This is a genomic window from Thermophilibacter sp. ZX-H3 (assembly GCF_052599055.1).
The window spans coordinates 1-114500 of sequence record NZ_JBQXES010000002.1; the positions used below are offsets into that span (position 1 = coordinate 1).

At 67.6% G+C, this 114500-nt stretch carries 102 protein-coding genes and 1 tRNA gene; 80 read left to right on the forward strand and 23 right to left on the reverse strand.

Features of this window, described 5'->3' with window-relative positions:
- Nucleotides 1–139: 139 nt before the first annotated feature.
- Nucleotides 140–1345 carry a CapA family protein gene (locus ACULPM_RS00845; protein ID WP_445332275.1) on the forward strand — a complete coding sequence of 402 codons (1206 nt, stop codon included), beginning with the start codon at nt 140–142 and terminating at the stop codon, nt 1343–1345.
- Nucleotides 1346–1404: 59 nt separating this feature from the next.
- On the opposite strand, the gene glpK is transcribed toward ACULPM_RS00845, so the two are convergent.
- Nucleotides 1405–2901 carry a glycerol kinase GlpK gene (gene glpK, locus ACULPM_RS00850; protein ID WP_445332276.1) on the reverse strand — a complete coding sequence of 499 codons (1497 nt, stop codon included), beginning with the start codon at nt 2899–2901 and terminating at the stop codon, nt 1405–1407.
- Between the two features lie 146 nt (nt 2902–3047).
- On the opposite strand from glpK, the gene ACULPM_RS00855 reads away from it, so the two are divergent.
- From ACULPM_RS00855 to ACULPM_RS00870, 4 genes are all read left to right on the forward strand, one after another.
- Entirely contained in the window at nt 3048–3302 is a 255-nt protein-coding gene (locus ACULPM_RS00855; protein ID WP_167930384.1) for a hypothetical protein, read from the forward strand.
- Between the two features lie 106 nt (nt 3303–3408).
- A complete protein-coding gene (locus tag ACULPM_RS00860) occupies nt 3409–4026 on the forward strand; it encodes a TetR/AcrR family transcriptional regulator (RefSeq protein ID WP_167930385.1) in 618 nt (205 codons plus the stop codon).
- Between the two features lie 137 nt (nt 4027–4163).
- On the forward strand, nt 4164–5099 hold the full coding sequence (locus ACULPM_RS00865) for a hypothetical protein (protein ID WP_445332277.1): 936 nt from the start codon (nt 4164–4166) through the stop codon (nt 5097–5099).
- A 137-nt stretch (nt 5100–5236) separates the two neighbouring features.
- Nucleotides 5237–6205 (forward strand): type I phosphomannose isomerase catalytic subunit, encoded by a 969-nt coding sequence (locus tag ACULPM_RS00870; protein WP_167930387.1) that lies wholly within the window; start codon nt 5237–5239, stop codon nt 6203–6205.
- Nucleotides 6206–6348: 143 nt separating this feature from the next.
- Here the strand turns inward: ACULPM_RS00870 and mscL are convergent, their stop codons facing one another.
- The 3 genes from mscL to ACULPM_RS00885 all read right to left on the reverse strand — a co-directional run bounded on the left by mscL (nt 6349) and on the right by ACULPM_RS00885 (nt 8985).
- Nucleotides 6349–6825: a large conductance mechanosensitive channel protein MscL gene (gene mscL, locus ACULPM_RS00875; RefSeq protein WP_167930388.1), complete on the reverse strand. Its 477-nt coding sequence runs from the start codon at nt 6823–6825 to the stop codon at nt 6349–6351.
- Between the two features lie 76 nt (nt 6826–6901).
- Nucleotides 6902–7375 (reverse strand): D-aminoacyl-tRNA deacylase, encoded by a 474-nt coding sequence (dtd, locus tag ACULPM_RS00880; RefSeq protein ID WP_167930389.1) that lies wholly within the window; start codon nt 7373–7375, stop codon nt 6902–6904.
- 65 nt (nt 7376–7440) lie between these two features.
- Nucleotides 7441–8985, reverse strand: coding sequence for a carboxypeptidase M32 (locus ACULPM_RS00885; protein ID WP_167930390.1), 1545 nt, complete (start codon nt 8983–8985; stop codon nt 7441–7443).
- Between the two features lie 192 nt (nt 8986–9177).
- Between ACULPM_RS00885 and ACULPM_RS00890 the strand changes: the two genes are divergently transcribed.
- Nucleotides 9178–10149 carry an ROK family protein gene (locus ACULPM_RS00890; RefSeq protein ID WP_445332278.1) on the forward strand — a complete coding sequence of 324 codons (972 nt, stop codon included), beginning with the start codon at nt 9178–9180 and terminating at the stop codon, nt 10147–10149.
- A 124-nt stretch (nt 10150–10273) separates the two neighbouring features.
- The gene (locus tag ACULPM_RS00895) at nt 10274–10732 is read left to right on the forward strand and encodes a PTS sugar transporter subunit IIA (RefSeq protein WP_167930392.1); all 459 of its coding nucleotides are present in this window, start codon (nt 10274–10276) and stop codon (nt 10730–10732) included.
- 191 nt (nt 10733–10923) lie between these two features.
- Here the strand turns inward: ACULPM_RS00895 and ACULPM_RS00900 are convergent, their stop codons facing one another.
- Nucleotides 10924–11775 (reverse strand): class II fructose-bisphosphate aldolase, encoded by an 852-nt coding sequence (locus ACULPM_RS00900; protein ID WP_075279547.1) that lies wholly within the window; start codon nt 11773–11775, stop codon nt 10924–10926.
- Nucleotides 11776–12193: 418 nt separating this feature from the next.
- On the opposite strand from ACULPM_RS00900, the gene ACULPM_RS00905 reads away from it, so the two are divergent.
- The 7 genes from ACULPM_RS00905 to ACULPM_RS00935 all read left to right on the forward strand — a co-directional run bounded on the left by ACULPM_RS00905 (nt 12194) and on the right by ACULPM_RS00935 (nt 18324).
- Nucleotides 12194–12961, forward strand: coding sequence for a DeoR/GlpR family DNA-binding transcription regulator (locus tag ACULPM_RS00905; RefSeq protein WP_445332279.1), 768 nt, complete (start codon nt 12194–12196; stop codon nt 12959–12961).
- Nucleotides 12962–13005: 44 nt separating this feature from the next.
- The gene (locus ACULPM_RS00910; protein WP_445332280.1) at nt 13006–13821 is read left to right on the forward strand and encodes an HAD family hydrolase; all 816 of its coding nucleotides are present in this window, start codon (nt 13006–13008) and stop codon (nt 13819–13821) included.
- A 208-nt stretch (nt 13822–14029) separates the two neighbouring features.
- Nucleotides 14030–14752, forward strand: coding sequence for a response regulator transcription factor (locus ACULPM_RS00915; protein WP_445332281.1), 723 nt, complete (start codon nt 14030–14032; stop codon nt 14750–14752).
- Between the two features lie 172 nt (nt 14753–14924).
- The gene (locus ACULPM_RS00920; RefSeq protein WP_445330683.1) at nt 14925–15899 is read left to right on the forward strand and encodes an ABC transporter ATP-binding protein; all 975 of its coding nucleotides are present in this window, start codon (nt 14925–14927) and stop codon (nt 15897–15899) included.
- Between the two features lie 5 nt (nt 15900–15904).
- Entirely contained in the window at nt 15905–16669 is a 765-nt protein-coding gene (locus ACULPM_RS00925) for a hypothetical protein (RefSeq protein WP_445330684.1), read from the forward strand.
- Between the two features lie 19 nt (nt 16670–16688).
- Nucleotides 16689–17450 carry a hypothetical protein gene (locus tag ACULPM_RS00930; RefSeq protein ID WP_445330685.1) on the forward strand — a complete coding sequence of 254 codons (762 nt, stop codon included), beginning with the start codon at nt 16689–16691 and terminating at the stop codon, nt 17448–17450.
- Between the two features lies 1 nt (nt 17451).
- Nucleotides 17452–18324: a sensor histidine kinase gene (locus ACULPM_RS00935; protein WP_445330686.1), complete on the forward strand. Its 873-nt coding sequence runs from the start codon at nt 17452–17454 to the stop codon at nt 18322–18324.
- 134 nt (nt 18325–18458) lie between these two features.
- Here ACULPM_RS00935 and ACULPM_RS00940 read toward each other — a convergent pair whose 3' ends face one another.
- Nucleotides 18459–19394 carry a 1-phosphofructokinase family hexose kinase gene (locus ACULPM_RS00940; RefSeq protein WP_167930400.1) on the reverse strand — a complete coding sequence of 312 codons (936 nt, stop codon included), beginning with the start codon at nt 19392–19394 and terminating at the stop codon, nt 18459–18461.
- 106 nt (nt 19395–19500) lie between these two features.
- Between ACULPM_RS00940 and ACULPM_RS00945 the strand changes: the two genes are divergently transcribed.
- A complete protein-coding gene (locus tag ACULPM_RS00945; RefSeq protein WP_445330687.1) occupies nt 19501–19974 on the forward strand; it encodes a PTS sugar transporter subunit IIB in 474 nt (157 codons plus the stop codon).
- 144 nt (nt 19975–20118) lie between these two features.
- Here ACULPM_RS00945 and lacB read toward each other — a convergent pair whose 3' ends face one another.
- From lacB to ACULPM_RS00960, 3 genes are all read right to left on the reverse strand, one after another.
- Entirely contained in the window at nt 20119–20640 is a 522-nt protein-coding gene (gene lacB, locus ACULPM_RS00950) for a galactose-6-phosphate isomerase subunit LacB (protein ID WP_167930402.1), read from the reverse strand.
- Nucleotides 20641–20676: 36 nt separating this feature from the next.
- Nucleotides 20677–21105 (reverse strand): galactose-6-phosphate isomerase subunit LacA, encoded by a 429-nt coding sequence (lacA, locus tag ACULPM_RS00955; RefSeq protein WP_167930403.1) that lies wholly within the window; start codon nt 21103–21105, stop codon nt 20677–20679.
- Between the two features lie 560 nt (nt 21106–21665).
- Entirely contained in the window at nt 21666–22430 is a 765-nt protein-coding gene (locus ACULPM_RS00960) for a DeoR/GlpR family DNA-binding transcription regulator (protein WP_445330688.1), read from the reverse strand.
- A 304-nt stretch (nt 22431–22734) separates the two neighbouring features.
- Between ACULPM_RS00960 and ACULPM_RS00965 the strand changes: the two genes are divergently transcribed.
- The 21 genes from ACULPM_RS00965 to ACULPM_RS01065 all read left to right on the forward strand — a co-directional run bounded on the left by ACULPM_RS00965 (nt 22735) and on the right by ACULPM_RS01065 (nt 46578).
- The gene (locus tag ACULPM_RS00965; protein WP_167930405.1) at nt 22735–23175 is read left to right on the forward strand and encodes a PTS sugar transporter subunit IIA; all 441 of its coding nucleotides are present in this window, start codon (nt 22735–22737) and stop codon (nt 23173–23175) included.
- 147 nt (nt 23176–23322) lie between these two features.
- Nucleotides 23323–23811 (forward strand): PTS system mannose/fructose/N-acetylgalactosamine-transporter subunit IIB, encoded by a 489-nt coding sequence (locus ACULPM_RS00970; protein ID WP_445330689.1) that lies wholly within the window; start codon nt 23323–23325, stop codon nt 23809–23811.
- Nucleotides 23812–23880: 69 nt separating this feature from the next.
- Nucleotides 23881–24690: a PTS mannose/fructose/sorbose/N-acetylgalactosamine transporter subunit IIC gene (locus ACULPM_RS00975; protein WP_445330690.1), complete on the forward strand. Its 810-nt coding sequence runs from the start codon at nt 23881–23883 to the stop codon at nt 24688–24690.
- The gene (locus tag ACULPM_RS00980) at nt 24690–25523 is read left to right on the forward strand and encodes a PTS system mannose/fructose/sorbose family transporter subunit IID (protein ID WP_167930408.1); all 834 of its coding nucleotides are present in this window, start codon (nt 24690–24692) and stop codon (nt 25521–25523) included. The genes ACULPM_RS00975 and ACULPM_RS00980 overlap by 1 nt, the downstream gene beginning before the upstream one ends.
- 70 nt (nt 25524–25593) lie before the next feature.
- A complete protein-coding gene (locus tag ACULPM_RS00985; protein WP_445330691.1) occupies nt 25594–27093 on the forward strand; it encodes a sulfatase-like hydrolase/transferase in 1500 nt (499 codons plus the stop codon).
- Between the two features lie 64 nt (nt 27094–27157).
- Nucleotides 27158–28279 carry a radical SAM protein gene (locus tag ACULPM_RS00990; protein WP_445330692.1) on the forward strand — a complete coding sequence of 374 codons (1122 nt, stop codon included), beginning with the start codon at nt 27158–27160 and terminating at the stop codon, nt 28277–28279.
- A gap of 52 nt (nt 28280–28331) precedes the next feature.
- Complete coding sequence (locus tag ACULPM_RS00995) at nt 28332–29819, forward strand: arylsulfatase (protein ID WP_445330693.1); 1488 nt, start codon at nt 28332–28334, stop codon at nt 29817–29819.
- A 30-nt stretch (nt 29820–29849) separates the two neighbouring features.
- Nucleotides 29850–30488, forward strand: a complete 639-nt coding sequence (locus tag ACULPM_RS01000; protein ID WP_445330694.1) for a hypothetical protein — start codon at nt 29850–29852, stop codon at nt 30486–30488.
- Nucleotides 30489–30530: 42 nt separating this feature from the next.
- Nucleotides 30531–31319, forward strand: a complete 789-nt coding sequence (locus ACULPM_RS01005; RefSeq protein ID WP_445330695.1) for a sulfite exporter TauE/SafE family protein — start codon at nt 30531–30533, stop codon at nt 31317–31319.
- A 138-nt stretch (nt 31320–31457) separates the two neighbouring features.
- Entirely contained in the window at nt 31458–32558 is a 1101-nt protein-coding gene (locus ACULPM_RS01010) for an ATP-binding protein (RefSeq protein ID WP_445330696.1), read from the forward strand.
- 39 nt (nt 32559–32597) lie between these two features.
- Entirely contained in the window at nt 32598–33380 is a 783-nt protein-coding gene (locus ACULPM_RS01015; RefSeq protein WP_445330697.1) for a MurR/RpiR family transcriptional regulator, read from the forward strand.
- A 168-nt stretch (nt 33381–33548) separates the two neighbouring features.
- Nucleotides 33549–34937 carry a sulfatase family protein gene (locus ACULPM_RS01020; protein ID WP_445330698.1) on the forward strand — a complete coding sequence of 463 codons (1389 nt, stop codon included), beginning with the start codon at nt 33549–33551 and terminating at the stop codon, nt 34935–34937.
- 57 nt (nt 34938–34994) lie between these two features.
- Entirely contained in the window at nt 34995–35921 is a 927-nt protein-coding gene (locus ACULPM_RS01025; RefSeq protein ID WP_445330699.1) for a PTS mannose/fructose/sorbose transporter subunit IIAB, read from the forward strand.
- Nucleotides 35922–35933: 12 nt separating this feature from the next.
- Nucleotides 35934–36758, forward strand: coding sequence for a PTS mannose/fructose/sorbose/N-acetylgalactosamine transporter subunit IIC (locus tag ACULPM_RS01030; RefSeq protein ID WP_445330700.1), 825 nt, complete (start codon nt 35934–35936; stop codon nt 36756–36758).
- 1 nt (nt 36759) lies between these two features.
- Complete coding sequence (locus tag ACULPM_RS01035) at nt 36760–37611, forward strand: PTS system mannose/fructose/sorbose family transporter subunit IID (protein ID WP_445330701.1); 852 nt, start codon at nt 36760–36762, stop codon at nt 37609–37611.
- An 8-nt stretch (nt 37612–37619) separates the two neighbouring features.
- On the forward strand, nt 37620–39158 hold the full coding sequence (locus ACULPM_RS01040; RefSeq protein ID WP_445330702.1) for a DUF3604 domain-containing protein: 1539 nt from the start codon (nt 37620–37622) through the stop codon (nt 39156–39158).
- Nucleotides 39159–39309: 151 nt separating this feature from the next.
- Nucleotides 39310–40635, forward strand: coding sequence for a lipase family protein (locus tag ACULPM_RS01045; RefSeq protein WP_445330703.1), 1326 nt, complete (start codon nt 39310–39312; stop codon nt 40633–40635).
- A 686-nt stretch (nt 40636–41321) separates the two neighbouring features.
- Complete coding sequence (gene pheS / locus ACULPM_RS01050) at nt 41322–42401, forward strand: phenylalanine--tRNA ligase subunit alpha (protein WP_167930415.1); 1080 nt, start codon at nt 41322–41324, stop codon at nt 42399–42401.
- A gap of 106 nt (nt 42402–42507) precedes the next feature.
- Nucleotides 42508–44976 carry a phenylalanine--tRNA ligase subunit beta gene (gene pheT / locus ACULPM_RS01055; RefSeq protein ID WP_445330704.1) on the forward strand — a complete coding sequence of 823 codons (2469 nt, stop codon included), beginning with the start codon at nt 42508–42510 and terminating at the stop codon, nt 44974–44976.
- Between the two features lie 111 nt (nt 44977–45087).
- Nucleotides 45088–45897, forward strand: coding sequence for a YARHG domain-containing protein (locus ACULPM_RS01060; RefSeq protein WP_445330705.1), 810 nt, complete (start codon nt 45088–45090; stop codon nt 45895–45897).
- Between the two features lie 15 nt (nt 45898–45912).
- Nucleotides 45913–46578, forward strand: a complete 666-nt coding sequence (locus ACULPM_RS01065; protein WP_445330706.1) for a hypothetical protein — start codon at nt 45913–45915, stop codon at nt 46576–46578.
- Nucleotides 46579–46686: 108 nt separating this feature from the next.
- On the opposite strand, the gene ACULPM_RS01070 is transcribed toward ACULPM_RS01065, so the two are convergent.
- From ACULPM_RS01070 to ACULPM_RS01095, 6 genes are all read right to left on the reverse strand, one after another.
- The gene (locus ACULPM_RS01070) at nt 46687–47976 is read right to left on the reverse strand and encodes a hypothetical protein (RefSeq protein WP_445330707.1); all 1290 of its coding nucleotides are present in this window, start codon (nt 47974–47976) and stop codon (nt 46687–46689) included.
- Between the two features lie 9 nt (nt 47977–47985).
- Nucleotides 47986–49482, reverse strand: coding sequence for a lactate racemase domain-containing protein (locus ACULPM_RS01075; protein WP_075279586.1), 1497 nt, complete (start codon nt 49480–49482; stop codon nt 47986–47988).
- 63 nt (nt 49483–49545) lie between these two features.
- Nucleotides 49546–50382 carry a triose-phosphate isomerase gene (locus ACULPM_RS01080; RefSeq protein ID WP_445330708.1) on the reverse strand — a complete coding sequence of 279 codons (837 nt, stop codon included), beginning with the start codon at nt 50380–50382 and terminating at the stop codon, nt 49546–49548.
- A 37-nt stretch (nt 50383–50419) separates the two neighbouring features.
- Nucleotides 50420–51586, reverse strand: coding sequence for a diphosphate--fructose-6-phosphate 1-phosphotransferase (locus tag ACULPM_RS01085; RefSeq protein ID WP_445330709.1), 1167 nt, complete (start codon nt 51584–51586; stop codon nt 50420–50422).
- Between the two features lie 2 nt (nt 51587–51588).
- Entirely contained in the window at nt 51589–52746 is a 1158-nt protein-coding gene (locus ACULPM_RS01090) for a class II fructose-bisphosphate aldolase (protein WP_445330710.1), read from the reverse strand.
- 117 nt (nt 52747–52863) lie between these two features.
- Nucleotides 52864–53922: a LacI family DNA-binding transcriptional regulator gene (locus ACULPM_RS01095; RefSeq protein ID WP_167930424.1), complete on the reverse strand. Its 1059-nt coding sequence runs from the start codon at nt 53920–53922 to the stop codon at nt 52864–52866.
- 406 nt (nt 53923–54328) lie between these two features.
- On the opposite strand from ACULPM_RS01095, the gene ACULPM_RS01100 reads away from it, so the two are divergent.
- From ACULPM_RS01100 to ACULPM_RS01125, 6 genes are all read left to right on the forward strand, one after another.
- Nucleotides 54329–55108 carry an ABC transporter permease gene (locus ACULPM_RS01100; protein WP_075279591.1) on the forward strand — a complete coding sequence of 260 codons (780 nt, stop codon included), beginning with the start codon at nt 54329–54331 and terminating at the stop codon, nt 55106–55108.
- On the forward strand, nt 55084–55875 hold the full coding sequence (locus tag ACULPM_RS01105) for an ABC transporter ATP-binding protein (protein ID WP_075279592.1): 792 nt from the start codon (nt 55084–55086) through the stop codon (nt 55873–55875). The genes ACULPM_RS01100 and ACULPM_RS01105 overlap by 25 nt, the downstream gene beginning before the upstream one ends.
- Before the next feature lie 87 nt (nt 55876–55962).
- Nucleotides 55963–57045 carry a substrate-binding domain-containing protein gene (locus ACULPM_RS01110; RefSeq protein WP_445330711.1) on the forward strand — a complete coding sequence of 361 codons (1083 nt, stop codon included), beginning with the start codon at nt 55963–55965 and terminating at the stop codon, nt 57043–57045.
- Nucleotides 57046–57173: 128 nt separating this feature from the next.
- On the forward strand, nt 57174–57989 hold the full coding sequence (locus ACULPM_RS01115) for a glucosamine-6-phosphate isomerase (protein WP_075279593.1): 816 nt from the start codon (nt 57174–57176) through the stop codon (nt 57987–57989).
- A gap of 12 nt (nt 57990–58001) precedes the next feature.
- On the forward strand, nt 58002–59165 hold the full coding sequence (gene nagA / locus ACULPM_RS01120; protein ID WP_445330712.1) for an N-acetylglucosamine-6-phosphate deacetylase: 1164 nt from the start codon (nt 58002–58004) through the stop codon (nt 59163–59165).
- A gap of 208 nt (nt 59166–59373) precedes the next feature.
- A complete protein-coding gene (locus ACULPM_RS01125) occupies nt 59374–60705 on the forward strand; it encodes an alpha-amylase family glycosyl hydrolase (protein WP_445330713.1) in 1332 nt (443 codons plus the stop codon).
- Nucleotides 60706–61040: 335 nt separating this feature from the next.
- On the opposite strand, the gene ucpA is transcribed toward ACULPM_RS01125, so the two are convergent.
- The 4 genes from ucpA to ACULPM_RS01145 all read right to left on the reverse strand — a co-directional run bounded on the left by ucpA (nt 61041) and on the right by ACULPM_RS01145 (nt 66715).
- Nucleotides 61041–61832, reverse strand: a complete 792-nt coding sequence (gene ucpA / locus ACULPM_RS01130) for an SDR family oxidoreductase UcpA (protein ID WP_445330714.1) — start codon at nt 61830–61832, stop codon at nt 61041–61043.
- A 457-nt stretch (nt 61833–62289) separates the two neighbouring features.
- Nucleotides 62290–63738, reverse strand: coding sequence for a pyruvate kinase (pyk, locus tag ACULPM_RS01135; protein WP_445330715.1), 1449 nt, complete (start codon nt 63736–63738; stop codon nt 62290–62292).
- A gap of 48 nt (nt 63739–63786) precedes the next feature.
- Nucleotides 63787–64788, reverse strand: coding sequence for a 2-hydroxyacid dehydrogenase (locus ACULPM_RS01140; RefSeq protein WP_445330716.1), 1002 nt, complete (start codon nt 64786–64788; stop codon nt 63787–63789).
- A 145-nt stretch (nt 64789–64933) separates the two neighbouring features.
- Nucleotides 64934–66715 carry a PrpR N-terminal domain-containing protein gene (locus ACULPM_RS01145; protein WP_445330717.1) on the reverse strand — a complete coding sequence of 594 codons (1782 nt, stop codon included), beginning with the start codon at nt 66713–66715 and terminating at the stop codon, nt 64934–64936.
- 132 nt (nt 66716–66847) lie between these two features.
- On the opposite strand from ACULPM_RS01145, the gene ACULPM_RS01150 reads away from it, so the two are divergent.
- From ACULPM_RS01150 to ACULPM_RS01205, 12 genes are all read left to right on the forward strand, one after another.
- Nucleotides 66848–68095, forward strand: coding sequence for a four-carbon acid sugar kinase family protein (locus tag ACULPM_RS01150; RefSeq protein WP_445330718.1), 1248 nt, complete (start codon nt 66848–66850; stop codon nt 68093–68095).
- Nucleotides 68088–69242 (forward strand): iron-containing alcohol dehydrogenase, encoded by a 1155-nt coding sequence (locus ACULPM_RS01155; RefSeq protein WP_445330719.1) that lies wholly within the window; start codon nt 68088–68090, stop codon nt 69240–69242. Before ACULPM_RS01150 ends, ACULPM_RS01155 begins: the two co-directional genes overlap by 8 nt.
- Nucleotides 69243–69269: 27 nt before the next feature.
- On the forward strand, nt 69270–70166 hold the full coding sequence (dapA, locus tag ACULPM_RS01160) for a 4-hydroxy-tetrahydrodipicolinate synthase (RefSeq protein ID WP_445330720.1): 897 nt from the start codon (nt 69270–69272) through the stop codon (nt 70164–70166).
- A complete protein-coding gene (gene pdxA, locus ACULPM_RS01165; RefSeq protein WP_445330721.1) occupies nt 70167–71222 on the forward strand; it encodes a 4-hydroxythreonine-4-phosphate dehydrogenase PdxA in 1056 nt (351 codons plus the stop codon). It abuts the gene before it with no gap.
- 141 nt (nt 71223–71363) lie between these two features.
- Nucleotides 71364–72674: an SLC13 family permease gene (locus tag ACULPM_RS01170; protein WP_445330722.1), complete on the forward strand. Its 1311-nt coding sequence runs from the start codon at nt 71364–71366 to the stop codon at nt 72672–72674.
- Between the two features lie 95 nt (nt 72675–72769).
- A complete protein-coding gene (locus ACULPM_RS01175; protein WP_445330723.1) occupies nt 72770–74380 on the forward strand; it encodes a hypothetical protein in 1611 nt (536 codons plus the stop codon).
- The gene (locus ACULPM_RS01180) at nt 74381–76168 is read left to right on the forward strand and encodes an alpha/beta fold hydrolase (protein WP_445330724.1); all 1788 of its coding nucleotides are present in this window, start codon (nt 74381–74383) and stop codon (nt 76166–76168) included.
- A 67-nt stretch (nt 76169–76235) separates the two neighbouring features.
- A complete protein-coding gene (locus ACULPM_RS01185; protein ID WP_445330725.1) occupies nt 76236–77399 on the forward strand; it encodes a sialidase family protein in 1164 nt (387 codons plus the stop codon).
- A 13-nt stretch (nt 77400–77412) separates the two neighbouring features.
- Entirely contained in the window at nt 77413–77901 is a 489-nt protein-coding gene (locus tag ACULPM_RS01190) for a YhcH/YjgK/YiaL family protein (RefSeq protein WP_445330726.1), read from the forward strand.
- A gap of 68 nt (nt 77902–77969) precedes the next feature.
- Nucleotides 77970–79157 (forward strand): MFS transporter, encoded by a 1188-nt coding sequence (locus ACULPM_RS01195; RefSeq protein WP_445330727.1) that lies wholly within the window; start codon nt 77970–77972, stop codon nt 79155–79157.
- A gap of 140 nt (nt 79158–79297) precedes the next feature.
- Entirely contained in the window at nt 79298–81985 is a 2688-nt protein-coding gene (locus ACULPM_RS01200) for a cation-translocating P-type ATPase (RefSeq protein ID WP_445330728.1), read from the forward strand.
- 352 nt (nt 81986–82337) lie between these two features.
- Nucleotides 82338–83354: a hypothetical protein gene (locus tag ACULPM_RS01205; protein ID WP_445330729.1), complete on the forward strand. Its 1017-nt coding sequence runs from the start codon at nt 82338–82340 to the stop codon at nt 83352–83354.
- Nucleotides 83355–83405: 51 nt separating this feature from the next.
- Here the strand turns inward: ACULPM_RS01205 and ACULPM_RS01210 are convergent, their stop codons facing one another.
- The gene (locus ACULPM_RS01210; RefSeq protein WP_445330730.1) at nt 83406–84716 is read right to left on the reverse strand and encodes a GntP family permease; all 1311 of its coding nucleotides are present in this window, start codon (nt 84714–84716) and stop codon (nt 83406–83408) included.
- A 184-nt stretch (nt 84717–84900) separates the two neighbouring features.
- Between ACULPM_RS01210 and rsgA the strand changes: the two genes are divergently transcribed.
- The 17 genes from rsgA to ACULPM_RS01295 all read left to right on the forward strand — a co-directional run bounded on the left by rsgA (nt 84901) and on the right by ACULPM_RS01295 (nt 97038).
- Complete coding sequence (gene rsgA, locus ACULPM_RS01215) at nt 84901–86100, forward strand: ribosome small subunit-dependent GTPase A (protein WP_445330731.1); 1200 nt, start codon at nt 84901–84903, stop codon at nt 86098–86100.
- 339 nt (nt 86101–86439) lie between these two features.
- Entirely contained in the window at nt 86440–87177 is a 738-nt protein-coding gene (locus ACULPM_RS01220) for an SAF domain-containing protein (RefSeq protein WP_445330732.1), read from the forward strand.
- Nucleotides 87174–88424 (forward strand): MinD/ParA family ATP-binding protein, encoded by a 1251-nt coding sequence (locus tag ACULPM_RS01225; protein ID WP_445330733.1) that lies wholly within the window; start codon nt 87174–87176, stop codon nt 88422–88424. Before ACULPM_RS01220 ends, ACULPM_RS01225 begins: the two co-directional genes overlap by 4 nt.
- Nucleotides 88425–89759: a CpaF family protein gene (locus ACULPM_RS01230; RefSeq protein WP_445330734.1), complete on the forward strand. Its 1335-nt coding sequence runs from the start codon at nt 88425–88427 to the stop codon at nt 89757–89759.
- On the forward strand, nt 89726–90667 hold the full coding sequence (locus tag ACULPM_RS01235) for a type II secretion system F family protein (RefSeq protein ID WP_445330735.1): 942 nt from the start codon (nt 89726–89728) through the stop codon (nt 90665–90667). The genes ACULPM_RS01230 and ACULPM_RS01235 overlap by 34 nt, the downstream gene beginning before the upstream one ends.
- Nucleotide 90668: 1 nt before the next feature.
- Nucleotides 90669–91310, forward strand: coding sequence for a type II secretion system F family protein (locus ACULPM_RS01240; RefSeq protein ID WP_445330736.1), 642 nt, complete (start codon nt 90669–90671; stop codon nt 91308–91310).
- A 29-nt stretch (nt 91311–91339) separates the two neighbouring features.
- Entirely contained in the window at nt 91340–91537 is a 198-nt protein-coding gene (locus tag ACULPM_RS01245; protein ID WP_167930456.1) for a Flp family type IVb pilin, read from the forward strand.
- Nucleotides 91534–91965 (forward strand): hypothetical protein, encoded by a 432-nt coding sequence (locus ACULPM_RS01250; RefSeq protein WP_445330737.1) that lies wholly within the window; start codon nt 91534–91536, stop codon nt 91963–91965. The genes ACULPM_RS01245 and ACULPM_RS01250 overlap by 4 nt, the downstream gene beginning before the upstream one ends.
- Nucleotides 91965–92159, forward strand: coding sequence for a hypothetical protein (locus ACULPM_RS01255; RefSeq protein WP_445330738.1), 195 nt, complete (start codon nt 91965–91967; stop codon nt 92157–92159). Before ACULPM_RS01250 ends, ACULPM_RS01255 begins: the two co-directional genes overlap by 1 nt.
- 1 nt (nt 92160) lies before the next feature.
- A complete protein-coding gene (locus ACULPM_RS01260) occupies nt 92161–92634 on the forward strand; it encodes a TadE/TadG family type IV pilus assembly protein (RefSeq protein ID WP_445330739.1) in 474 nt (157 codons plus the stop codon).
- 70 nt (nt 92635–92704) lie between these two features.
- The gene (locus tag ACULPM_RS01265) at nt 92705–94666 is read left to right on the forward strand and encodes a hypothetical protein (protein WP_445330740.1); all 1962 of its coding nucleotides are present in this window, start codon (nt 92705–92707) and stop codon (nt 94664–94666) included.
- A 41-nt stretch (nt 94667–94707) separates the two neighbouring features.
- The gene (locus ACULPM_RS01270) at nt 94708–95142 is read left to right on the forward strand and encodes a hypothetical protein (RefSeq protein ID WP_167930964.1); all 435 of its coding nucleotides are present in this window, start codon (nt 94708–94710) and stop codon (nt 95140–95142) included.
- Nucleotides 95143–95499, forward strand: a complete 357-nt coding sequence (locus ACULPM_RS01275; protein ID WP_445330741.1) for a DUF192 domain-containing protein — start codon at nt 95143–95145, stop codon at nt 95497–95499. It abuts the gene before it with no gap.
- Between the two features lie 14 nt (nt 95500–95513).
- Complete coding sequence (locus tag ACULPM_RS01280) at nt 95514–96050, forward strand: FHA domain-containing protein (protein WP_445330742.1); 537 nt, start codon at nt 95514–95516, stop codon at nt 96048–96050.
- A gap of 4 nt (nt 96051–96054) precedes the next feature.
- A complete protein-coding gene (locus ACULPM_RS01285) occupies nt 96055–96630 on the forward strand; it encodes a hypothetical protein (protein ID WP_445330743.1) in 576 nt (191 codons plus the stop codon).
- The gene (locus ACULPM_RS01290) at nt 96614–96865 is read left to right on the forward strand and encodes a hypothetical protein (protein WP_445330744.1); all 252 of its coding nucleotides are present in this window, start codon (nt 96614–96616) and stop codon (nt 96863–96865) included. Before ACULPM_RS01285 ends, ACULPM_RS01290 begins: the two co-directional genes overlap by 17 nt.
- Before the next feature lie 97 nt (nt 96866–96962).
- Nucleotides 96963–97038, forward strand: a tRNA-Phe gene (locus ACULPM_RS01295).
- Nucleotides 97039–97119: 81 nt separating this feature from the next.
- Here ACULPM_RS01295 and ACULPM_RS01300 read toward each other — a convergent pair.
- Entirely contained in the window at nt 97120–97464 is a 345-nt protein-coding gene (locus ACULPM_RS01300) for an acylphosphatase (RefSeq protein ID WP_445330745.1), read from the reverse strand.
- Nucleotides 97465–97584: 120 nt separating this feature from the next.
- Between ACULPM_RS01300 and ACULPM_RS01305 the strand changes: the two genes are divergently transcribed.
- The 6 genes from ACULPM_RS01305 to ACULPM_RS01330 all read left to right on the forward strand — a co-directional run bounded on the left by ACULPM_RS01305 (nt 97585) and on the right by ACULPM_RS01330 (nt 104426).
- Nucleotides 97585–99612 carry a subtype A tannase gene (locus ACULPM_RS01305; RefSeq protein WP_167930931.1) on the forward strand — a complete coding sequence of 676 codons (2028 nt, stop codon included), beginning with the start codon at nt 97585–97587 and terminating at the stop codon, nt 99610–99612.
- A complete protein-coding gene (gene brnQ / locus ACULPM_RS01310) occupies nt 99612–100997 on the forward strand; it encodes a branched-chain amino acid transport system II carrier protein (protein ID WP_167930932.1) in 1386 nt (461 codons plus the stop codon). The genes ACULPM_RS01305 and brnQ overlap by 1 nt, the downstream gene beginning before the upstream one ends.
- A gap of 25 nt (nt 100998–101022) precedes the next feature.
- Nucleotides 101023–101724: a peptidylprolyl isomerase gene (locus ACULPM_RS01315; protein WP_445330746.1), complete on the forward strand. Its 702-nt coding sequence runs from the start codon at nt 101023–101025 to the stop codon at nt 101722–101724.
- A gap of 243 nt (nt 101725–101967) precedes the next feature.
- Nucleotides 101968–102468 (forward strand): CarD family transcriptional regulator, encoded by a 501-nt coding sequence (locus ACULPM_RS01320; protein ID WP_445330747.1) that lies wholly within the window; start codon nt 101968–101970, stop codon nt 102466–102468.
- Nucleotides 102469–102608: 140 nt separating this feature from the next.
- Nucleotides 102609–102911 carry an ACT domain-containing protein gene (locus tag ACULPM_RS01325; protein ID WP_445330748.1) on the forward strand — a complete coding sequence of 101 codons (303 nt, stop codon included), beginning with the start codon at nt 102609–102611 and terminating at the stop codon, nt 102909–102911.
- Between the two features lie 60 nt (nt 102912–102971).
- On the forward strand, nt 102972–104426 hold the full coding sequence (locus tag ACULPM_RS01330) for a citrate synthase (protein ID WP_445330749.1): 1455 nt from the start codon (nt 102972–102974) through the stop codon (nt 104424–104426).
- Nucleotides 104427–104701: 275 nt separating this feature from the next.
- On the opposite strand, the gene ACULPM_RS01335 is transcribed toward ACULPM_RS01330, so the two are convergent.
- On the reverse strand, nt 104702–106954 hold the full coding sequence (locus tag ACULPM_RS01335; protein ID WP_445330750.1) for a KUP/HAK/KT family potassium transporter: 2253 nt from the start codon (nt 106952–106954) through the stop codon (nt 104702–104704).
- Between the two features lie 114 nt (nt 106955–107068).
- Here ACULPM_RS01335 and ACULPM_RS01340 point away from each other — a divergent pair, with 114 nt between their 5' ends.
- Nucleotides 107069–108598 (forward strand): S10 family peptidase, encoded by a 1530-nt coding sequence (locus tag ACULPM_RS01340; RefSeq protein ID WP_167930937.1) that lies wholly within the window; start codon nt 107069–107071, stop codon nt 108596–108598.
- 235 nt (nt 108599–108833) lie between these two features.
- On the opposite strand, the gene ACULPM_RS01345 is transcribed toward ACULPM_RS01340, so the two are convergent.
- The gene (locus ACULPM_RS01345) at nt 108834–109865 is read right to left on the reverse strand and encodes a hypothetical protein (RefSeq protein WP_445330751.1); all 1032 of its coding nucleotides are present in this window, start codon (nt 109863–109865) and stop codon (nt 108834–108836) included.
- 220 nt (nt 109866–110085) lie between these two features.
- On the opposite strand from ACULPM_RS01345, the gene ACULPM_RS01350 reads away from it, so the two are divergent.
- Both ACULPM_RS01350 and ACULPM_RS01355 read left to right on the forward strand, forming a co-directional pair.
- Nucleotides 110086–112314, forward strand: coding sequence for a THUMP domain-containing protein (locus tag ACULPM_RS01350; RefSeq protein WP_445330752.1), 2229 nt, complete (start codon nt 110086–110088; stop codon nt 112312–112314).
- Nucleotides 112315–112655: 341 nt separating this feature from the next.
- Nucleotides 112656–114377 (forward strand): phospho-sugar mutase, encoded by a 1722-nt coding sequence (locus tag ACULPM_RS01355; protein WP_445330753.1) that lies wholly within the window; start codon nt 112656–112658, stop codon nt 114375–114377.
- Nucleotides 114378–114500: the final 123 nt, after the last annotated feature.

Below are 114500 nucleotides of genomic sequence, written 5' to 3' on the forward strand. Positions count from 1 at the left end.
GTAAGGTTTATCTGGCACGCCCTACGTGGCGTGCCAGATAAACCTGACGCCAGTGGCACGCGCCAAATAAGCCTGACGCCAGTGGCACGCCGGCGGCGCATCGCGGCTATGCTAGGAGCAGCCGACCCGAGGAGGCCCCATGCACGAGCGACGCACGCCCATCTCAGAGCGCCTGCTGACGCGGCGCGGGTTTCTCGCCGCGTCGGCGGCAGGCGTCGGCGTTCTTGCGGGGTGCTCGGGAACGCCCGACGCCCCGCAGGTCGACGAGCTGCGTCCCGCGCAGACCCTCCTCGATGACCCCGCCCCCGCCCCCGAGCGCTCCGAGGTCACCATCCTCATGATCGGTGACGTCCTCGTGCACGAGGGGGTCTGGAGGAGCGGCGAGCGCGAGGACGGCACGCGCGACTACGAGCACCTCTTCGCGCACGTCGCCGACCTCGTCGCGGGGGCGGACGTGGCGATCGTGGACCAGGAGACCATTCTCGGCGGGACGGCGCTCGGGCTCTCGAGCTACCCGACCTTCAACAGCCCGCAGGAGATCGGCTCCGCTGAGGCCGCCGCCGGCTTTGACGTGGTGCTCCACGCCAACAACCATGCGCTTGACAAGGGGATGGAGGGCATCGAGGCCGAGCTCGCGTTCTGGCGCTCGGAGCATCCCGAGGTGGTGGTCACGGGCATGGCGGACAGCGAGGAGGCGGCGGGCGAGATCCCCCTCCTCGAGCGGGGTGACCGCCGCGTCGCGGTGCTCTCCTACACGTACGGGACGAACGGCATCCCCCTTCCGGCCGACGCGCCCTGGGCGGTGAGGATGCTCGATGACGCTCAGGTCGAGAAGGACTTCTCCCTGGCGCGGGAGCGCGGGGCCGACGCCGTGGTGGTCTGCCCCCACTGGGGGACCGAGTACGCGGCGGGCCCGGACGACGACCAGCGGCGCTGGGCGGAGCGCTTCGTGGAGCTGGGGGCGGACGTCATTCTCGGCTGTCACCCGCACGTCCTGCAGCCCGTCGAGGAGCTCGTCGCGCCGGACGGGCGTGTGGTGCCCGTGTTCTGGTCCCTGGGGAACTTCGTCTCCGGGCAGGCGCGCAAGGACACCATGGTCGGCGGCCTCGCGCGGGTGACGCTCGCCTTCGAGGGGGACGAGCGAGGCGTTTCCTCATGGCAGATCACGCCGCTCGTCACGCATCGGGCCTCGGGGGCCGACTACACCACCTACCCGCTCGCCGACTATTCCGAGGAGCTCGCGGCGGTCAACCACATCCGCACCGTGTCCGGGCAGACGGACTTCTCGCGCCAATGGTGCGTCGACTTCTGCGCCGAGCGTCTCGGAGACGCCTTCCAGGCCTGATGCCAGGCGCCCCTGGCGGCGGTTCCCCCCCACCAACCGCCAGGAACCGCGGTCGCTGGCTACAGCACGCGGCGCACGGCGTCGTGCCAGCCTGCGAGCAGGCTGTCCACGCGCGCGGGGTCCATCGTGCGGCGGAAGACGTCATCGGCCTCTCGCAGGCCGCGCAGCTCGTCGGTGCCGCCCCAGAAGCCCGTGTAGAGCCCGGCGAGAAACGCGGCGCCGAGCGAGGTGGTCTCGGTGTTTGCGGGACGACGCAGCTCGCAGCCGAGGAGGTCGGCCTGGAACTGCATGAGGAAGTCGTTCGCCGACGCGCCGCCGTCCACGTTGAGCACGGAGAGCGGGCCGCCCGCGTCCGCCGCCATGGCGTCGGCGAGGTCGCGGATCTGGTAGGCGAGCGCCTCGAGGGCGGCCCGCGCCAGGTGCGCGCGTCCGGTTCCGCGCGTGAGGCCGAGGATGGCGCCCCGCGCCTCCGGCTGCCACCACGGCGCGCCGAGGCCCGTGAAGGCGGGAACCACGTAGACGCCGCCCGTGTCGGGGACGCTCCGGGCGAGCGCCTCGGTCTCGGCGGCCGTGCGAATGATCCCCAGCTCGTCGCGGAGCCACTGCACGAGCGCGCCCGCCACGAAGACCGAGCCCTCGAGGGCGTACTGCGTGCAGCGGGCGTCCGGGGGAGCCGCGGCGATGGTGGTCACGAGGCCGTGCCCGCTCGAGCGGGCCTCCCCGCCGGTGTTGAGGAGCATGAAGCAGCCGGTCCCGTAGGTGTTCTTGGCCTGGCCGGGCTCGAAGCAGCATTGGCCAAAGAGGGCCGCCTGCTGGTCTCCGGCCACCCCCGTGATGGGGATGCCCGCCGGGAGCCCCGGGTAGCTCGTCTCGCCGAAGAGGCTGGAGCTGGGGCGGACCTCCGGCAGCAGGCAGGCGGGGATGTCAAAGAGCGCGAGCAGGTCCTCGTCCCAGCGCCCCTCGTGGATGTTGTAGAGCATCGTGCGCGACGCGTTGGTGGGGTCGGTCGCGTGCACGAGCCCGCCGGTGAGCGTCCATACGAGCCAGGTGTCCACGGTGCCGAAGAGCAGGTCCCCGGACCGCGCGCGGTCTCTCGCGCCCGGAACGTGGTCCAAGATCCACGCTATCTTGCTTGCCGAGAAGTACGGGTCGGGGAGCAGCCCGGTCTTCTCGCGCACCATGGCGCCGACCTCGGCGGGGCCGCAGACGCGCTCGACCATCTCCGCCGTGCGGCGGCACTGCCAGACGATGGCGTTCGATATCGGGACGCCCGTCGAGCGGTCCCATACGATCGTGGTCTCGCGCTGGTTGTCGATCCCGATGGCGTCGACGTCCTCGGCGGTGAGACCGTGTCTCGCCACGAGCTCGGAGAGCGTCCCCAGCTGGGAGAAGAGAATCTCCTGCGGGTTGTGCTCCACCCAGCCGGGTTGCGGGTAGATCTGCTGGAACGGCCGCTGGGCGACGTCCACCATGCGGCCGCCGCGGTCGACGAGCACCGCGCGCGAGGACGTGGTCCCCTGGTCGAGTGCGATGACGTAGCTTCTTCCCGTGCCCATGCCGCTCCTCCCGTCGCTCTCACCCAAGTATCCACCACTCTTCCGACCTGCGGCTTTACCGTCCGCTGACCGGGCCAGCGCAACCGCTCGCGTTGCGCTACCATTCCGGGAGGCATGTTCGTCGCCGCGCCGCCAGAGGAGGGCAGATGGGATTTCGCTGTGCCGACTGCGTGTTCAGCTCGTTCACGTACCATGAGCGCTCGGGCCTGTACCAGGGGGCCTGCAGCCGTGGCTACACGCTGACCGACCCGCACGTCCACACGAGCCCCGAGGACCACTTCGCCGCGGACCCGCGCGACCTTGTTCCAACCGTGGACCCCTTCGGGGAGGAGTATCTCCGCACGTCCTATGTCTGCGAGCGCTTCGAGCGCCCGGGCATGCCCCACGGCGCCCACCGATAGCTCGCACGCGGCGACTCATTCCATCGTTTCCCTTGGGGCCGGGTTGTCGGATAATCTGACTCACGGAAACTGGCCGAGCTCGTTTATCGGGGAAACGGGGGCTGCCATGACACGGGAGCGAGACGAGCGCGCAACTGCCGGTACGAGGGAGAATCTCGTCCGGGCCGCACTGCAGGAGTTTGCCACGAGGGGCTATGACGGGTCGTCGGTGCGGGAGATCTGCGCCGCCGCGGGAGTGACCACGGGCGCCCTCTACTTTTTCTTCAAGAACAAGGAGAACCTCTTCAGGGAGGCGATCTCCCCCGTCATGGAGCCGCTCGAGGACCTCATTCGAAGCGTGGGCTCCGACCGGGTGAGCAAGCTCATCGCCGAGGGACAGGCGCCCGAGGAGGGGCTTCCGGCTCGCGCGAGGAGGTTCCTCGAGCTCTGCGAGGAGCGGCGCGACGTGGTCGACGTGATCAAGAGGAACCGCGCGAGCGCGGTCGTGGAGAAGGTGAGGGGCGAGCACATCGCCGCCCTCTCGGAGACGATCCGGTCCTTCCTGCGCACGAGCGGGGCGTCGGAGATGGCGGAGGACGAGCTCGTGGTGGGATGGCTCGCCAACATCGCCCTCCGCTCGATCCTCGTGGTGGTCGAGCAGGAGGAGAGCCCCGAGGAGGCCCTCAAGCACCTCCGCGTCGTCTCGGAGTTCATCTCGGCGGGCGTGCTCTCCCTGCGCCGCTGAGGCCGCGCCCGCGCCGCTGAGGCTGCGCCCGCGCCGCGACCGTCGCGCGTCGCCGCGTTCTCGTCGTGATACGCCGCCCGATGCGGTAGCCTTTCAGACGGACTTCAGTTTCTGAACGCACGGGACGAGGAGGCACCATGCGGCGTATGAGAATCGGCACCCTTGCCATTGCGGCGGCGCTCGCCGCGACGCTCGGGGCATGCGGCGGAGGGGCGACGGACGGCGTGGACATTCCCTCGCTCGAGTCCCTCGAGGCGGGCTTTGTCGGCACCTGGGAGATCGAGTCGGCCACGTCGACGGACGGCGACATCACCGCGGACGACATCGCGGCCCTGAACGACCTCGGCATGAACGTGACCGTCGACCTCGGCGACGACGGCACGATGCTCATCGACGTCTTCGGCGACCAGACCACGGGCACGTGGGAGATCAAGGACGAGGGCACCCTCACGCTCTCCATCGAGGACGAGCCCCTCGACGCGCCGGTCGAGGACGGCACGCTCACGCTCTCCTACGAGGGCCAGACCATGACCTTCGAGAAGGTCGACGACGAGCCCGACCTCGATCGCGACCCCTCCGAGAACGCGGGCGGCGTCGCGGACATGGAGGACACGGTGGAGGACCAGATCGACGACGTCGACGACGTCTCGGACCTGGGCTCGGAGATGGACGAGCTCTTCTCCCCGGAGTCTGACCTCGCTATGACCGCGTACGCGGAGGGCGTCACCGTCGACGTGCCGCTCGACGTGACGGTTGCCGACGACGAGACCGCGCTCATCAAGGTCACGGGCTTGGGGACCGACTACGAGGGCGACACGGGCTATCTCGTGACCGTGGAGAACCGCTCGGGGGCGAACTTCGTTGCCATGAACTTCGAGACCTCCGTCGACGGCCAGTACGTCGATGACTACGCCACGCTCGTCCGGCCGGTCCCGGCGGGGGAGAGCCGCTCGGCGTTCTTCTTCTTCGACGCCCAGGCCGTGAGCGTCTCGGCAGACTCCTCCTGCACCGCCACGATCGTGCTCTTCGACGAGTCGCTCAATCCCGTGGCGATGTACGACCTCGCCATCTAGGGCCTCTCGGCCTTTGGCCTTCGGGCTTCGGGCCGGCGAGGCCGGCACCTCGTCGTTCACCTGACAGCGGGGTATGATAGGGCCGGGGCGCCGCACGGGCGTCCCGGCCCAGACGTGAGCGCAGAAACGAGGGAACCATGCCAGACACCACGAGAGACCTGATCTTCCCGACGCCGATCTTCCACGAGAAGATCTGGGGCGGCCGCAAGCTTGCCGACGACTTCGGCTACGAGATCCCCGACGGCCCCATCGGCGAGTGCTGGGCCATCAGCGCCCACCCCAACGGGGACTGCGCGATCAGCGGGGGAGCCTGGGACGGCATGCGCCTCTCCGAGCTCTGGGACCAGCACCGCGAGCTCTTTGGCGGCGTGGAGGGCGATCGCTTCCCGCTGCTCGTCAAGATCATCGACGCCAAGGACAACCTCTCCGTCCAGGTGCACCCCGACGACGCCTACGCCGCCGAGCACGAGAACGGCAGCCTCGGCAAGCGCGAGTGCTGGTACGTGCTCGCGGCGGACGAGGGCACGCAGATCGTCATCGGCCAGCGCGCGCACGACCGCGCCGAGCTCGCGAGCATGATCGACGAGGGGCGCTGGGACGACATGCTCAACCTCGTGCCGTGCCACGTGGGCGACTTCTTCCCCATCGAGCCGGGCACCGTTCACGCCATCCAGGGCGGCACCCTCATCCTGGAGACGCAGCAGTCCTCCGACGTGACCTATCGCGTCTACGACTACGACCGCGTGGGCGACGACGGCAAGCCGCGCGAGCTGCACATCCAGCAGAGCCTCGACGTGGTGGACTACGCAGCGCAGGCGCCGGCCTCCGGCGAGGTCACCGCTCCCGAGGTCGACGGCGTGACCGAGCTCATGGAGTGCCCCAACTTCGTCGTGGACCGCGTCCGCGTGTCTGGCGAGAAGGACGTGGCGCAGCCGTATCCGTTCCTGTGCGTGAGCGTGATCGAGGGCTCCGGCACCGTGTGCGCCGCCGAGGCCGGCGTGGAGCACGAGATCGCCCGCGGGACGCACTTCCTGGCCCCCGCCGGCTGCGGGACGCTGTCCTTCTCGGGCGACATGACCCTCGTGACCTCCCACCTGCCGGAGTAGCCGCCCACTCGTGGCGTGCCATTTGCGCCATTTGCGTCAGACGCCAGTGGCACGCCAAATAAACCTGACGCCAATGGCGCAACACGAAAGCGCCGCCCGACGCAATGCCGGGCGGCGCTTCTGCTGCGGGTATGCAGGGGGGCCTAGGCCTCGATCTTCTCGCCGCAGTGCGGGCAGCGGGTGGCGCCGGCCTTGACCTCCTCGAGGCAGTACGGGCAGTGCGGGGCGGCAGCCTCCTCGGCAGCCTCCTCGTCGGCCTCCTTCTTGGCGAGGGCGTCCATCTTCTCGCGCATGGTGTTCAGGGCCTTGACCAGGCAGAAGACCACGAAGGCGATGATCAGGAAGTTGATCACGGCGGAGATGAAGGCGCCGAGGTCGATGAACTGGTCGGTGCCGGGGACGGCCCAGCGCAGGCCGTTGATGACCTCGGTCGCGCCGTCGGAGGCGCCGCCGGTGATGGTGCTCGTGGAGGTGGTCACGAGGGTGATCAGCGGGTTGATGAGGTTGCTCACGAGCGAGTTGACGATGGCGGTGAACGCGCCGCCGACGATGATACCGACGGCCATGTCCATCACGTTACCGCGGGCGATGAACTCCTTGAACTCATCGACGATCTTCATGCAGGAACCTTTCTGTCTTGGGGCAAAACTCAGCTAGCATAGCATTCTTAATCGACGCAACCGTCGGGAGCCAGATTCAATTTTTGGATGAACTCCAGCCCAGCTCGTCGGTGTCGAGAAGGACGGTGAAGGGCCCGTCGTTCACGAGGCTCACGCGCATGTCAGCCCCGAAGACGCCCCGTCCCACGCGACCGGCCCCGAGGTCCGCCTCCGCGAGGTCGCAGAAGCGGTCGTACAGGCGCTCCGCGAGCTCGGGCCCGGCGGCCCCCGTGAACGAGGGCCGGTTGCCGCGGCGGGCGTCGGCGTAGAGCGTGAACTGGCTCACCACGAGGACCGAGCCTGCGGTGTCCGCGAGCGAGCGGTTGGTCTTGCCCGCGTCGTCCGCGCAGATGCGCAGCGCGGCGACCTTGCGCCACAGCCGTTCCGCCAGCGCCTCGTCATCGCCGGGCGCCACGCCCAGCAGCACGAGGTAGCCGGCGCCGCAGCTGCCCACCACGGCGCCTCCCACCTCCACGGATGCGCGCTCAACGCGCTGTATGAGTGCCCTCATGCGTCTCTCCCGTCGTCTCCCATGACCTGTCCCGTTTTCTCTGAGAGAAAAAACGCGTCCCCAAATTACAGACGGTAGAGGGCGGAGAACTTCTCGGTGAGGTAGTCCGTGTAGTAGGTGGGCGAGAAGGGCTCGCCGCACGCGGCCTCGATGAGCTCGCCGGAGTCCTTGGCACGGCCCCAGCGCCAGATGTTGTCGCGCAGCCACGAGCGGACGGGCGCAAGGTCGCCGGAGGCGCACACGGCGTCGAAGTCCATGCCGCCGCGCACCATCGCGGCCTTGAGCTGCGAGCCGAAGGCGGACCCGAGCGCGTAGGTGGGGAAGTACCCGAAGGAGCCGCCCGACCAGTGGGTGTCCTGGAGCGCGCCGCGCGCGTCGTCGGGGACGTCCACGCCGAGGTACGCGCGGTACTTCTCTGCCCAGAGGCCCGGGACGTCCGCGGCGTGGGCCTCGCCCGAGAAGAGCAGCTGCTCGATCTCATAGCGCACGAGGACGTGGAGCGGGTAGGTGAGCTCGTCGGCCTCGGTGCGGACGAGCCCCGGCTCGGCGCAGTTCTCGGCGAGGTAGAGCTGGTGTGCCGTCACGCGGCCGAACTGCCCGGGGAAGTGACGGCGCAGCACCTGGAGGAGCGGCTCGGCGAAGGCCTCGGAGCGACCCACGAGGTTCTCGAAGAAGCGCGACTGCGCCTCGTGCATGCCCATCGAGGTGCCGCCCGCAAGCGAGGTCCCGGCGTAGGCGGCGTCGACGTTCTGCTCGTAGAGGGCGTGGCCTCCCTCGTGCAGGATCGAGAACACGTTGGAGAGCACGTTGTCCGCGTAGGCGTGCCCGGTCACGATGACAAAGTCGCGCGAGAGCCCGCTCGTGAAGGGGTGCTCCGTGCGGCCGACCCAGAGGGCGTCGGCATCGAGCCCCTCGAGCCGCACGAGGTCGTCGGCGAGGCGCCACTGGCGCTCCTCGTCGAAGGTCCCGTCCACGCAGGCGTGGCTCGGCTTGTGGCGGCTTGCCATGCAGTCGGCCAGAAGCGGCACCACGCAGTCCCTCACCTGCGAGAAGAACCGGTCGTAGAAGGCGCGGTCGGTCCCGCGCTCGTACTCGTTCAGCCAGACGTCATACGGGTCCTTCTCGGCGTCCTTGCAGGCGGCCATGCGCCTGAGCGCGTCGACGATGCGGTCGACGTAGGGCTCGAAGGACGCCCAGTCGTTGGCGGCCTTGGCCCGCCGCCAGACGTCGTTGGCCTCCACGGTGAGCCGGCTGAACGCGGCCTGCTCCTCCGCGGGGACGTCGACGAGCGACGCGCGGTCGTGCTTGAGGACGCGCACCTGCGCCATGCGGGTCTCGCCCAGGAGCTCGGGCTGCTGCTCCAGGCGGTCGAGCAGCGGCCCCACGGCGGGGTCGCAGAGCGCGCGCACGCTCATCTCCTGGAGCTGCGCCACCGCCTCGGCGCGCTGCGCGGTGGCGCGCGGCGGGTCGATCACCTGGCCAAGCGAGTCGATCTCGCCCATGGCGTAGCCGAGCGAGAAGAGCGTGCGCTCGAGGGCGTCGAGGGCCTCCATGTCCGCGCGGGGGTTGGGGAGGGCGGCGTTGAGCTGCGTGTTGTCTGTGGGTGCCATAATCGCTCCTCGTGGGTTGTCGTGGGACGTGCGGCCGGCGGCGAGCCGGCGGCCTACCTCACAGTCTACCCGTCCTACCGGTCATGTCAGAAGTGGTGCAATCTGCGCCCAAAACGACCATGACGCGAGAAGAAGGCCGTATCATCTGTAGTACGGAAAACTGGCGCGACCCCGTGGGGCAAGGAGGCACCAATGGAAGCGGTTCTTGGCATCGACGTCGGCGGGACGAGCATCAAGGCGGGGCTCTTCACCCCGTCGGGCGAGCTTCTCGAGGAGCGCAAGATCCCCACTCCCGAGCTCGTGACCGAGGAGGCGTACGCGGTCGTGACCGGCGGCATCGAGAAGATCCTCGCCGCGCACGACGCCGCTGCCGGAGACGTCATCGCCTGCGGCCTGGATATCCCCGGCCCCGTGGCAGACGACGGCACGGTGGGTGTCCTCCCCAACATCAAGCTCGACCCGGAGGGCATGGTGAGCGCGCTGACCACGGTCTTCCCCAACGCGACGGTCGCCTTCATCAACGACGCCAACGCGGCCGCGCTCGGCGAGATGTGGGCCGGTGTGGCGCAGCAGGTCTCGAGCTACGTGCTCATCGCCCTGGGCACGGGCGTGGGCGCGGGCGTGGTCTCCAACGGCAAGCTCGTGGCGGGCGCCTTTGGCGCCGGCGGCGAGATCGGCCACATCACGGTCAACCGCGAGGAGACCCTGACCTGCGGCTGCGGCCGCCGCGGCTGCCTCGAGCAGTACGCCTCCGCCAAGGGCATCGTCCGCCTCTACCTCGAGGAGTGCGAGCGCCGCGGCGTGAAGCCCGTGCCCGTGGAGCACGCCACCGACACCCTCTCCGTCTTCCGCGCGCTCGCGGGCGGCGACGAGTGCGCCAAGGTGGCGGTGCACAAGATGTGCGACTACCTGGCCCAGGCCATGGCGCAGATCTCCTGCGTGGTGGACCCCGCGATGTACCTCATCGGCGGCGGCGTGGCGGGGGCCTTCGCGACCTTCGCCCCGGAGCTGCGCGAGCTCTTCGCCGAGTACGCGTTCCCCGCGAGCAGGGAGGCCCGCATCGAGGCGGCGAGCCTCGGCAACCAGGCGGCCATGTATGGCTGCGCCTACGAGGCGCTCCGCCTGCGCAGGGAGGCCCTGCGCCTCGACGCGGACGCGTCGTAGGGATGGCCGACTAGAACCGCCGCGGCGGTGGTATCCTAGCTATGTTGCTTTGCATACGAGCCGCCCCCGCCGGACGACGGCGCGCAGGGCGATAAGAACGTTTACTTGCGAGTGAGGAGTCACCATGAGCGATTACGTCTCTGCGTCTCACGTTGTTCTCGGCTGCTCGGCCTCCACGGTCGACGAGGTCCTCAAGCTCCTTTCGGAGCAGGCGGTCTCCTTCGGCATCGCCACCGACGCCGAGGCGCTCTGCGAGGCCTTCAAGGCGCGCGAGGCCGAGGGCACGACGGGCATGATGGGCGGCTTCGCCATCCCGCACGCCAAGAGCGACGCCGTCACGCAGGCCGCCATCATCGTCGACAAGTTCGACGAGGGGGTTGTCTGGCCGTCCATGGACGATGCGCCGATCACCTGCGCCATCGCCCTGCTTACCCCCGCCTCCGAGGCGGGCACCACGCATCTCCAGCTCCTCTCCAAGGTCGCCGTGCTCCTCATGAACGAGGACTTCCGCACGAGCGTCCAGGCCGCCGACGACCCGGCCAAGATCGCGGAGCTCATCAGCGCGGGCATCGCCGCCGAGTAGCCACCCGACGTGCCACTGGCGTCAGGTTTATTTGGCATGACAAAGGGGACGGGGTAGTTTGTCAGAATCGGGCCCGGCGCAAGAGCGTCGGGCCCCTCCTTTAGGGACGTCCCATATGACGGGGCCGCCCTCCAGAGAGGACGGCCCCGAATACGTCTTACCTTCTCGCCGCGTCCTGTTGCCGAGCGCCCCTACGCCTTGTTGACGGAGCCGAGGTTGGTCATGCGGACCTTGACGAGGTTGGTGATCTCCTCCATGCCCGGCTTGTTGGCCTTCTTGGGGTCAAAGACGCCGGGGTTCTCGGCCATGAAGCCCATGAAGCCGCGCATGAACGCCTGACGGAGCTCGGTGGCGTAGTTGACCTTGCAGATGCCGTTCTTGACGGCCTCGGCGACCTGGTCGTCGGGCACGCCAGAGGTGCCGTGGAGCACGAGCGGCACGTCCACGACGGAGCGGATGGCCTTCACCACGTCCTGCTCGATGTGCGGGGTCTCGGTGTAGACGCCGTGCGCGGTGCCCACGCCGATGGCAAGGGAGGTGCAGCCGGTGCGCTCGACGAACTCGCGGGCCTCGTCCGGGTCGGTGTAGGGGTTCTCGCCTTCCACGGCGGGGCCGTCGTCCTCCTTGCCGCCGACCTTGCCGAGCTCAGCCTCGACGGGGATGTTGAGGGGCTTGGCGACCTTGGTCACGGAGGCGGTGAGGGCGATGTTGTCCTCGAAGGAGTCGTGGCTGCCGTCGATCATGACGGAGGTGTAGCCGGCCTTCATGGCCTGGACGGCGCGGTCGAAGCCGTCGCCGTGGTCGAGGTGGATGGCCACGGGGACGCTCGCCTGCTCGGCGGCCACGCGGCACATGGCGGCAAAGTAGTCGAGGTTGGCGTACTTCACGGTGCCGGGCGTGGTCTGCATGATGACGGGGGAGCGAAGCTCCTCGGCGGCCTTCACGACGGCCATGACGAACTCGAGGCTCTCGACGTTGAACGCGCCGACGGCATAGTGGCCGGCCTGGGCGTCGAGCAGCATCTCCTTGGTGGTGACGAGCATCCGAACTCCCTTCCTCGGACTGACTGACGCCGCTATTGTACGTAGGGATGCGAGTTCGTGTATGGCTAGGCTGCCGCGGGCGGCCGCCCGGGCCCGGCAAAAGGGAAACCAAATGCAAGGGCAGGCGCCCCTCCCGCAGCGTCTCCTCGGAGGGCGCACAGGCACGGCGCGGGTTCTTCTCGCCAGCGTGACGGCGTCGGGCATTGTTCGATTTGCGGTGCACGTGGGGTGTCCTCCGGAAACCACGCCGCCGACGCGGGGACCCCTTCCGCGCGGCCCTCAGGCCGCGCCCATAGCGCCTCTTTCCAAAACGAAAGAAAAAGCAATGTGATAGATTGCTTCTAAAGAAAGAATAGGAAACACAATTCGCACACATTCGCACAGGGCGCGGGCGGGCAACCGAGAAGGGCGGAAGACCATGGCCATGTCATCCGAGGAGCGCCGCGCGGCGATCCTCTCCATGCTCGACCGGGCCGCCTCCGTGCAGGTGACGCAGCTCGCCGACGCGTTCGGCGTCAGCCGCGTGACGGCCCGCGCCGACCTCGACGCCCTGGCGCGAGACGGCAAGCTGCGCCGCACGCACGGCGGGGCCGTCTCGCTCTCCAAGACGCTCACCGTCTCCGTGCAGGAGCGGCGCATCAACGTGAACGTTGAGGCCAAGCGCGCGATCGCGCGGCTCGCGGCGCCGCTCGTGGAGGACGGCGACTCCGTGCTCGTGGACTCGGGCACCACGGCGCTCGAGCTCGTCCGCGCCATCTCGGGCCGTGCGGGCGTGACCGTGGTGACCGACGACTTCACGATCGCGGACTACGTCGACCGCTCCGCCCCCTCGCTCGACGTCATCATGCTCGGCGGGAGCCTGCGCAAGGGCCACCGCTACACGGCGGGCCCGCTCGCCATGCGGACCCTCGAGGTGCTCCATCCCCGCAAGGCCTTCGTCACGCCCACCTCCTATGTCCCCGGGCGGGGCCTCATGACCAACAACCAGGACATGGCCGAGCTCAAGCGGGCATATCTGACCTGCGCCGACAGGACGTTCGTGCTCATGGACCAGAGCAAGGTCGGCGCCCCGGGGCTGCTCTGGTTTGGCACGCTCGGCGGCGTCGAGGCAGTGGTCATGGACGCGGACCCCGACGGACTGGTTGCCGAGGACGCCGCCGAGCAGGGGTGCCGCGTTCTATACTGACCGCAGGGCCAGTCGGGGCGCGCCCCGGGCGAAGGGAGAAGAACGTGGCCGTGAAGCTCATCCTCACCGACATCGACGGGACCATCCTCCCGCGGGGGCACCGACGCGTCTCAGAGCGCACCGTCTCGTCCTTCCATGCCGCGCTCGCGGCGGGGATCGCCGTGGGGCCCGCGAGCGGACGCGGCTACTCGTGGATTCCCGACTTCTTCGGCGGGGACGCTGCGTGCTGCGCCACCGCGCTCGCGACCAACGGCATGCAGGTCTACCTCGGCGGCGAGAAGGTCATGGAGCAGACGCTCGCCGCCGACGCCCTCGAGGCCGTGCGCGCGATCGTGGCGGAGGCCCCGCGTGCCGGCCTGGTCTGCTTCGACGATGCGACCCCGCTTCTGGTGGAGGGCTCCGTCGAGGACCTGGCATTCCACTTTCCCGCCTATGCCGAGCGCTGCCGCGTGACCCGCGCGCTGCCGGACTTCCCCGTGGTCAAGGCCAATGTCTTCACCGGGGCGGGGGAGCGCGCCGCCGCGGCGTTGGTGGCGCGCCTCAACGACGAGGTCGCGGCCCTCGACGTCGACCGGGCCATGCCCACCTACTCCAACATCATGCCACGCGGCTGGAACAAGGGCACCGCGGTGGCATGGATGGCCGAGCGTCTGGGCGTGGGCCTTGACGAGGTCGTGGTCTTCGGCGACGCGGATAACGACCTCCCCATGTTCTCCGCGGTGCCCAACTCCGTTGCCGTGGCGGGTGCCACGCCGGAGGCCGCTGCCGCCGCGCGCTGGCACATCGGCGCCTGCGAGGATGACGCCGTCGCGGCCGCGATCGAGGCGCTGGCCGCCGGCGCGTGGCCGTTTGCGGGGTAGGGGCCTCCGCGCCCCCGCGTCTCTCCGGGTACGTACACACCCCCTCCGGGTACGTACCAACTTTCAATCTTGATGTTCTTCTCGATAGCCTTCCCACCTGCGGTTCTCTCTTTGCTAGGTACCATACAAATAATTGAATCTTGTACGCATCCGGACGAGGGGTGTACGTACCCGGGAGGGGGTCGGCCCCCAGGGCTATACTCGTGCCATGGAGACGGGACCCGACACCTTCCGCGTCCTCGTGGTGGAGGACGATGCCGCGCTCTCCGAGGTGGTCTGCACCTTCCTCGGGGACGAGGGCTACGCGTGCGTGCCGGCGTTCTCCGGAACGGAGGCGCTCCTGCTGGCAGATCGCGCGGGCGAGAAGAACGAGCCCTTCGACCTGGTGATCTTGGACCTCATGCTGCCCGGCGTCCCCGGGGAGGAGCTCATCGGCCGCCTGCGTGCGGCCGGCGTGGGGGCGCCCGTGATCGTGACCTCGGCGCGCTCCGCCGTGACGGACCGCGTGGGGCTGCTCCGCCTGGGCGCGAGCGACTACCTGACGAAGCCCTTCGACCTCGACGAGCTGCTCGCGCGCGTGGAGGTGCAGCTTCGTGACCGCGCTCGCGCGGCGGGGCGAGAGGGGCGGGCCGTCGCGGCCCTGCGCTTTGGTCGCTGGGAGCTCGACCCCGCCGCGCGGGCGTTTGCCGTGGACGGCGAGCCCCTGCGCCTCACGCGAACCGAGTTTGACATCCTCGCTGCGATGATGCGCGAGCCCAGCCGCGTCTTCACCAAGCAGGCCCTCTTCGAGATCGTGCGCAACGAGGAGGCCCTGACGGAGGAGCGCACCATATCCACGCACGTGAGCAACCTGCGCTCCAAGCTGCGCCCAACCGGCACCGACTCCTACATCCAGACCGTCTGGGGCATCGGCTTCAAGCTCCAGGCGTGATGCGTGCCGCCGTGCCGCTGGCGTCAGGTTCGTTTGGCACGCGTGCCAAACGAACCTGACGCCAGCGGCACGGCGGCACGGCGCCGATTTCTTGTCAAAGCCTTGTAGGTCTCTGAAGGGTTTTCCCACGCCTGCCGGGTAGTCTTTGGATAACCCGAGGATGGAGGCCACCATGAACGCCATAGAGACGAGCAACCTCACCAAGTCCTTCTCGCGCGGAACGGTGCGCGCGGTGCGCGACGTGAGCCTCGCCGTGCCGGCCGGCTCGGTCTTTGGCATCGTGGGCAAGAACGGCGCGGGCAAGTCCACCCTGCTCAAGCTCATCTCCGGGCTCATGCGGCAGGACGCGGGGACCGTGAGCGTGCTCGGCCGGCAGCTGCGCCCCTGCGAGTCCGACTCGCGGCTCGGCGTGCTCGTGGAGACGCCCGCGGCCTACGGCCGGCTCGACGCCTTCGAGAACCTCATGAACCGCGCCCTCGTGCTCGGCCTGCCCGACCCAAAGAAGGCGTGCCGAGAAGTGCTTGAGCTCGTGGGCCTCGACGCGCGCACCGCCGGCGACGGGCGCGGCCGCCTGCTCTGGCCGCGCGGCTCCTACGTGGACGACCTCTCCACGGGGCAGCGCCAGCGACTCGGCGTTGCCCTCGCCCTCATCGGCAGTCCCGAGGTGCTGCTGCTCGACGAGCCGCTCACGGGCATCGACCCCACGGGCGTGGCGGACCTACGCGCGCTGCTCGTCCGCCTCAGCCGCGAGCGCGGCGTCACCGTGGTGGTGAGCTCGCACGTCCTCGCGGACCTCGAGCGCATGTGCACGCACTATGGCATCATGCGCGACGGCGCACTCGTGCGCCAGCTCACCTCCGAGGAGCTCGCCGACGCCTGCGCCACCTACCTCACGCTGCGCGTCGATGCCCCGGAGCGCGCGGTGGCCGTGCTCGCCGAGGAGCTGCCGGGCCTTACGGTGCGCGTGCTGCCGGACGGCGCCCTCCGCGTGACGGCGCCGGGCGGCGGCGAGCCGGACCGCACGGTGCTGGCGCAGGTGCTCCTGGCCGCGGGCATCGCCGTGACGGAGCTTGCCGCCAGCACGCCCGACGTCGAGGCGGAGCTCGTTCGCCTCATCGACGACACGTCTATCGGGAAGGGCAGGTGAGCGCCATGACGACCCTTGCCAACCAGCTGCGTGCCGCGTTCTACCTCGCCTCGCGCGACGCCTACGTGAAGGGCGCCTTCGTGCTGCCGGCGTTGCTCGCCGTGTGGGCCATCCTGCTGGAGCTGCTCTTCCCTGATGCCGACATGCACGTGATCTTTGAGGGGGCCGTCCTCAGCCTCGTCCGCACGGGGGCCCTCTTCGGCACCTGCCTTGCCATGTCGGGCATCGTCACGCATGACGTCTCGTCGGGCGGCCTGCGCGCGGCCGTGTCCACGGCGCGCGGGCGAGAGGGGTACGTGGCCTCCCGGGTGATCCTGGCGCTGGTGCTCGCGGTTCTTCTCGGCCTGTGGTCCGCGCTGCTGAACGTCCCCCTGCTTCTTGGCCCCAGCGTGGCCTTTGAGGGGATGCCCGCGGGCGAGCTGGCGCTTCGTGCGGTGGCATACGTCCTGGTGGGCTGGACGTATGCCGTCTTTGGCATGCTCCTCCTCTGGCTCGCCCGAAGCCCCCGCGGCTTTGCCTCGGCGTTCTTCGCGGCGGTCATCCTGGGCGCGGGGGTGCTCAACGTGCTGCTCCTCGTGCCGGTGGCGGTGCTCATCCCGCTTTCCCAGGAGCTCGCCTTCGGGGCGTTCCAGCTTATCGTTCCCATCCTGCCGAGCGGCCTGCTCGGCGATGCCTTCGTGGCCGACGCCCGCCTCGTCGTGCTGCCCGTCGCCTACGTCGTCGTCTTCTGGGCGCTCTCGCGCCGCGTGATGGCGCGGGCTCCGCTCTAGACCAAAAGGAGGTCCCACCATGGCAAACCAGCTTCGCGCCGCACTCTATGCGCTCGTGCGCAACTACCGGACGTGGGTCGCGCTCGCTCTCGTCGTGCTCGGCAAGGCGTATGCCGCCTGGAGCGTGACGCAGGGGGTGACCTACGGCCTGCAGGACTCGATCTTCCGCGACAAGGCGCTCCTGCTCGTCGTCCTCTTTGCGGGGGCGGGAGTCGCGGCCTTCGACCAGCGTGGCGGGGCCCTGCGCTCGGCGTGCTGCACGGAGCGCGGCCGGGCGGGCTATGTGGCCTCGCGCTTCGTGGCGGCGGCCGCGCTCGCCCTCGGCCTGCTCGCCGCGGCGGCGGTGCTGGACGTAGTCGCCGGCGCGCTGGTTCCGGGCGCGTCCGTCATCGCCGCGTCTCCGGCGATGTGCGCCCCGGAGCGCGTGCTCGCCGGCGTGCTCACGTACCTCACGGTCGCGGAGGTCGGCTTCGTGGCGGGCCTCGTCACGAGGAGCCAGAGCGCCGTTGCGGCAACGGGCCTCGTGGTCGTGGCATTCCTTGTGCTCTGCGTGCTCGTGCTGATCGTCGTGCCGGAGGGCTCCCCCACGCCCTTCGGGGTGACGCTCTCTGAGGCCATCGGCTTCGTGCTGCCCCTCGAGGGCCTCAAGGCCGACGTGGCGTTCGCGATGGTCGCTCGGCTCATGCCGCTCGATCCCCTGCGCGCCTTCGTGGTGCCTCTCGTGTGGGCGGCCGCGCTCCTCGCGCTGGCACGCTCCGCAATGGCGAGAAGGACGGTGTGACGTGGAAAGGGGACAGTCCCTTTTCCACGCTCAGGGACGTCGGAATCGTGACCTCGCGCGGCTGGCGGAGCTCCTCGACGGGGCGGCGGCAAACCCCGCGCCCCGCGCGCGCCTCGAGTCCGTCGACCCGGCGGTCGTGGCGCTCGCCCGCGCGGTGGACCGCCACTTGGACGCGGACCTCGAGCGCGACCTCGAGCGCCGCCGCGCCGACGAGCGCTTCCGCGAGCAGCTCGCTGCGCTCAGTCACGACATCCGCACCCCGCTCGCCGGCGCGCAGGGCTACCTGCAGCTCGCCCGGCGCGCGGAGGACCCCGAGCGCGCCGCCCGCTACCTCGAGGGTGCCGAGAAGCGCCTCGCGGCCATGCGCGTGCTCGTGGACGACCTCTTCTCGTACGCCCGCGCCGCGGACCCGTCCTGGGAGCCGGAGCTCGAGACGTGCGACCTCGCCGCTGCGGTGACGGGCGCGCTCGCGGCCCGCTATGAGGCCTTTGTCGCTTGCGGCTGGGAGCCCGACGTCCGCGTGGGGGAGTGCGCGCCGGTGCTCGCGGCGCCGGATGCGCTCGCACGCGTGATGGCCAACCTGCTTGAGAACGCACTGGTGCACGGCTGCGGGGCACCGCGCGTTCGTGCGGAGGGCGTCGGGCTCACGATAGAGAACCCCGTGGCGCCCGCAGACGCCTCCCGGCTCGACGCCGCCCGCCTCACGGAGCGCTTCTATCAGGGGGACCCCGCGCGCAACTCCGGAGGCACGGGCCTCGGCCTCGCCGTCGCCCGCGCGCTCACGGAGGCGATGGGCGGAACGCTTACGGTGGGCGTCACCGCCGGCAAGCAGCCGTCCTTCTCGGCCCGCCTCGAGCTGCGTCGGGCTCCGTAGGCGGCAGGGTGGCGTAGAAAGCGCGTATGCCTGCCGCTTACAAAAAAAGCCCGGCGAGAAGAACGACCTGCGGAGACGTTCTTCTCGCCAGGCGGGCATTGCGGTTCGGATGGATGCCCGTATGTCCGGAATGCCTACGCGACCTTCTCGACGCTCGTGCCCGCGCGCAGCTCGTCGGCCACGGCCATGTCGAAGTGGCCGGTCGAGGGCGTGAGGCAGTTGGCGCTCGCGCAGGCCATCGCGTAGGCGAGCTGCTCCTCCACGGCCATGCCGCGTGCCATGGCGACGGCGAAGGCGCCCACCATCGTGTCGCCGGAGCCCACGGGGTTCACCACGTCGATCTTGGGCGCGCGCCCGCGGAAGACGCCCTCGGAGCAGGCCATCACGGAGCCGTCGCCGCCCAGCGACACCACGACCTTCTCGATGCCGTAGGTCTCGTGCACCTCGCGCGCGGCGGCGTAGATCTCGTCGATGGACTCCGGCTTGCGGCCCAGAATCGCTTGGATCTCGTCCGTGTTGGGCTTGATCATCGTGGGACGCGCGGGGAGGCTGCCCACGAGAAGCGCGCCCGAGGTGTCCAAGATCGCCGGCTTGCCCGCCGCGCGCACGATCTCCACGAGCTCGCGGTAGATGCCGTCTCCCGCGCCCTTGGGCACGGAGCCGTTGAAGGTCACCACGTCGGCGCGCGCCGCGATCTCGCCGACCTTCGCGCGCACGGCGGCGACCTCGTCGACCGTCACGGGGCGTCCGGGCTCGAGGAACTCCGTGGAGCGGCCGTTAGGCTCCAGGACGTTGATGCAGCAGCGCGTCTCGGCGGCCACGTGCACGAAGTCGTGCTCGATGCCGTCGGCGTCCAGGAGCTCGCAGAGGAGCCGGCCGTTGTTGCCGCCCACAAAGCCCGTCGCCACGATCTTCTCGCCGCAGGTGGCGACCGCGCGGGCGGCGTTCAGGCCCTTGCCGCCGGCGTTGTCGATGCACGTCTCCACGCGCATGACGGTGCCGTCTACGAGCGGGCATGCCAGCTGGTAGGCCTTGTCGATGGAGCTGTTGAGCGTGACGGTAGAGATCATGGCGTCTCCTCCTGAGTCAATGTGGGGTGTGCGCTCAGTGCATCTTATCCCGTTGCGGGCGAGTAAGATAGAAACCACTGGGGTACCACCGGGAGAAAGGTCAGAAATGTCGGGGGCCGACGGCACGCTCGTGCGCATTGACAGCCGCCTCGTGCACGGGCAGGTGGCTGCCGCGTGGGTGCGCGCGATCGGCGCGCGCCACATCGTCGTGGCCAATGACGAGGCCGCCGAAAACCCCATGCGGCAGCGCGTGATGCGCATGGCCGTCCCCCAGGGGGTCGAGGTGCTCTTCCGGACCGTGCCCGAGGCGGCCGACACGCTCCGGTCCTTGGGCGGCGACCCGACGCTCGCCGTGGTCGAGACTCCCGCGGATGCCCTCGCGCTCGTGGAGGCGGGGGTGCGGCCGCGGGCGGTCAACGTGGGCAACCTGCACATGGCCGCAGGAAAGCGGCGGGTCGCCCCGGCCGTGGCCGTGGATGAGGGGGACTGCGTCGCGCTGCGGGCCCTGCGAGAGCGCGGCGTTGAGGTCGTGGTGCGACGCACGCCCCTCGCGCCCGAGGGGTCGCTCGACTGGCTCTAGCCCGTCCCGGGGGAGAATCGCGCGGGCCCTCGGCCATGCCCGTTCTTCTCGCTTCGTGCCTCTGTCCAGCCTGCCCCGCCATGAGGCCGGTCGGGCGGCATGCCCCTGCGGGTGCCGCCCGACCGGCCGGAGTCGCGTCTGGGGCTAGTCGTGATACTCGCCGCGGTCCCACTTCTCGATGAACTCGTCGAAGAAGTGCGGGTCCGCCTGGGCCTCGGCGTCGCAGCCCGCCTCGACGGCGTCGATCTTGGCGACGAGCGCGTCACGCTCGGGCGTGGGCTGATAGCTCGCGGCGAGGAAGGCGTCGACGATGTCGGCGATGAGGAACTCGCCGGTGATCTTGCCGCCGAAGCCGATGACGTTGGCGTTCAGGCACTCGCGGGCGTGCACGGCGGTGGACATGTCGCGGACGAGCGCGCAGCGGGCGCCCGGGACCTTGTTCACGGCGTTGGTGATGCCCACGCCCGTGCCGCACATGACGACGCCGGCATCGGCCTCGCCGGAGGCGACCTTCTCGCCCACGGCCTTGCCGTAGATGGGGTAGTGGGTGCGCGCGTGGTCGTAGGTGCCGCAGTCGATGACGGTGTGGCCGCAGGCCTTGAGGTGGTCGGAGATGGCCATCTTCTCGTTGGTGACGATGTGATCGCAGCCGATCGCGATGATCATGGTGTCCTCCTTGGGTGTCGGGTTCCGGCGCTGGCGCTAGGCCATCTTGTTGAGCATGTCCACACGGATCTGGTGACGTCCGCCGGCGTAGGGCTCCGAGAGGAACTCGCGCACGATCCCACGGGCGATCTCATCGCCCACGACGGCCGACCCCATGGTGATGAGGCGCGCGTTGTTGTGCTGGCGCGTCATGAAGGCGGAGCGCTCGTCGGAGCACTCGCAGGCGACCATGCCCTTGACCTTACAGGCGGCCATGTAGGAGCCGTCGCCGTAGCGATCGAAGGCAAAGCCGAGGCTGTCGGGGTTCTCGAGGAGGTCGTGCGCGACGGCGAGGGTGGAGTCCACGAGGTCCGCCGCGGGCTCCTCGCTCTTGTCAACGACCTCGTGCCCGAGCTCGACGAGGTAGGCCTTGACCGTCTCCTTGAGCGGCATGCCCTCAGCGTCAGATCCGATGACGATTCTCATAGCTGTCCTTTCCCCAGGGTGGCCTGCATAGGTGAACCTGCGAGAAGTGTACTCGATTTCAAGGAATTCAAACAGATTCGAACAAATTGGCACAATACGGGCGCGGCGTGCGGTGCGGGGGAGTGTCGCAACGGCCCCGCACGGCCGGTGTGCGGGGGTTTCGCGACGGACGTACCGAGAAGAACGTCGCGTCGGCCCCGCACAGCGCTTGTGCGGGGGTTTCACGACGGACGCAGAGCGGGGGACGTCGCCAAGCCCCCGCACAGCCGGTATGCGGGGGTCTCGCGACGGAAGCGCCGAGAAGAACGTCGGCTATGCCCCGCACTGCGGTCCTGCGGGGGTCTCGCGACAGTCGGGGCACGAGAAGTGTCGCAACGGCCCCGCACGGCCGGTGCGCGGGGGATTTGCGACGGAAGTGCCGAGAAGAACGTCGCGTCGGCCCCGCACAGCTGGTGTGCGGGGCTTGGCGACAGAAGTGCCGAGAAGAACGTCGCGTCGGCCCCGCGCGTCGGCTCTGCGGGGGTCTCGCGACAGGCGCGTCCTTCTCGCCGAGCGTGGCGCTAGAGCAGCACCCTCGCGTGCGTGCGGAGGTCCTTGAGCTCCTCGGGGTCGACGCCGTCATCGCAGATCACGGTGTCATCGGTCCTGAGCGAGAAGAAGGAGTAGAACCCGCGGGAGCCGATCTTGCTGCTGTCGGCGAGGACGAAGCACTCCGTGGCGTGGTCGAAGACGGTGCTGTAGAGCCGGCCGGCGTCGAGCGTGCTCGTGAAGAGCTGCCCGTCGCGCAGGGCGTCGACGCCGATGAAGGCCTTGTCGAAGCCGAGCGAGTCGAGCGCGTTCTCGGTGATGGGCCCCATGAAGGTGCCCGACCTCGGGCGATAGGTGCCGCCGAGCATGATGATCTCGCGGATGTCCCCGTCGACGAAGAGGTTGAAGATCGGCAGGCTGTTGGTCACGATGCGCAGCGGAATGACGGGCAGGAACTGGGCCGCGAGCTCGACCGTGGTGCTCGAGCCGAGAAAGATCGTGTCGCCCTCGCTCACGAGGGACGCCGCGATCTTGGCGATCTTGGTCTTCTCCTCGATGTGGAGGAGCTGGCGCTCGAGATGGGCGGACTCGCGGATGAGCGCGCGGTCGCGCACGCCCTCGGACGTCTTGGCCCCGCCCCTGAGGCGCTCGATGCGCCCCTCGTCGGAGAGCTCCTCGAGGTCGCGCCGAACGGTCATGTCCGAGACGCCGAGCGTGGTGGCTATCTCGTGCACCGAGACGGTGCCGCGCACGCGACACATCTCAACGATTCGGTCCTGTCGCTCGGCCTTGAGCATGGTTCACCGTCCTCCGCATCGGCTGTTCAATGAACACTATACCCGTCGAATCGCACATCCTCGGGGTAGGGTGACAACTCTTGATAACTTGCAACGTTTCTTACCAAGCCACACGTCATGGCAACGGTCACCGACATTTCTCTACCGCCGGCCCCCATTCTTTCAGAGAAACAGTAACTCGCGCACACATTTTCCGAACAATTGGCTAGTATTGCTCCGAACAGAAACGAACAAATTGAATCCAATTCTGTTCTGTTATGAAAAATAGCGGCTGATGCGGCTGCGCCAAGGGAGAGGAATCACCATGAGGGTAGGCGTCATCGTTGCGAGCCACGGAGAGTTTGCGAGGGCGGCACTCGGAAGCGTCGAGATGGTTGCCGGTCCCCAGCAGGACGTGCGCGCGCTCGCGCTGACGGCCGACAAGTCGGCCGAGACGTTCGAGGCGGAGTTCGCCCAGGCGTACGCGGAGCTCAAGTCCGAGTGCGATCTCATCGTCACCATCTGCGACATCCACGGCGGCACCCCGTTCAACGTCATCTCGCGCAGCATCCTCAAGGGCATGGACATGGTCGCCTTCACCGGCCTCAGCCTGCCCGTCCTTATCGAGCTCCTGCTCTCCCGCGACCAGGCCTCCAGCGCCGACGAGATCCGCGAGCTCATCGAGGCGGCCCACGCCCAGACCCTCGCCGAGATCAAGGTCGAGATGGCCCAGGAGAGCTCGGACGAGGACGACCTCGACCTCTAGCGCGCCATTGGCGTCAGGTTTGTTTGGCGCGCCACTGGCGTCAGGTTTGTTTGGCACGACCTCCAGGGTCAGCCGCCCGCGAGCGGGGATGGGACCGCCCGCGGGCTCCAAGCACGGCACGTAAGGCCCAGAGAAAGGGAGAAGAACATGGCACTCAAGCTCGTTGACATCGACGACCGCCTCATCCACGGCCAGCTGGCGTCCACCTGGATTCCGGACAACGGCATCGAGTCCGTGATCATCGTCGACGACAAGGTCGCCAACGACCCGGTTCAGAAGTCCGTCGCCGGCCTCGCCGTCCCCAAGGTCAAGGTCTCGGTCTTCGGCGTCGAAAAGTTCATCGACGTCCTCAAGAAGACCACCCTCAAGAAGGTGACGATGGTCCTGTTCACCAACCCCGTCGACGCCCTCAAGATGCACGAGAACGGCCTGCCGTTCGACTACCTCAACGTCTCCGGCATGCGCTACAACGACCAGCGCACGCGCCTGCACAAGAACATGTCCGTGACCCCCGAGGAGCGCGAGGCGTTCGAGAAGCTCATTGCCATGGGCGTCGAGTGCTGGATGCAGCCCACCACGCGCGACCCCAAGGTCTCCGTCTCCGAGCTGCTCTCCGGCGCGCACGCGGAGGCGTAACCAGGCAACGTCGGCGCGGAGAGGGCGCGCCGTCAGCACAAGCGACGACTGTCGTCAGAAGGAGGAGAAATGATCCAAGCACTGCTGCTTGCCATCTGGGCGGGTCTTTGTACCTGGGACCAGTTTGGCCCGCACCTCGGATTCAGAAAGCCGCTGCTCGCCTCGGTGGGCGTCGGCATCATCCTTGGTGACATGCCCACGGCCATCATGATCGGCGCCACGATGGAGCTCATGTGGCTCGGCGTCAACAACATCGGCGCCTACGTGCCGCCCGACGTCATCTCCGGCACGATCGTGGGCGCCGCCCTCGGCATCATGTCCGGCGGCGACACCGCGAGCGCCATCGCCCTGGCCGTTGCCATCGGCATCCCCACCGCCACGCTCGTCCAGCAGCTCAACATCCTCGTGATGACCACCAACATCACGTTCCTGCACGGCGCCGACAAGGCGGCCGAGAGCGGCGAGTTCAAGTCCGTCAACAAGTACTTCTGGGCCGGCGCCGTCTGCTTCTTCCTGACCCGTGCCATCCCGGTGTTCATCGCCACGGGCATCGGCTCGGTCGTGGTCGAGAGCATCATGAGCTTCCTGCAGAACCAGGTGCCCTGGGTCCTCTCCGCCTTCTCGACCGCGGGCGGCATGATGCCCGCCGTCGGCCTCGCGATGCTGCTCACCATGATGATGAAGAAGAACATGTGGATCTTCCTCATCTGCGGCTTCGTGCTCGCGGCCTTCCTCAAGGTCCCGACGATCGGCATCGCCCTCGTGGCCGCCGCTGCCGCGGGCTTCTATGACTTCGTCGTCGAGGGAACCAAGAAGTCCCAGGCCACCGCAGCCGTCGACGCCCCTGCCAGCGACGAGGACGAGGAGTATGATCTCTAATGGGTAAGATTTCCAAGAAGACGCTCAACCGGGTTCTCCTGAGGACCCAGGGCTGCCAGTTCGCCCACAACTACGAGCGCATGCAGTCCCTCTCGCTCACCTACTGCGTCTCCCCAGTCCTCGAGGAGCTCTACAAGGACGCCCCCAAGGAGCTGCGCGTCAAGGCGATGCAGCGCTACCTCGAGTACTTCAACACGCACCCCATCGCGATCCCGTTCATCCTCGGCATCGCCACGGCGGTGGAGGAGAACACCGACGAGGACCACAAGGACACCGTCACCGCGATCAAGACCTCGCTCATGGGCCCCTTCGCCGGCATCGGCGACTCGCTGCTCAACCTCACGTGGTTCCCGATCGCGGGCTCCATCGGCGCCTCCCTGTGCGTCGACAACGGCAGCCTCATCGGCCCGCTCGTGATGTTCCTGCTCATCAACCTCCTGTACTGGCCGCTCAAGTACTTCGGCCTGCACAAGGGCTATGAGTCCGGCATGGCGCTCGTCGACAAGTTCGGCGTCGAGGTCTTCGACCGCCTCGGCGACGCCGCCAACGTGCTCGGCGTCATGGTCACCGGCGGCCTCATCGCCACGACGGTCAAGCTCAAGACCGCCATCGAGTTCTCCTTCGGCGAGGGCGACCCGCTCGTGCTCCAGACCCAGCTCGACTCCGTCCTGCCGTGCCTGCTGCCGATCATCGTGACCTTCATCTGCTACCGACTCCTGAAGAAGGGGCAGGGCAAGAACTCCGCCCAGATCATCCTCGGCATCATCGCCGTGTGCCTGGTGCTCTTCGCCCTCAACTACTACATCCCCGGCTTCCCGAAGATCTTCTCGTAGGAAGTGCCCTTTCTCGGCGCCCCGCCCACCCCTCTGGGCGGGGCGCCTCGTATCAATTTTCGGAGGACTTATGAGAACCGTACTCGTCCTGATGGATACGCTGCGCCGGGACGCGCTCGGGTGCTACAACCCCGGAGGCAGCGCGCGAACCCCGAACCTCGACGCCTTCTCGAGCGAGGCGGTCACCTTCGACAACCACTGGATCGGCTCGGCGCCCTGCATGCCGGCCAGGCGCGACATCATGTGCGGGCGCTACAACTTCCTCGAGCGTCCCTGGGGCCCGATCGAGCCCTTCGACGTGACGCTCGTGGACTGCCTGCGCGCCGGCGGCGTCCGCACGCACATCTCCACGGACCACTGCCACTACGCGCGCACCGGCGGCGAGGGCTACCTGCAGCTCTTCAACACCTTCGAGTTCTTCCGCGGCCAGGAGGGCGACCCGTGGGTGAGCCGCATCGACGAGCCGGACAACATGCCCGAGACCTTCTACGGCCGCGTTCGCGAGCAGTACCAGAAGAACCGCCTCAGGTGGCCCAGCGAGGAGGACATGCCCTCCCCGAGGACCTTCCGCTCCGCGTGCGAGTTCATCGACCAGAACGAGGGGAAGGACGACTTCTTCCTCATGGTCGAGGCCTTCGACCCGCACGAGCCCTTCGACGTGCCCGACCGCTACATGGACGAGTACGGCGGCTCCGAGGGGCTTGACCGCGACTACTTTGAGATCCCGCCCTACAAGCGCGTCTCCGACACCGACATCCCCGAGAGCGCCGTCGACTACGTGCAGCGCCGCTACAAGGCGCTCGTCACGATGACCGACCACTGGTTCGGAACCCTCGTCGACAAGCTCAAGGAGAAGGGCATGTACGAGGGAACGACCGTCATCGTGACCACGGACCACGGCTACTTCCTCGGGAGCCGCGACTACCTGGGCAAGAACTACATGCACATGTACAACGAGATGGCCCACCTGCCGCTGATCGTGAAGTTCCCCCACGGGGAGCGCGCGGGCGAGCGGGCGCACCAGCTCACCCAGGCCATCGACATCATGCCCACCGTGCTCGAGGCGCACGGCTGCCCCGTGCCCGAGACCGTCATGGGGACCTCGCTCATGCCGCTCGCCACTGACGCAGCGGCGCCGACCCGCGAGTACGCCCTCTACGGCGTCCACGCCATGACGGTCAACGTGACCGACGGCCGCCACACCTACTTCCGCGCGCCCGTGCCGGGCAACCAGCCCTGCTACGAGTACGCGGCGATCCCGCACACCATCCGCAAGAAGATGGGCACCGACTGCGTGGACCAGATCGAGATGGGCCGCTTCCTCTCGTGGACGGACTATCCCGTCTACAAGTTCCCATGCCGCAAGCCCGCCAACATCGACCAGCGCGAGGACTGCCTCGAGGAGGTCCACGACTCGATGCTCTTCGACCTGGAGGACGACTACGGCCAGACCCACAACCTCGTGGGGGAGGACGCCGCCGCGGAGGAGCGCATGATCGGGCTGCTCAGGCGCGGCCTCAAGGAGCACGGCGCCCCCGTGGAGCAGTTCGCCCGCCTCGGCCTTGCGTAAACCCGACAAAGGTGACAGGGTGTTTTGTCGGGTTTTCCAATCCGCGGACGGGACGGGGAGAGACGTGAAGTACATCAGCTTCCTCATAAAGCCGGCGTCGAGCGCGTGCGACATGCGCTGCTCGTACTGCTTCTACCGTGACGTCGCGGACCATCGCGCGCACGCGGTGAGGGAGCTCATGTCTGAGGAGACCGTGCGTGCGCTCGTGGACCGTGCCCTCGGGCTCGGTCCCGACGCACAGGTGACCTTCGCCTTCCAGGGCGGCGAGCCCACGCTCGCGGGGCTCGACTTCTTCCGCGCGTTCACGGCCTACGTGGACGCGCGCCGCACCAACCAGACCGTGAGCTACGCGCTTCAGACCAACGGCCACTCCCTCACGCCCGAGTGGGCGGCCTTCTTCCGGGAGCACGGCTTTCTCGTGGGCGTCTCCGTCGACGCCTATCGCGAGCTCCATGACAGCCTCCGTGGCGACATCCGCCTCGAGCCGACGCACGCGCGTGTCATGGAGTCCATCCGGATGCTTCGCGAGGCGGGCGTCGAGTTCAACGTCCTCACGGTGCTCTCGGCGCAGCTCGCCCGGCACCCGCAGCGGGTGTTCAAGTTCTACCAGCGCGAGAAAATCGACTACGTGCAGCTCATCCCGTGCCTGGCGGGCTTCGACGGGGAGGGGGAGGAGTACGCCCTCACCCCACGCGCGTTCTTCTCGTTCTATCGCACGTTCTTCGACCTGTGGCTGCGCGAGGCGCGCGCCGGGCGCGCCTTCTCGGTGGGGCTCTTCGACAACGTGATGCAGCTCTCGCTCGGCCAGTGGCCCCAGGCCTGCGGGATGCTCGGCCGCTGCGCCCCGCAGTTCGTCGTGGAGAGCAACGGCGACGTCTATCCCTGCGACTTCTACGCCCTCGACGAGTACCGCTGCGGCAACATCCGGGAGGACTCGCTCGAGGAGATGGCCTCCTGCGAGGTCATGCGCGGGTTTCTGTCCGAGCCGCGCCGGGAGTGCGCGGCCTGCGCCGACTGCCCGTTCGAGGGCATCTGCCACCGCAACTGCAAGCGCCTCAACGCCTCGTACTACGACGAGACGTATTGCGGCTACCGGGAGTTCCTCGAGCACGCGTACGAGCCCCTCGCCGAGACGGCCCACGCGCTCGTGCGCCAGCGAATGGGGGACGGTCCCCAATTCACATAGAACGTTTCTGCAAATCGGGGAGCTGCCCCCAATCCACGGACAGGGAGGACTGATGGCAAGCATTTCTGACGACGGCCTCGAGAGCCGCCGTCCCAACGTCGTCCTGATCATGTGCGACCAGTTCAGGGGGGACTGCCTCGGCTTTGACGGCCACCCCGACGTGAAGACGCCCTATCTGGACACGCTCGCCGCGCAGGGCACCTACTTCGAGAACGCGCACGCCGCGTGCCCGAGCTGCATCCCGGCGCGCGCGTCGCTGCTCACGGGCACCACGCCCGCGACCAACGGCCGCGTGGGCTACCAGGACGGCATCCCCTGGCGCTACGAGCACATGATGCCGGAGGAGTTCTCTGCCGCCGGGTACCAGACGGCGATGGTGGGCAAGATGCACGTGCACCCGCCGCGCCTGGCCTGCGGCTTCCAGCACCTGCGCCTGCACGACGGCTACATCGGCCACTACCGCAAGGCCAACCTCCCGCACTGGATGCACCAGGACGTCTCTGACGACTACCTGCGCTTCCTCCGCTCCGAGCTGGGTCCCGAGGCGGATGTCAACGGCACGGGCGTGGAGAACAACTCCTGGATCTCGCGTCCGTGGGTCTACGAGGAGCGCCTCCACCCCACCAACTGGGTCGTCGACGAGTCCATCCGCTTCCTCGAGACGCGTGACCGCACCCGCCCGTTCTTCCTCATGGCGAGCTTCGTTCGCCCGCACCCGCCCTTCGACGCCCCCGCGGCCTACTACCAGCCGTACCTCGACCGCGAGCTGCGCGAGCCGGCGCACGGTGACTGGGAGGACGCCGAGGCCACCGAGCGCGACGGCATGGTCATCGACAGCGTGCACGGCTGCCGTGACGCCACGCTGCGCCACGAGGCCATGGCGGGCTACTACGGCTGCATCACGCACCTCGACCACCAGATCGGCCGGCTCATCACGGCGCTCGAGAACGACGAGACCTACGAGAACACCGTGGTGCTCTTCACGGCGGACCACGGCGAGATGCTCTTCGACCACAGCTCGTTCCGCAAGGTGCTTCCCTACGAGGGGAGCGCGCGCATCCCCTTCATCGTGCGCGTGGGCTCCAAGGTGCTGCCCGGCGGACGGCCGGCGCCCCGGCGCTCGGACGCGGTGGTGGAGCTCATGGACGTCATGCCCACCCTGCTCGACCTCGTGGGCGCCGAGGTGCCCGAGACCGTCGAGGGCTCCTCGCTCAGAGGCGAGATCACGGGCGAGAAGAGCCTCGAGCGCGCGTACCTCCACGGCGAGCACTCCGGAAGCCACGAGCAGTCCAACCAGTGGATCTTGACCAGGCACGACAAGTACGTCTGGTTCACCCAGACGGGCGTGGAGCGCTACTTCGACCTCGACGCCGACCCGCGCGAGGAGCACGACCTCGCCCGTGACCCGGCCCATGCCGAGCGCGTCGCGGAGCTCCGTGCCATACTCATAGACGAGCTGCGCGGTCGCGAGGAGGGCTACGTCGAGAACGACGGGCTCGTCGTGGGCAGGACGCCCAGGACCGTATTGGAGAGAGGCTAGGACGCCTGACGGCGTCGGGAGGAGAGGCGCATGGACCTCAGGCTGATAGGAATCATCGTGGTGGCGCTCTGCGTCATCTCGCTCGTCTACACCGAGGTCCAGAAGCGCCTCATCTTCTCGAGGTACGAGAAGCTCTTCGAGAAGGGCGACTTCGAGGGCTGCCTGCGGGTTCTCGACGGACCCGTCGCGAAGATCGTCTACCCGCGCTACAACCAGCTCTACATGCGCCTCAACGCGCAGATGTGCCTCGCGGACACGGATGCCTCGCGGCGCACCATCGACGAGATGCTCGAGCTGAACTCGAGCGACAAGCAGCGACTCGTGCTGCTCCTGCGCGCCTTCAACTTCTTCGTCGAGCAGGAGGACTACGAGCGCGCGGGCGAGCTGCTCGAGGAGCTGCGCGAGAAGGCCTCGCCCGAGCAGCTCGCCGGGTGCGAGCGCACCTACGCGATCTTCGCCGAGAAGAGCTCTGCCTACGTCGACCAGATGGAGGCGGAGCTCAAGGACGCCACGGGGGCGGAGCGCACCACGCTGCTCTACCTGCTCTCCGTCCAGTACGAGAACAAGGGTGACGTCAAGCGGGCGAACGAGTATCTCGAGCAGGTCAGAGACGTCTTCGAGGCCGCGGTCGGCCCCGATGCGGGCGCGGACGACGGGGGAAGGGGCTAGGCGGCTCCCGTCGTTCGCATTCCCGTCCTAAGGAGGGCTTCCATGCAGGTGCTCGTTCTTCTCGTCAGCTTCTTCGCATGCACCGTCGGCGCCATCTGCGGCATCGGCGGCGGCATCATCATCAAGCCGGTGCTCGACGCCACGGGCGTGGCGGACGTCGCCACGATCAACTTCCTCTCGGGCTGCACGGTGCTCTCGATGACGCTCTACTCCGTCCTCAAGGCAAAGCTCTCCGGGACCTCCACGATCGACCCCAAGACCGACACGCCGCTCGCCATCGGCGCCGCGGTGGGCGGCCTCGCGGGCAAGGAGCTCTTCTCCCTCGTGGCGGGGCTCTTCCCCGACCCCAACACGGCTGGCGCCGTGCAGGCGGGGGCGCTGCTGGTGATTACGCTGGGGACGCTCGTCTACACCATCTACAAGGAGAAGATCCCCACCCTTCAGGTGACGTCCGCCGCGGCGTGCCTCGCGATCGGCTTCGTCCTGGGCGTGTGCTCCTCGTTCCTCGGCATCGGAGGCGGCCCCATCAACCTGGTGGTGCTCTTCTACTTCTTCACCATGGCGACCAAGCGCGCCGCCTCGAGCTCGCTCTACATAATCCTGTTCTCCCAGGCCACGAGTACCGCGAGCTCCATCGTCACCGGGGGCTACGTGGGCGTGGACCTCGTGCTGCTGGCGGCGATGGTGGTCTGCGGCATCTTGGGCGGCATCGTGGGCCGCAAGGTCAACGCCAAGATCGACGACAAGACCGTGGACAAGCTCTTCATGGGCCTCATGGTGCTGATCATCCTCATCAACGCGTACAACATCTGGAAGTTCGCGCTGGCGTAGGCCGGACAAGACATATCTGACCTGCACTTTCTCTGAAGAGCAAAAGAAATAAAAAAGAGCAAAAGAAATAAAAAAGAGCAAAAGAAATAAACGGGCCTGCTGAACGGGTATCCTATGAGGCAAGAGAAAGGAGTCCCCGTGGTCAGGCAGGCCAATCCATTTACCCCGACGTTCGGGAAAGTCCCGGCGGTCCTTGCAGGTCGCGGCACGCTCATCCAGGAGATTGAATATGCCCTGGGCTCTGAGGGAAACGGGGACCCGAACCTCTGCAGCCTCTTCTCTGGGCCCCGGGGAGTTGGCAAGACCGCGCTGCTCTCATACCTTTCGGCGCGGTCCACTGAATATGGGTGGGTCGCTGCCAACGTGACGGCACGGCCCGGCATGCTTGAAGACGTTATCGAGCGTGCCATCGAGGCGGCGGACAGGTATGTGAGGGAGCGGCCGAAGGCCAGGGTCACTTCGGTGAGCGTTCCCGCGCTGTTTGGTGTGACCTGGGAATATCGCGACCCCTCATCGGGCAACTGGCGCACGAGGATGAACAAGCTTCTGGACAAGCTCGACGATCGGGGGATTGGCCTTCTGGTGACGATCGATGAGATTGACTCCTCGCTTGATGAGCTCATTGACTTCTCTGCCGTCTATCAGCATTTCGTCCGCGAGGACCGGCGGGTCGCCCTCTTCATGGCGGGGCTTCCCGGCAGCGTGTCCGCGCTCCTCTCTGACAAGTCGGCTTCGTTCCTGCGCCGTGCGGCGCACCATCGCCTTGGGCGAATTGATGACCACGACGTTCGAGACGCTTTCAGGGAGACGATCGAGGACGCGGGCAAGACCATCGAGGCGGCCGCCCTTGACGAGGTGGTGGCGGCGACGGATGGCTTCGCGTACATGATGCAGCTCGTTGGGTACCGAGCGTGGATGGCGGCAGGAGAGAGGAGCGAGGTCAGCCTCGCGGACGCGCGCAACGGGGCACGGCTCGCCCACGACGACTTCATCTCCGGGGTCATCAGGAAGACCTGCCAGGAGTTGTCAGACGGTGACCTCGCGTTTCTTGAGGCAATGCTTCCCGACGGTGGGGAGGCGAGCAGCATGTCTGACATTGCTCGCAGGATGGGAAAGACTCCGAGCTATGCGCGAGTGTACAGGGCACGTCTGCTCGAGCAGGGGGTCATCGCACAGGAGAGGCGTGGCTACGTCAGGTTTGACATGCCGCTCCTGCGTGAGTTCCTCATGGAGGAATAGCCGGTCGAGCGGGACGATTGGGGGGGCGAGAAGAACATGGTGGACGGACCGATTGAGCGCATGAGGGCACACCTCGGGAGCTTTACTCCGGCAGAGGAGGCTGCGGCGCGCTACTTCATTGACCACCCCTCCTCTGTCGTCAACAAGACCATCGCTGCCGTCGCCAGGGAGGCGGGCCTCACCTCGACCGGAATCATGCGCATGTGTCAGCGCATCGGGTACAGTGGCTACGCGGAGTTCCGCTTCTGCATGAACCGCCAGCGTCTCTCGCACGGGGCCGACACCGACGAGCGCGACGCGCTTTCCGCCGCCTCCAACCTCGCCGAGGCCTATGCCGCCTATCTCAGAAAGACGGTTGACGGCCTCGACCACGAGCAGCTCGCGCGCTTTGCCCGTCTCATCCTCGGTGCGCGGCGCATCAGCATCTGGGGCGCCAACCGAACCTACGAGAGCGTGAAGCAGCTCTCGCTGCGCCTGTTCCGCATCGGCATCTTCAACCAGACCACCTCCGACGAGCAGGTCATGGATGACATCTCCACCATCCTGGGACCCGGGGACCTCTGCATCGTCATGTCCATGAACGGGCGCGGTAGCAAGTCGTACGGCTCGCTTATGTCGTCACTCGTCGAGCGGGGGTGCGACGTTCTTCTCATCACCATGAACCCCAAGATTGGGCTTATCCGTCACGCGACAGAGTCCGTCGTCCTCCCTTGGATTAGCAACGACTATGCAGGGGGCTTCCTCGAGGATCAGATTGTCGTGTTCATGTATGTGGAGAGCCTGCTGAACGAGATTGCCAACCTCGTCGATGAGGAGCGCTGATAGGGTTCTCACGCGATTGGGCATAACGTAATCGATATTGTTATGCCGCTTACGGAGTGGATTGTGCCGCTCATTGGAATGAATTTCATTTTATAGACGGAATTAATTCCAAACACCCTAGGATGGGCTTCCCCAAGGCGCCGCGTACGCGCGACGGAAGGAGCTGGCGTGAACGTTCTCTACCTGCACACGCACGACACGGGTCGGGTCATCTCTCCCTACGGCTACGCCGTCGAGACCCCGCGCATCCAGGAGTTCTGCGAGGACGCGCTGCTGTTCCAGCATGCGTTCTGTGTGGCACCCACGTGCTCGCCGAGCCGCGCGGGCCTGCTCACGGGCACCTACCCGCACCAGAACGGCATGCTCGGCCTCGCCCAGCGCGGCTTTGAGATCGACGGCTCGCGCCATCTGGCCCGCCTGCTCTCGCACGAGGGCTTCCGAAGCGTGCTGTGCGGCGTGCAGCACGAGGTGGGCTACTACACCGACCACCAGCTCGCGCCCGAGGCCCTCGGCTACGACGAGGACATCACGACCGATGCCACGGGCTACATCGAGAAGGACCTCGTGGAGTGGGACCGCAAGAACGCCGAGCGCCTCGCCGAGTGGCTCTGCTCTTACGACGGCGACCAGCCGTTCTTCGTCTCCTACGGCCAGCACGCGACGCACCGCGCCTGGCCCGACGCCGAGCCGGGCGTCGAGGACTACGCCCAGCCTCCGGTGAACATCCCCAACAACGAGGTGACCCGCGCTGACTACGCCTGCTACAAGCGCAGCGTCGAGATGGCCGACGCCAACTACGGCCTGGTGCTCGACGCCCTGTGCGAGAGCGGACACTACGACGACACAATCGTGGTGCTCACGACCGACCACGGCCTGGCCTACCCCTTCGAGAAGTGCACGCTGCTCGACTCCGGCACCGGCGTCCTTCTCGCTATGCGCGTCCCCGGGTCGCGCGCCGAGGGTCGCAGTTTCGAGGGGCTGGTCTCCCATGTCGATGTGGTGCCCACCCTCCTGGACCTCCTGGGCATCGAGAAGCCCGACTACCTCGAGGGCCAGAGCCACGCTGGCATCTTCCGCGGCGAGAAGGACGAGGGCGACGAGGCCGTCTTCGCTGAGATCAACTTCCACACCTCCTACGAGCCCGTGCGCTCCGTGAGGACCAGGCGCTATAAGTACGTGCGCTTCTTTGACGAGGACTGGCTGCGCGTCAACCAGTCCAACATCGACGGCTCCCTCGTGAAGAACTACTACGAGGAGCACTTCGGCCTCGCCGACATCACCAAGGAGGCCGTGTGCCTCTATGACCTCGCCTACGACGTCTTCGAGACCAACAACGTAGCGGCCGACCCCCGCTACGCCGACGTCCTCGACGAGATGCGCTCCCGCTTGGATGACTTCATGCGGCGCACCAACGACCCGCTGCTCGAGGGTCCCATCGCGGTGCGCCCTGAGTGGAAGGTCAACCGTCGCGAGTGCGTGGCGGCCGGCTCCAAGGACCCCGCCGACTACGAGAGCCTTGGTGCGCACTTCTCGGTGCGCGAGCGAGGCATGGCATAGGCAACGTCGGCCCGCGCGCCCGCGCGGCCGTAACGGACACGAGAGAGGGAGGACCGCTTGAACGCAATCGTTTTGGTGGGCCACGGAGCGCTACCAGAGGCCATGAAGACCTCCGTGGAGATGATCGTGGGGGAGCGTGAGGACATACGCACCGTATGCCTCTCCCCGGACGACGGCAAGGAGGAGCTTGACCAGAAGCTCGCGGCGCTCGACGAGGAACTTGCCGGCTGCGAATCCGTTCGCGTCATCGCCGACCTGATGGGCGGCTCGCCCTGCAACGCCGCCCTCGAGCGCTACGCTGCTGACGAGCGCGTGAGCGTGGTCAGCGGCATGAACCTCGCCATGGTGATCTCCGCCGCCATGGAGGAGGCCGACGCGGCCGGCATGATCGCGACCGGCCACGAGGCCATCCACGACGTCAAGGCGCTCGCCGCGGGTACCGAGAGGCCCAACGCGCCCGTCCGCCGCGCCGCCGCGGTCGCCCCGCTCTCCGACGAGCCCCAGCAGATCGTGGGCGTGCGCGTCGACGCGCGCGGCATCCATGGCCAGGTCGCTACGGCCTGGGTGCCGCGGACGGGCGCGACGCGCATCGTCGTCATCGACGACGTTGCCGTGCGCGACGAGACCCAGAAGATGGCCCTTAAGATGGCCAAGCCCGCGGCCGTCAAGCTCTCGATCCTTTCCACCAAGAAGGCCGTCGAGCGCCTCTCCGACGAGCGCTCCTACCCCGGCGACCGCGTCCTGGTGGTGATGACCCGCATGGAGACCCTGGCGACCCTCGACGAGCTGGGCTACCACTTTGACCTCGTGGACCTAGGCAACGTTCCCAACCGTCCGGACACGACCACCTACGTCAAGTGCGTCAACCTCACCGACCGCGAGGCACAGATCGTCCGCGACCTCGCCGACAAGGGCACGGGCTTCACGGCACGACAGGTCCCGGCCGACCCCCAGATCGACTTTGTCGCAGTAGTCAACAAGTAGCAAGGAGGAAGCATGGAACTTTGGCAGGCGGCCCTCATCGGCCTGTTCGCGTACCTGGGACGTAACCAGGTGCCCTGGCTCTGCGGCACCACCGGCGGCTGGTACGGCATCGGCCGTCCCCTCGTCGCGGGTCTGATCTGCGGCGTCATCCTCGGCAACGTCGAGGCCGGCGTCCTGTGCGGCGTTGCCGTGCAGGCGATCTTCATCGGCCAGATCACCCCGGGCGGCGCGGTCCCCTCTGACCTCAACCTCGCGGCCTACATCGGCATCCCGCTCGCCATCGTCGCGGGCGGCAGCTCAGAGATGGCCGTCGCCCTGGCCATCCCCGTGGGCGCCCTCGGCGTGGCCCTGCACAACTTCACGATGACGTTCAACGCCATCTGGCCCCACCGCGCCGACAAGTGCGCCGCCAATGGCGACGCCCGCGGCATCCGCATCGCCAACCTCTGCGGCCAGCTCATCGAGTTCGCCGAGCGCTTCTTCATCGTGACCCTGGCGTGCTACCTCGGCTCCGGCTTCGCCGAGGGCCTGTTCGCGGCGCTCCCGCAGGTCGTCATCGACTGGCTCGCCATCGGCGGCAAGATGCTGCCCGCCCTGGGCTTTGCCATCCTGCTCAACCAGATCGTCCAGGAGAAGTGGATGATCTGCCTGTTCATCCTGGGCTGGGTCCTCGTCTCGTCCTTCTCGCTGACCACGACCTCGCTGGTGTTCATCGCCCTGGCGTTTGCCCTCATCTACGTGATGGCGCGCTACAGCGGCAAGGGCGGCCAGGCGGGCCCCGCGCTCGAGGCCGCGGCCATCTATGAGGACGAAGACGGCAACTATGAGGAGCGATAACATGACCACGCAGACTCACACCGGCGCCGAGGGCGCCAAGCACGAGGTTCGCCTCAGCAGGCACGACGTCTCGAAGGCAGCCTGGCGCTGGGCCTTCTTCTGCCTCGCCTCGCAGAACTACGAGCGCATGATGGGCACGCCGTTCTGTCACAGTCTCTCTGGCTCCCTCGAGAAGCTCTACGAGGGCGACAAGGAGGGCCTGTCCCACGCGCTGCAGCGCAACATGACTTTCTTCAACACCGAGCCGCAGCTCGGCGCCATCATCCCGGGCATCTGCCTGGCCCTCGAGGAGGAGAAGGCCAACGACCCCGACTTCGACGAGGAGGTCATCGCCAGCACCAAGAACGCCCTGATGGGCCCGTTCGCCGGCATCGGCGACTCCATCCTCGTGGGCACGATCAACCCGATCCTGCTCTCCATTGGCATCGGCCTGTCCACCGGCGGTAACCCGCTCGGCCCGATTGTGTTTCTCGCCCTGTGGTGCGGCATCGTCATCCCGCTGAAGTACTTCCTCTTCGTCAAGGGTTACGATCTCGGTGCCGACGCCGTCAAGCTGCTCACCAACGTTGAGCTCAAGGACAAGATCACCACGGCTCTCACCATCGTGGGCCTGATCGTCATCGGCGGCGTGGCTGCAACGACCATCAAGGCTCCCATCGCCTTTGCCTACGCCTCCGGTGACATGACTATCAACCTCCAGGAGATCTTCGACAAGATCATGCCCAACCTGGTGCCGCTCGTAATCGCCCTGGTGAGCTACCTGCTCGTCTCCAAGAAGGGCTGGTCCGCCAACAAGCTGATCGTGGCCATCCTGGTCTTTGCCGCGGTCATGGTCGTGACCGGAATTATGTAGGTGCTGCGATGGACTACCAGAGCTACATCACCGATCTGCACCTCAACCTCCACCCCGGCCAGATCGACGAGCTGGATAGGTGGTTCGAGCACTGCGAGCGCGTGAGCGACTTCTTCACGCTCGCCTACTACCCGTACCAGATGGTGGAGCTTCCCGGCGGCTTTGGCACCGAGCGGGAGATGGATCGCGACCTCATGCGCGAGCAGTGGGAGCATATCCTGGCGTTTCTCGCCGAGCGCGAGAAGAGCGACGGCTTTTTGTGCTTCCCCGGCTTCGAGTGGCAGGGTACCGGCGAGGACGGCGACCACAACGTCTACTTCAAGACGTCGGGTCAGATCGAGCTCCCGCCGCGCTACCAGGACCTCGTCGAGACCTACCGCGGCCAGGACGTGATCGGCATCCCGCATCACCTGGCGTACTCGCGGGGCAACAGGGGCAAGAACTGGGACACCCACGACGAGTCCTTCTCGCCCGTGGCCGAGGTCTTCTCGCACCACGGCAGCTCCGAGCGTGATATGACGTCGCTCGCCATGGAGCGCCACATCCACATGGGCCCGCGCGTGGACGAGACGAGCGTGGTCGCAGGCCTCAAGCGCGGCAAGCACTTCGGCCTGATCTGCTCTGGCGACAACCACGAGGTCCCGGCCATGGTCAAGTACGGTCGCGCAGGCGTCTGGGCGAGCGACTACTCCAAGGATGCCCTCTGGGACGCGCTCACGTCGCGTCGCACCTTCGGCTTCACCGGGTCGCGCATCGACCTGTGGTGCGAGGCTGAGGGCCACCCGCTGGGCTCGGTCTTTACGACTGCGTCCGACGAGGTCGAGCTCAGGGTTCGCGCTCGCGCAAACTCCAAGGTCGAGCGAATCGAGCTCTATCGGGACGGAGACCTCGACGACGTGCACGTGGTCCGATGGCGTGCGCCCGAGGCGAGCGAGGACGGGACCGTCCGGTTCAAGTTCCGCGTGGAGTTTGGCTGGGGCCCCAACGTCAGGTACTTCCCCGAGGCCACCGAGCGGGTGTGGGAGGGGACGCTCTCCACGACGGGGTCGGTCGTCTCCGTGGAGCCGGTCTTCAGCAGCTTTGACAACCGCTTCCACGTTGTGGACGAGAAGACCGTGAGCTTTGTCGCCAAGTCGCAGAAGGTGGGCGGCACGCACTGGGTGCGCGACAGCTCCATGCGCACCGAGGGCTACGTCTTCGAGGTCGAGGCGCCGCTCGACGGCACCGTGACCATGGAGGTCTGCGGAGAGCGCTTCGTCTGGCCGGTTGAGAAGATCCTCGCGGGCAGCTTCCTCGAGGTCTTTGAGGATGAGGCCAAGGAGCTCATCGCCAGGGCGGCGGGAATCGAGGAGTACTACCGCAGCGACGCGTGGTATCACAACGCCTACAAGGTGAAGGTGTGCCAGGGCTTCGCCTCGGACCTCTATGAGGTGGAGGATTCCTTTGCGGTCCGACCTGGTCCCGAGGAGACGAGCTGGTTCGTGAAGCTCGTCCAGGCGGACGGTCAGACGGCCTGGGCCTCACCGATCTGGATCTCCCGCGCGTAGGCGCGCGGAGCCTCCGCTCCTCCTTGCTGCGGCGGGGCGTCCCCCAGCGGACGCCCCGCCGCCTTTCTAACGGTTTCGTCATGTTGCCTGCGGCATGCCAGCTGCGGCGCGTTGCCGGGTATCATGGTCAAAAGGGCGGACGGAGGTGACGATGCGGCTGCGCGGCGAGGGACGGAGACGCACGAGGCGGCGGCGGAGCCTGCTGTTCGTCCTGCTTGTCACGGTCGTCCTTCTCGACAGCGCGACGCTGGCCGGGGCAGCGGTGCTGCACGCGCGCCGCATCGAGCAGGCAACGGGAGCAAACGCGGTCATCGCGCCGGAGGTCAGCGCGGTGGAGCGGCCTCCCTCGTTCACGACGGACATCGAGTACGCCGCGCTGTTCTCGGGCGACGGCCATCAGGTCTCCTCACAGGTCACTTGGGACGACGAGTGGTTCTTCCAGGACCCGACGGCCTACAATGCCGAGCTCGCGCACACCTGCGCGGTCCTTTCCGCCGTCGCCAATGCCGAGAGCGCTTACTACCAGCAGGGCTCGAGCGTGCCCGCCTTCGCGGAGAACGCGTTTGCGAGCCTGGGCTTCGACGAGGTGTCGACGGCTTCCTACCGGTATCGCAGCGAGGTGCTCGACGAGCTGAGGGGGCTTCTCGACGGAACGGACGTCGTTGCCTACACGCTCGCCACGAAGCGCCTGCGCTCGCGGGAGACCGGGGCCGAGAAGGAGCTCTGCGTCGTGGTGGTGCGCGGGTCGTATGGGTCTGAGTGGCTCTCCAACATCCGGATCGAGGGCACCTCGGACGTGGCGCGCGAGCTGGGAGATGCCGACCATCTGGGCTTCACGCTCGCCGCCGCCGAGATCGTCCTCGACCTCGAGGAGCGTGCCGCCGCGGTGGACCCCGGGGTGGAGCGGAGCTACCTCTTCTGTGGACACAGCCGCGGTGGTGCCGTGGCCAACCTCCTCGCGAGCTACGCGGACGGGGCCTCGGGGGCGCACGGTGCGATTCCCTCCGCCGGGGACGTGCGCGCGTATACCTTTGCCACCCCCAACTGCACCTCGGCGGAAGACGCGCGTGACGCCACCTACGACAACGTCTTCAACGTGCTCAATCCCTCCGACCTGGTTCCCCAGCTGCCGCTCGCGGAGTGGGGCTACCGCCGGTACGGTCAGGACGTGTGGCTTCCCGCCGAGGGCCAGACGGCCTTCGACCGGTCGTATGACGCCATGCGCGACTCGTACGAGCGCAGCATGGGGACGGAGTGCCCCTACGACCCCTCGGACCGGGAGACGGTGGACGGGATGCTGGGCGAGCTGGGGAGCGAGGTGTCGAGCTTCGACGAGCTCACGTCCCCTGCCGGCCTGCTCACGCTGACCCGTCTCTGCCTTGGCGTCGACGCGGGGCGCCTCCTTGCCAGTCACTATCCCAACACCTATATTGCCTGGCTCGATGTCGTGGACGCCTCCGCCCTGACATTCGTATAGCGCGTGACGCCCAGATCGGAGCGGCGCTCGGCGGCCGTTCGATGCAATCAGGGGGATAGTGCGAAAAAGTCGGACATGCCTCTGCAGTCAGGGGGATAGTGCGAAGGGTTTTTCGCCTCCGTCTGAGCAGCGCCTCTCAAAACATCTGCGTTTATGTGAAATCAAATCATAATTTGGGGCTCGTAGAGAAGGAAATCGGCAGAAATGGCTTCGCACTATCCCCCTGATTGCAGAGACTGGCTCGAAAGTTTCACACTATCGGGACAATTGCACATAGGGGTATGCCGCTTGCCCGGGCTGTGCTACCATGTCACGCTAGGCGATGACGGAGAGGTCTGGGCGTCGCGTTGCCAGCGGACAAGAGATGGGGGTCACCGGCTGAGAGCCCCCTCCAAGGCAGAGGCCCGGAGTTCACTCCACCAGCCGCGACCTGAACGGTCGTGCGGCGTGCAAAGGGGACAGTCACTTTTGCACGCTCGGGCGGTCACGCACGGAACGTGCAAAAGTGACTGTCCCCTTTGCACACTCAGTAGGGAAGCCGGGGGTCCCACGGCACGGGGCAGAAGAGCGGGCGCTCGGGGGAGACAACCCGACGCGCCAACCGAGGTGGTACCGCGGATCATTCCGTCCTTGGGCAGCAGCACGGCTGCCGAGGGGCGGTTTTTTAGTAGAGAAGGGATTGTACGATGTCGATGTCCGACGACCTCAAGGCGATCGAGGCCCAGTTCCAGGAGGGCCTGGCCGCCGCCGAGACCATGGAGGCTCTCGAGGCCCTGCGCGTGAGCTACCTGGGCAAGAAGGGCCAGCTCACGGCCATCATGCGTTCGATGGGCAAGGTGCCGCCCGAGGAGCGCCCGGCCATGGGCCAGCTCGCCAACACCGTCCGCGCCACCGTGGACGCCGCGCTCAAGGCGCGCAAGGAGGAGCTCTCCGCCGCGCTCCTGGAGCAGAAGATGGCCGCCGACGCCGTTGACGTCACGCTGCCGGGACGCCGCCTCTCCCAGGGCACCCAGCACCTCATCAGCCAGATCCGCGAGGAGATCGAGGACATCTTCGTGGGGCTCGGCTACACCGTCGAGGACGGTCCCTACGTGGAGAGCACCTGGTACAACTTCACCGCGCTCAACGCGCCGGAGGACCACCCCAGCCGTTCCGCCAAGGACACCTTCTACGTGGTGGACAACGCGCCGGGCACGATGCTCCACGCCGAGGAGACCAACGTCCAGGGCGAGTCCGACATCCTGCTGCGCACCCAGACCTCCGGCGTCCAGGTGCACGTTATGGAGAACAAGAAGCCGCCCATCTACATGATCTGCCCGGGCACCGTCTTCCGCCCGGATACCGCCGACGCTAACCACCTGCCGCAGTTCACGCAGGTGGAGGGCCTCGTCGTGGACGAGGGCATCACCTTTGGCGACCTCAAGGGCACGCTTGACTACTTCACGCGCGAGATCTTTGGCAAGGACCGCGCCACGCGCTACCGCCCGCACTTCTTCCCGTTCACCGAGCCCAGCTGCGAGGTCGACGTCTCCTGCGGCGTCTGCGGCGGCAAGGGCTGCCGCTTCTGCAAGAACACCGGCTGGCTTGAGATCCTGGGCGCCGGCATGGTGGACCCCAACGTCTTCGAGTTCTGCGGCATCGATCCCGAGAAGTACACCGGATTCGCCTTCGGCATCGGCGTCGAGCGCGTGGCGGCCCTTCGCTACGACCTGCCCGACCTGCGCATGCTGATGACCGGCGACATGCGCTTCCTCCGTCAGTTCTAACGCGCCACTGGCGTCAGATTTATTTGGCATGCCAAATAAACCTGACGCCAGTGGCATGCAGAACTAACGGAAACATGTTTCGAATCGCGCGAGAAGGAGAAAAGAAATGCGCGTCTCATATGAGTGGCTCAAGAGCATGGTCGACGTGCCGGCGGACCCCGCCGAGCTCGTGGCCGAGTTCACCCGCACCGGCACCGAGGTCGAGGCCACAGAAAAGGTCGGCGCCAACCTCGAGCACGTGGTCACGGCCCAGGTCGTGAGCAAGAAGCCCCACCCCGACTCGGACCACATGTGGCTCTGCCAGGTCTCCGTGGGCGACAAGAACGTGGACGAGAACGGCAATCCCGTGCCCCTGCAGATCGTCTGCGGCGCCCAGAACTTCAACGAGGGTGACCACATCGTGACCGCCATGATCGGCGCGGTGCTGCCCGGCGACTTCAAGATCAAGAAGAGCAAGCTGCGCGGCGTCGAGTCCTGCGGCATGAACTGCTCGGCCCGCGAGCTGGGTCTCGGCAACGACCACGAGGGCATCATGATCCTGCCCGAGGACGCGCCGGTGGGCATGGACTTCACCGACTACCTCGGCATGTCCGACACCGTGATCGACTGCGAGATCACGCCCAACCGCCCCGACTGCCTCTCCATGACCGGCATCGCCACCGAGGTCGCGGCCATCCTCGACGAGGACACCCACATCGAGCTGCCCGCCGTGAAGGCCGAACAGGGCCCGAACGCCGCCGACCTCGTCGACGTGACGATCGACGACCCCGAGCTCTGCCCACGCTACACCGCGCGCGTGGTGCGCAACGTGAAGATCGGCCCCTCGCCCGAGTGGCTCGCCCAGCGCGTGGCCGCCGCCGGCGGACGCTCGATCAACAACGTCGTGGACGTGACCAACTACGTGATGTACCTCACGGGCCAGCCGCTCCACGCCTTCGACCTGGGCAAGCTCACCGAGCGCGACGGCAAGCGCCACATCGTGGTGCGCGCCGCCCACGACGGCGAGAAGCTCGTGACGCTCGACGGCCAGGAGTGCGAGCTCACGCACGACATGTGCCTCATCACCGACGACGGCGCGACCCCGATCGCGCTCGCCGGCGTCATGGGCGGCCTCGACTCCGAGATCACGGAGGAGACCGTCGACGTCCTTCTCGAGAGCGCGAACTTCTCGAGCGGCCACACGTCGCGCACCTCGCGCAACCTCGACCTCATGAGCGAGGCCTCCATCCGCTACGAGCGTCAGGTCGACGGCTCCAACTGCGCCAACGTGGCCGAGATCGCGGCCGCGCTCTTCGAGGAGTGCTGCGGCGCCGAGGTCTGCCCGGGCATCGTGGACGTCTACCCCGGAGAGGCGGACGATGCCCCGGCGCGCATCGAGTTCCGCCCGTATCGCGCCCGCGCGCTTGCCGGCGCCCCCATCACCAACTCGTTCATGATGTCCCGCCTCGAGCGCCTCGGCTGCACGGTCGAGAAGAACGACATCGAGCACTACGTCGTGACCGCCCCCACCAACCGGCCTGACCTCACCCGCGAGGTCGACCTCATCGAGGAGGTCGTGCGCCTCTGGGGCGAGGGCGACATCGAGGCCACGCTGCCCGCCGCCAAGAACCACGCCGGCGGCCTCACCGTCGAGCAGCGCCGCGTTCGCAAGATCGGCCAGGTCCTGCGCTCCTGCGGCCTCTCGGAGACCTCCACGTACAACTTCGCCGCGCCGGACGACCTCGCCCGTCTGAGCATCCCCGAGACCGGCCGCGGCGTGCCCGTGAAGATCATCCGCCCGCTCGTGGCCGAGCAGTCCGAGATGCGCCGCTCCATGCTGCCGGGGCTGCTCCGCTCCGTGGCGTACAACCTCGACCACGGCGTCGCCAACGTCGCGCTCTACGAGATCGGCCGCGTCTTCTTCGGACACGAGAGCCGGAGCCTCCCCGACGAGCCGAGCTACGTCTGCGGCGTCATGGCCGGCAAGCGCGCCGACGACGCGTGGAACCAGCACTTTGACGAGTACGACTTCTTCGACGCCAAGGGCGTGGTCGAGGAGCTGCTCGACGCCCTGCGCCTCACGAAGGTCCGCTTCAAGGTCGCCGACCCCGAGCAGTACCCGTGGCTCCAGCCCGGGCGCGCCGCCGAGGTCACGGCTGGCGGCGGCCAGGTCATCGGCTGGGTGGGCAACGTCCACCCGCGCGGCCTCAAGGCCATGGGCGTGGACGCGCCCGTGGTGGCCTTCGAGCTCTCCCAGGCGGCGCTGCTGCGCCTCGCGGCGGACCAGCTGCCCTACGAGGACGTGCCCACGCTGCCCGGCGTGGACGTGGACCTCGCCATCGTCGTGGACGAGTCGGTGACCTGCGAGACCCTCATGCAGCGCATCTCCTCGGCCGGCGGCAAGCTGCTCGCTGACGTCCGCCTCTTCGACGTCTACCGCGATGACGAGCGCGTGGGCAAGGGCAAGAAGTCCATGGCCTTCTCGCTCACCTACCGCGCGGCCGACCGCACCCTCACCTCCGACGAGGTGGAGAAGGCCCACTCCAAGCTCGTGACCAAGGTCTGCAAGTCCACCGGCGGCGAGGTCCGCAGCTAGCCTGACAAAGGGGACGGGTTTATCTGTCATGACGGCGGCCGGGCGCGATCGCGTCCGGCCGCGCCGCGTTAGGGTTACACTGTCTGGGTGACGCTGTTGCAAGGAGGGACCATGTTCTGCTCAAACTGCGGCGCCGAGATTTCCGACGGCGCGAAGTTCTGCGACTCGTGCGGCGCCCCCGTCAGCACGGGCGATGCCGACAAGACCGCCGCCGTCCCCCCGGCTGCGCCCGCCCCTCCCGTCCCCTCCACGCCTTCTCAGCCCGGCGGGGCGCGCCCGCACGGCAGCTCCGTCGTGGCCGTCGTCATGTCCGTGGTCGCGCTCGTCGCGGTGGTCGCGCTCGTCGTCGTGGTGGCGAACCCCTTCGGCGGCCCGCGGGACGAGCCGGCTCAGAGCGTCCAGGAGCAGCCTGCGGATGACTCAGCCCCCGCGGAGGAGGCCGAGGCCTCTGATGAGGAGGCCGAGAAGGACGAGGCGGCCGAAGCGGGGAAGGCCGAATCGGAGGAGGATGCGAGCGCCGACGACGCGTCGGGGGATGCCGCCGGCACGCAGCAGAACAACGTGGTCGTGGTGGTCGAGGGCAACGACCGAGCGCCCGCCCCGCCCGCATCGACGGTCGTGCACGTGAACGACGACTACATCCTCCCGTACAGCGCCACGTACGAGTACTCGACGAGCGAGATCTCCCACCTGAGCGACTGGGAGCTCTACCTCGCGAGAAACGAGATCTATGCCCGCCATGGCCGCGAGTTCAGAAACGACGACCTCGTTCGCTACTTCAGCGACAAGTCCTGGTACACCCCGACCTACTCGCCTGACGACTTCGACGCCCGCTCCGGCTCGATCCTGAGCTACACCGAGCAGCGCAACGCCGCGACGATTCTCGAGCTCGAGCAGGCGCGCGGGTCTGCGTACATCTAGCCCCGGAGGGCATCCATGCCAAGCTGGAACATCCACACCGCGCACGTCGAGCGGCTCCTCCGGGAGGAGGGCGCCGAGTCGCTGGGCGTCCGCGACGCCAACGCGTTTCTCCTGGGCAACCTCGCCCCGGACATCTACGTGGGCTACATGGTCCCCGACACCACGTACCGCATCGACTACAAGCTCACTCACCAGGCCCTGCGCGAGCACATCCCCCTGCCCAGCTATGACGAGTTCTGGAACTTCTACGTGGCGCGCCAGGAGCAGGTGAGCGACCTCACGCTCGGCGCGTGGGCACATCTCGTGACCGACCACGTCTACAACGCCCATACGCGTCGCTATCTGGAGCTCATCGGGGTGAAGCCCGGCGAGCGGGCGCGCATCGGCAAGCAGGCGGACTTCGCGCTCTTTGGCCGCACGCTCGACATCTCGATGGTCCCGAGCGTCGACGAGGCCCTTCTCGCCCAGTGCGCCGCGTTTCCTCCGTACTCGATTCTCGAGCGCGACGCGCGCGCCGCGGCCGACGTCGCACGGCGCATCGTCGAGAAGAACCGCGATGAGCACGTGAGCGGCGTGCCCGTCTACCAGCTGCTCAGTGCCGAGTTCTTCGAAACGGCCCGCCAGGAGGCGCATGACACCATCGTGCGCGGCCTGCGCTCGTTTGCCGGCCACCGAGGCTAGCCCCGGCACAAGGGAGGCGCGTCCCCCGCGCGGCCCTTCTCGCACCTTCGCAGGTGACGAGAAGGACGTGACGCAGGGGGCGCGCCTGAGGGGGCGTGTGACGTCGCCCTAGCGGCGTCCGAGCGTGCGGAACATGAGCTGCTTGTAGGACTCCACCCCGGGCTGGTCGAAGGGGTTGACGCCGAGCAGGCTCGCCGAGAGGTAGCACGAGAACATGAGGAAGTAGAAGAGCCTTCCCAGATGCTCGGCATCCAGACGGTCGAGCTCAAGAGTGGGGCAGGGGAGTGCCGATGCGTGCGCGGCGCGCGTGGCCGCAAAGCTCGCCTTGTTGACGTCCCAGAAGTCGACACCGTCAAGGTACCCAAAGCGGTCGTCGATGTCCGAGCCCCCCAGGACGAGGGAGTCTCCCTCGCCGGGTTCGAGCACGTCGAGGAAGGTCTCCATGACCTGGGGCGTGCCGTCCTGCACGTACTGGCCCAGGCTGTGAAGCTCCTCGGAGTACTCGGCCGAGGCTGGGAAAAGGCCGCGACCGTCCTTGCCCTCGCTCTCGCCAAAGAGCTGCTCGTACCACTTGGAGAGCCAGCGGAAGCGAGGCTCGAAGAAGCTCAGGAGCTCCACGCGCAGCCCCGCGTCCCAAGCGAGCCTGCGGATGAGCGCGTAGCGCCAGGCGGCGTTTGCCAGGGGGTCCTCCGTGCCGTCGCGCAGGAGGGCCTCCTCGGCGCGAGCGCCGGCCACGAGGGCCCGGACATCGGCGCCAGCGAAGGCGAGGGGCAGGAGATGCACCTCGGTGAGCGCCGTGTAGCGTCCGCCCACGGGCTCGGGGAAGGTCGTGAACGTATAGCCGTGGTCGTGGCAGAGCCTCTCGAGGTGGGAGTCCGGCGTGCCGCAGCAGACGATGCGCGATGCCGCGTTCTTCTCGCCATGCCGTTCGACGAGCCACTGACGCAGCAGCCGGAAGGATGACCCAGGCTCCAGCGTCTCGAAGTTCTTGGCCACGCAGTCGATGACGACCTCGTGGCCCTCGAGGTCGTCCAGGACGCGCCGAAGCTCAAAGGCGGAGAGGGTGTTGCCCGCGTAGACCACGCGGTGCGTCCCGTCGAGCGAGCCGCCGCGCGCGCCCAGCGCGCAGAGCGCGGCGCGCGCGGCGTTGTTTGAGCCGCCGACGCCGATAAGGACGAAGGTGTCCGCGCGTTCTCGCAGCTGCGCGGCAAGGCTCTCGACCCGGGCGATCTTCTCGTCCGAGGCCCAGTCGTCCACGTGGAGCCAGCCGAGGGAGCCGGCGTGGCGCCCCTCGCCTGCCTGGCAGCGCGCGAGCACGTCAGCGTGCGTTGCCGAGGCCCGGGCGACCTCGTCGGAGGTCACCCGGGCGCCGAGGTATGTCTCGTTAAGCCGAAGCATCCGTCGCGCCTAGCAGCCGCAGGGGTGCGCGGGGGCGTCGTCGCGGAAGTGGCTGTTCTGGGACGGGTCCTTCATGCAGAGGTGCGGCACGGCGCGGTTGTAGGCGTGCGGCAGCGCCAGGATGTTGGGGTTGCCGTCGGTGAACTTGCGGGTGGCGTCCGCGATGGCCTCCTCGAAGGTCGGGCGGGTCTTGAGGCCCATGGTGCGGGCGATGCCGGGCTTCTGCGCGCCCACGATGTAGGTGGCGCTGAGGTACTTCTCGGCAAGGTTTCCGCAGGTCATCATGCTGAAGCCGTGGAACGGGTGGAAAGCGTTGGCAAAGCGGTACTTGCGGATGTACTCCTCGTTGGTGGCGAAGTACTCGCCGTACTTGATCATCTCGTCGAGGGTGTTCATCTTGTCGGACTGCCAGAGCTCCCACTGCTCGCGCAGGTAGGGCCAGCGCTCGTCGTGGAACCAGCCGTTGCAGTAGCTGGCGATGACAAAGACGCAGTGGTCGGATAGGATGCGCTTGTGGCGGATGACCTGGGCGGAGACGGCCTGCATCATCTGGATGGGGTTGGTGCCCATGCCGTCGCCGTAGTGGAAGTTGGTGGGCATGCCCATGACCACGATGTCGTACTTCTTCTCGGCCCAGTGCACGTAGGTGCGCTTGTCGGCGAGCTTCCAGGAGACGGGCTGCATCTCGGCGGCGTATCCGGAGAAGATGGCGATCTGGCGGCTCCAGGTGTCGAGCACGGCGTCGCAGCAGAAGAACTTCTTGCCCATCTTCTCTTCCATGAACATGCCCTGCTGGTCGAACTTGTCGCGCATGAGGGAGGAGGTGGAGACGGGGACGAAGTCCGGGCGGCTCATGACGCGCGGCACGTGGTGCGCGCTGATGGAGCGCCAGTGGGTGATGCCGGTGGCGCAGTGCTTGTAGCCGCCCGAGTAGCCGCCGTAGGGGTTGCCCTGCGTGTGGCCGATGAGGATGGCGATGTCGGCGTCGTAGACGTACTTGTTCATGATCACGTGGTCGCCCTGCGGGGTGAAGCCGAGGTCGACGAGGTGGTCGTAGTCCTCGGAGTCGTGGCTCGTGATCTGGCCCGTGCCCTCGAACTCGTTGTAGAGGTCCTCGCCCAGGATGAGCTTGGCCTCGGCGGTGGAGGTGCGGGGGTGCAGGCCGTTGGAGAAGAGCAGGAGCACGTCGTCGTGGGAGACGCCGTTGGCGAAGAGCTCGTCGAGGCAGGCGCGGATGGCCACCTTGCGGTGCGCGGTGGGCTGCGTGCCGCCCTTCACGATGTCGGGGATGACGATGACGACCTTGGCGCCGGGGTGCGCGAGGTCGGCGAGCGGCTCCATGCCGATGGGGTTGCGGATGCTCTCGAGCGTGGCGCTGTAGAGGCTGTCCCAGTCCTGCGGCAGGCACTCGGGGTCCTTGACGGTCTCGCCGGTGATGAAGACGTCGGTGCTGTCGGGCAGCTCGGCCCCGAGCATGCCGTTGCCGTACTCAAAGTCCAGATGCATGAGGTTTCCTTTCTGTGGGACGGACGTGAGGGGGCGTGCAAAAGTGACTGTCCCTTTTGCACGTCACTTGAGGTAGAGGTCGACGATCTGGGCGTACTCCTCGGGGTAGAAGCCGATCTCGCCGGTGAAGCGCGTGAGGGCGATGAGGCCGCCGTCGATCTCGGGGATGCTGGCGAGCATCTCGGCGTTGTCGGCCTTGAGGCCGCCGCCGTAGACCACGTCGACGCCGGGGACGACGCCCTTGATGAGGCGGGCGACCTTGGTGATGTAGGGCGCGTCGGCGGGCGTCTTGCCGGGGCCGATGCTCCAGACGGGCTCGTAGGCAATGCGCACGCCGGAGAGGTCGGCGCCCTCGAGGCCTTGGGTCACCTGCGCGGTGAGGACGGCCTCCCAGTCGTCGGCCTCCTCCTCGCGCTCGCCCATGCAGAAGAGCACCTTGAGGCCGGCTGCCTGGGCGGCGCGGACCTCGCGGGAGAGGATGCGGCTCACGGCGGCCTCGACGTCGGCCGGGTCCGCCCCGACCTCGCCCAGGATTGCGCGGAGGTTCATGCGCTCCTCGCAGTGGCCGATGAGGGCCCACCCGCAGCCGAGCTGGGCGACGGAGTTGCCGGTGCGCAGCGTGGTGAAGGCGCCGAAGTTGCCGCCCGGGGCGGTGTCGGCCACGTGGACGCCCTGGCAGCCAATCCCGAGGGGGCTGCCCTCGGCGCCGGCACAGGCGCCCACGAGGTGCGCCTCCGGGAGAAACGCCGCAAACTCCGCGACGTCGGCGTACTTCTCGGCAACGCCCCTGATGGACGAGGCGACGGTCCCGCCCCAGCGCGCGGGCTCGGCGAGGCGGTTGACGCCGCCGAGCTCGGGGGTGATGTCAAAGCGCTTGAGGTTGAGGAAGATGTGCTTCATGAAGGCTCCAATCTCTTTGCTTCCTGTCCGTCCCGCGTCACACGAAGCTCGCGAAGCGGGGGAGGGCAGGGCCCAGCAGCGGGCGGCACCAGCTGCGGAACGCGTCGGTCACGCCGTTGCCGCGCTCGTTTATGTACTCGTCGGGCATCGTGCGCTCGTCGAGCATCACCTGCTCGATGGGGATGCGGATGAGGCGCGCCTCGTAGGGCTCGCTGGATACGCGCTCGATGCCCACCATCTTGCCGGAGTCGCCCTCGAGCACGGCGCGGGTGGCCTCGCGCCCGCAGTCGATGGCCTCCTCGCGGTCGACGGGGCTCTGCCAGGCGATGGAGGCGCGGCCGATGAGGCCGGGCTTCTCGGAGCGCGCCTTGTAGCCCAGCTCGGAGATCACGAGCTTGGCGAGGTGCGCGGAGACGTCGCCGAAGTACGTTGCCCTGCCCACAGTCATGAGGGGCGGGGCGACGGGGGTCCCGTCGGCCGTGTGCAGGCCCTCGCTCACCACCACGACGCCCGAGCCCTTCTCGTCGATGAGGCGTTGGGCGTCATCGAGGAAGGCGCGCTCGTCGAAGTCGCGCTCGGGCAGGTAGATGAGGTCGGGGCCGCCGGTGCCGGACTCGTCGGCAAAGCAGCTCGCGGCCGTGACCCAGCCGGCGTTTCTGCCCATGGCCTCCACGATGACGATGTGGATGGGAAGCCCGCGCACGTCGCAGCAGATGGCCGACGTCGTCGCCGCCATGTAGCGCGCGGCGCTCGCGAAGCCGGGCGCGTGGTCGGTCACCGCGATGTCGTTGTCCATGGTCTTGGGGATGCCCACCACGTCGATGGGCACGCCCTCCTCATGGCAGGCGCGCCAGATCTTGCCGCAGGTGTCCATCGTCCCGTTGCCGCCGGTGCAGAGGAGCCAGCGGATGCCCTGGCGGTCGAGCGCGTGCGCGAGCTCGCGGTAGTCCCCGTCCTCGAGGGGCTTGCGGCTCGTGCCGATGGCCGAGGAGGGCGAGAAGGGCAGCAGGTCGAGCTTCTCGCGCGGCGCCTGGCCAAAGTCGACGAGACTGCCGTCGGTGATGCCGCCCACGCCGCCGAGCGCGCCGAGCACCCGCCCGACGCCCGGCGTGTTCAGGGCCTCGTCGACGGCGCCGTAGAGCGACGCGTTGATGACCGCGGTGGGGCCGCCGCCGTGGACGACGAGCAGGCCGTCTGCCGCCATGGCTAGATCCCCGCCTTCTCGTAGCGCTCGGCCATCTCCTCGAGCGTGACGAGCTCGGTGTCGGGCGCGTGGCCATAGCTGCCGAACTCGACGATGAGGGTGGCCACGGCCTCCTTCACGCCGGCCTCGATGACCTCGACCAGAGCCGCGCGGTCGTCGTCCTCAACCACGCCGTACATGACGGTGTCGTAGACGGCGGGGAGGAAGACGCGCGGATCCGGGTTCTCGGGGTGCTCCTTGAGCAGCTGGTAGACGCCGCCGATCGACGGGCTCTCCTGGAGCTCCGGGCGCCTGGCGAAGAGCTCGCGCATGTTGCGGGTCACCGCGAGGCGGATGTCGGTGTCCACGTTGATCTTGTTGATGCCGGCGGGGATTGCGGCCTTGAGCTCGTCGAGGCTGATGCCGTAGGCGTTCTGGATGTTGCCGCCGAGGGCGTTGATCTCACGCACGATGTAGGCGGGGACGGTCGAGGAGCCGTGGCTCACGAGCGCGCAGTCGAGCCCCTCGTGGGCGAGGCACTCGCGGATGGCGATGGGGATCTCGCGGCGGAGCTTGACGTCCTTGCCCTTGGAGGGGCCGTGCATGGTGCCGTAGCTGATGGCGAGCGCGTCGACCTTGGTGTTGCGGACGAACTCGACCGCGGTGAGCGGGTTGGTGTAGGTGCTCGACGCGGCGAAGACGTGGTCCTCGACGCCGGCAAGCACGCCGAGCTCGCCCTCGACGGAGACGCCGCGCGGGTGCGCGTACTTGACGACCTCTCGCGTGAGCTCCATGTTCTCCTCGAGCGGCAGGGACGATCCGTCGATCATGACGGAGGTGTAGCCGCCGGCGATGGCAGCCTTCACGCTCTCCATGTCACGGCCGTGGTCGAGGTGCAGGACCACGGGGACGGGGCTGTTCTCGCCGTACCTCTTCACGGCGTCGCCGATGTTCCTGGCGCCGACGATCTTGTCCTCGACCGTGCCGTTGGCAAAGTCCGCGCGCCCTCCCATGAAGGCGTTGGCGAGGTCGGCGCCCTGCAGGATGGCGGCGCTCCTCAGCATCTCGTGGACCTCGATCACGGCCTTTGCCTGGCAGACGGCGTTGACGTTGAACGCGCCCTGGGCGTAGCCGCCCCTTCGCGCGGCGTCCAGGACGGGCTTGAGCGGAACGAGTGCCATGTGACCATCTCCTTGTTCGTGCCCGGCCTACCCGGGCGCTGACAGATTGCGGTGCTGACGGTGCTTCTCGCGGTGGTGCGTATGCTCTGTGCTCGCCGGCGGGCGGCCCTCCTTCCGCTAGTGCCGCCGGGGCTCGATCTTGGGCTCGATGACGTTGGTGAGCTTGATGATTCGTGCGGAGGGGGCCCCGCCGCGCATGAGCGAGACGATCTCGTCCGCGCAGGCGACCCCCGTCTCGTAGTTGGGAAGGCGCGTGTAGAAGTTGGCGGCAAGCCAGTTCTCGCCGTTGTTGGCGAGCTCGGCGTAGACGATGTTGCGGTCGGAGTCGATCTTCCGGAAGAAGTGGGTCCAGGTGGCCCAGCTGGTGATGATCGCGTCGCCGTCACGCGTCTCGGAGAGGATGCCCGAGGCCATCTCGAGGAGCCGGGCGGTGAGCCTGATGCCGTCCTCGGTGTTGCCCACCGTGTAGCGCTCGTCCCAGATGTCGATGTTGCTGAGGTCGATGGGGGCGTCGCGGACCTCGAGCTGCACGCCGGACGCCTGGCAGATGTCACGCACGCCCTGCTCGCGCAGGCGCTCCTGGGCGGTGTCGATCTGGGGCCTCAGGTAGAGGACGCGCCGGCAGCCCCGCTCCACCACGCGCGAGGTGACGAGACGGGCGCCGCCGCGGTAGTCGAGGTCGACGGTGCTGTAGGCGTCCGCCTGCCGCTGGCAGTCAAAGACCACGAGCGGAGCGCGCTCCTCCTGGAGGACCTTGAGGCTCTCCTCGTCGGGCCCCTCGTTCTCGATGCCGATGAAGATGATGCCGCCCACGCGGCCGGCGAGGTAGGCGCTCGCGTAGTCGGCGTGCCCGAGGCTGTCGACCTTGTTACCGAGGAGAAGGACGTTGTAGCCGTCCTGCTCGAGCCGCGTCTGGATGCCGTAGGCCATCTGGCTGAAGCGGGGGACGGCGAGGTTCCTCCTCAGGACGACGCCCACGCAGGGGATGTTGCGGCTCCTCAGGGTGCGCGCGTGCGCGTTGGGCATGTAGTTGAGCTTGCGCGCCGCCTGGAGCACCCGCTCGCGGGTCTCCAGTCGGATGGACTGGCCGGGGGTGTTGTTGATGACGTAGGAGACGGTGGCCGCCGTAACCCCGGCTTCCTGTGCGACGTCCTTGAGCGTGGTTCGCCTGCCCATCTCGCCTCCTATCGTCATTCTCGCTTTTTCGATTAAGCGAGATACTATCTGTTTACCATGACCTGCGGGGTGAAGGCTCAGAAACTTCGAGAAACACGCTTACGGTCAAATAACTACCGTTTACCGAGCTAGAGGGTCAGATAGGTCCCGAGCGGTACCAAATTCGCTGCAAGCGGTATTTACGAGAACTTAACTCTAGCAATTCCCGAAAAGCCGTGTTTACATGTCCATAACTTAATCGTTTGAGTAGAAAACGACTGAGTCGCACTTCGTTTCTCCCCGTTCTTCTCGCTTGCAGCTCTTGCTCTGATAGCACCACCGCGCACGCTCAAACGCCGGATGCTCCCGCCGCCCCCACGCAGTTCGGAAGGAGGGGGATGACGGGATCGAACGAAGGAGGCCGTCATTGAAAGAGAAGAAAGTACCCATCTGGAGCAAGGTGCCAAGCTGGGCTTGGGCGCTGATCTCCCTGGCGCTGGCCGTGGCCCTGTGGCTCGCCGCATCGGGCACGTGGCCCGCCGTCTTCGCGTCTCCTGAGAAGGTCCTCGCGGCCTTCCTCGAGCGTGCGGAGAGCGGCCTGCTCTGGGAGCACGTCTGGGCGTCGGTCTCCCGCGTCCTCACGGGCTTTGGCATCGCCTTCGTGGTGTCCATCCCGGTGGCGTTCCTCATGGCGTGGTATGACCCGTTCCGCCACGTCGTCGAGCCGTGGATCCAGTTCATCCGCAACATCCCGCCGCTGGCCTACGTCTTCCTGATCATCGCCGCCCTCGGCATCGGCCAGACCTCCAAGATCACGGTCATCTTCATCGCCGCGTTCCTCGTCATGGTCATCACCATCTACCAGGGCGTCAAGGGCGTGGACGTCACGCTCATCAAAGCGGCGCGCGTGCTCGGCGCCACCCAGAAGGACATCTTCTTCAAGGTCACCATCCCCGCCTCCACGCCGTTCATCCTCGTCGCGGCGCGCCTCGGCCTCTCCACCTCGCTCACCACGCTCATGGCGTCCGAGATCGTCGGCGGCGACAAGGGCATCGGCATGATGATCCAGCAGGCGAGCGGCTACTACCAGATGGACGTCGTGCTCCTGGGCATCATCCTGCTCGGCATCATCGGCATCTGCTTCGAGAAGATCGTTCGGTTCCTTGAGAGGAGGTTCACGGGATGGCAGGAAACGATTCAGCAGTAAAGGTCCACATCGAGAACGTGGTCAAGAAGTTCAACACCCGCAAGGGCGAGGTGGTCGCCCTCAACGGCGCCAACTTCGACATCCACGAGAACGAGTTCGTGTGCGTCGTCGGGCCGTCCGGCTGCGGTAAGTCCACGCTCCTGAACATCATCGGTGGCCTCGAGGAGCCCACCGAGGGCCGCGTCCTGGTGGACGGCCAGGAGGTCACGGGTCCCGGTCCCGACCGCGGCATCGTCTTCCAGCAGTACGCGCTTTTCCCCTGGCTCACAGTGCTCGAGAACGTCAAGTTCGGCCTCAAGCTCCAGGGCAAGTCCGACAAGGAGGCCGAGGAGATCGCGCTCAAGTACATCAAGCTCGTCGAGCTCCAGGACTTCGTGCACTCCTATCCCAAGGAGCTCTCGGGCGGCATGAAGCAGCGCGTGGCCATCGCCCGCGCCTATGCGGTCAACCCCAAGGTCCTGCTCATGGACGAGCCCTTCGGCGCCCTTGACGCCCAGACTCGCACCCAGCTCCAGTCCGAGCTGCTCGAGACTTGGGAGAAGGAGCAGAAGACCTGCTTCTTCATCACGCACGACGTCGAGGAGGCCATCATCCTCGCCCAGCGCGTCGTTATCATGTACGCCCGCCCGGGCCGCGTGAAGGAGATCGTGGACATCGACATCCCGTATCCCCGCACGCAGGAGACCAAGATGAGCCCGCGCTTCCTTGAGCTCAAGAACCACATCTGGAGCCAGGTCTACCAGGAGTACCTGTCTGTTCGCAAGTAGCGTTCCAGCGGGTTTTTCACGGGGGTGCGCCCCCGCAACACGGGAGGGCGGCGAGAAGGACTCGCCGTCGGAAGGAAAGGAAACGCAATGAAGAAGCTTGACATGAACCAGCTCACCCGCCGCTCGTTCCTCAAGGTCGCCGGTGCCGCCGGCGTCGTGGGCTCGGGCCTCGTCCTCGCCGGCTGCAACGGCGAGACCAAGGAGCCCGAGGCCGACAGCACCTCCGAGGAGCCTGCCGGCAGCGAGTACGAGCCCGTCACCGTGCACGTGGCCTTCATGCCCAACCTGGGCTCCGCCGCCACGCTCTTCTCGGCCATCGACCAGGGCTACTTCGACGAGGTCGGCATCACCGTCGAGACCGAGCAGTTCCAGGCCGGCCCGGCCGAGATTACGGCCATGCAGTCCGGCTCCGTCGACATCTCCCAGATCGGCCACGGCGCCCACTCCCTGTGCATCCAGGGCCAGGCCAAGATCTTCGCCTTCGACCAGCTCTCCCAGGCCGACTGCGTCGTCGCCAACAAGTCCCACGGCATCGAGACCGGCGCCGACCTCGCCGGCAAGACGGTGGGCGTCGCCTCCGGCACCTCCTCTGAGATCATCCTCCAGTACGTGCTCAAGGACGCCGGCCTCACCACCGACGACATCAACACCGTCGAGATGGACGTCTCCGGCATGACGACGGCCCTCATCTCCGGCCAGATCGACGCCGCCGCCACCTGGTCGCCCAACACCGTCACCCTCCAGGAGCAGCTCGGCGACGACTACCTCGTCCTCGGCACCAACACCGACTACTCCGACGAGGTCGCCTTCCCCGGCTCCTACGTCTGCCTGCCCGAGTACGCCGAGGAGAACCACGACGTCCTCGTCCGCTTTGGCGCCGCCCTGGACAAGGGCAAGGTCTACCGCAACGAGCACATCGACGACGTGGCCAAGCTCCTTGCCTCCGAGCTCGGCGTCCCCGAGGACACGCTCCTTCAGTCCACGGGCGAGGGCGACTGGGCCGGCGCGGTCGACGCCATCGGCAACGTTGACGTCATCACCGGCTACTACGAGGCCCAGCAGAAGGTCTTCCTGGACGGCGGCCAGATCGAGGCCGAGGTGCCGGTCGAGGACTACGTCCTGGTCGACGTCATCACCGAGTCCGACGAGCTCTATGAGACCATCAAGTAGTACGCTCTGAGGTGATCGGAACCTGAGGGCCCCTACCGGTCCCCCCAACTTACGGCCTCTCCGCAGCGGGGTGTCCCTCCCCATCCGCGCGGGGAGGCCGTTTCGCTCATGCGAGACAAGGAGGAAGCATGGACTACTATCACATCTCCGCCGAGGACCTCGGTCGCGACGCGCGCGTCCCGCTCGTCTGCGCCGCCGACTCCGCCGAGGTGTTCTTCGACCTCGCCCTCGAGATGGTGAGCACCATCCGCGAGCACAACGCCCGTGGCGAGAAGACCGTCTTCATCTGCCCGGTGGGCCCGGTGGGCCACTATCCCTACTTCGTGAAGATGGTCAACGACCAGCGCATCTCCCTCAAGGACTGCTGGTTCATCAACATGGACGAGTACCTGGACGACAACGACGAGTGGATCGACGCCGCAAACCCGCTCTCCTTCCGCGGCTTCATGGCGCGCAACGTCTACGACAGGATCGACCCCGAGCTCGTGATGCCCGAGGAGCAGCGCATCTTCCCCGACCCGCACGACCCCGGCCACATCGGCCGCGTGATCGACGAGCTCGGCGGCGTGGACATCGCCTTCGGCGGCATCGGCATCACGGGGCACCTCGCCTTCAACGAGCCCCAGCCGGAGCTCACCTGCGAGGAGTTCGCCGCGCTCGAGACCCGCGCCCTCGACATCCACCCCGAGACCCGCGCCACCAACTCCGTGGGCGACCTCGGCGGCGCGCTCGAGGACATGCCGCACCGCTGCGTGACCATCGGCATGCGCGAGATCCTGGGCGCCCGCAAGGTCCGCCTCGGCGTGTTCCGCGACTGGCATCGCGGCGTCGTGCGCCGCGCCGCCTACGGCGAGCCCACCGCCGCCTTCCCGGCCACGCTCCTGCAGGGCCACCCCGACGCCAAGATCTACGTGAACGACGTGGCCCGTCACCAGGCGTACTAGGGAGGCGCGCTCATGCTGTCCAGCTGCTACATCACCGGTGCGCGCGTGCTCGCGGGCGACGAGCTCGCACGTCTCAACGTCACCGTCGAGGACGGCGTCGTCACCGGCCTCTCCTCGGCCTATGACAACGAGAAGGACCTTCCGGTCGTCGACGCGAGCGGGCTTCTCGCCCTGCCGGGCTTCATCGACGTGCACACGCACGGCGCCGCGGGCTATGACGTGAACGCCGCCGACGTCGAGGGCCTGCGCACCATCGGCCGCTTCTTCGCCTCCCAGGGCACCACGGGCTGGCTCTGCTCCATCCTCACGGACACGCCGGAGCAGACGCTCTGGTGCATCGAGCAGGCCCGACAGGTCATCGAGCGCGGCCCCTACGACGGCGCCGCGCTCCTCGGCATCCACCTGGAGGGGCCGTGCCTCTCGAGCGAGTACAAGGGCGCCATGCCCGAGCACCTGCTCATGCACGAGGCCTCGGCCGACCTCTTCCGCCAGTACCAGGAGGCTGCCGGCGGGCACGTCCTCTACACCACGCTCGCCCCGGAGGTCCCGGGCGTGCCCGAGCTCATCCCGCAGCTCGAGGCCCTGGGCATCACCTGTGCCATCGGGCACAGCGGCGCCGGCTACGACCTCTCCTGGGCGTGCGTGAACGCGGGCGCCAAGGCCGCAACGCACGTGGGCAACGCGATGCGCCTCTTCCATCAGCACGAGCCCGCGATCTTTGGCGTGGCGCTCGAGAGCGACATCTACGCGGAGACCATCTGCGACGGCCGCCACCTCGTGCCGGGAACGGTGCGCCTCTACGTCAAGGCCAAGGGGTGGGACCGCCTGCTCGGCATCACGGACTCCATCATGGCCGCCGGCCTGCCGGACGGCAACTACAAGCTCGGCGTCAACGACGTCGTGGTGGAGGACGGCGACGCCAAGCTCGCCTCCACCGGCGTGCGCGCCGGCTCCACCCTCACGCAGGCCACCGCGCTGCGCAACTTCATGAAGTTCACCGGGGCGCCGGTGGAGAAGGCCGCCAAGCCGCTCTCCGAGAACCCCGCGCGCCTCTTCGGCTGGACGGACCGCGGCCGTATCGCCGTCGGCGCGCATGCCGACCTCGTGCTCATGGACGACTCCTATGACGTCGTCCGCACGATCGTGGGCGGACGCACCGTCTACGAGCGCGCGTAGTCCCGGCTCACAGCCCCCCCTTCCGAGGCGGCCCCATACGGGGCCGCCTCGTCCGTGCCGCGCGTTCTTCTCGCCCCGGCCCGGGGTCCTCCCGGGGGCGCGCTTTGGCGTCCCGCCCGCTCCGCCTCCCGCTCGCCCATGGCGAAATTAGGCGAGCGGGAGGCCGCTAGAATGTTGGAGGTCCGCTGTCTTTGAGAGGAGCTCCATCATGAGCTGGTACGAGCCTTCCTTTGTCTATCAGATCTATCCGCTTGGCCTCTGCGGCGCCCCGCACGAGAACGACGGCGTGCTCGAGCACCGCCTGCTCAAGCTCGTCGACGACGGCTGGGTCGATCACATGGCCAAGCTGGGCGCGACGTGCCTCCTGCTCAACCCCGTCTTCGAGTCGGACGCGCACGGCTACGACACGCGCGACTACACGCGCGTGGACTGCCGCCTGGGCACCAACGAGGACCTGCGCGCCGTGGTGGACGCCTGCCACGCCGCCGGCATCAAGGTCCTTCTCGACGGCGTGTTCAACCACGTGGGGCGCGGCTTCTGGGCCTTCCAGGACGTGCTGCAGCGCCGCGGCGAGAGCCCGTACGTCGGCTGGTTCGAGATCGACTTCAACGGCAACAACTGCTTCAACGACGGCCTCTCCTACAGCTGCTGGGAGGGTGCGGCGGCACTGGTGAAGCTCAACCACTGGAACGCCGAGCTCAACAACTACCTGGCCGACGTCATCCGCGGCTGGGTGCGCGAGTTTGACATCGACGGCCTGCGCCTGGACGTGGCGTACTGCCTGGACCAGGGCTACCTGCGCTCCCTGCGCGGCCTTGCCGACGAGATCGGGCGCGAGCGCGGAGAGAAGTTCCCGCTCGTGGGCGAGACGATGTTCGGCGACTACAACCAGTGGATGGGCGAGGACCTCTGCGACTCCGTGACCAACTACGAGGCCTACAAGGGACTCTGGTCCTCCATGAACGCGGCCAACATGCACGAGATCGCCTACGCGCTGGAGCGCCAGAGCGGCAGCCACCCGTGGGACCTCTACACCGGCCGTCACATGCTCGACTTCGTGGACAACCACGACGTGCCGCGCATCGCCACCAAGCTTGACGACAAGAACCAGCTGGTCCCGCTCTACGGGCTGCTCTTTGCCATGTCCGGCGTACCGGCGGTCTACTACGGCAGCGAGTGGGGCATCGAGGGCGAGCAGCTCCCCGGAGACCACGAGCTGCGCCCCGCGCTCGATGCGCCGGAGTGGAACGAGCTCACGGACTGGATCTGTGCGCTGGCCGCGGCGCGCGCCGGGAGCGAGGCGCTCGTCTGGGGCGACTACACGCAGCTCCAGTGCCAGCCGCAGCAGCTGGTCTTCCAGCGCCGCAGCGAGGGCGAGCGCGTGATCGTGGCCATCAACGCGGCGGACTCGCCGGCTGTTGTGCACTTCGACGCCCAGTGCGGTCGCGCCGTGGATCTCATCACCGGCGAGGAGCACGACTTCGGTGGCGGCTCTGAGCTCAGGCCCTTCTCGGCGTACTACTGGCGCTGCGAGCGGTAGGGAAGGTGGCCGTGCGGGCTGTCCCGCGGCCATCTTCCGCCGATCGGAGACCTCAGCCGGCACGTATGAGTGCCGGCAAGGAGTGCCGGCATCTTTCGGGCTGTGCGCGGGGGAGTGTCGGCTGCCTCTCGGCGTTTGGCGAGAAGTGCCGGCTCGCATCCCGCCTCAAGCCGGCACTTATGAGTGCCGGCCACAGCCGACGGAGGAGCTCTTTTCCCAGCGGTAAGGGCGCCCCGACAGCGAGAGACCCCGGGCGTTCCGGAGAGAAGTTCCGCGCAGCGCACTTCTCGGAGGAACGCCCGGGGCCTCACACCTCGCGGGAGGAAACGCCCGCCCTACTGGCCCATCGACGAGGTCTCGGGCAGCGTGGAGCCGCCGTCGATGACGACCTGCGTGCCGGTGAGGTAGCTCGACTCGCTGGAGGCGAGAAACGCGCAGAGCTCGCCGCACTCCTCGGGCGTGCCGAGCCGGCCGAGGGGCACTGCCGACGCGATGGCGGCGATGGCTCGCTCGGGGTCGTCGGGGTCGGACTGCTGGGCCATGCCATCGACGAGCGGGGTACGCACGTAGCCGGGGCAGATGCAGTTCACGCGCACGTTCTTGGGCGCAAGCTCGCGCGCGAGGGCCTTGGTGAAGCCGACGAGCGCGGCCTTGGTGGTGGCATAGGCGACCTCGCCGGGGTCGGCCACCATGTCGCCGGTGACCGAGCTCGTGATCACGATGGCGCCGCCACCGGCGTCGATGATTGCGGGTGCCACGGCCTTGCAGGCGTTCCAGACGCCCTTGACGTTGATGTCGATGTGGCTGTCCCGCCAGGAGTCGTCCGCCGAGAGGAAGTCGCCGAGGACGCAGATGCCGGCGTTGCAGTCGAGCACGTCGATGTGCCCGTACGCGTCAAGCGCCGCCTGGGCGAGGTGCTGGCAGTCCTCGTAGCTGGACACGTCGCAGCGCACCCCGAGCGCGTCGAAGCCCGCGTCGCGCAGCTCCTGCGCGAGCGCCATCACGTCCTCGCCGCGCGCCGCGAGGACCACCTTGGCGCCATGCCGCGCGAAGACGCGGGCGATCCCCTCGCCGATTCCCTTGGACGCCCCTGTGACGATGGCGACCTTTCCCTCAAGCTTGCCCATGCGACCTCCTCGTTCGTTGGGTTGCCGTGTCATGCCCTCCATGTTCTCCGAGCGGGGGAGCTTTTTCAACAAGGACGAGGGCGCGCCCGTCCGGATTTCCCCGCGCGTTGCGCCGATTGGGGTTGCGGCAATCCGGGTCTCGCGCGCGTTGCGCCGATCGGGGTTGCGGCAATCGTCGGGTCACGTCAACAGGGCGTTTCTCGCCATGCGTTGCGGGAACGGGGGTTATGGCAGACCGATTGCTGCCATAACCCCCGTTCGGACAACGCCGGAAGCGGCATGATTGCCACAACCCCAATCGGCGCAACAAGCGAGAAGAACCTCGCGCCCCAAACCCCAGCCGGAAAGGGCGCCCCGACAGCGAGAGGCCCCGCGATGCTTCCGGAGGGCGTTTCTCGAAGAGCACGCCTGAAGGAAGCATCGCGGGGCCTCACAGCTCGCGGGAAGAGGTGACCGCCTACTGAACCTGGGCCACCATCGCCATGTTGGTGGAGGTGGTGTAGTCGCCCATGCGCGGCGAGGTCTGCGGGTCGCCGGCGGTGATGACCACGATGTCGCCGGTCTCGACGAGGCCATTGCGGCGGGCGGTCAGCAGCGCGTCATAGAGCGTGCTCGAGAGCGAGCCCTGCTCGGTGGTGCGGTACGCGTAGACGCCCCAGTAGAAGCAGGTACGACGGATGGTCTGCTCTCGCGGGGAGGTGGCAAAGAGCGGCATCTTCGGGCGGAACGTGGAGATGAGGCGCGCGGAGCGGCCGGAGTTCGTGGGGGCAAGGATGCACTTCGCGTTCACGCGGTCGGCCATCTCGAGCGCGGCGAAGCCGGTGGCGCCGTTGACGTTGCGGACGCCGCCGCGGTCGTGGTACTCCTTGCGCTCGGGCAGGTACTTCTCGGTCTCCTTGCAGATCTCGGACATGGTCTTCACGGCCTCGATCGGGTACTTGCCCGCGGCGGTCTCGCCGGAGAGCATGACGCAGTCGGTGCCGTCGTAGATGGCGTTGGCGACGTCGGTGATCTCGGCGCGCGTGGGGCGCGGGTTGCGCTGCATGGAGTCGAGCATCTGCGTGGCGGTGATGACCGGCTTGTAGTGCTGGTTGCACTTCTTGATGATGGTCTTCTGGATGTGCGGGACCTGTGCGGCGGGAACCTCGACGCCGAGGTCGCCACGGGCGACCATGCAGCCGTCGGCCTCATGGAGGATCTCGTCGAAGTTCTTGACGCCGAGGGCGCTCTCGATCTTGGGGAAGATCAGGACGTCGGGGGTGCCCATCTCGATGCAGATCTTGCGGATCTCCTGGACGGCCTTGCCGTCGCGGATGAAGGACGCGGCGATGGCGTCGATGCCCAGCTCGCAGCCGAACATGATGTCGGCGCGGTCCTGAGGGGTGACGGAGGGCAGGTTGATGTTGAGGTTGGGGAAGTTCACGCCCTTGTGCTCGCCCAGCTCGCCACCGTTGGTGATAGTGCAGTGGATGTCGTTGCCGTCGACGTGGTCGACCTCGAGGCCGATGAGGCCGTCGTCGATGAGGATGACCGTGCCCTCCTCGACCTCGGAGGGGAGCGGCTTGTAGTCGAGCGAGAAGCGCTCGGCGGTGCCGACGACGTCGTCATCGGTGGTCACGATGCAGGTCTTGCCCGTCTCGAGGGTGACCTTCTTGCCGTCCTGGAGCAGGCCGGTGCGGACCTCGGGGCCCTTGGTGTCGAGCATGATGGCCACGGGGATGCCAAGCTCGCGGGAGAGGGCACGGACGCGCTCGATGTTCTTGCGGTGGTACTCGTGGCTTCCGTGGGAGAAGTTGAAGCGCGCGACGTTCATGCCGTGAAGGATGAGCTGACGCAGCACCTCCTCATCCTCGGTCGCGGGTCCCATCGTGCAGACGATCTTGGTCTTCTTCTTGTTGAACGCCATGTGTACCTCTCTCTTGTATGTGCGATGGCCTGAGCCAACTGACCGATGTTAGCAGACGACGCTGCGTTCAACGAAGTCAGTGCCGTTGGCGAACGCCCGCGCGTTGTCGAGCGTGACGCGCGCGATCTCGCCGAGGGCCTCGTGGGTGAAGAACGCCTGGTGGCTCGTCATGACGACGTTGGGGAAGGAGCAGAGGCGCGCGGTGATGGAATCAATGACCTGACCTGCGCGGTTCTGGTAGACGTTCGGCCCCTCCTCGTCGTAGACGTCGATGCCCGCGGCGCCGATCTTTCCGGAGAGGATGCCGCGGATGAGCGCCTGCGTGTCCACGAGACCGCCGCGCCCGGTGTTCACGAAAATCACACCATCCTTCATCTTGGCGATGGACTCGTCGTTGATCATGTGGCGGCTCTCGTCGTTGAGGAAGGCGTGGAGCGAGATGAGGTCGCTGCGACGATAGAGCTCGTCGTAGTCCACGTACTCGTCGATGACGCCCGCGTCCACGAGGCCCTGGTTGGGATAGAGGTCGCTGCCGAGCACCTTCATGCCGAAGCCCTTGCAGATGCGGCAGAGCGCGGCGCCGATGCGGCCGGTGCCGATGATGCCGGCGGTCTTTCCGTGGAGCGTCTCGCCGACGAGGCCGTCGAGGGAGAAGTCGTTCTCGCGGACGCGGATGTAGCCCTTGCAGATGCGGCGGTTGGCGGCCAGGGCGAGCGCCATGGCGTGCTCGGCGATGGCCTCGGGGGAGTAGGCGGGGACGCGCGTGACCTTGATGCCCAGCTCCTTGGCCTTGTCGACGTTGACGGCGTCGAAGCCCGCGCAGCGCATGAGCAGGAGCTTCACGTTGAGGCCGGCGAGGATCTCGAGAGTCATGGCGCCGCAGTCGGCGTTGACGAAGGCGCAGACGGCGTCATAGTCCTTGGCGAGGGCTGCGGTCATGGGCGTGAGGTTGGTCTCGGTGAAGTCGATCTTGATCTCGGGGTAGTCCTTGAGCTCCCTCGTGAAGGAGTCCTTGTCGTAGCTTGCGGTTCCATAGAAAAGTATGTTCATAGGGGGGTCCTTTCACAGCGCGCGTTCGGACGCGCGCGACACGTATCCTACGCCCACTCAGTTTAGTACAGGCAAACGCAACGTAAGGCGTGTGTTTCTTGCTTCAGAGAACGTTCTCATGCAGGTGAAGCTGGATGGCGTTGCGTCACGCGGGGGTCTCGTCTCTGAGGATTCTCCAGATTGTGGTGCGGCTCACGCCGAGCGTGCGCGCGGCCTCCGTCTGGTTGCCGCCGTACTTCTCCACCACCATGCGCACGATGTCGCGCTCTATCTCGCGCAGCGGGCGAAGGAGGTCGATGCTCGACGTCTCGCTCGGCGTGTCGAGGGACGAGAAGCGCGTGGCGCCCTCGCGGTCGAGGGCCTCGCGCACGTCGCGCGCCCGCATGACCCCCTCCTCGGCCGTGGCGCTCGCGCGCTGGAGGACCTGGCGCAGCTCGATGTAGTTGCGCGGCCAGGGATGGGCGAGCAGGAGGTCCATCGCCTCGTCGGTGACGAGGGGAGGGGCGATTCCCGCCTGGCGGGCCTCCGAGTCGAGGAAGAGGCCCACGGCGCGGCGGAGGTCGCGGCGCCTCCTGAGGGGCGGCGCCGTGAGCACGTGGCAGCCGAGATACTCGACGAAGAGCGAGATGACCGACCCCTCGGTGGCGTCCTCGGAGTCGTTTGCGGAGACGATCACCCGGTCGCGCTCGCAGGTCCCGGTCTGACGCATGACGTCGACGAGCCGACGGGCCGCGTCAACGTCGAGGGCGTGGACCGCCTTGACCCAGAGCGTCTCCCCCGAGCCATAGAGCGGAGAGTTGGGGGAGTCCATGAGATAATCCCAGCTCCGATCCGTGAGGAGCGGGCAGTCAATGGTGATGAGGGGACGCGAGGCCCAGGGGCCGGTGAGATAGACGAGCTCCGCGATGCGCGCCTTGCCCGTTCCGACCTCCCCCTCAAGGGCGATCGGCCTGCCGGCGCGCAGGGCGCCCGAGATCTGCGCGGAGAGCTCTTCGCCCGCCCCCACGGCATGGAAGACGCTCTCGTGATAGGAGCGCTCGACGGCGTCACGATTCCGGCGCTCGATGCCCGCGAGGCTCTCGTTGCTCGGGACGCTCGAGGTCATGACGCTGAAGGCGAGGTAGGTCTCCCCGTCCTGCTCGAAGGTCGACTTGCTGATCCGATATGTCCTTCTCCCGCGCTGGAGCGCCAGGCGCTCGTCCTTCTCCCCGCCAAGGTGCTCCCTCAGGTAGCCGAGCAGCTCGGGACGGCGTTCGGCGAGATTGGTGTAGACGAGCCTCCCCGTGCCCGAGAAGAGCGCGACCTTGGAGGGGAGGCCGCGGACGAGCTGCCAGAGCACGTGGTTCTGCGTCCGGACCTCCTGCGTCTGCTGGCAGAGACTGACGGCTCGGCTCAGCGCGTTCGCGATGCTCCGCGCCCCTGACGAGAGGAGGTGCGCCGTCATGCCGCGCTCGAGGCAGGCGTCACGCGAGAACGCGTCGCACAGGATGACCTCATAGCCTCCGTCGACGACGTCCTCGAGGACGATGGGGAGCTCGTCCTCGAAGGAGACGCCGTACACGTCGAGGTCGAAGTCGGAGAAGTCGGCCACCTCGCTGACCGAGCGCAGCGTGTTGGAGAAGCCGATCACGGCGGTGCGCCTGCCCTGCGGGTTATGCCGGGCGAGCGCCTCGAGGAGGTCGGTCGCCGAGACGTCGATCTCGATCACGGGCAACGAGAGCTCGTCCTCGAGCATCTGGGCGGTCCCCCCGCGCGAGATGACCACGTCAAAGTCCGAGTCAATGCTGCCGAGCGCGGCGGCCAGCCCCTTCGAGAGGTCCCCCTCGTGGACGGTCACCTCGAGCTCCGGATAGTCAGGAATCACCTCGCGCGCGACGTCGACGAGGTCGTGATAGGGGGAGATGAGGAGCGCTCGATAGTCAGCCATGACACAACCGTTCATATCTGAAACACCATGCTCGGAAAAGACGTTCCAAATTGTAACGATTATCCGCTCCACGGGGACATGATGCGCGCGGCGAGAAGAACCACCATGGGCGTAGCGAAGGAGGGGGGTTCTATGACGCGGGTCATGCTCATAGCGGATGACATGACGGGCGCGCTCGACGCGGGCGCGTGCCTGCTGCCGGCGGACGTTCTCGTGGCGACGTCCCCCGAGGGGGCGGAGCGCCTTCTTGCCGAGGTCAGGCCTGCGGTGCTCTGCGTCAATGCCGAGACGCGGCACCTCGATGCCTCGTCGGCGGCGGGGCGCGTGGCTTCCCTCGTGGAGTGCGCCAGGCGTGAGGGCGTCCGATGCGTGGTCAAAAAGACCGACTCGGCACTTCGCGGAAACGTCGGGGCTGAGCTTGCCGCCGCGTGGCGGGCGAGCGGGTGCGAGCGCCTGCACTTCATTCCCGCCCTGCCCGAGATGGGTCGCGTCACGCGGGGCGGCGTCCATTATGTTGAGGGTATGCCCGTGAGCGAGGGGCGCTTCGGGAGAGACCCCTTTGAACCCGTTGCGTGCTCGGACGTGTCCGAGCTCATTGGCCTGCAGACGGACGTTCCCGTCACGACGGTCCCCGAGGGGGCGCCCGTTCCAGACGGGGCTCGGGGCATCGTTGTCCACGACGCGACGTCGCTCGATAGAATGCTCGCGCGCGTTCGAGAGCTCGAGGAGGGGGGCGAGCTTGGCGTCATGGCCGGGTGTGCCGGCGTCATGCGTGCCCTCGCTCGCGTGCTTGACCTGAGCCCGCGCCAGGAGGGGGGCCTCACGAGTGACGGAAACCTGCTCGTTGTCTGCGGCAGCGTGAACGGCACCTCTCGCGGGCAGTGCGCCTACGCGGCGAGCTGCGGAGCCGCGGTCCTGCCGATTGCCGAGCGCGAGAAGTGCGACGACTCCTGGCTGGGGAGCGACTCGGGCCGTGACTTCGTCTCGCGGGCCGCCCGCAGCTGGGCTGCGGCCCCCCTCACGGTGGTTGACGGATCGGGCCTTGAGGACCTGACGCGGCTCGTCCCGGATGACGTCGAGGTCCGCCAGGTGGTTGCCGACCACATCGGCGCGCTTCTCGTCCGCATCTGCGAGTCTGGCGCAGGAGGCCGCGTGCTCGTCACGGGCGGGGACATCCTCGCGAGCTTCCTCGCCCAGGTGCATGCCGACTGCCTGCGGCCGCTCGGCCAGCCCGTTCCCGGCATCGTTGGCTTTGAGCTGGAGGTGGCGGGCAGGTCGATTGCCGTCGCCTCGAAGTCGGGCGGCTTCGGAAGCAGGTCTCTGTTTGTCGATATGGCAGGCCTTCCCAAGGAAGAAGCAAAGGAGTGTGCCCATGCTTAGCAAGTATTCCCTGAGACTCCCCAAGGTCGTCTACGGGGGCGAGAACCCCACCGACGAGCTCGCGGAGGCGCTGCGCCGCGAGGGCGCCAAGAGCGTCGTCGTGTTCACGGACGCGTCCCTGCACAAGCTCGGCCTGGTGAACCCGGTGCTCGAGGCCGTCGAGGCCGCAGGTGCCACCTACGAGATCGTCGACGACATCCCCGCCGAGCCCACGTACGCCCAGGTCCAGAGCGTCGTCGACCAGGTGAAGGGGGCCTCCGCTGACGCCATCGTTGCCGTGGGCGGCGGCTCGGTCATGGATGCGGCCAAGCTCGCCGGCGTCTGCGCCACGGACGCCTACACCGTCCACGACCTTCTCGCCGACCCGTCCCGCGCCACCAAGCAGCTCACGACCTTCATGGTCCCCACTACGGCCGGCACCGGCGCCGAGGCCACGCCCAACGCCATCGTGGCCGTGCCCGAGGACGAGCTCAAGGTCGGTATCGTGAACGATGCGATGATCGCCGACTACGTGGTCCTGGACGCCCGCATGATCAAGAACCTCCCGCGCCCGATCGCGGCGTCCACGGGCATCGACGCCCTCTGCCACGCCATCGAGTGCTACACGTCCACGAAGGCCAACCCCTTCTCCGACGTCTTTGCCCTCGAGGCCTTCGACCTCATCATCAACAACATCGAGGCCGCCTGCGACGACCCGGAGGCCATGGACGCCAAGCGCGCCATGCAGATCGCGAGCTTCTACGCCGGCATCGCCATCACGGCCTCCGGCACCACGGCCGTGCACGCCCTGTCCTACCCGCTCGGCGGCAAGTACCACGTGGCGCACGGCGTCTCCAACGCCATCCTGCTGAGCCCCGTCATGCACTTCAACGAGCCGGCAATCCGCGAGCGCCTCGCCGCCGCCTATGACCGCGCCATCCGCGGCGAGGCCAAGACGGTCGAGGAGAAGTCCGCCGCCGTCATCGAGCGCATGGACCAAATCGTGAGCCACCTCGACATCCCCAAGAAGCTCGATGAGCTCGGCGTGACCGGGGTCGACGTCGACCAGCTCGCCGCCGCGGGCATGACCGTCCAGCGCCTGCTCGTGAACAACATGCGCGAGGTCACGCTCGAGGACGCCAAGGCCATCTACGCGCAGGTCCTCTAGCGGGACAGGATAGGGAGGAACATCAGAATGACCGAGCTCAAGGGAATCGTCGTCCCCATCGTCACCCCGATGAACGAGGACGAGTCCATCAACCTCGAGGAGCTGCGTCGCCAGGTCGACCGCCAGATCGAGGCCGGCATCCACGGCATCTTCCCGTTCGGCACCAACGGAGAGGGCTACATCCTCAACGGCGACGAGAAGAAGCTTGTCCTCGAGACCGTCGTCGACCAGGTGGCCGGTCGCGTGCCCGTCTACGCCGGCACCGGCTGCATTTCCACCAGGGAGACCATCGAGCAGTGCAAGATGGCCGAGGCCGCGGGCGCCGACATCCTCTCCGTCATCACGCCGTCCTTCGCCAAGGCGAGCCAGCACGAGCTGATCGTCCACTACACCACCGTGGCCGAGGCCGTGCCCAACATGCCGATCGTCCTCTACAACATCCCGGCGCGCACCGGCAACGCCCTCGAGCCCGAGACCGTGGTCGAGCTCGCCAAGGTCGACAACATCGTGGGCGCCAAGGACTCCTCCGGCGACTGGGACAACCTCTCCGCCTACATCGACCTCACCAAGGACATGGGCTTCGGCGTGCTCTCCGGCAACGACGCCCTCATCCTCAAGGCGCTGCGCCGCGGCGCGAAGGGCGCCATCGCCGGCTGCGCAAACGTCTACCCCAAGAACATGGTGGGCATCTACGAGAACTGGGCCAAGGGCGACGACGAGGCTGCCGAGGCCTGCCAGGCGGCCGTGGCGCCGCTGCGCGACTGCTTCAAGTACGGCAACCCCAACACCGTGGTGAAGACTGCCGTCAACCTGCTCGGCTACCCCGTCGGCACGTGCCGCGCGCCCTTCAACTATCTGCCCGACGAGGGCCTCGAGGCGCTGCGCGCGACCCTCGAGTCCGACCGAAAGAGGGGAGTGCGCTAGATGAGCGAGAAGAACCGTCCCATCGTAGCCATCACCATGGGCGACCCGGCCGGCAACGGCCCGGAGATCACGGTGAAGGCGCTCTCCGACCCCGCCCTCTACGAGCGCTGCCGTCCTATCGTGGTCGGCGACGCCAAGATGATCGAGCAGGCCAAGGGCTTCGTTAACCATCCGGAGATCGAGGTCAACCCCGTCTCCGACGTCGCGGACGCCAAGTTCCAGGCGGGCACGATCGACGTCTACCACCTCGACCTCATCGACGACGTGGCCTCCTTCAAGCTGGGCGAGGTCTCCGCCGAGGGCGGCAACGCCGCCTTCCAGAGCGTCAAGCGCACGATCGAGCTGGCCATGGAGGGCAAGGTCGACGCCACCGTCACCAACGCCCTCAACAAGGAGGCCATGAACCTGGCGCTCGCGCCGCAGGGCATGCACTTCGACGGCCATACGGAGATCTACGCCACCTACACCGGCACCAAGAAGTACGCGATGATGCTCGCCCACCACGACTTCCGCGTGGTTCACGTGTCCACGCACTGCTCGCTGCGCGAGGCGTGCGACCGCGTGAAGACCCCGCGCGTCCTCGAGGTCATCAGGCTGGGGTGGCAGGCGTGCCGCGACCTCGGCATCGAGAGCCCCAAGGTCGCCGTCGCGGGCCTCAACCCGCACTCCGGCGAGCACGGCCTCTTTGGCACCGAGGAGATCGACGAGATCATCCCCGCCATCGAGCTCGCTCGTGCGGAGGGCATCGACGCCGTGGGCCCCTGCCCGCCGGACAGCGTCTTCTCCGAGATGAACGGCGGCTGGTACGACATCGTCGTCTGCATGTACCACGACCAGGGACACATCCCCACCAAGACGCTCGGCTTCGTGTACGACCGCGAGGCGGGCTCCTGGAAGGCCGTCGAGGGCGTGAACATCACGCTTGGCCTCCCCATCATCAGGACGTCGGTCGATCACGGCACGGGCTTCGCGCTCGCAGGCAAGGGAACTGCGAATGCGCTGTCGCTCGTGAACGCCATCGACTATGCGCTGCGCATGGCAAGGGGAAAGGAGTAGAGGGCCGTACGCGGCTGCGGGGCCTCGGGTTTGGCGACTGTCGGCCCCGCAGGAGGTACGAGGACTGCTGTTTGGCTAACGACAGCCCTCCCGTTTGATTCTTGCACAGCTTCAGAACAACATGGAAGGAGATAGGTTGCCATGACCTTGCAGATGATACTTGCGCTCGGCATTCTGATCTTTATGATCGTGTTGATTATGACCGACGCGCTTCCCTTCGGCGCGCCCCCCATCCTGGCGTGCTGCCTGCTCGTTGTTGCGAGCTCGCTCTTTGGCGCGGATTGGGAGATACAGTGGGACATTCCGTACGCCTTCGCTGGCTTCACCAACTCCACGGTATGGATGGTCGCGTTCTTCATGGCTGTTATCGCGGCGCTCCAGAAGACACGTCTCATCGACAAGATGAAGGACGTTATGCTCAATCTCGTTGAGAGAGGTGGCTTCAAGAGCTACGTCCTGCTCATCCTCGTTGTCATGGCCGGCGCCATCCTCATGGGTAACACTACGGGCTACTACATGCTAGTTCTTACGCTCGTTGCCACCATCCCATACAACAAGCAGCTCCCTACCTCTAAGCTTCTCATGCCTCTCGGCTTTGCCACTGGCAACGCAATCGTTCCCATCAATGTTGCGTTCTACTTTGGCATTGCCGTGAGCCTGCTCGAGGCAGCCGGCTATGACGGCCAGCCTGAGATGATGGGTTTCACCATTATGGCTACGGTTGCCTCCATTGGCTTCCTCGTCTGGACCATCGCCGCCTATAGGCTTCTTCCCGATCATGCGCTCGCCGAAGACGCCGTCTCCTCAGCCGATAGTGGGTCTCCAAAGGATGGCGCCTCTAAGCTTGCCTCCTGGCAGGAGTATCTTACGGTTGTTATGTTTGCGATTTCCGTTGTGGGTATGATGTTCGCTAACGATTTGGGCAACATCGCCTACGTGCTCCCGGGCATCTGCGCTTTCGTTCTGCTGTTTGCCAAGGTTATCAACTTCAAGGAAATGCGTGACGGTATCTTCTCGCCCCTCATCCTCATGATGGGCGGCGTCATCCCCGTTGCGAATGCTCTGGCTGACTCCGGCTTCACCACCATGATCGGCAACGCCGTTGCCGGCATGATGGGTAGTGCCATGCCCGGCTTCGTGGTCATTCTCGTCTTTTGCATCCTCACGAGCGTTTGCGCAACGTTTACCGGCTCCAACATGGGCTCTGTGTTCATCTTCGCCCCCATTGCCATTGCGACCTGCATGTCGCTGGGAATCAATCCCGTAGGAGCTGCTGCCGCGGTTACCTATGCCGGTTGGTGTGGCGGCTTCATGCCCATCGATGGCCTGCCTGCGCTCATCTTGGGCATGGGCAACTACACCATGGTCGAGTTCTGGAAGTATTCGGTGCCTATGTACATCGTGAAGATTGTTGCCCTTGCTCTAGGCGCTTCGATTGCGTTCCCGATGTAATCGTCTCTGTCTGCGTCCCGTTCGACCTCGTCGTGCGGGGCGCATTCTCTCGCGATGGCACAGCTGCCCGCGAGACGTGAAAGAGGTTGGTGTCGATGCCCCAGCATCCGTGCTATGTCTATGTCTCCTCGAAAGCCTCGGTTGACCCTGTGAAGACCATCATCGTTTGTCCTCCAGAGGAGAATGCCCGAACCGTTGAGAGTGCAGAGTGCTTCGCGTACGCATCAGGTTGGGTTAGCGCCGTCGAGGCTGATGCGTCCGTCCTTGTTGTCGCTATCTCACCTGAGGGCTGGGATGCGGTTCCAGCGGATTTGCCCTATCAGCTTTACCAAGAAAACAGACGTTCATTCAAGGCGGGTGACATGGGGAGTGCTGCCGCCGCCGGATCACTCTGGGCGTGGGAGACACTTATCTATCTTGTGGGCTATGCCGATGGTGCCACGTTCGCCGGTAACTTCCAGCTGAGCTGCCCGGGCTTTGCTGCCGCAAGTGTGCTCGTGGACGGCTCTCCCACGAACACCGCCGCCCTTGATGAACCCTCGATTCACTGGCTGGTTTCCCAGCCTCGAGACTACGCGGCCAAAAATCGCGATATCCCGATGAGCGTCTGGTTCATGGGTGAAGGCGATAGCGTCGCTATGCGCGAGCACGTCCTTACGGTCGATCACGCCGTCCTCGTGCGTGAGATTGAGGTCGCAGGTCGGCGCACCGAGGTATTCGAGAACCCCAAGAACGCTGGCATGCAGATGCGTGTGACGCCTGAGCTCACCGGGGCTGTGCCCGTAATCGCCGCTGCCGGCATAGATTTCTTCTGCCGCGTCATTCGATGGAAGAATGCGCCTGACGGTACGCTCGCCCTGCGGCGTACCAAAGAGGAGTTCTATCATGATGGCACTTATTATCATGACGAGGTGGAGCATGGTGGTGAGCACTACCACTATGCCGTGTACCTGCCTCGTGGTTATACGCGCATCCAGGCCCGTGGCCTTGCGCTCGTCATCTCGATCCACGGTCGTGGTGAGCCCACGTGGATTTTCTCGGCAAAGAACGGTTGGGAGGATCTCGCTGACGAGACTCGAGCCTTCGCGCTGATGCTGCCAGATTCGCCGGGTAACGTCTGGTCTGAGCAGCGCGACGCGCCCGCACTCATTAAGATGATTGAGCGGACCCTCGATTTGTTCGGACTGTGCCGCGAGCGTACCTACATCACTGGGTTCTCGAACGGTGCGGTGTTCACCTGTCAGATAGCCTCTCTCCATCCCGAGTACTTCGCGGCGGCGTCTCCATGGAACGGCCCGAGTCTTGAGGCGATTACTTCGAGTGGCCTGGGGCGGTTCATTGTCTCGCCAGATTTTGTCGACAAGGGCTATGGCATGCCGTTTTGGATTGCCTGCGGTGATGCCGACGACAAGGCTGGTGAGCTCGAGTCTGATGAGGTCCAAAAGATTCTCTCTGCGAATGGCTGTGACGCTGCCGTGGGGGAGGAGCTCGATGCCCATGCGTTCTACGCTCCCGATAAGGGGTACGCGCAAGGCGATCGCTTTTCGACTGTGGAGTATCGAAACGGGGCTGGCGTGGTAATGGTCTCGTTGACCCGTATGAAAAACATGCCACACGGTGCCATCGCCGACGAGGCTCGTGCGGCGTGGGAGTTCATGAAGCGCTTCAGGCGCCCGGTGGGCGCGCGGCGTGTGGAGGTGATTTAGATGATTGATCCCCTGGTTCAGTTTTCGCAGAACGGCGGAAAGCTCGTCGAGACCGCGGTGCCCGCCGCTTTGGTGGCCGCGCCAAATCCCGAGAACGAGGTAAACGCCGAGGCGGGTATTGAGCGGACCATGTGCGTTTATGTGCCCGTTTCAGGAGTGCCGCATCCCAAGCAGGCCCAGGTTCTCATGGTGCTGCGCGATGGCGGTGATCTCACAAGCGCTCAGAGGACCATCGACCAGCTGAAACTCGCTGAGCTCGCCGAGCGCGAGCATGCGATCGTGGTACTTCCCAATCCGCTCGGCGATGGATGGAATTACACCCAAGATCCCACTCGCGACGATGACACACAGTTCATTGTCCGTTGCTTTGCGGCACTTAAGCCTGCGACAGGTGTCTCGGGCTTTAATGGGATGATTTTTCATTTAGCGTGCTCGTCGACGGCTTCCGCCATGACGTGGACGCTCGCGGCCGAGCACCCGCTCGATGCAGCTGCCATCATGCTGGGTGCTTTCCCCGATGGTTTCGAGCTTCCTACGGGTAAGGGGGCCGAGCAGGTTGCGTGGCTCTACGAGACGAGCGCAGTTGCAGAGGCAACGCTTGCGCAGACGAATGGCGTCGATGGCGTCACTGAGGACCTCGGAGGTCGCACTCGTCACGTGCAGGCGGCGAATCCAAATGTCGCCTACGTCGTGGGTGACAAAGGACTCTCAGCCGAGGAGGTCACGTACGCTTGGGAGCATATGTTCTCTAGGTGCCGTCGTTGGCGCAACGACGATTTTGGTACTTATCAGGCTCGCATCGATTTTGAGCGGCGCGGTTTTACCCCACATGTGGACGACACATCACTTGGTCTTGCGGATGGCCTGGCCCGCACGTGGTTCGAGTACGTTCCGCCTCAGCTGCGTGACACCAACAAGCCGGCTCCGCTTGTGTTTTACTTCCATGGCATCAACTGCTGCGGTCTTTATGGTGCCGAGCAGAGCGGCTGGGCCGATATCGCCGATCGCGACGGGGTCATTTGCGTATTCCCTGACGCTACAGCAGAGATGCGCTGGAATGCATGGAACGATACCCGCATTCCCTCAGACATCGACTTCGTCTTGGCTCTCATCGAGCACATGGAGACGGTCCACCCCATTGACCATACGCGTATCTATGTCTCGGGCTTCTCGATGGGATCGATGTTCTCCAACGCGCTTGCAGGAACCTATCCTGAGCTCTTTGCCGGTGTGGTGGCTCTCAATGGTCCGCACGTGAGTTATTTTGCAAACCTTGATGAGTCGGTTCCGGGCATGTTGCTGTTTAACAAGAACTCGATGCTCAAGGATTTACCCGCAGGCGACGACGGTCCATCGCCGGCGCATGTCATGAGCGACGAGAAGCGTGCGGCCTACAGCTACCGCATGCCATTCGTCCAGTTTGCGGGCATCATCGACGGCGTCGGTTTTGAGTCGGGGCACCTGTTTCCTGTGACCTGCGATGAGGACAGCGCTTGGGGCCCCACTGTTGCGTTCTGGAAGCGCTTCAACAACATCCCTGTTGAGCCGCTCTATGGCGATAGCGCTTCGGGGTTCGCGTCTTCGCGTGAGACTGAGGAAGGCGGCGAGGATGCTCGCTTTATCCATCAGGCATGGGCGACCTCCGACGAGGGAGGTGAGGTGCTCTACCACTTCGTCGTGACAAAGCGCATGCCGCATGCCGTCGACCTGCGCGAGGTCGAGATAGGCTGGGAGATCATCAAGCACTACGCACGCGAGAAGGACGGCTCACTCGTGCGCCTTGACTAGGATGGCGGGGCGCCGCCGAAGTTCTTCTCGCCCGGCGTCGTCCCTTTGGTGATGAGAAGGAGGCAAGATGCCCAAGACCCTTCCGGGCCTCACGCCCGACGGACAGATTTACTTTGACGAGGAGATGGCATTCCTGGAGGCCATGCTCCCGCCCGGTCCCTGGGCCACCGCCCACGGGCCGGGCCTCATCGAGACGCCTGCCGGCACGCTGCTCTGCTGTTGGTTTGCCGGAACCTTCGAGGGGGACGCGGACGTCAACATCGTGGTCTCGCGCCTCGAGAAGGGTGCCGACCAATGGGGCGAGCCTGCGATGATCTCGACCGACAACGAGTTCTCAAACCAGAACCCGTCGCTGTTCCTCGCACCGTCCGGCGAGGTCTGGTGCATGTACACCTCGCAGCGCGGCCGCGAGCCCGGCAAGGACAACATGCAGTACACCTCGGTCATCAAGCGTCAGGTCTCCACGGACGACGGCCTCACCTGGTCCGAGCCTGAGGTCGTCCTCCCCGAGGAGGGCACCTTCGCCCGCCAGCCCATCCAGGTCCTCTCCAATGGCCGCTGGATCTACGGCCTGTGGCTCTGCACGGACAGCGCGAGCGGCCTCGCCGGCGACCCGAGCGCCTTTGCGATCTCCGACGACCAGGGCGCCACGTGGCGTCGCGTGGACATGCCGGGCTCTGCCGGGCGCGTCCACCCGAGCGTCGTCGAGCTCGAGCCAGGGCACCTCGTCGCCTTCATGCGCAGCAGGGAGGCGGACTGGGTCTATCGCAGCGAGTCAGCCGACTACGGCGACACCTGGGGCGTCCCCGAGCCCACGCCGCTGCCCAACAACAACTCCGGAATCGCGGCGATCAAGCTGGCGAGCGGCCGCATCGCCCTCGCATACAATCACAACTCCGCGCCGAGTACCTACGGCAGGACGGGAGCGTGGCCGGCGCTGCGCAACCCCGTCTCCATCGCGCTCTCCGAGGACGGCGGCCTCACGTTCCCGCTCATCCGCAATGTGGAGCGCGGCGAGGGGTATGTGGGCGAGGAGAACAAGTTCAACAACCGCCAGTACGAGTACCCTTGCATCATGCAGGCGTCCGACGGGATGATTCATGTGGCCTACGCCTACCAGACCCGGCGAGGCGTCAAGTGGGTCGCGCTCTCGGAGGACGACGTCATGGGCAAGGTCCGCGGTGCGGGCACCTACAACCCCACGTCGGGCGAGGGCGCCCGCAGGAGCTAGCTGGGGGCGACGCATGATCTACGACGGACTGGGCGCCATCGGGCTCTATCGCGGGCTTTCCCGCGGCCTCGACGTGCTCATCGACTGGCTGGGTCAGAACGACCCCGCCGACCTGCCGCTCGGCATCACCCCGATCGACGGCAACCGCGTCTACGCCAACGTCATGAACGCGAGCACCAAGTACGAGAAGGACGCCCGCTTCGAGACGCACCGCAAGTACATGGACGTCCAGATCGACCTCGAGGGCGCCGAGTGCTTCAAGACCACCCCGGGCGCCACGGTGCCCGCCGGTGACTTCGACGAGGCCACGGACAAGGGCTACTGCCACGCGGCCGAGGGCAACGACGACCTCCTCGAGGGGTGCCTCGCCGGCGGGCGCTTCGTCGTCTTCATGATCGGCGAGCCGCACATGCCCAACCTCGTGACCCCGGGCGCGGAGCCCGGAGCAATCAAGAAGATATGCTTCAAGGTCGTGGGTGACCAGTTCTGGGATGAGGTCTAGCATGTGACGGGGGACGGAGGGGCCGCTACCGCTCCGTCCCCCTGCCGTGCGCGAGGGGAGGTGAGGAGATGCTGGTGACGCGAGACGGCGCGGTTCTTCTCGCCGCGACGTTCTGCTACCTGGCGAGCACGATGCTCGCGAACCCGCTCGTGGCGGGCTTCGCCGGGACGCTCGGCGCCACCGCTGCGATGATGGGCGTGCTCACCGCGCTCATGAACGCGTGCTCGCTCGTCGTGCGCCCCGTCGCCGGCAACCTCTCCGACCGCCTCCCCAAGCGCCGCCTCGCCCTCGCGGGCGCTGCCCTCATGCTCGTGACCGCGCTCGGGCAGGCGCTGGCGCCGAGCACCGCCCTTCTCGCCGTCATGCGCCTCGCCAACGGGGCCGGCTACTCGCTCTGCTCGGTGTGCATGTCCACGTGGTTCGCCGAGACGCTCCCGCCCGCGCGGCTGGGGCAGGGGATGGGGATCTTCGGCCTCATGAACGCCCTCGGCATGGCCGTGGGGCCCGCGCTCGGGATCGCCGTCTCGGACGCGCTGGGCTACCGTCCCGCGCTCGGCCTCTCCGCCGCCTTCGCGGCGCTCTCGCTCGCAGGCGTTCTCCTCGTCCGTGACGGGGGAGCCACGCGGGGCGGTCGGGGCGCTCAGGGCGAGAAGGACGTGCGCCCCCGGCTCCGCCTGCTCGATCGTCGCGCCGTCCCGGCGGCCGTCGTGGTGGCGCTCTTCACGATCCCGTACATGGCCACCCAGTCGTTCCTCGTGAGCTATGCCGAGGCCCGCGGGCTGGACGTCCCCACGGGCGCCTTCTTCACGGTCTACGCCGCCGCGCTCATGGCGCTGCGCGTCCTTCTCGGCCGCGCGTTCGACCGGGTGGGCTTCGTGCCCTTCGTGGTGGCGTCCGGCGCGTCGTCCGTGGCGTCGCTCGTGCTTCTCGCCACCATGGACGGCCCGGCAGGGCTTTTGCTCGCGGCGCCGCTCATGGCCGGCGGCTACGGCGTCATGTGCTCGGTCTGCCAGTCAACGGCCGTGCGCGCGGTGGGGGCGGGGCGCGTGGGGCTTGCCAACAGCACGTACTACATGGGGTTCGACGTCGGCATGACGCTCGGCCCCGTGATCGGCGGGGCGCTCTTTGGGTCGGTCGACCTCGCATGGTTCTTCCCGGCGCTCACGCTGACGGCGCCTGTGGCCGTCGTGGTCGCCGTACTATCCGCCGGCGCGGGACGCAACCGCCAGAGGAGTAAAAGGAACAGGGAAATGTAGGTCCAGCGTCGGGTAGAATAAGCCTCGTGTTTCTTGTCCATGCGTCCGGCATGGCAGCCTTGATGGGCCCTTGCCCCTTCCTGGGGAATTATGATCGGGCATCAATCTGCCGGGCGCCGAATTCCCAGGAGGGGAACTGAATGAAGGAGTACCTAGAGTCCAAGGACCAGGTCCTGGGCGAGCTTTCCTCTGACGAGGAGAGCGGCCTGACCGCGGCGGAGGCCTCGAGCCGCCTGTCGCAGTACGGGCCCAACGAGCTGGAGAAGGAGGAGAAGACCCCGCTCTGGAAGCGCTTCTTCGAGCAGATGGCCGACCCGATGGTCATCATGCTCATCGTCGCGGCCGTCATCTCCGCCGTCACCGGCATGATCCAGGGCGAGTCCGAGTGGGCCGACGTCATCATCATCATGGCGGTCGTCATCATCAACTCCGTGCTCGGCGTGGTCCAGGAGGCCAAGTCCGAGCAGGCGCTCGAGGCCCTGCAGCAGATGAGCGCCGCGCAGTCCAAGGTCATCCGCGACGGCAGGATGGCGCACCTGCCCTCCGCCGAGCTGGTTCCGGGCGACATCGTCCTGCTCGAGGCCGGCGACTCCGTGCCCGCCGACTGCCGCGTCCTGGAGAGCGCCTCGATGAAGATCGAGGAGGCCGCCCTCACCGGCGAGTCCGTGCCCGTGGAGAAGCACACCGACGCCATCGCGCTCGACGCCGGCACCGACGACGTGCCCCTGGGCGACCGCAAGAACATGTGCTACATGGGCTCCACCGTGGTCTACGGCCGCGGCAAGGCCGTCGTTGCCGCCACCGGCATGAAGACCGAGATGGGCAAGATCGCCGATGCCCTCACCACCGCCAAGAAGGAGCTCACCCCGCTCCAGATCAAGCTCAACGAGCTCTCCGGCATCCTCACCAAGCTGGTGCTGGCGATCTGCGTGATCATCTTCGCCGTCGACCTCATCCGCCACGGCTCCGAGCTCGGCTCCAACCCCGAGATGATCCTCGACACCTTCATGGTCGCCGTGTCGCTGGCCGTCGCCGCCATCCCCGAGGGCCTCGTGGCCGTGGTCACGATCGTGCTCTCCATGGGCGTCACCAAGATGTCCCGTCGCCAGGCCATCATCCGCAAGATGACCGCCGTCGAGACGCTCGGCTGCACCCAGATCATCTGCTCGGACAAGACCGGCACCCTCACGCAGAACAAGATGACCGTCGTCAAGCACGAGGTCGAGGGACCCGACGAGCTGCACGTCCGCGCCATGGCCCTCTGCTCCGACGCCAAGTGGGACCCCGAGAAGGGCGAGTCCGTGGGCGAGCCCACCGAGTGCGCGCTCGTCAACGACGCCGCCAAGCTCGGCTTCTACGAGGGCGGCAACGCCGAGAAGTACCCGCGCGTGGGCGAGGCCCCGTTCGACTCCGGCCGCAAGATGATGTCCGTCGTGGTGAAGACCCCCGAGGGCACCTTCGAGCAGTACACCAAGGGCGGCCCCGACGTGGTCCTGGGCCGCTGCACCACGGTCATGAACGCCGACGGCTCCGTCGAGAAGCTCACCGACGCCCGCCGCGAGAAGATCATGGCGGCCAACAAGGACATGGCCAACCAGGCGCTGCGCGTCCTCGCCTCCGCCGTGCGCATGCACAAGGCCCAGCCCGCCGACTGCAGCCCCGAGGCGCTCGAGCACGACCTCACCTTCCTGGGCCTCTCCGGCATGATCGACCCCGAGCGTCCCGAGGTCGCCCCGGCCATCGCCGAGGCCAGGGAGGCCGGCATCCGCCCGGTCATGATCACCGGCGACCACATCGACACCGCCGTGGCCATCGCCAAGAACCTCGGCATCTGCAAGGACGCCTCCGAGGCCATCACCGGCGCCCAGCTCGACAAGATCTCCGACGAGGACTTCAAGGACGCCGTCACCCAGTACAGCGTCTACGCCCGCGTCCAGCCCGAGCACAAGGCCCGCATCGTCGACGCGTGGAAGAGCCGCGACAAGATCGTGGCCATGACCGGCGACGGCGTGAACGACGCCCCGTCCATCAAGCGCGCCGACATCGGCGTGGGCATGGGCATCACCGGCACCGACGTCACCAAGAACGTGGCGGACATGGTCCTCGCGGACGACAACTTCGCCACCATCATCAACGCGGTGGAGGAGGGCCGCAGGATCTACGACAACATCCGCAAGGTCATCCAGTTCCTGCTCTCCGCCAACATCGCCGAGGTGCTCTCGGTCTTCGTGGCCACGCTCGTGGGCTTCACGATCTTCCAGCCGGTCCAGCTGCTCTGGATCAACCTCATCACGGACTGCTTCCCGGCGCTCGCGCTCGGCATGGAGGAGGCCGAGGGCGACATCATGAAGCGCAAGCCGCGCAAGGCGTCCGACGGCGTCTTCGCGGGCGGCATGGGCGTCGACATCCTCTTCCAGGGCATCGTGATCACCATCCTGGTGCTGGCCTCGTTCTTCGTGGGCGTCTACCTCGACATGGGCTACATCAACATCGCGGACATGATCGCCGGCACCGCCGACGAGGAGGGCGTCACCATGGCGTTCATCACCCTGTCCATGGTGGAGATCTTCCACTGCTTCAACATGCGCAGCCGCCGTCAGTCGCTCTTCAGCATGAAGAAGCAGAACAAGTGGCTCTGGGGCGCCGCCATCCTCGCGCTCGTCCTCACCGTCATCGTCGTGGAGGTCCCGTTCCTCGCCGAGATGTTCGGCTTCATGGAGCTCCCGATGGAGGCCCTCGCCGCGGCCCTTGGCCTCGCGTTCCTGATCATCCCGATCATGGAGGTCTACAAGGCCGTCATGCGCGGCATCGAGAAGAACCAGGACTAGCCCTTCTCGGCATACGCACGTCCGAGGGGACGGGGCTTCGGCCCCGTCCCCTTTTTTAGCCCGGGCCGGGCGGGTCGTCCCCGAGCCCGGGCCGGGTCGTTCCCGTGGACGGACCCGCCCGTTCTTCTCGCCCGGCGCTGACCTCCTCCTTGATTCAGGTATTTATTACATGGAAAACCATGTAGCAACCCGGGCCAAATGTCGGAAACGGCCCTTCCGAGGCGAGTTGCTACATGGTTTTGAAGTAGGTAAATTCTCGAACTACCATCGTGAGGTCCGGGCTGACCGCCAAACCCGCCTATGATAGAGTGTCCTCAGGCGACCCCCATCGCTCCCAAGCGAGGGGAGTGGTATGCCGGTCATCCTTTCTCACAGCTCCGCCCTTGAGCTTCTGCGTGCCGTTCCGCCGCAGGTGAGGATGTATCCGCATGTGGCGGAGCCGCTGCGGCTTGCGGACATCTCGACTGATTCTCGCGAGCTCCGCTCCCTCGACGTGCGCTCGTTTGGCATCCGAAGGGATCCCATCCACGTTCTCGTGTCGAGGTCTGCCCGTGAGATTCAGTCATCCGGCGTGAAGACGCATCACTTCGGTCTCGCCGTCATGCCGGGCGGCCTGCTGCTGGAGCTCTCCCCAGGTGTGTATACCGCCGGGCCCGAGCTCTGCTTCATCCAGATGGCGAGGAAGTCCTCGCTCGTGGGCGCCGTCGTGCTGGGCTGCGAGCTCTGCGGGCGATACTCGCACTTCTCGGAGATGGTCTCCGGATACTACGAGCGCCCGCCGCTCACGTCTGTCGAGAAGATCGGGGAGGTCGTGAGCGCCCTTCCCGGGCTCTATGGCGTCAGCCGGGCGCGCGAGGCCCTGCGCTGGGTGCGTGACGGTGCCCGCTCGCCGATGGAGACGGCGCTGTCGGCGGAGCTCTTCCTGCCCGGACGGCACAAGGGACTCGCCTTCGTGAGGCCTGAGCTCAACTACGAGGTGCAGCTCGAAGAGGCCGCGGCGATCATCACGGGGACGAGGAGCTGCTCGATAGACGTTGCCTGGCCGGGCGTTCGCCGCGGCGTGGAGTACGACAGCCTGGAGTTTCACCTCGATCCCGAGAAGGACCTGCGTCGCAAGGAGGCGCTTGAGCACATGGGGTGGACGATAAACACCATCAAGCTCGACCAGATGGCAGACCATGCTGCCCTCATGCGCGCGGTCGCGCTCTTCGAGGGCGCCGTCCCGCGCCAGCCGGGCGGTCCCGCCTCTGAGGAGGAGGTGGCAGAGCTGCACCAGCGGCTCCTGCGCGCAACGCGGTGCGGGATGGGGCTCGAGCGGGCGCTCTTTGGCGTTCCGGTTACGCACGGCGCGGTGAGGGTGCACGTGTAGGGCTTGGCGGCGCCGTCCTTCTCCCCGTGCGGGAGAGGATGGCCCCCGCCCCTACGCCACGCCGGCGAGGCCGAGGGCCATGCCCAGCAGCGACACCGCAATCGGCAGCAGCGCGCACGAGACGAGGACGTAGCGATACGTGTCGCGGACCTCGGTCTTGGCGGCCTGGTTTGCGGCGAGCATCGCCGAGGTGTGGGGCAGCAGCGTGGCCGGCCCCACGGACGCCATGCAGAGCACGCGGTGCATCATCGCCGGGTCGAGCCCGGTGGCAAGCAGCGTCTGCGCCATGCTGCTGAGGTAGATGTTGAGCGCCCCGATGGCTGAGCCCGTGATGCCGGCGATGGCGAAGATCGTGATGAATCCCTGCCAGAGGGGGTTCAGGCTCGTGGACATGAGCGCCTCGATGATGCCCTGGTAGGCGGGCGATGCTACCACCACGCCGCCAAAGCCCATGATGGCGGCAACGGAGACGAGCGAGCTCAGGCCGCTCGTGCAGGACTCGCCGACGGCGCGTCTGACGTTTTCGATCCGCCCGCGGTAGAGCAGGCACGCCGCGATCACCGAGGCGAGCATCGAGACGGTCACGGCATCGGTGGCCTGCATGCCCGCCGCGCGCTGCAGCACAAAGACCAGCGCAACGAGAAGGACGATCGGCGCGAAGCACGCCCAGACGGGCGGCGTCTCGGCGTCGTCCGGGCGCGAGAGCGTCTCCCCGGGGCTGGGGGCGAAGTGCTCCCCGCGCCTGCGGCAGCGCCCAATCTCCCACTGCAGGTAGGCGTAGGAGAGCACGAACATCACCACGGAGCAGATGACGCCGAGCGGCGCCCCCGCGTAGGCGTCCGTCCCGAGGAAGCTCGCGGGGATGAGGTTCTGCGTGGAGGGGATGCCCGGCATCATGACCATGCCGAGCGTGGCGGGGCAGGCCATGATGGCTGCCACGATGAGCTTCTTGGGGATGTCCGCGCGCTCGAAGAGCTCGGCGGCGATGGGGTAGACCGAGAAGGCGATGATGAACGCGCTGATGCCGCCGTAGGAGAGCACGAGCCCCGTGACCATGATCACGAGCAGCGCGTGCTTCTCGCCCACGAGGCGCAGCATGCTGCTGGCGATGCCCGCCGATGCACCGGAGTCGCCCATGACGCGCCCGAAGACGGACCCGAGGGCGAAGAGCAGGAACCAGCTGCCCACGAAGGCGGCCATGTCGCCCATATAGCTCTCGTTGATGGCGGCAAGGACGTCCATCCCGTTGGCGAGGATGACGACGAGCGAGGCGACGAGCGAGACCACCACCATGTGCCAGCCGCGCCAGATGAGGGCGACGATGGCGACGACGGCGAGGACGAGTCCGGCGATGCCGAGCATGGGGGCTCCAATCCGCTGGGCCTTCCGAGGCGGTGCCAGTGTATGCCGCCTGCGTGGTCGGCACCTCGCCGATGACGTATCGTCGCTGACGCGTTACATGCCGGAAGCGGCGCGATAACAACGGGGGCGCTCCGCGTCAGCCTGGCGCTATACTGGCTGCGGACAGGACGACGGAAGGGCGCGCGTGGCACGACGGTCACCCAAATCACCCAAGAGAAGGCGCGGGGGCGGCGCGCCGGCAGGCGCCCCCTCGCTGCCGGCGCTCTCCTCCCTGACCGAGCTTCCCGCCTTCGGCGAGCTCTCCTGCTCCGAGCGTCAGCGCTCCGCCTTCGGCGCCGCCCGGGACCGGGCCGTGGCGGCGGGGGCCGAGAAGGACGAGCTCGTCATGGGGTGTGTCGTGCGCCTTGACCGGGGCTTTCCTGCCGTGCTCTGCGAGGACGCCGTCTTTCGCGCCGAGTTCTCGGCGCGGCTCACCAAGGGCGGGCTCGCGGGAAGGGCGGAGTCCCGCGCCGCGGTGGGGGACTGGGTCTGCGCGCGCCGGCCGCACGGCCACGACATGGGCCTCATCGAGGAGATCCTCCCGCGCGAGAGCGACATCGCCCGCTGGCGCGGCGGCGCGCGGGGCGAGCGCCAGACGCTTGCCGCCAACGTCGACCTCGTGCTGGTGGTTCAGCAGCTCGGCGAGCGACCCGTGTCCTGCGAGCGGCTCGCCCGCTCGGCGGTGATCGCGCGCGACTGCGGCGCCGAGGTCGCCGTCGTGCTCACGAAGGCGGACCGCGCCTCGGACGACGTCCTTACGCGCGACGTCGCGGCGGTGCGCGAGGTGCTCGGCGAGGCGTGCCCGCTCGCGCTCACGTCCTCGGCCGAGCGGGAGGACGAGGTGGGGCGCGTGTCCGCGTGCGCGCGGGCGCTGGGCGTGCCCTGGGGGGTCGACGCCGTGCGGTCGCTCGTCCCGGATGGCGTGGTGGCGATCGTGCTGGGGGAGTCCGGGGCGGGCAAGTCCACGCTGCTCAACGCCCTTCTCGGCCGCGAGGTGCTGGAGACGGGCGCCGTGCGCGCCGCGGATGACATGGGCCGCCACACAACGGTCGCGCGTCGGATGGTGTCGCTCCCGGGCGCGGGCGTGATCGTCGACGAGCCAGGCCTCAGGAGCCTTCCCATCGTCGGCCATGAGCGCGGCCTCGCCATGGTCTTTCCCGAGGTCTCCGAGGCCGCGCAAGGCTGTCGCTTCCGCGACTGCACCCACACCCACGAGCCGGGGTGCGAGGTCCTGGAGAGGCGGGCCTCCGGAGAGATCTCGCCCGCGCGGGCAGACGCCTACGTGGCGCTCGCCTCGGAGATGCGCGAGAGCGCGGCCTCGCTCGACCCGGACGTCGTGCTGTAGGGGGCCCGACTGCGCCGCGAGGCCGCTTCTTGGTGCGACGGGGAGCTCCCGGCGCGGCCACCACGCCCCCAAGGCATCGCGAGGCGAGAAGAACGACGGTGTGAACGAAATCTCGCCAAATTGAGGACGCCGTGTGAAGGCGTCTTTTTGTACGTCGGTTCGAATAACTTATGTCAACCAAACTGCGCTGCGGATTGATGCGCTTCGGTCAGCTGGCCGTCAGCGAGCGGTATGACGCCGGACGAGATATCTCCGAACGAGGGGGTGGGTTTGCCCCGTGGAGCGGAGAATCCCCCTCACACGCCTTGGCTCGAAGTTGAGGACGGGAAGGGGGTTCGGATGAGGCGACGGTTCAGATTGATGGTCTCGGGCGCCTGCGCGCTCGTAGCGGCGCTGGTCTGCGGGGTCTATGGGCAGCACGTTCGCGACGAGGCGGAGCGCGTGAGGACGGAGGCGCTCGAGCGCTACGGGGGCGAGGTCGTGAGCCTCCTCGTTGCCCCGAACGGCCTTGAGGCGGGGGAGGTCGTCGACAGGCAGAACGTCGTCGAGCGGGACTGGCTCGCCGACCTCGCCCCAGAGGGGGCCGTCGTCGGCATCGACGCGGTGCTGGGCGAGGAGGTGACGGTCCCGGCCGCGGCGGGGTCCCCGCTCACCGAGCTCAACTTCCGCGACAGCGAGGACGCGATCGACGTCCCCTCGGGACGCGTCGCCCTGTCGATCCCGGTGATGGAGGACCTGGGGCTGCCCTCCTCCGCCGCCGAGGGAACGACGCTTGCCGCGTATGAGGTCACCGACTCGGGGGTGAGCCTCCTTGCGGCCGACCTCACCGTGCTTCGCGCGCCCGGCGAGCATGCGTCGGTGGGCTCGCGCGGCGCGGTCACGCTCTCGGTGTCCCCTGACAGCGTGGCGAGCATCCTCGCGTCGAGCGCGGAGGGGAGCCTGCGTCTCGCCCTCCCTGCCGACGACGCTGAGGGGCTCGAGACGGGGGCGGAGGTCGTTCGGCCGGAGGCCGGAGCTGAGCAGGGCGTGCCCGCCGTGGAGGCGGAGGCGCCGGGCGAGGAGGGGGATGCCTCATGAGCGAGTGGGTCGCCGTGTGCGACGAGAGGGACTACGAGCTGATGGGCCGCGTCGCGCGCTCCTTGGACGCCTCGGCGGAGATGGAGCTCGTCGGAACCCCTGATGCGCTGAGAAGAACGGTGTTCGAGGCGGTCCCCGGCGAGCTGGGAGTGATTGTCGGCCAGGTCGACGGGGGCGTGTCCGACGTGAACCTTGCCGCCGCGATTGCCCACGACGGGAACGCCCGGCGGGTCGTGCTCGCGCGCCACGGGGTCTCGGGCTCGCTGCGCTCCCGTGCGGCCCGCGCCGGGATAGACGACGTCGTGGACCTCGACGAGGGCGACGGCGGTCCGGGAGATGGCGCGTCTGCGGGCGATGGGGGTCGCTCGGCGCAGAGTCCCGATTGCCCTCCCGGGCCGTCCGCGCGCCTGTCCCCCGGGCGGGAGGGTGCCGCGGTGCTGACGTTTTGCTCGGGTCGCGGCGGCGTCGGGAAGACCTCGGTCGTGGCCGCCTTCGCCGCCCAGGCGCAGCGGTGGGGGATGAGGGCCCGCATGCTCGACCTCGACCTCTCCTGCGGGAACCTGTTCAGCTGCTTCGGCCTGCCGAGGGGCACCGATCTCTCCCGGCTGGTCGAGGGCGGGGACCTCGAGGGGTCCGAGGCGGGGTCGTGCGTCGCGGTGACGCCCCTGCTGGGGCTTGCGGGGCCCTGCGAGAGGCCGGAGTCCGCCGAGCTCGTCTCGCCTCATGTCGCCGAGCTCATCTCTGGGCTCGCGAGGGGGTGTGACCTCCTGCTCGTCGACACGTCGACGACGCTCACCGATGCGGTGGCGCAGGCCGCCCAGCTTGCGGACCGGCTGGTCATCGTCTCTGACGATCGGCCGGGGGGCACGGCGGCGCTCGCGCGCGTGGGAGGCCTTGCGGTGAGGCTTGGCGTCGCCCGAACGCGCATCGCTCGCCTCGAGAACAGGGCGAGCCCGCGGAGGGGGACCGACCTCGCCTTGGGACGTGCCGAGGTCGGTCTCGAGGTCGCGCGGGTGTATCGGGCCTTTGACGGAGGTGACGAGGCGGCGGACCTCCTTGCCGAGGGGCTCGCGCTCGAGCTTCCCGATTCGGGAGGGCCCTTTGCGGAGTCGGTCGCCATCTCGCTCGCGCAGCTGCTTGCGGAGCTTGGGAGGCTGCCGGCGTGCGAGGAGGCGGCGCGTGCCGCGGAGGGTTCGACGACGCGCCGTCGGCCGGTCTTCTTCGGGCTGCGGAGGGAGGCGAGGTAGATGTCACTTCTCGAGAGGGTTCGTGCCGTCGGGCCCGAGGCTGGCCTAGGGGGTTCCGAGGCGAGGGACCTGAGGGAGGCCCGCCGCGGCCTCAAGGCGGCGCTCGTCGAGCGGCTCGGCCTCGCCGTCATCGCGGGGATGCTCTCGTGGGAGGACCCCGGGAGGGCGCGCGACGAGCTGGGCGTGGCGCTCGACGCGATCCTCAACACGCAGGACTTTGGCTCCCTTGGTCCCGACGAGCGCTCCCTGCTCTCACGGCAGATACTGGACGAGGTCTGCGGGCTTGGGCCCATCCAGCCGCTGTTGGAGGATGACGAGATAACCGAGGTCATGATCAATGGCTGCGACGCGCTGTTCTACGAGCGCGAGGGGGAGCTCCACGCGGCCGACACCGTCTTCGACTCCCCAGAGCAGATCATGATCGTCCTCGACCGCATCCTCGCCCCCCTTGGGAGGCGCCTCGACCGATCGAGCCCCCTCGTGAGCGCCCGGCTCGCCAACGGCGACCGCGTGAACGCCGTGGCGTCCCCCGCCGCGATCGACGGTCCGGCGGTCACCATCCGCAAGTTCTCCGACCGCATCCGAACGCTGGGGCGCCTGGTGGAGCTGGGGTCCCTGCCGGGATGGTATGCGACGCTCCTCTCCTGGGCAGTGAGGGCACGCGCCTCGATCGCCGTCGCCGGCAGCACGGGGTCGGGCAAGACGACGCTGCTCAATGCGCTCTCCTGCGAGATACCCCGCGGGGAGAGGATCGTGACGATCGAGGACTCGGCGGAGCTTCGCTTTGACGCCCACCCCAACGTGGTGCGCCTCGAGGCGCAGGATGCCTCCATCGAGGGCGTGGGAGAGGTGACGATCAGGGACCTCGTAAAGAACTCCCTGCGCATGAGGCCCGATCGCATCGTCGTGGGGGAGGTGCGCGGAGAGGAGTGCGTGGACATGCTGAACGCCCTCAACACGGGGCATGACGGCTCGCTCACCACGCTCCACGCCGGCAGCGCCGAGGAGGCGGTCCTTCGCCTCATCCTCATGGCCAGGTTTGGGATGGACCTGCCGACAGCCCTCATCGAGGAGCAGATAGCCACCGCCATCGACCTCGTCGTCATGATGAGGCGCCTCGCTGACGGAAGGCGCGTCGTAACGTCGATGACGGAGGTGTCGCGCGGGGAGGACGGGGGCGCCCTCCTCGAGGAGTGCGTTCTCTTCGACCGGTCCGACCGCTCGTGGCGCCTCGTTCGGGAGCCGGCGTTCGTGGGAAGGGCGATCGATGACGGGGTCCTGGACGAGGGGGAGGTGAGCGGATGGAGGGAGTGCTTGTCCTCGGGGTCGCTCTGATGACGTTCCTGGCGACGCTTGCCCTTGTGCCGGGAGGGGGCGAGGGGGACGCCTGGTCTCCCGGTCGCCTCGCGCGGCGCGCGGGACACCGTGCGGCACGGCTCATGAGGCGCCTCGGCGAATCGGTGGCGGTCTCCCTGCTGGTCGGGACGGGCGTGGGACGGAGGCTCGCGCTCGAGGCGAGCTCCTCGCCCGCGGCGATCGCGCTTGGCGTCGGCCCCGAGGGCTCGCTTGCCGCGCTCCTCTGCGCGGGGGCGCTCGCCTGCGTGCTCTTCGGGCTGCTCCTCGCCTCCCCGCTCGCGTGCCCCGTGGCGGGGCTCGCGCTCGTCGGGGCGTGCGTGTCGCGCGACGCCGCGAGGGGGAGGCGTCTCAGGCGAGAGGTCCTCGGCGCCATGCCGGGCATCTACCGCACGCTTGCCGTTGCCATGGGCTCTGGCCAGACGCTCGCCCAGGCGGTCGAGTATGTGGGGACGCACGAGCGTGGCCCGGCCTCGGCGGCGTTTGCCCGCATGTCACTCCGCCTTCGATGCGGGATGGGTACCGAGGAGGCGGTCGAGGCGCTTTCGGGAGAGCTGGACGTGCCGGGCGCCGAGCTGCTCGCGACGGCCCTCGTCATCTCCCATCGGACGGGCAGCCCCCTCCGAGACCTGCTCGTCAGGTCGGCTCGGCTGGCCGAGCGCCAGGGCGAGTTCGAGCGGCTGCTCTCGGTGAAGACCGCCCAGGTGCGGCTCTCCGTGAGAATCGTCTGCCTCCTGCCCGCGATCATGGTCGGGGCGCTGACGCTGCTCTCCCCGGACTTTCAGAGAGGGCTTCTCACGCCCGCCGGAATCGGGTGCATCTGCGCGGCCATGGCGCTCGACGGGCTCGCGCTCGCAATCATCCGCCGGATGATGAGGGGGGTGCTGTGACATGGCTCCCGAGGATCTTGCGGCCCCGGCGGTCGCCGCCGCGCTCTGCGCCGCCGCCGTGTTGGCGCTTCCGGACGGGGCGGCAGCCCGGCAGCGGGGGAGGCGCCCGGGGTTCCTCGGGCGAGCCGAGGACCTCGTCCGGTCGATCCCCCCTGTGCGCCGCGCCCGGCTGGCGGGCGTGAGGGCACGGAGGAGGGTGGAGTGCCTCGCCGAGCTCCCGGTCCTTCTCGACGTGGTGACGCTCGGCCTCTCGGCCGGGCTCTCCTTTGACTCTTCGTTGGAGCTGTACTGCGAGCGGTGCGCGAACGAGCTCGCGCGGTCTCTCGAGGGGGCGATGCTCAGCTGGCGCATCGGCGTTGCCGGGAGGGAGGAGGCGCTGCTCTCGCTTGCGGAGGAGCTCGACCTCGCGCCGCTCGGTCGCTTTGCCGCGGTCGTGGGCGAGTCGCTCGCCTTTGGCGCGCCGCTCGCCGCCGCGCTCGAGCGACAGGCGCGGGCGATGCGCGACGAGCAGCGCTCCCAGGTCGAGGAGGAGATCGAGAAGGTCCCGGTGAAGATGCTCGTCCCTCTGGGGACGCTCATCGTCCCCGCGATGTTCCTGGCGATACTGGGCCCGCTCCTTGGGTCCGCGGTGGTGGTCGGCTAGCGCCGAGCTCTAGGAGAAAGGAGAGAGGAATGGTCGAGAGAGGTCGAGAGCGTGGCATGGTCGCACGCGCGCGTGCGCTCGTGCGAGACGAGGCGGGGCAGGGGACGACCGAGTACGCGATCCTGGTGGGGGTCCTTGTGGTCCTGGCCATCGTCGCGATCATAGCGTTCCGCGACCGGGTGGCAGAGCTATGGGACGCCATCGCGAGCGGGATCAACTCGCTGTGAGGCGCCCTCGGCCCGGCGGGGCCGTCGCCATCGCCGCCCTGACGTGCGCGCTGGTGGCGACCGCCCTGCTGTGGGCCGGGGCGGGCGGTCCCACCATGGGGAAGGGCGCTCGGGAGGGCGTGTCCGACGACGCCGTGGGGGCGTCGTCCCTGGGCGTCGACGTCCCGACGGGAGCGCGGGTGACGAGTCATGAGAGCGGGCGGTCCGTCGTGGACGAGGGGGCGAGCGTGCTGGAGGGCTACCAGTCGCGCGGGGACTGCGTTCTCGCCCACGCGGGATACATCGATCTGGCAGGGAGGGTATGGGCATGCGTCGTGCAGGGAGCGGGATGGGCGGAGGTGTGCGTGGTGCAGGAGGGCGCGTCCGGCGGGTGCGAGGTCGTCTCGTGGCGCATGGACGCAGGCGACGTCGACTCCGGGAGTCGCTGATGCGGTCGAGCTCCGGCCAGTCGACCCTCGAGTACATGCTCGTCCTTCTCGCCTTCATGGCCATGGTCTGCGCGCTCGCGCTCGTCTGGCATGCGGCGCGTGACGGGAGGCTGCTCGCGCTTGCCAAGGGGGCGGCGTCACACGGGACGGACCAGGGGGCGGTCGCGCTCCTCAAAGACGTGGCGGCGTTCTGAGATGGGGCGCGAGCTCTTGAGAAGCGGCCAGTCGACGGTGGAGGCGGCGCTGCTCATTCCCGTGACGCTCACCATCGTTGCGCTTCTCGTGCAGCCGGCCTGCGTCCTGTACACGAGGTCGGTGATGTCGGCGACGGCCCACGAGCTCGCCCGCGTGGTCTCCACGAGCCGGGGGTCTGCCGACGAGGTGCGAGCGTACGCGCTCAGGAGGCTCGCGGCGGTCCCCGAGGCGCTGCTGTTCCACGAGGGCGGGACCGACGCGTGGGAGGTCGTTACGGAGGGCCCGGACGACGCGGGGCGCGTGAGCGTGTCGGTCGAGGGGCGCGTGAGGCCGCTTCCGCTTCTCGGGGCGATTGTGTCCGCGCTGGGAACGGCGGAGGGCGACGCGGTGGTCGTGCGGGTCGAGGCGAGCTGCGACCTGCGGGCGAGCTGGATTGGGGGGAGCTATGACGAGTGGGTCGTCATGTGGGGCTGAGCCGCGGCCGGGACTCGCGCCCGTCCTCGGTCTCTTCAGGGATGACGAAGGGGGGTTCACGACCGTCGCGGTGGCGGTCTCTCTCATCCTCAGCCTGTCCCTCGTCTTCGCGGCGGCGAGCGCCACATGGGTGGCCGGGCGTTCCTCGGAGGTGCAGCGCGTGGCGGACGCCTGCGCCCTCGCGGGCGAGAACACGGTCGCGGCCTTCTCGACGGTCGTCCAGGTCGTTGACGCATGCGTGCTCAGCATGGGGCTCGCGGGCGTCATCGTGCTCGGGGCGGGGCTCGTGGTCTCGTGCGTGCCCGGGCTCTCCGCCGCGGGGGCGGAGGTCACGTCGGCGGGCGGGAGGATACTTGAGGCCCGGAGGTCGTTCGCGGAAAGCGCGGGGGAGGGGATCGAGCGCCTCGAGGCGACGCTCCCGCTGCTGATCGTGGCCAACTCGGCGTCATGCGTCGAGGCGAACGAGGCGGGCGGCGTCTCGTACATGGGCTGCGCGATTCCGTTCCCCACCGAGTCGCGCTCGGACTTCTCCGCCCTCGAGGCCGATGTCGACGAGGACGAGCTCGTCGAGCTCTCCGACCAGATGCGGGAGGTCTCCGACGAGGTCGACGAGGCGCAGAGGCGAGCGGAGGAGGCTAAGGAGCGTGCGTGGCGGGCGGACTGCGTCACCGAGCCCTATTGCCTGCGGGAGCGCGCGGCCTCCCTCGCGGGGCTCGGGGTCGGGGAGAACCCCCACTATCCGACGGTGGACGCGTGGACCTTCGGGGTCCCGCTCCTGCGCGCCCGCGCCTACTACGCCGCGCGCCTGGCCTCGGCCCACGTCGGGGGCTCCGGCGCGGAGGAGATCACGGACTCCGCCTGTCGGCGGGCGTTCTACGAGTACGCCCTCGAGGAGGTGCGGTCCGGCTCCTACGAGGAGCACGCTGACGGAACGGTGAGCGTCGACCTCCCGAGCCTCCCGAGAAACGCCGATCAGACGCGCGGGACCAGGCTCTACACCGATGCCATGTGGCCGTGCACCGTCGAGGGTGGCGTGCGCACGCTGCACTCGTCCACGCTCTGCCCGGGCGCCGGGGGAGCTCCGTCCGGGAGCGCGTCGCTCGCGGACGCCGAGGCGGGGTCTGTTGCCACGTGCGACCAGTGCCGCATGGACATCGGGGACATGGGGCGCGTCGCCTCGGCGTCGACGTCCATAGCCAACGGGTTCGAGCACCACTGGCGCATCATCGTCGAGGCGTCGAGGGACTACGAGGCGGCGCGGCGGGACGAGGCGGCGGCGGAGGCGCGGCTGCAGGGGCTCGCGGAGCAGGGCGAGGGCGCGTTCGAGCGTGCGCTCGAGGAGCTCTCCGTCGCCCGGCCCACGCTCTGCCCTCCCGGCGCATGGGGGTGCGTCGCCGTGGTCGCGCGCTCGGGCTCGAGCGTCCCCTCGGAGCTGACCGCCTCGTTCCTCTCGTCCGCGGAGCTTCCCGACGGCGTTGCCGTGTCCGCCGCGGCGCTCGCCCCGGATGACGCCACGGCGGAGAACAACGTGCTCTCGAGCTTCTTCGACTCCCTCGGCGCGAGCGACTCGGCCCTCGGCGGCGCGCTCGACGGCGTGATGGGGCTCTGGGGGAGGCTGCTCGTCGGCTACGGCTCGGCGTATGAGAGCGTGGGAAGCGCCGGGTCTGAGTTTCTCGACGGGCTTGATGGGGTGCTCGGCGGGAGCGTGGGCGCGTGGCTGCGCGGGCGGCTCGAGCAGGTGCTGCGGGCCGCGGGCTTCGAGCCCGTTGACATGCGCCTGAGAAAGCCCGTGCTCGCCAACACGCAGGACGTGCTCGACCAGGCGGGCCTCGGGCGGGTCTCGACCATTCGATCGCTCGTGAACGCCCTGCCCGACTCGGGATCTGCCCTCGACCTCGCCCAGGCGGCGGGCCTCTGGCTCGTGGACGAGGTCGGGACGGACGAGTTCACCCTTGCCGAGATTCCCATCCCGGGGACCGAGCTCTCCATCCCGCTCACCATCGATCTCTCGAGTCTGGGAGGTGGCTCGTGATGTCGGGGCGTGCCGGCCGGGGGCTGGGGAGGCGCGGCCAGATGACCGTTGAGCTTGCGGTCGTCGTGCCCGTGGTCATCGTCGTGGCGCTCATCGTGCTCAACCTCATGTGGTTCGTCGACGCGTGCGCCGCGTTCGACCAGGCCGCGCTCGACGCCGTCGTGGCGCATGGGGTCTCGCCCGCGGGGGAGCAGACGGGCTCCGCCGCCGTCGCGCAGGTCAAGGCGGCGCTCGAGCAGGCGATGGGCAGGGAGGGCACCTGCGAGGTGGAGGTGAGCGCCCAGGCGGTGTCGGGCGGGGGAGAGGCGGCGTCCCTCGTCGTCTCCCCCCTGCTCACGCGCTATACCTGCACGCTCGTCTATCGGCCGTGGCCGCGGCTGCTGAGGATGCCGGGCGTGACGTACGAGGCGCCCCTCGCGCTCCGGCACGAGCGGGAGCTCGTGGTCGACCGCTACCGGCCAGGGGTGGTGGTCTGAGTGGGCGTCGTGAGGGTGCGCTCCGACGAGAGGCCCTGGCTCTGCCACGAGCTCGTTGTGCTCTCGACGTGGGCGGAGAGGCTGCGGGGGCTGCTCGGGACGGACGAGGGGGCGGCGCCCGTGATGCTCCTGCGGTGCGGCTCCGTCCACACGTTCGGCATGAGCTACCCAATCGACGTCGCGTTTGTTGGCGAGCGTGGGGAGGTCCTCGAGGTTCGCAGAGGGGTCGGCCCGGGGGAGTTCCTGTCAAACCCCGGCGCCGAGTGCACGATCGAGCGGCCGGCGAGCGAGGGACGGTGGGTCGATGAGGGCGAGCACCTGTGGGTCGTCTCGCTCTCCGTGCCGCCCGCCACATAGCGAAGGAGGAGACGATGGAACTGACGAGAAGCGCGCGGGGGAGCTACGAGACCAAGCTGTGCCCCCGCTGTGGCGCCGAGCTCTACGCGGACATGAGCGTCTGCTACGGGTGCCTCTATGACTTCACGCGGGACGTGGGGCATGCCCCCGGCGCGCTGCCGTCTCCCGCGGGGGCGGCACCTTCATCTGACGCCCTTGGCGGCGACACGGAGGACCTCTCCGCCGCGGCGTCGCTCGCGCGGCGGAGGGGGAGGGAGGTCGGGGTCGTCGTCCGCACGGCGTCGGTCGACCTCTGGGTTCCCGTCCCCGGGGGCGGGGCGTCCGTGGGGAGGGACCCGTCGAACGACGTCGTGCTCCACTCGCTCGCCATCTCTCGACGCCACCTGAGCATGGTCCCGACGCCGGATGGCATGGAGGTCGAGGACCTGGGCTCCAAGAACCCCGCCACGTATCGGGGGAGAGACGTCGCCGGGCGCGTTATCGTGCCCTATGGGGACGAGATAGACCTCTGCGGATGCCGCCTCGTCATGACCGGGCCCGAGGCGTCGTAGCGGCATGTCGGAAGAGGCCCCGTGGCGCGACGAGGGGACGCGCAGGGAGGTCGACTTCGGACGAGTCGGCGGCAAATCGTATCGGGCACTCGTGAGGCATGCGGTCGGCGAGCGTGCCGCGGATGCCGTCCTCGAGGGCATCAGGAGGATGCTGCACCATCGCAGCGGAACGCCATACGAGGACCTCTACGTCCATGACATGCGGGACGGCTCGCTCGTGGGAAGTGTCGTGAACGCCCGGGTGCCAAAGAGGGTCGAGTTCACGGAGGGGCTGGCGAAGGCGACCTCGGCGGCCGTGGACGATGGGGCCAAGATCGCCATCGTCCACAACCATCCTGACGGCTTTCCTCCGTCTGCGGCAGACATACGCATCCTCATCGCAAACCGCGCGCGGCGCGGCATCATCGCCTGCCACGACGGGAGCCTGTACGTCTTCGAGATAGTCGGCGATCCCGTGCCCGGGTATAGTATTGATGACGCAACAATTCGGATGCTCTCGCAGCTGCGTGGCGGGAGCGAGCCTGATTTGCTGAGGGGTTACGAGGAGAGTCTGGGGGTGCGAGTTGAGCATCTACGCTGAGGTTAGCCGCAGGTTCCACGAACTGTATTGCGGCGATGATGACCGCAACGAGTTCACCGAGATTCTCGAGAAGATGTCGCCAGAAGACCAAGGCCTCTGGCGGATGGAGGCGGAGTTCGAATTCTCCTACCGCGCCGGTCGAGGCAGCAGGCCCGGTTATACAGAGGATGCCGAGCGCGCCATCATGGAGCGCTTCGCCGCCGAGGAGGCGGCGCGCTCGGAAAGGGCGGCGTAGCCCCGTTCTTCTCGCCCGCCCTTCTCGCCTGTGGAGGCGCCGGAAAAAAGTCTTTGACATGCCGGACGAGTTTGGTATAGTAATTCCCGCACCAAATGGCTGGGTAGCTCAGTTGGTAGAGCAGGGGACTGAAAATCCCCGTGTCAGGGGTTCGACTCCCTTCCCCGCCACCAGAACTTTCGCAGGTCGGAGGCCATGTGTCTCCGACCTGCTTTGCTATTGGCACAGGCCTCGCGCGCGAGAGGGCCGCCCCCCTAGTAGCGCACCTCGAACTCGGTCTCGTCGGGGACGAGGGGGATGTCCTCCCGCTCGTCGACCGTGTAGCTGATGGGGTAGCGCCGATACGCCTCGAGCATGCGCGAGAAGAACGCGCCGACGTGCGCGGTGGAGCCCTGGATTTCCGCCGTGACCGACCCGTCGCGCTCGTTTCTCACCCAGCCCGTGAGGGAGAGCTCGCGGGCGACGCCCATCGAGGTCCAGCGGAAGCCCACGCCCTGGACCTGCCCCACGAAGCGCAGGCGCAGCCTGCGGGCGTCGTCGGGAAGCGGGGCGGCCGGGGCCTTCTCGGTCTGCGCCGACCTGCGTCTGAAGTTGAACATGACGCCTCCTCCCTGCCGTGGCTGTTCTGAATTGGTGTTCGCCCGCGGCGCGCGGCCGCGCCGTCGGGCCGTTGCTTACAATAGTAGCCGCGAACGAACGCCCGCGCACAAGGAGGAACGATGGGCTGTACAAGAAGAGAGTTTCTCGCGCTGGCCTCGGCATCTGCCGCCGTTGGCCTTGCCGCCTGCACCCCCGAGGCGCAGCCGTCCGAGCCCGCCACCCCGGAGGAGCCCGGCGAGAAGAACCCCGACGTCGACCTCTCTGAGTTCGAGTCGCTCTCCATCGACGCCTCGAAGTGGCACTACGATGAGGACAACGACGTCTACTACCAGCTCGGGCTCACCTACTGCCTCTCCCCGGCGACCGAGACCTACGAGTCGCTCGCGATCTTCGTTCCCGGCGCCTACTTCACCGCCGAGAAGAAGGGCGACACCTACGCCTGCACCGTGAACGAGAAGGCCGTGGTGGGCAGTTTCACCCCCGCGACCGCGCCCATCCTCATGCCCATCAACACCGGTACGCTCTCGGCCCAGATGAGCCCCACGGTGTATGGCTACGAGGGGCTCGCCCCCTACCTCGAGGCCGGCTGCGTCTATGTCTACGCGGGCTTCCGCGGCCGGTCGGCCGGGTATGACACCGCCTCGGGCTCCGACGAGCTCTTCCCGGGCGGCTCTCCCTGGCCGGTCGTCGACCTCAAGGCGGCCGTCCGCTACCTGCGTTACAACGCCGGCGCCCTGCCGTGCGACGCGAGCCGCGTCTTCGTCTTCGGCTTCTCGGCCGGCGGCGGCGTGAGCGCCGTGCTCGGCTCCTCGGGCGATGCGGCCGAGTTCGCTCCCTACCTCGACTCCATCGGCGCTGTCACGCACGACGCCGAGGGCAACGCGGTCTCCGACGCCATCGCGGGAAGCGCCTCGTGGTGCCCCCTCACCTCCTTCGACGTCGCCGACGCCGCCTACGAGTGGGGGGCCGGCCAGTACGCGAGTGCCGACACCCGCGCGGAGGGCACCTGGACCCGCGCCCTCTCCCAGGACCTCGCCGCCGCCTACGGCGCCTGGGTGAACGAGATGGACCTGCGCTCCGCGGAGGACGAGCAGCTCACGCTCGACGAGACGGAGGCGGGCATCTTCGCGATGGGCTCCTACGCGAGCGCCCTTCTCGGCAACATCGACGACGCCGCGACCTACTTCGTGCAGAACACGGCGTTCCCGTACACCTACACCCCGCAGCGCCTCGAGGAGCCCACGTTCCCCGGCGACCCCAACCTCGTGGCGACCCGCGCCTCCGAGGCGGCCGCCCAGTCCGCCACGTCGACGCCGCAGGCCGAGGCGCAGGCGGACGGCACGGGGGAGGCCCCCGCGGACGGCGGGGCCGGGACGGACTCCGAGGCTGGAACCGAGGCCGGCGCCGACGAGACGGCCGAGGCTACCGAGACGGCCGACGCCGCCCCTGCCGCGTCGCCCACGAGCGCCGCGAGCGCTCTCACGGGCGTGGCTCAGGTCCAGTCGACGATCTACGACTCGGCCCAGAACTACTTCGCCGCCCTCAACAACGAGGGCTGGTGGATCAACTACAACCACCGCTCCCAGAGCGTCTCGGTGGCGAGCCTGCGCGACTTCTCCGTCAACCTGCGCCCGGCGAACTCCCCGGCGTCCCCCTTCGACCTGCCCAACCGCAGCTCGCGCACGAACCAGCTCTTCGGCATCGGCGAGGAGTCGACCCTGCACTTCGACGCCGTGGCGGCGGAGCTCGTCGCGGCGAACGTCGACGCGTACGCCACGTGCGAGGGGTGGAACCCCGAGTACGAGGCGGCATGGGAGGAGGACCTCGAGAAGGTCGACGCGCTCGAGACCGACATGGCCACGCGCGTGTCGATGATGAACCCGCTCTTCTGGCTGAGCGGCCACTACGCGGGCTACGGCCAGGCGTCCGTCGCCCCGCACTGGCGCGTCAACGAGGGCCTCTTCGACACCGACGCCCCGCTCGGGACCGCCGCCAACATCGTCTTCGCGCTGCGCAAGTACGACGGCGTCTCCGACGTCTCCTACACCCCCGTCTGGGGCCAGGGGCACGTCCTCGCCGAGAGGGCCGGCTCCGCGACGTCCAACCTCGTCGAGTGGGTCGTCTCCTGCTGCACGGCGGCGCAGTGATGTCGCAGGACTCGCAGGGGTCCTCCGCGTCCGATGACGCGCGGGGCGAGAAGAACGGCCTGCCCGCCCGCTCGCTCGCCCCGCGCCAGACCCTGTTCGTGGGCATCACGCTCTTCTCGATGTTCTTCGGCGCCGGCAACCTCATCCTGCCGCCGCTCCTCGGCGTCCAGGCGGGCTCGGACGGGCTGCCGGCGATTCTCGGCTTCTTCGTCACGGGGGTGGGCCTCCCGGTGCTCGGCATCGTCGCCGTTGCGCTCTCCGGCACGCTGCGCGACCTCGCGACGCGGGTCCACCCGACCTTCGCCCGGGTCTTCGTCGCCCTCGTCTACCTTGCCATCGGCCCCTGCCTCGCCATCCCGCGCACGGCGTCGACGGCCTTCGAGATGCTTGCCCCGCTGCTTCCCGAGGGGGTGTCGCTCGAGCTTGCCCGCCTGGCGTTCTCCGTGGCGTTCTTCGTGGTCGCCTACGTGCTCGCGCTGCACCCCGGGCGGCTGACGCGCCTGCTCGGGCGCGTCACCGGGCCCGCGCTGATCGCGCTGATCGTCGTGGTGGTGGCCTCGGCGCTCGTCTCCCTGCCCGGGATGACCCCCGCCCCAGCGCCCGTCGCTCCCTACGACGGCGCCCCGGCCGTGGCGGGCTTCCTCACGGGCTACCAGACGATGGACCTTCTCGCCTCGCTCACCTTCGGACTCGTGATAGCGACGAACGTCCGCGCCCTCGGCGTCACCGCGCCCCGTGACGTCACGCGCGCGGTGTGCGGCGCCGGCGTGATCGCGGGCGTCCTCATGATGGCGGTCTACGGCGGCCTCTGCGTGGTGGGATACGAGCTCTCCGCCGAGCTCGCGTCGGTCACGAACGGCGCCGTCGTCATCACCGCCTCGGCCTCGGCCCACTTCGGCCTCGCGGGGACGGCAATCGTGGCCGCCATCTTCCTGCTCGCGTGCCTGAACGTCTGCATCGGCCTCATCAGCTGCTGCGGCTCCTACTTCTCCGAGGAGCTCCCGCGTGTCTCGTACCGGGCGTGCGCGCTCGCCTTCGCTGCCTTCTCGTGCGCGGTCTCGAACCTCGGGCTGGACGCGATCATCTCGTTCTCCGCCACCCTGCTCGGCGCGCTCTACCCGCCCGCCATCGTGCTCGTGGCGATGGGACTGCTCCGTCGCCGCTGCGACGCGGTGCCGGCGGTCTGGCCCTGGACGGTTGGCGTCACGGTGGCGGTGAGCGCGGCCGAGGCCCTGCGCGACGCCCTCGCGCCCGCGCTCGCGCTTCCGCTCGACGTGCTGCCGCTCGCGGGCATGGGCCTGGGGTGGGTCCTTCCCGCCCTGCTCGCGGCCGCGCTCTCGTCTGCACTGTCCGTCCTGCTCCGGCGCCGCCACGCGCGCGACTGACCCGACCCCTCGTGAAAGGCTGACCATGACAAGATCAAGAAGCTGCACGCCCGTCCTTCTCGCCCTCGTGGCTGCCCTTGCGGTCTGCGCGCTCGTGCTGCTGCCCGGCTGCTCGCAGGGGGGGTTCCCGGCGGGGGAGGAGGCCGCCGAGGCCCAGGGCTCGGCCGACCAGGGGACTGAGGGCCAGGACGCCTCCTCCTCCGACCTCGACCCCGACGACCCCTATGCGACGGGCGTCCATCACGCCACCATCGAGGTCGAGGGCTACGGCACCATCGAGGTCGCCCTCAACGCCAACGTCGCGCCCATCACGGTCTCCAACTTCTGCCACCTGGCAGAGCAGGGCTTCTATGACGGCCTCACGTTCCACCGCATCATCGAGGGCTTCATGATCCAGGGCGGCGACCCGTCGGGCGACGGCACGGGCGGCTCCGACGAGACCATCAAGGGCGAGTTCTCGGCCAACGGGGTGGAGAACAACATCCCGCACGTCCGCGGCACCATCTCCATGGCGCGCTCGTCCGACTACGACTCGGCGAGCTCCCAGTTCTTCATCGTGCAGGACACCTCCGACTCGCTTGACGGGCAGTATGCCGCCTTCGGCAACGTGACCTCGGGCATGGAGGTGGTCGACGCCATCTGCGAGAACACGCCCGTGGAGGACTCCAACGGAACCGTCGCTCCCGAGAACCAGCCCAAGATTGCCAAGATCTCCATCGTCGACTAGGAACGTCGCTCCTGGGCGGCGGGCAGCGGGCAGATGATGGCCAACAGGGCCGCCTATCTGGCCAAAGCCCGCCGCCCCTTTTCTGTTTTCAGCTTCTTTCTAGACATAGCCCTCCGGTAAGGAGAGTGTAAAAAACTAACTAATCTACTGATATATACGGATTAATGCAATAGTATTTCCGCAAACGGTATAAAAAAGCATCTTTTCGTGCTATACTCCTAGGAACACGAAAGGAGCATGCACATGTATGCCGTTGGAGACTACATCGTTCATCCCGGTCAGGGCGTCTGTCAGGTGAAGGATGTGACGGAGAGTCCCAATGCGCTCTACCAGCTGCTGCCTGTCGGGCAGCGGCATCCCGTCCACATCAGCTTCCCCGTGGCGAGCGAGGCTCGCCTGCGCCCCGTGCTCACGCGCGACGAGGCGGAGAAGATCATCGACGACTATCCCCGCATGCAGCTCGATGACTTTGCCGCGCGCAGCATATCCCTCGAGGAGGAGCACTTCAGAAACGAGATTCGCACCGGCACGTGCCGTGACTCGGTGAGGATCGTGAAGACCTTCCGCGCGCGGATCGAGGATCTCTCGCAGCGCAACAAGAAGCCACCCGTGGCCTATGAGCGCATTCTCAAGCAGGCGGAGGAGCGCTCCCGCCTGGAGATGTCCGTGGCGCTCGGGTGCGCTCCCGAGGACGTCGCCGCGCTCTTCGAGCGGGGCTCGGGAGACGTCGCGGCGCAGAACTAGGCCGCCTCGCCGCGGCACGTTCTTCTCGCCGCGCGCCGCAGCGGAGCGTTTCCGTTTGCGGTCAACCTCATGTGTTCGCTGTGAGGCCTCATGAGTCGCTCCTACAATGAGGGGACGCAACGACGTCTCGAGGAGGACACATGACGACTGACAGCACCGCGGCCGACCAGACCGTCGGCGGGCGCGCCATCATCACCGTTCTTGGCAGCGACCGGCCGGGTATCGTCGCGGCCGTGGCGGGAGCGCTCTCCGAGCGCGAGGCGAACATCTTGGACATCTCCCAGACGATCCTTCAGGGGACCTTCACGATGACGATGCTCGTCAACCTTGCCGGCGCCGAGTTCTCGGAGCTCAAGTCGACCCTCGACGCCCTGGCGGAGCGTCTTGGCGTCCAGATCAACCTCCAGCGCGAGGAGGTCTTCAAGTTCATGTACCGCCTGTAACGGCAGCTGAGCCAGGGGCAGGCCCTCGTGGCCCCGGCTCGCGGATAGAGAGGTCTGCCCATGATTCGCATTCCCAAGGGGGCCGGCTGGCCCATCCTCACCCCGCGCGAGACGTCCGCCTTCGAGCATGTGGCGGACGTCTACCCCATGCCGTCCGTGGGCGTGGAGCTCACGCGTGACTCCGAGCGCCTGTATCACGGCTACGAGTCCGTGGACGTGGTCCCTGCCGAGCTCTACGAGAAGTATGACGTTAAGCGGGGCCTGCGCAACGCCGATGGGTCGGGAGTGCTCGTGGGCCTCACGACCATCTCCAACGTGCACGGCTACAACCGGACCGACCATGGCATCGAGCCCGACGACGGCGACCTGATCTATCGCGGCTACAGCGTGGGCGACCTCGTCGAGGCGGCGCAGCGCGAGGATCGCTTTGGCTACGAGGAGGTCGCGTACCTCCTGCTCACGGGCTCGCTGCCCACCCGTGCCGAGCTCGACGACTTCAGGGCGCGCATCGACTCGCGCAAGCAGCTCCCCGAGGGCTACCTGCACATCTTCCCGCGCGCCACGTACAGCCACAACGTCATGAACGTCCTGCAGCGCGCGACGCTGCTTCTCTACGCCTTCGACCCCAACCCGGACGACACCTCGCCCGAGCACGAGATTGACGTCGCGCTCTCGCTCCTCGGCCGCTGGCCGCGCACGGCCGCCGTCGCGCACGCCGCCCACGTGGCCGAGCAGAACGACGAGCGCCTCATGGTCCCGCCCATCCGCGAGGGCTACTCGATGGCCGAGACCGTGCTCGACGTCCTGCGCAGCGACGAGGGCTTCTCGCACGAGGAGGCCATGCTGCTCGACGTCATGCTCATCCTGCACGCCGAGCACGGCGGCGGCAACAACTCCACCTTCACCACGCGCGTGCTCTCGTCCTCGGGGACCGACGCCTACTCCGCCTATGCCGCCGCCATCGGCTCGCTCAAGGGCCCCAAGCACGGCGGGGCCAACTTCAAGGCCGGCGACATGATCGAGGACGTCGCCGCCCACGTGCGCGACTGGTCCAACGACGACGAGGTGGCGGACTACCTCGCCAAGATCCTGCGCAAGGAGGCCTTCGACGGCGCCGGCCTGCTCTATGGCCTCGGCCACGCGGTCTACACCAAGACCGACCCGCGCGCCGAGATCATCCGCGGCTACGCGCGCCGGCTCGCGGAGGAGAAGGGCCAGGTCGAGAAGCTCGACCTCATCGCCAGCATCGAGCGCCTGGGCCCCCAGGTCATGCGCGACGTCCGCGGCATCACCAAGCCCATCAGCACCAACATCGACATGTACACGGGCTTCGTCTACTCGATGCTCGGCGTCCCGCAGGACCTCTTCACGCCCATCTTCGCGATGGCGCGCCTTGCCGGCTGGGCCGCGCACCGCATGGAGGAGCTCTACGGGTCCAGCCGCATCATCCGCCCGGCCTACAACTCCGTCATGCCCAACTCAGGCGAGTACGTGCCGCTGAACGAGCGCGGATAGGTTCCGCTCGCTTCGCTCAGTATCAAAGCTGGCCGCGCGTTCCTGGCACTTTTATCCCCGTCAGAGGGGAGAAAAACGGCCAAGAGCGCGCGGCCAGCTTTGATGTGGCGAGAACTGCCGGCGGGCGGGGCATTTGGGCGGCCTCCGGGCGTGGTGCGGAGCGGGGCGCCGCCACGGCTCGCGCCCGCCCACAACATGGAGAAGGACCCCGGCGCCGTGGGAGGCCGGGGTCCTTCTCGTCAGCTCTTGGGGTGGCGCGGTCGCGCCGGGCGCCCTTACTTGGCGCTCTCGGGCTCGTCCTCTTCCTCGTCGAGGCGGAGCGGCTTGAAGGCTGCGGTGTCGCCGCCCACGAGGGCCTTCTCGGCCTCCTCCTGGGCCGCCTCGCGGTCCTCGCGCATCTGAACGGAGAAGATGTCCTCGTCCTCCTCGCTCTCGGCGGCGTCGGGCGCGAGGGCGGGCTGCTGGCCGGTCTGGCCGAGCTCGTCGCGCTCGATGCGGGTGAGCCGGTGCTGGCGCTTGGTCTTGGAGAAGAGCGGCACGTACTCGAAGATGAGGCTCGAGTTCTCGAGGCCGTACCAGCGGGCGGGAGAGCCGCAGAGGCCGCGGATGAAGTACTTGAGCTCGATGCAGCCGCGGTTGATGCCGGAGAGATCGGTCTCGGGCGAGAGGGTCTTGCGGATGAGGCAGAACTTGAAGTCGCCCACCACGCTCGGCTCGAGGTAGATCGAGTACTTGTGGTTCTGGGGCGCGAGCTGGCCGCGCTCCACGAGGTTGGCGACGATCTGGTAGAGGTAGGTGTTCACGCGCTGGTTGACCTTGAAGCCCAGGCGAAGCTGCACCTTGAAGAGGAAGTCGGTGCCAAAGTCGTCGACGATGTACTCGTGCGTGAAGGGCTCGTCGGTCACCTGGACGTTGAGGAAGTAGTAGGCGCGGGCGCGCTTGGGCTGCTTGTCCAGGATCGAGTAGAGAATGTCGCGGTCGAGCTTGTCGAAGGACGAGTCGTTGGTGAGGAAGACCAGGTTGTCGGCGAGCAGCGGGTACTCGCTGTCGTGGCTGAGGTCGAAGATCTGGTCGAGGTACTTGTTCACGGGCAGGTAGACCGTCTGGGTGCGCTCGATGGCGGTGCCGCGGCGCCACACGTACATGACGAGGAAGATCGCGGCGGCGATGATCACGGTCACGTAGCCGCCGTGGAAGAACTTCGTCAGGCTCGAGAAGAAGAACATGAACTCGATGGCGCCGAAGAAGATGGCAAACGGCACGGCGAGCGCCGGCTTGTGGCGGATGCGCGAGAGGTACGTGAAGAGCAGCACCGTGGTCATGAGCATCGTCACGGTGATGGCCAGGCCGTAGGCGGCCTCCATGTGCGCGGAGGTCTGGAAGAGCAGCACGACGCAGATGCAGGCGATCCACATGACGTTGTTGACCATGGGGATGTAGATCTGGCCCTTGGTCTCGGACGGGTAGTTGATGCGCATGTGCGGCATGAGGTCGAGGCGCACCGCCTCGGAGACGATGGAGAAGGACCCCGTGATGAGCGCCTGGGAGGCGATGATCGCCGCGAAGGTGGAGAGCACGATCGCAAAGACGCGGAAGTTCTCGGGGAGCATCTGGAAGAACGGGTTGAGGTCCTCGATGGCCGCGAGCTCGGCCGAGCCGTTGCTCGCGAGGATCCAGGCGCCCTGGCCCAGGTAGTTGAGGATGAGGCAGACCTTCACGAACGGCCAGCTGGCATAGATGTTGGGCTTGCCCACGTGGCCCATGTCGGAGTAAAGGGCCTCGGCGCCGGTGGTGCAGAGGAAGACGTTGCCGAGGACCATGACGCCGGCGGCGTTGAGGTTGCCGTCAAAGAGGAACGTAATGCCGCGCACCGGGTTGAGCGCGCGCAGCACGCCGAAGTTCTCGAAGATGTGCGGCAGGCCGGCGAGGGCGAGGAACAGGAACCACAGCGTCATGATCGGTCCGAAGGCCTTGCCGATCTTGGAGGTGCCCGCCTTCTGGAGGAAGAAGAGCACGCACAGGATGCAGATGACCACGGCGACCACGATCTGCTGGTTGTCGCCGATGATGTCGTAGAAGAAGTCGACGGTCCGCAGGCCCTCGATGGCGGTGGTGACGGTCACCGCCGGGGTGAGGATGCCGTCTGCCAGAAGCGCCGCGCCGCCGATCATGGCGGGGATGATGAGCCAGCGCCCGCAGCGCTTGACGAGACTGTAGAGCGCGAAGATGCCGCCCTCGTTGTGGTTGTCCGCCTTCATGGCCACGAGCACGTACTTGACCGTGGTGATGAGGGTGAGCGTCCAGATGATGAGGGAGAGCGCTCCGAGGACGACGTCCTCGGACATGGTGGCGAGTCCGCCGTTGCCGGAGATGATCGCCTTCAGGGTGTACATCGGGCTCGTGCCGATGTCGCCGTAGACGACGCCAAGGGTGACGAGCAGCATGCCGGCCGACAGGGGAATGCCGGCACCCTTTGTCCTCTGGCGGACCGCGACCGCGGTGTCGGAAGGACTGTGCTTTGCGTTCATGTGACTCCAAACTCGGGGCTAATGATTCGCGGCCTCTCGGCCGTCCCCATAGTGTAGCGCTTGCCGGCGGGGCTAGAATGTCCCCGTCGGTCTACGTTGAAGGAGATGAGGTCCATGGCGGAGGAGAAGAGCGGGGCCGTTGCCCCGGAGCAGTCGGCGGGCCAGGGCGCGGGTCCGGTGAGGGGCGTGTACGCGAGCGTCCCGGCGGATCGCGCGGCGGGCGTCCCCGAGCCCGCCTCGGCGCGGCTCACCTGGACGGACGGCGAGCGGAGCATCGACTATGAGGCCCGCGCCGCGCATCTTGACGTTCGAGACGACGCGGGCGTCCTTCTCGGGAGGATGTTCTCGGTCTCGTACGTGGCGGTGGACGGCGAGGGGCGCGCGGACGCCTCGCGCCCGGTGACCTTCGCGTACAACGGCGGGCCGGGCTCGAGCTCGGTGCCCATCAACCTGGGCGGCATCGGCCCGCGTCGCGTGGCAACGGACGGCGTCTCACACCTGCGCGCGGACGCCCCCATCGAGGACAACCCGCACACGCTGCTCGCCGAGTCCGACGTGGTGTTCCTGGACGCCCTCGGCACCGGGTGGTCGGTCCTCGCGGAGGACGCCGACCCCAAGAAGATCTTCTGCACGGACGGCGATGCCGACGCCTTCTCCCGCGCCATCTGCACGTGGCTCACGGAGAACGGCCGCTGGTCGAGCCCGCTCTACCTCTTCGGCGAGTCCTACGGCACCGTGCGCAACTCCGTCCTCATGCGCCTGCTCGGCGAGCGCGGCGTGCAGCTGACGGGCGTGGTCATGCTCTCGGCGGTCTTCAACATCGCCGGGCTCCTCAACCCGGGGGACGACCTCTACTACCTGGGCATGATGCCCACCTTCGCGGCCACCGCGCAGTTCTTCGGCAGGGCCGGCGCGGGCGTGGACGAGGACGAGTGGTTCTCCCGCGCCATGGACTTCGCCGAGAAGGAGCTCGCTCCGGCGCTCCTGCGCGGCGATCGCCTGGGCGAGGCCGAGGAGCGTGCCGTGGCCGAGCGGATGGCGGCGTTCATCGGCCTGAGCGCCGATCACATCCTCGCCCATCACCTGCGCATCGACCTGCTCGACTTCCGCACGCACCTGCTCGCGGACGAGGGTCGCGTCTGCGGCCGCCTCGACACGCGCTTCTCGAGCGACGCTCCCTCGCCGATGCAGTCCTATGACATGTGGCTCGCCGGCGAGGACCCCGCCGACGACGCCGTCGAGGGCGCCTGGGTGCGCGCGTTCCGCCGCCTCTGCGCGGACGACCTGGGCTACGCTGGCCCGGCGCGCTACCTCTCCAACAACTATGACAAGGTGAACGCCGGCTGGGACTGGGGTCACGAGGAGCCCGGTCTGGGCAGGGTCGCCACGCCCAACGTCTCGCTCGACATCGCGGTGGCCATGCGGCGCAACCCCACGCTCAAGCTCGCCATCCTCGGCGGCCGCTACGACGCGGCCACCACGTGGTGGAACGTCGTGCACGACATGAGCTGCCAGTTCCTCTCGCCCGCGCTCAAGAGCCGCGTGAGCTGGCACCTCTACGGGTGCGGCCACATGGCCTACGTCGACGAGCCCACGCTCGAGGCGATGGGCCGCGACCTGCACGAGTTCTACGAGAAGCGCTAGCCGGCGACCCCCGGCGGGCTTTTCGCCCGCCGGGCCGACGGCGGCTTCTGGCATCGGCCGTCAACGATGCCGCCCGAGGTTCTTCTCGCCCTGCGCATCAAATCTGGCCGCGGATTTCTGACACTTTCACGCCCGTTTTCGGACCGAAAAGTGCCAAAAACCCGCGGCCAGATTTGATATGGCGAGAAGGGCGGGGCGAGGAGGACGGGGCGAGAAGGACGGGGCGAGAAGGACGTCACTCCAGCCCATATGCCTCGATCGGCACGAGCTCGCTCGTCGGCCCCGTGGGAATGTCGATGAGCGGCTTGTGGTCGCGGGGCACGCCGAAGGTCTCCAACAGCCGGTTGAAGTAGGCGATGTCGGCCGCCTCCTCGGGCGAGAATCGTACGATGCGCGGGCGGTCGATGGTGATGCGCGACTCCCGACGCCGTTCCCGGCGCATTGCGACGGCGGGGGAGCCGCCGCTCATGAGCGGGTTCGCGTACTTCTCCCCGCCGTCAATCTCGCCGATGATGATTGTTCCGTCCGGGAGTGTCCAGCAGTAGTCGACGTAGTACGTCCTGCCTGGATTCATGGGGTCGTCGAAGGGGACCTGCAGGTCGGGCCTAGCGAACCCAAGCTCGAACATCGTTGCCCGCGCGATGGACTCCATCCCGTTCTCGGGCCGTGGGTCGGAGAACCGTGCCGTTCGGAGCGCCTGCCCGGCGCCATCGTACCCTCCGCGCATGTCCTGCACGTAGGCGCAGAGGGCATCGCCCGTGGTTAGCCCGAGGTGCAGTGCCGAATCGGCGATTGCCAGGCCTTCGCGAAACCCTAGGCGGCGCATGCAGTCGAACACGGTTCTAAGAAGCGGCGTCACCTGCGCCCCGAACGAGGTGACGGGGGTCTCTCCGCGTACGTATCGTCGCACGATGCCGCTCGTCTGCGTCCTTCTCCCTCCCGAGGTGCCCACGACCTCGATCTCTCTCTGAACTCCCCATGAGACCGAGAGGCCGTGCAGGACGGCGGCGGTCGTTCCACAGAACACCCAGTCAGGGTGCAGCTCCTGGAGACCGTGCGCGATGAAGATCGTTCGCATGGTCGGGCTGAGGCTGGACCACAGGTCGGCGCGGGCGTAGAGGCGAGGGAGGGGAGAGACGAGCTCCCCGTTCTGCACGCGCCGCTCAAGCAGCCGGTGCAGATGCCCGGGATACGACTCGAGGCACGCCCAGCGGCGCTCCGCCTCTCGGAGGAAGACGTCGACCTCTCGGTCTCCTCTTTTGCTCATATTACCTCCCACGTCAAAGGACATTATCTTGCATATTACTGGAGATATCCTATATATAAAAACTGGCCGCGGATTTCTGGCACTTTTCGGTCCGAAAAGGGGTGCGAAAGTGCCAGAATCCCGCGGCCAGATTTGATGTGCGTCGGGCGATGACGGCGCGGCGCGCCGTGGGTCGTGTGAAAATGGGCGGACATGATGGCGACGGGCGAGAGGTGACCCGATGGAGTTTGTTGCGACGTGCCCCAAGGGCTTCGAGCGGCTGCTGGCCGACGAGCTGATCGAGCTGGGGACCCCCCAGGTCCGCCCCCTGGCGGGCCAGGTGTCCTTTGGAGGCGAGCTCGTCGACGCGTATCGCGCCTGCCTGTGGTCGCGCCTTGCGTCGCGCGTGCTGCTCGTGCTCGCGCGCGTCGGGGCGCGTGACGCGGACGAGCTCTACGAGGGCGTGTCGTCCGTCGCATGGGAGGGCCATCTCGCGCCCGGGGCCACCTTCGCGGTGGATGCCCACGGGACCAACGCCGAGCTGAGAAACACCCAGTTCGTCGCCCTTCGCGCCAAGGACGCCATCGTCGACCGCGTGTTTGAGGCGACGGGCGCGCGCCCACTGACCGACACGGCCCGCCCGGACCTCACGGTCTCCGTCCGCCTGGGCGGGCAGCGGGCGACCATCTCCCTCGACCTTGCGGGCGAGCCGCTCTTCCGGCGTGGGTATGACTCCCGGACCGACGCGCGCGTGGCGCCCCTTCGCCCGGACTATGCCGCGGCCCTGCTTGCCGCCGGGGGCTGGGGACGTCGTTCCCGCCGCGGGGAGGCGAGGCTCGTCGCGCTCTGGCCGGGGCAGGGGAGCGTGCTCGCGGAGGCGGCGCAGGTGGCGCTCGACCGCGCGCCGGGCCTGCTTCGCGCCCGGTGGGGCTTCATGGGGTGGGCGGGGCATGACGCCGCCGCCTGGCAGGGCCTGCTCGCCGAGGCGGACGCCCGCGCGGAGCGGGGCGAGAAGAACGCGTGCTCGCTTCTGGCCTGCGATTCTCGCCCGGGCGCGGCGACGGCGTGCCGCCAGGCCCTCCGCGTTGCCGGTCTTCCCGTCGAGCCCACGTTCTGCTCGCCCTCCGAGGCGGCCTCGGGCGCGGGGGAGGCGCTCGTCGTCTGTGACCTCTCGTGGGTCGCGGACACGGCCCTTGCGACGGAGGCCTCGGCCCTCGCCGACCTCTCCGCGTTCGCGGGGCTTCCCGTCGTCACGCTCTCGCGCGGCGCCTCGGTCGACGCGGCGCTGCGCCGCGAGCCCGCGGCGGTGACGGAGGTGATCGTCGGGCGCGACCCGGCGAGCATCCGCGCCTTCGACGCCGCGGCCGAGGTCTCGGGCCCAGCCGAGGTGGAGCTTCCCGGCGGGGACCGCGTGCCCGTGCTCGTGCCCGCGTCGGAGCAGTTCGCGCGCCGCCTCGCGAAGGTCGCCCGGCTCCGGGCCCGGTGGGCACGGCGCGAGGACGTGACGTGCTATCGCGTCTACGATGCCGACCTGCCCGACTACGCCGTGGCGATCGAGCTCTACGAGGGCTCCGAGACGCCGGGGCGCTGGCTTCAGGTCTCGGAGTACGCGGCGCCGCGCGGCGTGGACCCCGAGCTCGCACATCGTCGCCTGCTCGACGTCCTCGCGATCGCGTCCCGCGCGCTCGGCGTGGCGCCGGAGGACGTGAGCGTCCGCGTGCGGACCCGCGCCCGCGGGGGGTCGCAGTATGCCGACGAGTCGCGCCCGTCCGGTCGCGGGCCTCGGCGGGACCGTTCTTCTCGCCGGGCGGGGCGCGTGGAGCTGCCGGCGGGCTCGCACCTCGTGGACGAGGGCGGGCTCACCTTCGAGGTCAACTTCGACGCCCGTCACGACTGCGGCATCTTCCTGGACCACCGCGAGACGCGCTCGCGCATCCGCGAGATGATGAAGGAGACCAAGGGCTCCAAGCGCTTCCTCAACCTCTTCGCCTACACGGGCACCGCGACCTGCTACGCGGCTGACGGCGGCGCCAAGCACACCACGACCGTGGACCTCTCGCGCCCCTCCCTTGACTGGGCGCGGCGCAACATGGCCCGCAACGGCTTCACGGGCCCCGAGCACGAGTTCGTGCAGGCGGACGTGCTCGCATGGGTGACGGAGCAGCGCCACACCAAGAACCGCTGGGACCTGATCTTCTGCGACGTGCCCACGTTCTCCAACTCGGCACGCATGCGGCGCGCGTCCTTCGACGTGCAGCGCGACCACGCGGAGCTCATCATCGGCGTGTCGCGCCTGCTCGTCCGCGGCGGCCGGGCGATTTTCTCGTGCAACCTGCGCAACTTCAGGCCGGACGCGGAGAAGCTCGAGCGCGCCGGCGTGAGGCTCACGGACATCACCGCGGAGACCATCCCCGAGGACTTCTCGCGCAACCGGAAGATCCATCACGCCTATCTCGTGGAGCGTGCGTAGGAGGCGGAGACGCCGGACCTTGGGGCGGGGCCGTCGGGCGGCATCAAATCTGGCCGCGGCATTTTGGCACTTTCGACCCCCTGGAAGGCCCTGAAACAGCCAAAAACGCGCGGAGAGATTTGATATGCCGCCCGCGCGCAGGGGGGGGGGGAGTCTTTCTGGCGAGAAGAGCCGGCGCCTCGCCGTCCCGTCCATCACCCCGACGGCTCCGTCCGCCGCCCGTCGGCGCCCGCCCGCGTAGAGCCTCCGCATCGCACCCGCGCGCGCGAGTAGAATCTACCTACACGTGTGGGTAAGGCGCGGGTCCTCCCGCGCCCCGATCGAAATTGGGGGAACACGCTATGGACGCTAGCATCGAGGCCACGGTCAAGGCCTGGCAGGACAACGTCACCGATCCCGACCTCGCGGCCGAGCTCGCCGATCTCGTCAAGGACGGCAACGAGGACAAGCTCTTCGACGCCTTCTATCGCGAGCTCGCCTTCGGCACGGCGGGCCTGCGCGGCACGCTCGGCGTCGGCACCAACCGCATGAACGTCTACGTGGTCGCGCAGGCCACCCAGGGCGTCGCCGACTACCTGAACGCCCACTACGAGAACCCCACGCTCGCCCTCGCGCGCGACTCGCGCAACAAGGGCGAGGACTTCCAGAAGGTCGCCGCCGGCGTCCTTGCCGCCAACGGCATCCACGTCTACGTGTACCCGCGCATCGAGCCCGTCCCCACGCTGTCCTTTGCGGTGCGCCACCTCGGCACCTCTGCGGGCATCGTGCTCACGGCCTCCCACAACCCGGCGCCCTACAACGGCTACAAGGTCTACAACGACAACGGCGGCCAGATCACCGACGAGGCCGCGGCGGAGATCTCGGCCAACATCGCCAAGGCCGACCCGTTCAACGTCAAGATCATGGACTTCGACGAGGGCCTCGAGAAGGGCCTGATCGAGTGGACGCCCGAGGAGGTCCTCGACGCCTTCATCGAGAACATCAAGAAGGTCTCCGTGCCGGGCTTCAAGGCCTCTGATGACTACTCCGTGGTCTACACCCCGCTCAACGGCACCGGCATGGAGCTCGTGACCCGCATCCTCAAGGAGATCGGCGTCGAGAAGGTCTCCGTGGTGCCCGAGCAGTCCCAGCCGGACGGCAACTTCCCCACCTGCACCTACCCCAACCCGGAGTTCCGCGAGGCCCTCGAGCTCGCCCTCAAGCTCGCCGAGGAGGTCAAGCCCAACCTCGTCGTTGCCACCGACCCCGATGCCGACCGCATGGGCACCGCCATCCCGCACGACGGCGACTACGTCCTGCTCTCGGGCAACGAGATGGGCGTCCTGCTCATGGACTGGCTCGCCACGATGGCGCGCGACCGCGGCGAGGACGTGGCCTCCAAGGTGGCCGTCTCCACGATCGTCTCCTCCTCGATGCCCGACGCCCTCGCGCGCGACTGGGGCTTTGAGATGAGGCGCGTGCTCACCGGCTTCAAGTACATTGGCGACCAGATCGACCAGCTCAAGGACGAGGGCGAGGAGGACCGCTTCCTCATGGGCTTCGAGGAGTCCTACGGCTACCTCGTGGGCACGCACGCCCGCGACAAGGACGCCATCGTCGCCACGATGCTCTGCGTCGAGATGGCCTCCTACTACGCCGAGAAGGGCATGGACCTCTACGAGGCCATGGACGCCCTCTACCAGAAGTACGGCTACTACCTCAACGGCACCGTCAACGCGTCCTTCCCGGGCGCGGCGGGCGCCGACAAGATGGCCGCCATCATGACCGGGCTGCGCGAGAACCCGCCCGCGGAGATCGCCGGCTACAAGGTCACCGGCATGACCGACTACGCCACCGGCCCCGAGATGCCGCGCGTCTCGGGTCTCCAGAAGGAGGCCGCGCAGGTGCTGCCGCCGGCCAACGTCATCGAGTTCCGCCTCGAGGACGACAACAAGGTCATCTTCCGTCCGTCCGGCACCGAGCCCAAGGTCAAGGCGTACCTCTTCTCCAAGGGCGCCACGCGCGAGGAGTCCGAGGCCGTGCGCGCCAAGCTCGAGGCCGCGTCCAAGGAGATCCTGTCGTAGGTCACTCTTAGCCGAAGGGGAGGCCCCGCCGACTTCCACGCAGGACTGCGCTTCGCGGAAGATCCTGCTTGGGAAGTCGGCGGGGCCCCCGGCTGTCGATTGGCTCCCCAACCGCAGGGAACA

Coding starts and splice junctions, on each gene's coding strand:
- ACULPM_RS00845 (WP_445332275.1), top strand. CDS start 140: ATGCACGAGCGACGCACGCCCATCTCAGAGCGCCTGCTGACGCGGCGC.
- glpK (WP_445332276.1), bottom strand. CDS start 2,901: ATGGGCACGGGAAGAAGCTACGTCATCGCACTCGACCAGGGGACCACG.
- ACULPM_RS00855 (WP_167930384.1), top strand. CDS start 3,048: ATGGGATTTCGCTGTGCCGACTGCGTGTTCAGCTCGTTCACGTACCAT.
- ACULPM_RS00860 (WP_167930385.1), top strand. CDS start 3,409: ATGACACGGGAGCGAGACGAGCGCGCAACTGCCGGTACGAGGGAGAAT.
- ACULPM_RS00865 (WP_445332277.1), top strand. CDS start 4,164: ATGCGGCGTATGAGAATCGGCACCCTTGCCATTGCGGCGGCGCTCGCC.
- ACULPM_RS00870 (WP_167930387.1), top strand. CDS start 5,237: ATGCCAGACACCACGAGAGACCTGATCTTCCCGACGCCGATCTTCCAC.
- mscL (WP_167930388.1), bottom strand. CDS start 6,825: ATGAAGATCGTCGATGAGTTCAAGGAGTTCATCGCCCGCGGTAACGTG.
- dtd (WP_167930389.1), bottom strand. CDS start 7,375: ATGAGGGCACTCATACAGCGCGTTGAGCGCGCATCCGTGGAGGTGGGA.
- ACULPM_RS00885 (WP_167930390.1), bottom strand. CDS start 8,985: ATGGCACCCACAGACAACACGCAGCTCAACGCCGCCCTCCCCAACCCC.
- ACULPM_RS00890 (WP_445332278.1), top strand. CDS start 9,178: ATGGAAGCGGTTCTTGGCATCGACGTCGGCGGGACGAGCATCAAGGCG.
- ACULPM_RS00895 (WP_167930392.1), top strand. CDS start 10,274: ATGAGCGATTACGTCTCTGCGTCTCACGTTGTTCTCGGCTGCTCGGCC.
- ACULPM_RS00900 (WP_075279547.1), bottom strand. CDS start 11,775: ATGCTCGTCACCACCAAGGAGATGCTGCTCGACGCCCAGGCCGGCCAC.
- ACULPM_RS00905 (WP_445332279.1), top strand. CDS start 12,194: ATGGCCATGTCATCCGAGGAGCGCCGCGCGGCGATCCTCTCCATGCTC.
- ACULPM_RS00915 (WP_445332281.1), top strand. CDS start 14,030: ATGGAGACGGGACCCGACACCTTCCGCGTCCTCGTGGTGGAGGACGAT.
- ACULPM_RS00920 (WP_445330683.1), top strand. CDS start 14,925: ATGAACGCCATAGAGACGAGCAACCTCACCAAGTCCTTCTCGCGCGGA.
- ACULPM_RS00925 (WP_445330684.1), top strand. CDS start 15,905: ATGACGACCCTTGCCAACCAGCTGCGTGCCGCGTTCTACCTCGCCTCG.
- ACULPM_RS00930 (WP_445330685.1), top strand. CDS start 16,689: ATGGCAAACCAGCTTCGCGCCGCACTCTATGCGCTCGTGCGCAACTAC.
- ACULPM_RS00940 (WP_167930400.1), bottom strand. CDS start 19,394: ATGATCTCTACCGTCACGCTCAACAGCTCCATCGACAAGGCCTACCAG.
- ACULPM_RS00945 (WP_445330687.1), top strand. CDS start 19,501: ATGTCGGGGGCCGACGGCACGCTCGTGCGCATTGACAGCCGCCTCGTG.
- lacB (WP_167930402.1), bottom strand. CDS start 20,640: ATGATCATCGCGATCGGCTGCGATCACATCGTCACCAACGAGAAGATG.
- lacA (WP_167930403.1), bottom strand. CDS start 21,105: ATGAGAATCGTCATCGGATCTGACGCTGAGGGCATGCCGCTCAAGGAG.
- ACULPM_RS00960 (WP_445330688.1), bottom strand. CDS start 22,430: ATGCTCAAGGCCGAGCGACAGGACCGAATCGTTGAGATGTGTCGCGTG.
- ACULPM_RS00965 (WP_167930405.1), top strand. CDS start 22,735: ATGAGGGTAGGCGTCATCGTTGCGAGCCACGGAGAGTTTGCGAGGGCG.
- ACULPM_RS00970 (WP_445330689.1), top strand. CDS start 23,323: ATGGCACTCAAGCTCGTTGACATCGACGACCGCCTCATCCACGGCCAG.
- ACULPM_RS00975 (WP_445330690.1), top strand. CDS start 23,881: ATGATCCAAGCACTGCTGCTTGCCATCTGGGCGGGTCTTTGTACCTGG.
- ACULPM_RS00980 (WP_167930408.1), top strand. CDS start 24,690: ATGGGTAAGATTTCCAAGAAGACGCTCAACCGGGTTCTCCTGAGGACC.
- ACULPM_RS00985 (WP_445330691.1), top strand. CDS start 25,594: ATGAGAACCGTACTCGTCCTGATGGATACGCTGCGCCGGGACGCGCTC.
- ACULPM_RS00995 (WP_445330693.1), top strand. CDS start 28,332: ATGGCAAGCATTTCTGACGACGGCCTCGAGAGCCGCCGTCCCAACGTC.
- ACULPM_RS01000 (WP_445330694.1), top strand. CDS start 29,850: ATGGACCTCAGGCTGATAGGAATCATCGTGGTGGCGCTCTGCGTCATC.
- ACULPM_RS01005 (WP_445330695.1), top strand. CDS start 30,531: ATGCAGGTGCTCGTTCTTCTCGTCAGCTTCTTCGCATGCACCGTCGGC.
- ACULPM_RS01030 (WP_445330700.1), top strand. CDS start 35,934: ATGGAACTTTGGCAGGCGGCCCTCATCGGCCTGTTCGCGTACCTGGGA.
- ACULPM_RS01035 (WP_445330701.1), top strand. CDS start 36,760: ATGACCACGCAGACTCACACCGGCGCCGAGGGCGCCAAGCACGAGGTT.
- ACULPM_RS01040 (WP_445330702.1), top strand. CDS start 37,620: ATGGACTACCAGAGCTACATCACCGATCTGCACCTCAACCTCCACCCC.
- ACULPM_RS01045 (WP_445330703.1), top strand. CDS start 39,310: ATGCGGCTGCGCGGCGAGGGACGGAGACGCACGAGGCGGCGGCGGAGC.
- pheS (WP_167930415.1), top strand. CDS start 41,322: ATGTCGATGTCCGACGACCTCAAGGCGATCGAGGCCCAGTTCCAGGAG.
- pheT (WP_445330704.1), top strand. CDS start 42,508: ATGCGCGTCTCATATGAGTGGCTCAAGAGCATGGTCGACGTGCCGGCG.
- ACULPM_RS01060 (WP_445330705.1), top strand. CDS start 45,088: ATGTTCTGCTCAAACTGCGGCGCCGAGATTTCCGACGGCGCGAAGTTC.
- ACULPM_RS01065 (WP_445330706.1), top strand. CDS start 45,913: ATGCCAAGCTGGAACATCCACACCGCGCACGTCGAGCGGCTCCTCCGG.
- ACULPM_RS01070 (WP_445330707.1), bottom strand. CDS start 47,976: ATGCTTCGGCTTAACGAGACATACCTCGGCGCCCGGGTGACCTCCGAC.
- ACULPM_RS01075 (WP_075279586.1), bottom strand. CDS start 49,482: ATGCATCTGGACTTTGAGTACGGCAACGGCATGCTCGGGGCCGAGCTG.
- ACULPM_RS01080 (WP_445330708.1), bottom strand. CDS start 50,382: ATGAAGCACATCTTCCTCAACCTCAAGCGCTTTGACATCACCCCCGAG.
- ACULPM_RS01085 (WP_445330709.1), bottom strand. CDS start 51,586: ATGGCGGCAGACGGCCTGCTCGTCGTCCACGGCGGCGGCCCCACCGCG.
- ACULPM_RS01090 (WP_445330710.1), bottom strand. CDS start 52,746: ATGGCACTCGTTCCGCTCAAGCCCGTCCTGGACGCCGCGCGAAGGGGC.
- ACULPM_RS01095 (WP_167930424.1), bottom strand. CDS start 53,922: ATGGGCAGGCGAACCACGCTCAAGGACGTCGCACAGGAAGCCGGGGTT.
- ACULPM_RS01105 (WP_075279592.1), top strand. CDS start 55,084: ATGGCAGGAAACGATTCAGCAGTAAAGGTCCACATCGAGAACGTGGTC.
- ACULPM_RS01110 (WP_445330711.1), top strand. CDS start 55,963: ATGAAGAAGCTTGACATGAACCAGCTCACCCGCCGCTCGTTCCTCAAG.
- ACULPM_RS01115 (WP_075279593.1), top strand. CDS start 57,174: ATGGACTACTATCACATCTCCGCCGAGGACCTCGGTCGCGACGCGCGC.
- nagA (WP_445330712.1), top strand. CDS start 58,002: ATGCTGTCCAGCTGCTACATCACCGGTGCGCGCGTGCTCGCGGGCGAC.
- ACULPM_RS01125 (WP_445330713.1), top strand. CDS start 59,374: ATGAGCTGGTACGAGCCTTCCTTTGTCTATCAGATCTATCCGCTTGGC.
- ucpA (WP_445330714.1), bottom strand. CDS start 61,832: ATGGGCAAGCTTGAGGGAAAGGTCGCCATCGTCACAGGGGCGTCCAAG.
- pyk (WP_445330715.1), bottom strand. CDS start 63,738: ATGGCGTTCAACAAGAAGAAGACCAAGATCGTCTGCACGATGGGACCC.
- ACULPM_RS01140 (WP_445330716.1), bottom strand. CDS start 64,788: ATGAACATACTTTTCTATGGAACCGCAAGCTACGACAAGGACTCCTTC.
- ACULPM_RS01145 (WP_445330717.1), bottom strand. CDS start 66,715: ATGGCTGACTATCGAGCGCTCCTCATCTCCCCCTATCACGACCTCGTC.
- ACULPM_RS01150 (WP_445330718.1), top strand. CDS start 66,848: ATGACGCGGGTCATGCTCATAGCGGATGACATGACGGGCGCGCTCGAC.
- ACULPM_RS01155 (WP_445330719.1), top strand. CDS start 68,088: ATGCTTAGCAAGTATTCCCTGAGACTCCCCAAGGTCGTCTACGGGGGC.
- dapA (WP_445330720.1), top strand. CDS start 69,270: ATGACCGAGCTCAAGGGAATCGTCGTCCCCATCGTCACCCCGATGAAC.
- pdxA (WP_445330721.1), top strand. CDS start 70,167: ATGAGCGAGAAGAACCGTCCCATCGTAGCCATCACCATGGGCGACCCG.
- ACULPM_RS01170 (WP_445330722.1), top strand. CDS start 71,364: ATGACCTTGCAGATGATACTTGCGCTCGGCATTCTGATCTTTATGATC.
- ACULPM_RS01175 (WP_445330723.1), top strand. CDS start 72,770: ATGCCCCAGCATCCGTGCTATGTCTATGTCTCCTCGAAAGCCTCGGTT.
- ACULPM_RS01180 (WP_445330724.1), top strand. CDS start 74,381: ATGATTGATCCCCTGGTTCAGTTTTCGCAGAACGGCGGAAAGCTCGTC.
- ACULPM_RS01185 (WP_445330725.1), top strand. CDS start 76,236: ATGCCCAAGACCCTTCCGGGCCTCACGCCCGACGGACAGATTTACTTT.
- ACULPM_RS01190 (WP_445330726.1), top strand. CDS start 77,413: ATGATCTACGACGGACTGGGCGCCATCGGGCTCTATCGCGGGCTTTCC.
- ACULPM_RS01195 (WP_445330727.1), top strand. CDS start 77,970: ATGCTGGTGACGCGAGACGGCGCGGTTCTTCTCGCCGCGACGTTCTGC.
- ACULPM_RS01200 (WP_445330728.1), top strand. CDS start 79,298: ATGAAGGAGTACCTAGAGTCCAAGGACCAGGTCCTGGGCGAGCTTTCC.
- ACULPM_RS01205 (WP_445330729.1), top strand. CDS start 82,338: ATGCCGGTCATCCTTTCTCACAGCTCCGCCCTTGAGCTTCTGCGTGCC.
- ACULPM_RS01210 (WP_445330730.1), bottom strand. CDS start 84,716: ATGCTCGGCATCGCCGGACTCGTCCTCGCCGTCGTCGCCATCGTCGCC.
- ACULPM_RS01220 (WP_445330732.1), top strand. CDS start 86,440: ATGAGGCGACGGTTCAGATTGATGGTCTCGGGCGCCTGCGCGCTCGTA.
- ACULPM_RS01225 (WP_445330733.1), top strand. CDS start 87,174: ATGAGCGAGTGGGTCGCCGTGTGCGACGAGAGGGACTACGAGCTGATG.
- ACULPM_RS01230 (WP_445330734.1), top strand. CDS start 88,425: ATGTCACTTCTCGAGAGGGTTCGTGCCGTCGGGCCCGAGGCTGGCCTA.
- ACULPM_RS01235 (WP_445330735.1), top strand. CDS start 89,726: ATGGAGGGAGTGCTTGTCCTCGGGGTCGCTCTGATGACGTTCCTGGCG.
- ACULPM_RS01240 (WP_445330736.1), top strand. CDS start 90,669: ATGGCTCCCGAGGATCTTGCGGCCCCGGCGGTCGCCGCCGCGCTCTGC.
- ACULPM_RS01245 (WP_167930456.1), top strand. CDS start 91,340: ATGGTCGAGAGAGGTCGAGAGCGTGGCATGGTCGCACGCGCGCGTGCG.
- ACULPM_RS01255 (WP_445330738.1), top strand. CDS start 91,965: ATGCGGTCGAGCTCCGGCCAGTCGACCCTCGAGTACATGCTCGTCCTT.
- ACULPM_RS01260 (WP_445330739.1), top strand. CDS start 92,161: ATGGGGCGCGAGCTCTTGAGAAGCGGCCAGTCGACGGTGGAGGCGGCG.
- ACULPM_RS01270 (WP_167930964.1), top strand. CDS start 94,708: ATGACCGTTGAGCTTGCGGTCGTCGTGCCCGTGGTCATCGTCGTGGCG.
- ACULPM_RS01280 (WP_445330742.1), top strand. CDS start 95,514: ATGGAACTGACGAGAAGCGCGCGGGGGAGCTACGAGACCAAGCTGTGC.
- ACULPM_RS01285 (WP_445330743.1), top strand. CDS start 96,055: ATGTCGGAAGAGGCCCCGTGGCGCGACGAGGGGACGCGCAGGGAGGTC.
- ACULPM_RS01300 (WP_445330745.1), bottom strand. CDS start 97,464: ATGTTCAACTTCAGACGCAGGTCGGCGCAGACCGAGAAGGCCCCGGCC.
- ACULPM_RS01305 (WP_167930931.1), top strand. CDS start 97,585: ATGGGCTGTACAAGAAGAGAGTTTCTCGCGCTGGCCTCGGCATCTGCC.
- brnQ (WP_167930932.1), top strand. CDS start 99,612: ATGTCGCAGGACTCGCAGGGGTCCTCCGCGTCCGATGACGCGCGGGGC.
- ACULPM_RS01315 (WP_445330746.1), top strand. CDS start 101,023: ATGACAAGATCAAGAAGCTGCACGCCCGTCCTTCTCGCCCTCGTGGCT.
- ACULPM_RS01320 (WP_445330747.1), top strand. CDS start 101,968: ATGTATGCCGTTGGAGACTACATCGTTCATCCCGGTCAGGGCGTCTGT.
- ACULPM_RS01325 (WP_445330748.1), top strand. CDS start 102,609: ATGACGACTGACAGCACCGCGGCCGACCAGACCGTCGGCGGGCGCGCC.
- ACULPM_RS01330 (WP_445330749.1), top strand. CDS start 102,972: ATGATTCGCATTCCCAAGGGGGCCGGCTGGCCCATCCTCACCCCGCGC.
- ACULPM_RS01335 (WP_445330750.1), bottom strand. CDS start 106,954: ATGAACGCAAAGCACAGTCCTTCCGACACCGCGGTCGCGGTCCGCCAG.
- ACULPM_RS01340 (WP_167930937.1), top strand. CDS start 107,069: ATGGCGGAGGAGAAGAGCGGGGCCGTTGCCCCGGAGCAGTCGGCGGGC.
- ACULPM_RS01345 (WP_445330751.1), bottom strand. CDS start 109,865: ATGAGCAAAAGAGGAGACCGAGAGGTCGACGTCTTCCTCCGAGAGGCG.
- ACULPM_RS01350 (WP_445330752.1), top strand. CDS start 110,086: ATGGAGTTTGTTGCGACGTGCCCCAAGGGCTTCGAGCGGCTGCTGGCC.
- ACULPM_RS01355 (WP_445330753.1), top strand. CDS start 112,656: ATGGACGCTAGCATCGAGGCCACGGTCAAGGCCTGGCAGGACAACGTC.